This is a genomic window from Huintestinicola butyrica, assembly GCF_025567215.1.
GTDB classification, from domain to species: domain Bacteria; phylum Bacillota; class Clostridia; order Oscillospirales; family Ruminococcaceae; genus Huintestinicola; species Huintestinicola butyrica.
Map to the genome: position 1 here is coordinate 244364 of NZ_JAOQKB010000001.1, position 115343 is coordinate 359706.

The 115343-nt window shown below is 47.5% G+C and carries 107 protein-coding genes, 1 tRNA gene and 1 pseudogene (1 of these 109 cut by a window edge); 45 read left to right on the forward strand and 64 right to left on the reverse strand.

The genetic code is table 11. The annotated features are described in order from the left end of the window. From OCV68_RS01110 to OCV68_RS01170, 13 genes are all read left to right on the forward strand, one after another. Window positions 1–478, forward strand: the 3' portion of a protein-coding gene (locus OCV68_RS01110) for a GTP pyrophosphokinase (RefSeq protein ID WP_022475079.1). Its footprint begins 206 nt before the window's first position; the window shows 478 of its 684 coding nt (coding positions 207–684); the start codon falls outside the window, past its left edge; the stop codon is at window positions 476–478. Between the two features lie 48 nt (window positions 479–526). Then, window positions 527–880, forward strand: a complete 354-nt coding sequence (locus OCV68_RS01115; protein WP_022475080.1) for a sulfite exporter TauE/SafE family protein — start codon at window positions 527–529, stop codon at window positions 878–880. After that, window positions 877–1239 (forward strand): sulfite exporter TauE/SafE family protein, encoded by a 363-nt coding sequence (locus OCV68_RS01120; protein WP_262570193.1) that lies wholly within the window; start codon window positions 877–879, stop codon window positions 1237–1239. The genes OCV68_RS01115 and OCV68_RS01120 overlap by 4 nt, the downstream gene beginning before the upstream one ends. A gap of 138 nt (window positions 1240–1377) precedes the next feature. Continuing rightward, window positions 1378–2829: a glycogen synthase GlgA gene (gene glgA, locus OCV68_RS01125; RefSeq protein WP_262570195.1), complete on the forward strand. Its 1452-nt coding sequence runs from the start codon at window positions 1378–1380 to the stop codon at window positions 2827–2829. A gap of 152 nt (window positions 2830–2981) precedes the next feature. Next, window positions 2982–3299, forward strand: a complete 318-nt coding sequence (locus tag OCV68_RS01130) for a hypothetical protein (RefSeq protein ID WP_022475083.1) — start codon at window positions 2982–2984, stop codon at window positions 3297–3299. Continuing rightward, on the forward strand, window positions 3286–3732 hold the full coding sequence (locus tag OCV68_RS01135) for a HEPN domain-containing protein (protein WP_262570197.1): 447 nt from the start codon (window positions 3286–3288) through the stop codon (window positions 3730–3732). The genes OCV68_RS01130 and OCV68_RS01135 overlap by 14 nt, the downstream gene beginning before the upstream one ends. Then, window positions 3729–4556 (forward strand): amidohydrolase family protein, encoded by an 828-nt coding sequence (locus tag OCV68_RS01140; protein WP_262570199.1) that lies wholly within the window; start codon window positions 3729–3731, stop codon window positions 4554–4556. The genes OCV68_RS01135 and OCV68_RS01140 overlap by 4 nt, the downstream gene beginning before the upstream one ends. Before the next feature lie 370 nt (window positions 4557–4926). Next, the gene (locus OCV68_RS01145) at window positions 4927–6120 is read left to right on the forward strand and encodes a type II secretion system F family protein (protein WP_022475086.1); all 1194 of its coding nucleotides are present in this window, start codon (window positions 4927–4929) and stop codon (window positions 6118–6120) included. 82 nt (window positions 6121–6202) lie between these two features. Then, window positions 6203–7759, forward strand: coding sequence for a pilus assembly protein PilM (pilM, locus tag OCV68_RS01150; RefSeq protein WP_022475087.1), 1557 nt, complete (start codon window positions 6203–6205; stop codon window positions 7757–7759). Next, a complete protein-coding gene (locus tag OCV68_RS01155) occupies window positions 7759–8478 on the forward strand; it encodes a hypothetical protein (RefSeq protein ID WP_262570203.1) in 720 nt (239 codons plus the stop codon). Before pilM ends, OCV68_RS01155 begins: the two co-directional genes overlap by 1 nt. A gap of 125 nt (window positions 8479–8603) precedes the next feature. Next, entirely contained in the window at window positions 8604–11468 is a 2865-nt protein-coding gene (locus OCV68_RS01160; protein WP_262570205.1) for a hypothetical protein, read from the forward strand. Window positions 11469–11483: 15 nt separating this feature from the next. Continuing rightward, on the forward strand, window positions 11484–11939 hold the full coding sequence (locus OCV68_RS01165) for a prepilin-type N-terminal cleavage/methylation domain-containing protein (RefSeq protein WP_022475090.1): 456 nt from the start codon (window positions 11484–11486) through the stop codon (window positions 11937–11939). Window positions 11940–11951: 12 nt separating this feature from the next. Next, window positions 11952–12752 carry a prepilin-type N-terminal cleavage/methylation domain-containing protein gene (locus OCV68_RS01170; protein WP_262570208.1) on the forward strand — a complete coding sequence of 267 codons (801 nt, stop codon included), beginning with the start codon at window positions 11952–11954 and terminating at the stop codon, window positions 12750–12752. A 55-nt stretch (window positions 12753–12807) separates the two neighbouring features. On the opposite strand, the gene OCV68_RS01175 is transcribed toward OCV68_RS01170, so the two are convergent. Continuing rightward, window positions 12808–13818 (reverse strand): prepilin peptidase, encoded by a 1011-nt coding sequence (locus tag OCV68_RS01175; RefSeq protein WP_262570209.1) that lies wholly within the window; start codon window positions 13816–13818, stop codon window positions 12808–12810. 195 nt (window positions 13819–14013) lie between these two features. Here OCV68_RS01175 and OCV68_RS01180 point away from each other — a divergent pair, with 195 nt between their 5' ends. The 4 genes from OCV68_RS01180 to OCV68_RS01195 all read left to right on the forward strand — a co-directional run bounded on the left by OCV68_RS01180 (window position 14014) and on the right by OCV68_RS01195 (window position 18828). After that, complete coding sequence (locus OCV68_RS01180; protein ID WP_022475093.1) at window positions 14014–15702, forward strand: GspE/PulE family protein; 1689 nt, start codon at window positions 14014–14016, stop codon at window positions 15700–15702. A 72-nt stretch (window positions 15703–15774) separates the two neighbouring features. Next, on the forward strand, window positions 15775–16896 hold the full coding sequence (locus OCV68_RS01185) for a type IV pilus twitching motility protein PilT (RefSeq protein WP_022475094.1): 1122 nt from the start codon (window positions 15775–15777) through the stop codon (window positions 16894–16896). A gap of 34 nt (window positions 16897–16930) precedes the next feature. Then, entirely contained in the window at window positions 16931–17647 is a 717-nt protein-coding gene (locus tag OCV68_RS01190; protein ID WP_022475095.1) for a competence type IV pilus major pilin ComGC, read from the forward strand. Window positions 17648–17931: 284 nt separating this feature from the next. Then, window positions 17932–18828: an N-acetylmuramoyl-L-alanine amidase family protein gene (locus OCV68_RS01195; RefSeq protein ID WP_262570210.1), complete on the forward strand. Its 897-nt coding sequence runs from the start codon at window positions 17932–17934 to the stop codon at window positions 18826–18828. 80 nt (window positions 18829–18908) lie between these two features. Here OCV68_RS01195 and OCV68_RS01200 read toward each other — a convergent pair whose 3' ends face one another. From OCV68_RS01200 to nifS, 5 genes are all read right to left on the reverse strand, one after another. Continuing rightward, a complete protein-coding gene (locus OCV68_RS01200; RefSeq protein ID WP_262570211.1) occupies window positions 18909–20684 on the reverse strand; it encodes an oleate hydratase in 1776 nt (591 codons plus the stop codon). A gap of 185 nt (window positions 20685–20869) precedes the next feature. Next, on the reverse strand, window positions 20870–21430 hold the full coding sequence (locus tag OCV68_RS01205) for a TetR-like C-terminal domain-containing protein (RefSeq protein ID WP_022475098.1): 561 nt from the start codon (window positions 21428–21430) through the stop codon (window positions 20870–20872). Window positions 21431–21452: 22 nt separating this feature from the next. Further along, a complete protein-coding gene (locus OCV68_RS01210) occupies window positions 21453–22382 on the reverse strand; it encodes a hypothetical protein (RefSeq protein ID WP_022475099.1) in 930 nt (309 codons plus the stop codon). A gap of 133 nt (window positions 22383–22515) precedes the next feature. After that, entirely contained in the window at window positions 22516–22938 is a 423-nt protein-coding gene (nifU, locus tag OCV68_RS01215; RefSeq protein WP_147622507.1) for a Fe-S cluster assembly scaffold protein NifU, read from the reverse strand. Window positions 22939–22961: 23 nt separating this feature from the next. Continuing rightward, window positions 22962–24188, reverse strand: a complete 1227-nt coding sequence (gene nifS / locus OCV68_RS01220) for a cysteine desulfurase NifS (RefSeq protein ID WP_022475101.1) — start codon at window positions 24186–24188, stop codon at window positions 22962–22964. A 207-nt stretch (window positions 24189–24395) separates the two neighbouring features. On the opposite strand from nifS, the pseudogene OCV68_RS01225 reads away from it, so the two are divergent. The 3 genes and pseudogenes from OCV68_RS01225 (at window position 24396) to OCV68_RS01235 (ending at window position 26601) form a co-directional block, all read left to right on the forward strand. Beyond that, a pseudogene (locus OCV68_RS01225) lies at window positions 24396–24840 on the forward strand (TspO/MBR family protein). Between the two features lie 126 nt (window positions 24841–24966). After that, window positions 24967–25902: a homoserine O-acetyltransferase MetA gene (gene metA, locus OCV68_RS01230; RefSeq protein WP_022475103.1), complete on the forward strand. Its 936-nt coding sequence runs from the start codon at window positions 24967–24969 to the stop codon at window positions 25900–25902. A 207-nt stretch (window positions 25903–26109) separates the two neighbouring features. Next, window positions 26110–26601, forward strand: coding sequence for a DUF2798 domain-containing protein (locus tag OCV68_RS01235; RefSeq protein WP_022475104.1), 492 nt, complete (start codon window positions 26110–26112; stop codon window positions 26599–26601). 205 nt (window positions 26602–26806) lie between these two features. Here the strand turns inward: OCV68_RS01235 and OCV68_RS01240 are convergent, their stop codons facing one another. The 6 genes from OCV68_RS01240 to gap all read right to left on the reverse strand — a co-directional run bounded on the left by OCV68_RS01240 (window position 26807) and on the right by gap (window position 31979). Further along, window positions 26807–27154: a hypothetical protein gene (locus tag OCV68_RS01240; RefSeq protein ID WP_022475105.1), complete on the reverse strand. Its 348-nt coding sequence runs from the start codon at window positions 27152–27154 to the stop codon at window positions 26807–26809. 110 nt (window positions 27155–27264) lie between these two features. Continuing rightward, complete coding sequence (locus OCV68_RS01245) at window positions 27265–28308, reverse strand: SHOCT domain-containing protein (RefSeq protein WP_262570212.1); 1044 nt, start codon at window positions 28306–28308, stop codon at window positions 27265–27267. Window positions 28309–28536: 228 nt separating this feature from the next. Next, complete coding sequence (locus OCV68_RS01250; RefSeq protein WP_022475107.1) at window positions 28537–29205, reverse strand: ABC transporter ATP-binding protein; 669 nt, start codon at window positions 29203–29205, stop codon at window positions 28537–28539. A gap of 15 nt (window positions 29206–29220) precedes the next feature. Next, window positions 29221–29985 (reverse strand): amino acid ABC transporter ATP-binding protein, encoded by a 765-nt coding sequence (locus OCV68_RS01255; protein WP_147622285.1) that lies wholly within the window; start codon window positions 29983–29985, stop codon window positions 29221–29223. Between the two features lie 16 nt (window positions 29986–30001). Next, the gene (locus OCV68_RS01260) at window positions 30002–30706 is read right to left on the reverse strand and encodes an amino acid ABC transporter permease (RefSeq protein ID WP_262570213.1); all 705 of its coding nucleotides are present in this window, start codon (window positions 30704–30706) and stop codon (window positions 30002–30004) included. 199 nt (window positions 30707–30905) lie between these two features. Further along, window positions 30906–31979 (reverse strand): type I glyceraldehyde-3-phosphate dehydrogenase, encoded by a 1074-nt coding sequence (gene gap, locus OCV68_RS01265; RefSeq protein WP_022473928.1) that lies wholly within the window; start codon window positions 31977–31979, stop codon window positions 30906–30908. Between the two features lie 416 nt (window positions 31980–32395). Here gap and OCV68_RS01270 point away from each other — a divergent pair, with 416 nt between their 5' ends. Together OCV68_RS01270 and OCV68_RS01275 are read left to right on the forward strand one after the other, a co-directional pair. Next, window positions 32396–33427 carry a hypothetical protein gene (locus OCV68_RS01270; protein ID WP_262570214.1) on the forward strand — a complete coding sequence of 344 codons (1032 nt, stop codon included), beginning with the start codon at window positions 32396–32398 and terminating at the stop codon, window positions 33425–33427. Window positions 33428–33443: 16 nt separating this feature from the next. After that, a complete protein-coding gene (locus OCV68_RS01275) occupies window positions 33444–34172 on the forward strand; it encodes a hypothetical protein (protein WP_262570215.1) in 729 nt (242 codons plus the stop codon). A gap of 58 nt (window positions 34173–34230) precedes the next feature. On the opposite strand, the gene asnB is transcribed toward OCV68_RS01275, so the two are convergent. From asnB to mtaB, 12 genes are all read right to left on the reverse strand, one after another. Next, complete coding sequence (asnB, locus tag OCV68_RS01280) at window positions 34231–36066, reverse strand: asparagine synthase (glutamine-hydrolyzing) (protein WP_262570216.1); 1836 nt, start codon at window positions 36064–36066, stop codon at window positions 34231–34233. Window positions 36067–36205: 139 nt separating this feature from the next. Further along, entirely contained in the window at window positions 36206–36832 is a 627-nt protein-coding gene (locus tag OCV68_RS01285; RefSeq protein WP_262570217.1) for a 16S rRNA pseudouridine(516) synthase, read from the reverse strand. 24 nt (window positions 36833–36856) lie between these two features. Then, the gene (locus OCV68_RS01290; RefSeq protein ID WP_262570218.1) at window positions 36857–37585 is read right to left on the reverse strand and encodes a tRNA threonylcarbamoyladenosine dehydratase; all 729 of its coding nucleotides are present in this window, start codon (window positions 37583–37585) and stop codon (window positions 36857–36859) included. 11 nt (window positions 37586–37596) lie between these two features. Continuing rightward, window positions 37597–38547 (reverse strand): adenosylcobinamide-phosphate synthase CbiB, encoded by a 951-nt coding sequence (cbiB, locus tag OCV68_RS01295; RefSeq protein ID WP_262570219.1) that lies wholly within the window; start codon window positions 38545–38547, stop codon window positions 37597–37599. A 1-nt stretch (window position 38548) separates the two neighbouring features. Further along, the gene (locus tag OCV68_RS01300; RefSeq protein WP_262570220.1) at window positions 38549–39106 is read right to left on the reverse strand and encodes a histidine phosphatase family protein; all 558 of its coding nucleotides are present in this window, start codon (window positions 39104–39106) and stop codon (window positions 38549–38551) included. Next, on the reverse strand, window positions 39103–39495 hold the full coding sequence (locus tag OCV68_RS01305) for a bifunctional adenosylcobinamide kinase/adenosylcobinamide-phosphate guanylyltransferase (protein WP_262570221.1): 393 nt from the start codon (window positions 39493–39495) through the stop codon (window positions 39103–39105). Before OCV68_RS01305 ends, OCV68_RS01300 begins: the two co-directional genes overlap by 4 nt. Window positions 39496–39514: 19 nt before the next feature. Further along, window positions 39515–39931, reverse strand: coding sequence for a TIR domain-containing protein (locus OCV68_RS01310; protein WP_147622272.1), 417 nt, complete (start codon window positions 39929–39931; stop codon window positions 39515–39517). Between the two features lie 22 nt (window positions 39932–39953). Then, on the reverse strand, window positions 39954–40748 hold the full coding sequence (locus OCV68_RS01315; RefSeq protein WP_262570222.1) for a 3'-5' exonuclease: 795 nt from the start codon (window positions 40746–40748) through the stop codon (window positions 39954–39956). 12 nt (window positions 40749–40760) lie between these two features. Beyond that, entirely contained in the window at window positions 40761–41804 is a 1044-nt protein-coding gene (locus tag OCV68_RS01320; protein WP_022473939.1) for a sensor histidine kinase, read from the reverse strand. After that, window positions 41801–42472, reverse strand: a complete 672-nt coding sequence (locus tag OCV68_RS01325; protein WP_022473940.1) for a response regulator transcription factor — start codon at window positions 42470–42472, stop codon at window positions 41801–41803. The genes OCV68_RS01320 and OCV68_RS01325 overlap by 4 nt, the downstream gene beginning before the upstream one ends. A gap of 59 nt (window positions 42473–42531) precedes the next feature. Then, window positions 42532–46239 (reverse strand): phosphoribosylformylglycinamidine synthase, encoded by a 3708-nt coding sequence (locus OCV68_RS01330; protein ID WP_262570223.1) that lies wholly within the window; start codon window positions 46237–46239, stop codon window positions 42532–42534. 42 nt (window positions 46240–46281) lie between these two features. Then, the gene (mtaB, locus tag OCV68_RS01335; protein WP_262570224.1) at window positions 46282–47583 is read right to left on the reverse strand and encodes a tRNA (N(6)-L-threonylcarbamoyladenosine(37)-C(2))-methylthiotransferase MtaB; all 1302 of its coding nucleotides are present in this window, start codon (window positions 47581–47583) and stop codon (window positions 46282–46284) included. 194 nt (window positions 47584–47777) lie between these two features. Between mtaB and OCV68_RS01340 the strand changes: the two genes are divergently transcribed. Next, window positions 47778–48008 (forward strand): HPr family phosphocarrier protein, encoded by a 231-nt coding sequence (locus OCV68_RS01340; RefSeq protein ID WP_022473943.1) that lies wholly within the window; start codon window positions 47778–47780, stop codon window positions 48006–48008. A gap of 201 nt (window positions 48009–48209) precedes the next feature. On the opposite strand, the gene OCV68_RS14660 is transcribed toward OCV68_RS01340, so the two are convergent. Continuing rightward, the gene (locus tag OCV68_RS14660) at window positions 48210–48383 is read right to left on the reverse strand and encodes a hypothetical protein (RefSeq protein ID WP_317259192.1); all 174 of its coding nucleotides are present in this window, start codon (window positions 48381–48383) and stop codon (window positions 48210–48212) included. Window positions 48384–48385: 2 nt separating this feature from the next. Continuing rightward, entirely contained in the window at window positions 48386–48652 is a 267-nt protein-coding gene (locus OCV68_RS01350) for a type II toxin-antitoxin system Phd/YefM family antitoxin (protein WP_262570225.1), read from the reverse strand. A gap of 178 nt (window positions 48653–48830) precedes the next feature. Here OCV68_RS01350 and OCV68_RS01355 point away from each other — a divergent pair, with 178 nt between their 5' ends. The 5 genes from OCV68_RS01355 to mnmA are packed head-to-tail and all read left to right on the forward strand — an operon-like array spanning window position 48831 to window position 53368. Beyond that, window positions 48831–50792 (forward strand): ABC-F family ATP-binding cassette domain-containing protein, encoded by a 1962-nt coding sequence (locus OCV68_RS01355; protein WP_262570226.1) that lies wholly within the window; start codon window positions 48831–48833, stop codon window positions 50790–50792. Next, window positions 50792–50956 carry a hypothetical protein gene (locus OCV68_RS01360; protein WP_022473947.1) on the forward strand — a complete coding sequence of 55 codons (165 nt, stop codon included), beginning with the start codon at window positions 50792–50794 and terminating at the stop codon, window positions 50954–50956. The genes OCV68_RS01355 and OCV68_RS01360 overlap by 1 nt, the downstream gene beginning before the upstream one ends. A 9-nt stretch (window positions 50957–50965) precedes the next feature. Next, window positions 50966–51607: an HAD family hydrolase gene (locus OCV68_RS01365; protein ID WP_262570227.1), complete on the forward strand. Its 642-nt coding sequence runs from the start codon at window positions 50966–50968 to the stop codon at window positions 51605–51607. 29 nt (window positions 51608–51636) lie between these two features. Then, on the forward strand, window positions 51637–52278 hold the full coding sequence (locus OCV68_RS01370) for a hypothetical protein (protein ID WP_022473949.1): 642 nt from the start codon (window positions 51637–51639) through the stop codon (window positions 52276–52278). A gap of 1 nt (window position 52279) precedes the next feature. Then, window positions 52280–53368: a tRNA 2-thiouridine(34) synthase MnmA gene (mnmA, locus tag OCV68_RS01375; RefSeq protein WP_262570228.1), complete on the forward strand. Its 1089-nt coding sequence runs from the start codon at window positions 52280–52282 to the stop codon at window positions 53366–53368. 153 nt (window positions 53369–53521) lie between these two features. Here the strand turns inward: mnmA and OCV68_RS01380 are convergent, their stop codons facing one another. The 11 genes from OCV68_RS01380 to OCV68_RS01430 all read right to left on the reverse strand — a co-directional run bounded on the left by OCV68_RS01380 (window position 53522) and on the right by OCV68_RS01430 (window position 67248). After that, window positions 53522–53962: a GNAT family N-acetyltransferase gene (locus OCV68_RS01380; protein WP_262570229.1), complete on the reverse strand. Its 441-nt coding sequence runs from the start codon at window positions 53960–53962 to the stop codon at window positions 53522–53524. Further along, entirely contained in the window at window positions 53962–55488 is a 1527-nt protein-coding gene (locus tag OCV68_RS01385) for a 4Fe-4S dicluster domain-containing protein (protein WP_262570230.1), read from the reverse strand. The genes OCV68_RS01380 and OCV68_RS01385 overlap by 1 nt, the downstream gene beginning before the upstream one ends. 92 nt (window positions 55489–55580) lie before the next feature. Continuing rightward, window positions 55581–56249 (reverse strand): tRNA (guanosine(46)-N7)-methyltransferase TrmB, encoded by a 669-nt coding sequence (gene trmB / locus OCV68_RS01390; protein ID WP_262570231.1) that lies wholly within the window; start codon window positions 56247–56249, stop codon window positions 55581–55583. A 19-nt stretch (window positions 56250–56268) separates the two neighbouring features. Then, window positions 56269–56682 carry an EamA family transporter gene (locus OCV68_RS01395; RefSeq protein ID WP_262570232.1) on the reverse strand — a complete coding sequence of 138 codons (414 nt, stop codon included), beginning with the start codon at window positions 56680–56682 and terminating at the stop codon, window positions 56269–56271. Window positions 56683–56700: 18 nt separating this feature from the next. Beyond that, window positions 56701–57864, reverse strand: coding sequence for a serine hydrolase domain-containing protein (locus OCV68_RS01400; protein WP_262570234.1), 1164 nt, complete (start codon window positions 57862–57864; stop codon window positions 56701–56703). Between the two features lie 13 nt (window positions 57865–57877). Then, window positions 57878–59206, reverse strand: coding sequence for a tyrosine-protein kinase family protein (locus OCV68_RS01405; protein WP_262570235.1), 1329 nt, complete (start codon window positions 59204–59206; stop codon window positions 57878–57880). A 32-nt stretch (window positions 59207–59238) separates the two neighbouring features. Further along, a complete protein-coding gene (locus tag OCV68_RS01410) occupies window positions 59239–60618 on the reverse strand; it encodes a D-alanyl-D-alanine carboxypeptidase family protein (RefSeq protein ID WP_178086096.1) in 1380 nt (459 codons plus the stop codon). Between the two features lie 172 nt (window positions 60619–60790). Then, window positions 60791–61087, reverse strand: a complete 297-nt coding sequence (locus tag OCV68_RS01415) for a hypothetical protein (RefSeq protein ID WP_022474352.1) — start codon at window positions 61085–61087, stop codon at window positions 60791–60793. Between the two features lie 18 nt (window positions 61088–61105). Then, a complete protein-coding gene (gene yidC, locus OCV68_RS01420) occupies window positions 61106–62980 on the reverse strand; it encodes a membrane protein insertase YidC (protein WP_262570236.1) in 1875 nt (624 codons plus the stop codon). A 59-nt stretch (window positions 62981–63039) separates the two neighbouring features. Next, a complete protein-coding gene (locus tag OCV68_RS01425; RefSeq protein WP_262570237.1) occupies window positions 63040–65082 on the reverse strand; it encodes a hypothetical protein in 2043 nt (680 codons plus the stop codon). 258 nt (window positions 65083–65340) lie between these two features. After that, complete coding sequence (locus tag OCV68_RS01430) at window positions 65341–67248, reverse strand: hypothetical protein (protein WP_262570238.1); 1908 nt, start codon at window positions 67246–67248, stop codon at window positions 65341–65343. 481 nt (window positions 67249–67729) lie between these two features. On the opposite strand from OCV68_RS01430, the gene OCV68_RS01435 reads away from it, so the two are divergent. After that, entirely contained in the window at window positions 67730–68926 is a 1197-nt protein-coding gene (locus OCV68_RS01435; protein WP_262570240.1) for an SGNH/GDSL hydrolase family protein, read from the forward strand. Between the two features lie 225 nt (window positions 68927–69151). Here OCV68_RS01435 and OCV68_RS01440 read toward each other — a convergent pair whose 3' ends face one another. From OCV68_RS01440 to OCV68_RS01510, 15 genes are all read right to left on the reverse strand, one after another. Then, on the reverse strand, window positions 69152–69979 hold the full coding sequence (locus tag OCV68_RS01440; RefSeq protein ID WP_262570241.1) for a carbohydrate ABC transporter permease: 828 nt from the start codon (window positions 69977–69979) through the stop codon (window positions 69152–69154). After that, window positions 69976–70818: a carbohydrate ABC transporter permease gene (locus OCV68_RS01445; protein WP_262570242.1), complete on the reverse strand. Its 843-nt coding sequence runs from the start codon at window positions 70816–70818 to the stop codon at window positions 69976–69978. Before OCV68_RS01445 ends, OCV68_RS01440 begins: the two co-directional genes overlap by 4 nt. A 33-nt stretch (window positions 70819–70851) precedes the next feature. Then, a complete protein-coding gene (locus OCV68_RS01450) occupies window positions 70852–72234 on the reverse strand; it encodes an ABC transporter substrate-binding protein (protein WP_262570244.1) in 1383 nt (460 codons plus the stop codon). Window positions 72235–72368: 134 nt separating this feature from the next. Further along, on the reverse strand, window positions 72369–73646 hold the full coding sequence (locus tag OCV68_RS01455; RefSeq protein WP_147622236.1) for an aspartate-alanine antiporter-like transporter: 1278 nt from the start codon (window positions 73644–73646) through the stop codon (window positions 72369–72371). 218 nt (window positions 73647–73864) lie between these two features. Beyond that, a complete protein-coding gene (locus OCV68_RS01460) occupies window positions 73865–75466 on the reverse strand; it encodes an FAD-dependent oxidoreductase (protein ID WP_022474344.1) in 1602 nt (533 codons plus the stop codon). A gap of 14 nt (window positions 75467–75480) precedes the next feature. Further along, window positions 75481–76155, reverse strand: a complete 675-nt coding sequence (locus OCV68_RS01465) for a 4Fe-4S dicluster domain-containing protein (protein WP_022474343.1) — start codon at window positions 76153–76155, stop codon at window positions 75481–75483. A 19-nt stretch (window positions 76156–76174) separates the two neighbouring features. Next, window positions 76175–77002, reverse strand: coding sequence for an FAD/NAD(P)-binding protein (locus OCV68_RS01470; protein ID WP_022474342.1), 828 nt, complete (start codon window positions 77000–77002; stop codon window positions 76175–76177). 7 nt (window positions 77003–77009) lie between these two features. Next, a complete protein-coding gene (locus OCV68_RS01475) occupies window positions 77010–78029 on the reverse strand; it encodes a 4Fe-4S dicluster domain-containing protein (RefSeq protein ID WP_022474341.1) in 1020 nt (339 codons plus the stop codon). Continuing rightward, entirely contained in the window at window positions 78029–79006 is a 978-nt protein-coding gene (locus tag OCV68_RS01480) for a 4Fe-4S dicluster domain-containing protein (RefSeq protein ID WP_147622231.1), read from the reverse strand. Before OCV68_RS01480 ends, OCV68_RS01475 begins: the two co-directional genes overlap by 1 nt. Further along, window positions 78991–79437 (reverse strand): hydrogenase iron-sulfur subunit, encoded by a 447-nt coding sequence (locus OCV68_RS01485; RefSeq protein ID WP_022474339.1) that lies wholly within the window; start codon window positions 79435–79437, stop codon window positions 78991–78993. The genes OCV68_RS01480 and OCV68_RS01485 overlap by 16 nt, the downstream gene beginning before the upstream one ends. Continuing rightward, window positions 79428–81440 (reverse strand): CoB--CoM heterodisulfide reductase iron-sulfur subunit A family protein, encoded by a 2013-nt coding sequence (locus tag OCV68_RS01490; protein WP_022474338.1) that lies wholly within the window; start codon window positions 81438–81440, stop codon window positions 79428–79430. Before OCV68_RS01490 ends, OCV68_RS01485 begins: the two co-directional genes overlap by 10 nt. A 15-nt stretch (window positions 81441–81455) precedes the next feature. Beyond that, window positions 81456–81833: a 4Fe-4S dicluster domain-containing protein gene (locus OCV68_RS01495; protein ID WP_022474337.1), complete on the reverse strand. Its 378-nt coding sequence runs from the start codon at window positions 81831–81833 to the stop codon at window positions 81456–81458. Between the two features lie 12 nt (window positions 81834–81845). Next, entirely contained in the window at window positions 81846–82625 is a 780-nt protein-coding gene (locus OCV68_RS01500; protein WP_022474336.1) for a CoB--CoM heterodisulfide reductase iron-sulfur subunit B family protein, read from the reverse strand. Window positions 82626–82645: 20 nt separating this feature from the next. Next, window positions 82646–84022: a class II fumarate hydratase gene (gene fumC / locus OCV68_RS01505; RefSeq protein ID WP_262570248.1), complete on the reverse strand. Its 1377-nt coding sequence runs from the start codon at window positions 84020–84022 to the stop codon at window positions 82646–82648. Between the two features lie 110 nt (window positions 84023–84132). Beyond that, window positions 84133–85074 (reverse strand): L-lactate dehydrogenase, encoded by a 942-nt coding sequence (locus tag OCV68_RS01510; protein ID WP_022474334.1) that lies wholly within the window; start codon window positions 85072–85074, stop codon window positions 84133–84135. A 533-nt stretch (window positions 85075–85607) separates the two neighbouring features. Here OCV68_RS01510 and OCV68_RS01515 point away from each other — a divergent pair. Further along, a complete protein-coding gene (locus OCV68_RS01515; RefSeq protein ID WP_262570250.1) occupies window positions 85608–87326 on the forward strand; it encodes a DEAD/DEAH box helicase in 1719 nt (572 codons plus the stop codon). A 116-nt stretch (window positions 87327–87442) separates the two neighbouring features. Here OCV68_RS01515 and OCV68_RS01520 read toward each other — a convergent pair whose 3' ends face one another. Continuing rightward, window positions 87443–88870, reverse strand: coding sequence for a deoxyguanosinetriphosphate triphosphohydrolase (locus OCV68_RS01520; protein ID WP_394803485.1), 1428 nt, complete (start codon window positions 88868–88870; stop codon window positions 87443–87445). 182 nt (window positions 88871–89052) lie between these two features. Here OCV68_RS01520 and OCV68_RS01525 point away from each other — a divergent pair, with 182 nt between their 5' ends. Then, window positions 89053–89307, forward strand: a complete 255-nt coding sequence (locus OCV68_RS01525) for a heavy-metal-associated domain-containing protein (protein ID WP_262570251.1) — start codon at window positions 89053–89055, stop codon at window positions 89305–89307. Between the two features lie 59 nt (window positions 89308–89366). Here the strand turns inward: OCV68_RS01525 and OCV68_RS01530 are convergent, their stop codons facing one another. The 4 genes from OCV68_RS01530 to OCV68_RS01545 all read right to left on the reverse strand — a co-directional run bounded on the left by OCV68_RS01530 (window position 89367) and on the right by OCV68_RS01545 (window position 95378). Next, window positions 89367–90002 carry a formate/nitrite transporter family protein gene (locus OCV68_RS01530; protein WP_262570252.1) on the reverse strand — a complete coding sequence of 212 codons (636 nt, stop codon included), beginning with the start codon at window positions 90000–90002 and terminating at the stop codon, window positions 89367–89369. 107 nt (window positions 90003–90109) lie between these two features. Further along, a complete protein-coding gene (locus OCV68_RS01535; protein ID WP_022474326.1) occupies window positions 90110–90940 on the reverse strand; it encodes a prephenate dehydrogenase in 831 nt (276 codons plus the stop codon). A gap of 173 nt (window positions 90941–91113) precedes the next feature. Beyond that, window positions 91114–92799 (reverse strand): biosynthetic-type acetolactate synthase large subunit, encoded by a 1686-nt coding sequence (gene ilvB, locus OCV68_RS01540; protein ID WP_262570254.1) that lies wholly within the window; start codon window positions 92797–92799, stop codon window positions 91114–91116. Between the two features lie 179 nt (window positions 92800–92978). Beyond that, window positions 92979–95378, reverse strand: coding sequence for a GH36-type glycosyl hydrolase domain-containing protein (locus OCV68_RS01545; RefSeq protein WP_262570256.1), 2400 nt, complete (start codon window positions 95376–95378; stop codon window positions 92979–92981). A 443-nt stretch (window positions 95379–95821) separates the two neighbouring features. Here OCV68_RS01545 and rpmE point away from each other — a divergent pair, with 443 nt between their 5' ends. The 13 genes from rpmE (at window position 95822) to OCV68_RS01610 (ending at window position 107960) form a co-directional block, all read left to right on the forward strand. Next, entirely contained in the window at window positions 95822–96025 is a 204-nt protein-coding gene (rpmE, locus tag OCV68_RS01550; RefSeq protein ID WP_022474323.1) for a 50S ribosomal protein L31, read from the forward strand. A 239-nt stretch (window positions 96026–96264) separates the two neighbouring features. After that, entirely contained in the window at window positions 96265–96894 is a 630-nt protein-coding gene (locus OCV68_RS01555) for a YigZ family protein (RefSeq protein ID WP_262570258.1), read from the forward strand. Between the two features lie 93 nt (window positions 96895–96987). Then, on the forward strand, window positions 96988–97983 hold the full coding sequence (locus OCV68_RS01560) for a deoxyguanosinetriphosphate triphosphohydrolase (protein ID WP_147622218.1): 996 nt from the start codon (window positions 96988–96990) through the stop codon (window positions 97981–97983). Between the two features lie 23 nt (window positions 97984–98006). After that, window positions 98007–99761 (forward strand): DNA primase, encoded by a 1755-nt coding sequence (gene dnaG / locus OCV68_RS01565; RefSeq protein ID WP_147622216.1) that lies wholly within the window; start codon window positions 98007–98009, stop codon window positions 99759–99761. A gap of 63 nt (window positions 99762–99824) precedes the next feature. Continuing rightward, on the forward strand, window positions 99825–100904 hold the full coding sequence (rpoD, locus tag OCV68_RS01570; protein WP_022474319.1) for an RNA polymerase sigma factor RpoD: 1080 nt from the start codon (window positions 99825–99827) through the stop codon (window positions 100902–100904). A gap of 26 nt (window positions 100905–100930) precedes the next feature. Next, a complete protein-coding gene (locus tag OCV68_RS01575; RefSeq protein ID WP_147622214.1) occupies window positions 100931–101329 on the forward strand; it encodes an RrF2 family transcriptional regulator in 399 nt (132 codons plus the stop codon). Window positions 101330–101545: 216 nt separating this feature from the next. Then, entirely contained in the window at window positions 101546–101983 is a 438-nt protein-coding gene (queD, locus tag OCV68_RS01580) for a 6-carboxytetrahydropterin synthase QueD (RefSeq protein WP_022474317.1), read from the forward strand. Beyond that, the gene (gene queE, locus OCV68_RS01585) at window positions 101973–102635 is read left to right on the forward strand and encodes a putative 7-carboxy-7-deazaguanine synthase QueE (protein WP_262570382.1); all 663 of its coding nucleotides are present in this window, start codon (window positions 101973–101975) and stop codon (window positions 102633–102635) included. Before queD ends, queE begins: the two co-directional genes overlap by 11 nt. A gap of 1 nt (window position 102636) precedes the next feature. Beyond that, complete coding sequence (gene folE, locus OCV68_RS01590) at window positions 102637–103218, forward strand: GTP cyclohydrolase I FolE (protein WP_022474315.1); 582 nt, start codon at window positions 102637–102639, stop codon at window positions 103216–103218. A gap of 16 nt (window positions 103219–103234) precedes the next feature. Further along, complete coding sequence (locus tag OCV68_RS01595; RefSeq protein WP_022474314.1) at window positions 103235–103597, forward strand: DUF3795 domain-containing protein; 363 nt, start codon at window positions 103235–103237, stop codon at window positions 103595–103597. Between the two features lie 276 nt (window positions 103598–103873). After that, window positions 103874–105412, forward strand: coding sequence for a sodium/proline symporter PutP (putP, locus tag OCV68_RS01600; RefSeq protein WP_262570261.1), 1539 nt, complete (start codon window positions 103874–103876; stop codon window positions 105410–105412). A gap of 172 nt (window positions 105413–105584) precedes the next feature. Then, window positions 105585–107372 (forward strand): indolepyruvate ferredoxin oxidoreductase subunit alpha, encoded by a 1788-nt coding sequence (gene iorA, locus OCV68_RS01605; protein ID WP_262570383.1) that lies wholly within the window; start codon window positions 105585–105587, stop codon window positions 107370–107372. A 15-nt stretch (window positions 107373–107387) separates the two neighbouring features. After that, complete coding sequence (locus OCV68_RS01610; protein ID WP_022474311.1) at window positions 107388–107960, forward strand: indolepyruvate oxidoreductase subunit beta; 573 nt, start codon at window positions 107388–107390, stop codon at window positions 107958–107960. A 64-nt stretch (window positions 107961–108024) separates the two neighbouring features. On the opposite strand, the gene OCV68_RS01615 is transcribed toward OCV68_RS01610, so the two are convergent. The 5 genes from OCV68_RS01615 to spoIIR all read right to left on the reverse strand — a co-directional run bounded on the left by OCV68_RS01615 (window position 108025) and on the right by spoIIR (window position 113163). After that, the gene (locus OCV68_RS01615) at window positions 108025–108498 is read right to left on the reverse strand and encodes a peptidylprolyl isomerase (RefSeq protein WP_022474310.1); all 474 of its coding nucleotides are present in this window, start codon (window positions 108496–108498) and stop codon (window positions 108025–108027) included. A gap of 73 nt (window positions 108499–108571) precedes the next feature. Next, window positions 108572–109822: an AI-2E family transporter gene (locus tag OCV68_RS01620; protein ID WP_262570263.1), complete on the reverse strand. Its 1251-nt coding sequence runs from the start codon at window positions 109820–109822 to the stop codon at window positions 108572–108574. A gap of 30 nt (window positions 109823–109852) precedes the next feature. Further along, a complete protein-coding gene (gene cls / locus OCV68_RS01625; protein WP_147622204.1) occupies window positions 109853–111403 on the reverse strand; it encodes a cardiolipin synthase in 1551 nt (516 codons plus the stop codon). 16 nt (window positions 111404–111419) lie between these two features. Further along, a complete protein-coding gene (locus tag OCV68_RS01630) occupies window positions 111420–112349 on the reverse strand; it encodes a LysR family transcriptional regulator (protein ID WP_022474307.1) in 930 nt (309 codons plus the stop codon). A 187-nt stretch (window positions 112350–112536) separates the two neighbouring features. Beyond that, window positions 112537–113163, reverse strand: coding sequence for a stage II sporulation protein R (spoIIR, locus tag OCV68_RS01635; RefSeq protein ID WP_262570264.1), 627 nt, complete (start codon window positions 113161–113163; stop codon window positions 112537–112539). A 153-nt stretch (window positions 113164–113316) separates the two neighbouring features. Between spoIIR and OCV68_RS01640 the strand changes: the two genes are divergently transcribed. Further along, a tRNA-Arg gene (locus OCV68_RS01640) sits at window positions 113317–113393 on the forward strand. A 101-nt stretch (window positions 113394–113494) separates the two neighbouring features. Here the strand turns inward: OCV68_RS01640 and OCV68_RS14665 are convergent. Together OCV68_RS14665 and OCV68_RS01655 are read right to left on the reverse strand one after the other, a co-directional pair. Next, a complete protein-coding gene (locus tag OCV68_RS14665) occupies window positions 113495–114271 on the reverse strand; it encodes a GNAT family N-acetyltransferase (RefSeq protein WP_317259193.1) in 777 nt (258 codons plus the stop codon). Between the two features lie 65 nt (window positions 114272–114336). After that, window positions 114337–115266: an acyl-CoA thioester hydrolase/BAAT C-terminal domain-containing protein gene (locus OCV68_RS01655; protein WP_262570265.1), complete on the reverse strand. Its 930-nt coding sequence runs from the start codon at window positions 115264–115266 to the stop codon at window positions 114337–114339. Window positions 115267–115343: the final 77 nt, after the last annotated feature.

A 115343-nucleotide genomic window follows, 5' to 3' on the forward strand; every position in this document is an offset into this window, starting at 1 on the left:
GAGCATTGTTGACAAGCTGGAGCGCCGTGGAATTGAAGCAAATGTGTCAAATCCCGAGGAATATATCAGGACGATCGAGCGTGAGCTTTTTGATATCGCAGGCATACGTGTTATCTGCGCATTTCCCGATGATATTTACAAGCTGGCGGAGCAGCTTATTTCCCAGGACGATATCACCCTTATCCGCACCAAGGACTACATTCTTTCACCAAAGCCCAACGGCTACCGCAGCCTGCATCTCATTGTTGAAGTGCCTGTGTTCTTTTCATCGGGCAAGCGCAATATGAAAGTAGAGGTACAGCTGAGGACAATGGCAATGGATTTCTGGGCAAGCCTTGACCATAAGCTCAGATATAAAAAGGATCTGGAAAATCAGGACGATATTGCCGATGAACTGAAAAAGTGCGCCGATGTCATTACCGAGACAGATTATCGTATGCAGCAGCTTAGAAAGATGATTGACGGTTATCAATTTTAATAGTATAATCTCTCCCGATGTTGAGAAAATACAACGGGAGGGATTTTTTTGCGTAAGAATATGAAAATGGCGCTTCTGGGGCTGGTCACAGGCATTGCAAACGGATTTTTCGGCTCGGGCGGAGGGATAGTTGCCGTGCCAATGCTGAAAAAGACAGGGCTGGAGCCGAAAAAAGCGCACGCCTGCTCGCTGGCGATAACATTGCCGTTGTCAGTGATATCGGCTGTGTTTTACTCATTTGGCGGGAAGCTTGACTTTAAAAGCGCACTGATGTGCATACCGTTTGGTCTGGCGGGAGCGCTTATAGGGACAAAGCTTATGAAAAAGATATCCGTCAGGCTGCTGTCGGCAGTGTTCGGACTGCTGCTTATTGCAGCCGGCGCAAGGGGGCTGATGAAATGACGTTCCTTACATGGCTTGCGGCATTTGCGGCAGGACTGCTGGCATCAATGGGAGTGGGCGGGGGAATGATACTAATTATCTGGCTCACCGTAGTAATGGGCATGAGCCAGATAGACGCACAGGGCGTGAACCTGATATATTTCCTGCCCATAGCGGCGCTGTCGGTATTTATTCACCGAAAGAACGGACTTATCGACCTGAAAGCTATGCTCCCTGCAATTATTGCTGGCACCGTGGGAGCCTGTCTCGGGGCATACGGTGCAAGGCTTATCGGCACAGGGCTGCTGGGTAAGATTTTTTCCGTGTTCGTAATATTCATCGGCATAAAGGAGCTTTTGGGAGCGGTGAGAAATAAGTGAAAAAGTGGCGAAATATATCCTCTGAAATATACTGTGCATTTTATAAAAAAGTCTTGACGAAATCAGAAAAATATTTTATAATATTCATATAAATATAAGGTGTGCAGGTATCGTGCCGCCTTAATGCAGGAGGAGCTTATGAAAAATATATTGTTTGTTGCTTCCGAGTGTGTTCCTTTTATAAAGACAGGCGGCCTTGCCGATGTTGTGGGAACTCTGCCCAAAATGTTTGATAAGAATGAATATGACTGCCGTGTGATACTGCCCAACTACCGCTGTATCCCCGACAAGTTCCGCAATAATTTCAAGTACGTACACCATTTTTATATGGATATGGGTCAGCGCTTTTCCAGCGTCCATGTCGGTATTATGGAATATGAGTACGACGGCATAACCTTCTACTTTGTTGATAACCTTTTCTATTTCGGCGGAGATAAGCCCTATGCGGATACCAGATACGATATCGAAAAGTTCATCTATTTCTCAAAGTCTGTGCTTGCTATCCTGCCTGTTGTGGGCTTCCGCCCCGACATTATCCACTGCCACGACTGGCAGGCAGGTCTTGTTCCTGTTTACCTCCATACTATTTATAAAGATAATCCGTTCTACTACGGAACAAAGACTATCTTTACTATCCACAACCTCCGCTTCCAGGGCGTGTGGGATATTGATACTATCAAGGCGCTTTCAGGTCTGCCCGATTATGTTTTCACTCCTGATAAGCTTGAGTTCAATAAGGACGCAAATATGCTCAAGGGCGGCCTGGTTTACTCCGATTTCATCACCACCGTCAGCAATACATATGCAGGGGAGATACAGACAGGCTATTACGGCGAGGGTCTGGACGGCCTGCTCAGAGCAAGAAATCAGTCTCTCTGCGGTATCGTTAACGGCATCGACTATCAGGCATATAATCCTGAGACCGATACCTGCATCGCAAAGCAGTACAGCACCCGCAGCATAAAGAAGGGCAAGGCTGCCAACAAGAAGGCTCTCCAGCAGGAGCTTGGTCTGCCTGTTGATGAGAATAAATTCGTTATCAGCATAATTTCCCGTCTCACCGATCAGAAGGGTCTTGACCTTGTAAGATATGCCCTTGACCGCATCTGCGACGAGTTCACTCAGTTTGTTGTTGTTGGTACAGGCGATCCTCAGTATGAAAATCTGTTCAGAGAATATGCTATGAGAATGCCCGGTAGAGTATCCGCAAATATCTTCTTTAACGAGGGCTTTGCTCATAAGGTATATGCGGCTTCCGACGCTGTTCTTGTTCCCAGCCTCTTTGAACCCTGCGGACTTACTCAGCTCATAGCCCTCAGATACGGCACAGTGCCTATTGTCCGTGAAACGGGCGGACTTAAAGATACCGTTCAGCCATATAATGAGTTTGACGGCACAGGAATAGGCTTCTCCTTTGCAAACTACAACGGAGACGAGCTGCTGGGCACTATCAACTATGCAAAGCACATCTACTTCGACTGCCGCAAGGAATGGGATCAGATGGTCTCCAGAGGCATGAAGACAGATTATTCATGGACAAATTCCGCAAGAAAATACGAGGAGCTTTACAACCGTGTTCTCGGCAGATAAAATTTGATGTTGATATAAGTCCTTTGGGCAGAGCCGTGTTTTGTTGCGGTTCTGCCCAATTTTTTACCCTGATGACATTGACATTTTGTAGAATATGTGGTACAATATAGGGGTGATTGGACGGAATGTCAGCATGGAAAGGAGCATTTAATATGTCAGGACCTGTAAATGATATCATCGGCGAAATGGTGCAGCAGATAATCAAACTTTGCGACCCCTGTATGATATATCTTGTGTCACGCAAGACCAATACGGCAGGAAAGGTCACAAGCTTCAAGTTGTGTGTTGTCGTTGAGGACAGCATTCTTCCCGAGCAGGTGGAAACAAAGCTTCTGCTCAAGACTGACTGCCCTGTGCCATGCGATTTCATCGTGTACAACATCAGCGACTGGGACGAGTGTGCGGAGGACGACTGCTCCTTTGCGTACCGTGTAGAGAACGGCGGTGATCGGCTCTATGTCAAGGAATAGCAAAAAAGGCGACAGCAAGCGCTATTACGACTGGATATATCATGCGTCTCTTGACAGAATGGCGGCGGAGGTCCTTTGCGACAATCCGCAGCTTTATTATGTAGCGGCGTTTCACTGCCAGCAGTGCATCGAAAAGGCACTGAAAGGCTATCTTCTTTTCAAGAGCAGGCATCTGCTGGACGGTCACAACCTTACATGGCTGTGCAAGCAGGCTGCCATGATGGACGACAGCTTTATCCAGTGGATAGACGAAAGCGCCGTGCTCAACAGGTACTATATCGAAACAAGGTACCCTGCCGATATTCCCCTGGAAATAAATTCATCGACCATGAAATCGCTGATGAATATGAGCGGCAGCATGATGGACTTTATCTGTGATATCACAAAGTTTGATTTTAACAGCTATCACAGAAAAAGCCGAAGCAAGGGGTGATAATAATACGGCTAATTGATTTCCACACCCACGCATTTCCTGACGGACTGGCGGAAAAAGCCATAACTCGCCTGCTGGCTGATGTGGTAAAGGCTGATATGGGCTTTGACGAGAATTTTTACTCAGACGGCACCGTAAAAGGTCTTTCGGAAAATATGTCAGCCTGCGGCGTTGATATGTCTGTGCTGTTGCCTGTGGCGACCAAATCCGCTCAGGTGGAGGGTACGAACCGCTGGGCGGAGGAGGCTGCAAAGGAGACGGGCAATATAATCCCCTTCGGAGCGGTCTATCCCGATGAAAGCGTATTTGCGGTGCTTGAAAGGCTGGCAGAGCAGGGTAGAAAGGGTATAAAGCTCCACGGCGATTTTCAGAACTTCTATGCCGATGAGGAACGCATGATACCCATATACCGCAGATGCGGCGAGCTGGGGCTTATCGTTGTGATGCACAGCGGCATTGACTGTTCGTCTCCCTACGATATCCATACCGATGCGCAGATGATGGCAAGAGTGCTGGATAAGGTGTCGGGTGTGAAATTTGTTGTTGCCCATATGGGCGGCGTAAGGTGCGAGGACGAGGCGGCAAGGCTTCTTGCGGGAGCTGAGAATGTCTGGTTCGATACGGCATACACTGCGGGCAGGATATCTCCCGAGCATATGACCGAGCTTGTGCGGACATATGGTGCGGACAATGTACTTTTTGCATCGGACAGCCCATGGAACGACCCGAAAGATGTGCATATGCTGATAGAAAGCACATCTCTCACAGCAGAAGAAAAGAAAATGATATACTATTTTAATGCTGAGAGGCTTTTGGGTCTGTGAACACGAGCCTGCAAAAATCGGCTGTGTTTATAAAATGACAAAAAATAATGCTGAATATGTAAAATATTACAAAATTTGGTTTTTCAAACTTTCTGTTCGCATTTTGCTGAAAGATATCGGACGCTTTTGTGGAATGAGTATGAAAATGCCAATACGAATACTGATTTATTATTGTATTTGTACAACTGCACATATGAAGAAATGCGACATTTGGTCAAATGGTCGTAATAATCGGTTACAATTTGGTTAAATTAACATATTGCTAATTTTTGGTCAAAATGATATAATATGATAAGTATTTGAAAAGCATAATAAATAATTGTGTGTTTTTCGGTATAAGCTATTTTTTATTCGGAGGTGTCACAATTTAATGAAGACTTTTATCTATACGGCTACCGACGTTCAGGGAAACACCGTCAAGAACCAGAAGATGAACGCCGAGGACGTTAATGACTTCCTTGAGAAGATTCATGAAAAAGGTCTTTTCTGCTCCAGCTATAAAGAAGCTAAGGGCGGAACCGGCAAGAATATGCACAAGTTCACCACAAAGGAACTTGCTTATGACTGCCGTCAGATGTCTGCAATGATCACGTCAGGTCTTACACTTGTAAAGGCGCTTGATATCATGCAGCGTGAACAGATCAAAGAGGGACCCAAGCAGATCTACCGTGAGATCTATGAAGAGGTCCAGAAGGGTACTTCCTTCTCCGACGCAGTAAAGATGCAGGGCGACGCTTTCCCTAACTTCTACATATCAATGATACAGGCCGGTGAGACCTCCGGTAATCTGGATATGGTTATGAAGAAGATGGAAGATCAGTACACAAACGACGCAAAGCTCAACAACAAGATCAAGAGCTCAATGATGTATCCTATCATCCTCTGCGTACTCTGCGTAGCTATCGTAATCATCATGTTCACCTTTATCATGCCTACCTTCAAGGACCTTCTTACCGAAGAAGATATGAAGGGTCTTACAGGTGCTCTGTTCGCATTCTCCGACGGATTTAAAAAGTACTGGTGGCTCATCGCCCTTATCGTTGTCGGTCTTGTATTTGCTATCAAGTACGCTCTTAAGGTTCCCGATATCAGATACAAATTCGACCAGGCTATCATCAAATTGAAACCTGTCGGTCCTCTGGTAGTTAAGATCTATACCGCACGTTTCGGTTCCACACTTGCTTCCCTCTACTCTTCGGGTATCCCCATGGTAGAGTGCCTTGCAAAATCCTCCAACATCCTCAATAACCTGTATGTATCAAAGAAATTTGAAACGGTTATCGACGAAGTTAAACAGGGTGAAGCCCTCTCGGTTTCCATTCAGAGAACAGGCATTTTCGAGTCAATGTTCACATCTATCATCTATGTCGGTGAGGAATCCGGTGCTCTTGACTCAATCCTTGCAAAATCCGCAGCATTCTATCAGGAAGAAGCGGACGAGGCTGTATCCCGTCTGGTAGGTCTTATCGAGCCTGTCATGATCATCTTCATGGGTACTGCTATCGGTCTTGTTATTGCCGGTATCCTTCCTGCGATCTACAACTCCATGGGCAACATTACCTAAAAGATCGGGTATAAATCAAATCAGTCATCGGGGTACAACCCGTAAATAAAAATTTTAAAAATAATTTAGTGAGGTGACGAGAATGCTTTCATTTGATATTACAGACAGACATATACGCATTATTCGCGGTACTGAGTCAAGAGGCAGGATCAGAGTTTCTTCTGCATCTACCATCGATCTCAGTGAGGGTCTGATCGTAAATGGTCATATAAAAGATATTCCCAAAATGGCAACCATCATCAACGACGAGCTGAAAGCAAGACGTATGGATGATAAAGAAGCAGTTGTTACACTGTCTTCCAACCTGGTAATCTTCAAGGAACTGCATATCCCCAAGGCAAAGACAAATGCACAGCTCCTTACAATGGTAACAAACCAGATGCAGCACACAATGGGTATCGCAGAGGAATATTCAATCTCCTATTCCATTGCAGGTGAGGTTGAGGAGGAAGGCGTTCAGGCTCTTAAGATCCTGGCTACTGCCTGCCCCTTTGAAGTGGTTGACTGCTTCAGAAAAGTATTCTCCATGCTTTCAATTTCCCTGAAGTCAGTAACAGTTACCTGTAACGCAATTTCAAGAATCATTCTCAGTGATAAGAAAGCATCTGCAAAGATGCCTATGTTGGTAGTTCAGGTTGACCCCAACTTCGTCAGCCTTAACCTCTACGAGGACAATCAGCTCTCATTCGCAAGATTTGCTTCCATTGACGCTGTTGACTACGATAATTCCGAGGATTACGTTTACGAGGCTGTAAACGAGAACATCTACAGAATGATCCAGTTCCACAAGTCGAGAAATCCCGAGAACCCCATTCAGAACGTTGTATTCTACGGCGATACCACTGAGTATATCCGTCTTACAAACGCTCTCGAGGGAATGGATATCTCCACAAGCCTTCTGGGCGTTCCCAACAACATCTCCGGCTATGAGAACATCGAGTTCCAGGCTTATGCAAATGCTATCGGTGCAATGTTCCGAAGCAATAAGGATACAGACCGTATCAACCTCCTGGAGACTGACTCCTCCGCAGGTAAGACTGATGCAGGTTCTTCCTTCCTTATCGGTCTCGGCGGTGCGGTAGTTCTTTCCGCTGCTGTAGTTGCCGCTGTAGTATTCGGTATCACCAATGCTATCAACAACAACGATGCCAAGGTCGCAGAGATCGATGAGTGGATCAACAGCCCCGAGGTTATGGAAACTCTCACCGCTGTTGACAGCACTCAGGCTAAGATCGACAAGGTTGCTCTTTACAAGGCTGACCTTGATACTGCTGCATACAACTTCGATACCAAGTCTGCTCTTACAGTTGATGTTCTCAACACTGTAATAAAGACTATCCAGGACAACAGCTGCTCCGTAGCTGAGATCGCATATACTTCAGGCAGCTTTGAGATTTCCTGCACAGCTAAGGACAACACAGCTCCCGATGAAGCTGTAAAGGCTATCTACGATCTTGATATGTTCGATAATATCGTATATGACGGCTTCCAGTCCAACGGAGGCGGCGAAGCTGTTGAAGGCGCTGCTCAGGAAGACCCCATTACATTCACCGTTTCCTTTGTATCCAGACCCAACGAGGTCGAGGTTGAGGAGACAGCCGAAACAACCGATGAAACTCAGGAAGAAGGTGTTGAATAATGAGCATGAAGCTTTCATACAGAGATAAGGTAATCATTATCGTGCTCGCAGTGCTGGTTGTACTGGGCGTAGGTATTTTCACCTTTATCAAGCCTAAGTTTGCAGATCTCCAGGCATCTGAGGACAGACTTACTGCCAAGGAAGCTGAAAGAGACGATGTTCAGTCCAAGATGGATACTCTTGAAGTGCTCAAGAAGCGCCTTGAAGATGATATCAAGTCCGTTGAGGAAACTCAGAAGCAGTTCATGAGCGAAAGAGATTACGGCGAGACTTATCAGATAAGCAAGTATCTGATGGATAAGCTCCACCCCGCAGGAATCGAGATCACAGGAATTTCTCTTGACAGACTTACATCAACACAGCTCGAAGCATATACATATAATAAGTATGCAGTTGCATATCCTATGAAGATAAACGCTGATATCGCAGGCAAGCTTCCTCCCGAGGTTGGATATGCTTACGAGGGCGGTTATCCTGCAGCTCCCGCAAGTGTTGCAGTTGGCGGAACTGTTGTAACAGTAAGCTACACCTGCACAAACAATGACGGCGTGTTCGATGCTATCCAGTCCGTAGCTGATAACGAGGAGAACATTTATCTCCAGAGCGTTTCCGCAAGCTACAAGGACGAGGGTAAGACCGAAGACGGCAAGATCGAGGGCGATATGGTCATCGAGATCTATGAGGTTTACACCATGGATCCCGCTGATATTGAGGACTAAAATAATAATCAAGACCGACCCGAAAAAACCAACCATTTTTTCGGGTGGGCTTGTTTATTAAATTGCGAAATATTTTGCAGAATTTCACTCATTTTTTTAAATTTTATAGAAAGGGTGGCAAATGTATGACTAAGGCAAAAAGCAGGCACGGCAAGCTCAAGGGCGCTGTTCTGCTGATGGTTCTTGCAGTTATGACGGTGCTCATAATCATGCTGGCAGGCGCAATGGCTATTGCTTCTACCGCTACGAACAGAGCAAACACTAACTACGAGGAAAGCCAGGCATATTATACTGCGAGATCCGGCGTTGATGTTCTCACCCAGACCATCATGGGTGACTCAAAGTATAAGTCAGATGGTTCAGGCGGACTGACTGCGATAGCGTCAGGTTCTTCAGACAAGAGCCAGGCACTTGAGCTTGAGGAGGCTATTGCCGGTGTTCTTGAGACAAATGGTGCCGGCAAGCCTGTTTATAATGTAAGTAAATCTCTTAAAGCCTGGGATAGTATCAATGACCCCCAGGCAACACAGCTTAAAGCTGCATATCCGAGTTCATGGCAGAATATTATCGATAACAGCTATATGGAATTTGATGTTTCTGATATTTCTTGGGTTGATAGCACTTCAGGCATGATGGCTGACCCGGGAGACGGAAAGGTCAAGGTAAAAATACAGCTTTTAAAGCTTATTTATGATGATGGTTCCGGTGCCGGAATCAACAGAAATGCTATTTCTGCTGCTCAGTCCGCTGATCTTTCAGGAGGAAGCTCCTCAACCTACTATATTAAGGATATGTGGGTTCTTATGGAGTGTACTGCTACTTATAATGGCATTTCCGCCACCGTTTCAAAGGTTATTACACCTATTGAAAAGGAAAAGGCTACAAACGTGGGCTTTACTTCTGTAGGTTCCGCAAACCTCAGCAATAACGTTGATGTCATCGGCGGTGCTGTAACAGGCGGTTCCTTTAACTGGGGCAACAACGGTTCGATTATAGGAAGCGGTTTCTTTAATGGCGATGTAAATATCAATGCTCAGAAGGCTTTGGATTTCACAAATGGTGAAAGTCTTGTTGTAAATGGTAACTTTATTCCTCAGAATAATGTAACAATAAGATCCAATGCAAACGCAGCCTCTACATCTGCTGCGCCGTTTATGTTTGTTAACGGTACTATTGATGCAAGCAATAATCTTAAAATCAACCCAGGTAACAAGCCATTCAGCGTTATTACCAAGAACTACAAGACGGGAAACAATACCCCCAATACCCTTTACGGTAATCTGTATATCGACGGTTACTATTATGGTGACGGAAACGGATTACAGAATCTTAACGGTTCAAATTCTCTTGTAAAGGGCGACATATTTATCAGCGACAGAGACACTATCGACTACACATGGACCAGAACCAATGTTACTGACCCTACAAATCCTTACGGATCATTAACAGGCTGGTCAAAGACAGGAACAGGCTCTTGCGTAAAGACCTACCTTGGCGGTATTGTTAATTATACCGCAAATGCAGCTACCAAAAAGTTCGATTTTTCTGTTAATGCAACGCCGTTCTGGGACCATAATCTGAAAATTGGTTCTTACGATGCGCTTTGCACAGGTAAGATATACTATTATTATGATGAGCAGGTTGTTTCCGGTGTTACACAGTATTCCGGTTGTGTTGAGCTTCACGCATTAAAGCAGCTGCTTATTGCGGCAGGTCGTCCTCAGACAGAGGTAGATGCAAAGTTTATTGAAGTTAATTCTGATAATCTTAAGTATATACTTAAGATGGATCGCAGTGACTTTGTTGACGGACTTACCGTAACAGCATCTGATGTAACTGCTGCTTCGGGCAGTGCACCTTCCTTTAATATGAAGTTATCACTTCCCAAGGACGCAACAACAAGAACAACTGGTGATGACAGACTTTCACTTCCTACACTTTTCAGCAAGTACACCCAGTATTTCTGCTTTGACACATCAACCTGTGATTTTACGGATCAGTCAGGAACTGCTATCACTGATTTCGATTATATAGATCATACGGCAGATCCAGCAGCAAATGTTACACAGTCATGGAAGAATGCTCTTAAAACAGTATATAATGATCTCAACCCTGCAAATACCAATATCGAATATGATAAGGAATTTACTAAGGTATGGGATGTATTGTGTGCATTGTATAAGCCGTCATCTACAAATATGAACGTTCAGTTCCGTACCCCTGCACAGCAGGCAAATGTAGATGGTGTAGGTACATTCAGTGATAAGGATGATCTTGCTTCTATAACAACAACAGTCAAGAAAATCTCAGATCTGGCACCTTATACAGGAAACAGCAATTATCTTGAAGTAGATACTTCTTCGGGAAATGTAATTCTCCAGCTTGATCCCACGGGAGCAAGTGAATCCTGCTACGGCGGTGGTAGTAACCATACTGCGAAGAAAGGCATTATTGTAAAGGGAACAGGCTACCTGTATATTCTCCTTCCCAATACTCCTTCCGGCAGCGTGTATGGATTTAAGGATTATGTGATTGTGACAGAGTCGTTTTTTACAAACGGTTATAATGTAAGTCCTATAGCTATCGGCTCTTCTGTAAGCGGCACAATTCCTTTGGTAACAACTCCTAAGATTATGTGGTATGCTGATGACGGTGTACAGCTTAATTATTATAATGGTGGAAAAACAACACTTATGGGTTACCTTTATGGTCCCGGTGCCTCTTTCTATGTCGGTGCAGGCTTGAACAACAATAAGGCCTTGTATTATAGAGGCACAGCAGTCATGGACTATCAGAACAGTAATAGAAACGACATATTGCCTTCGTTCATGGGTTCTGCTTTTATCGGAAATATCGGTGGTCAGAATAATTTTGGCCTTATCTATATTCCTCCCGACAATACCAAGCAGCCTCATGAGGCAAAGTTCAGCTGGCAGACAGGCGTTGTCGGTTATTCCTACAACGGAATCAAGACTGCACCTGCGACCTGATAAGGAGGAGTTTATATGAAAAGACGCTTTAAAAACTCCTGCAAAGGTTTTACACTGATCGAAGTTATCGTAGCAATGGTAATTCTCGGCATAGCTTCACTGCTTCTGGTAGGTATGTACGCTTCCGTATGTGCCCGCATCAGGTCAAACAATGATTTTAACGACCGTATGAGTGAGCAGCAGAAATATGTTGAGACGAGAGCGGCAGGTACTGCTTCGGGTCTCTTTGATGTTCATTATGACAGCAGCATTCCGTCAGGTTCCACAAAGTACAGCGGTGCAACATCGGGAAATTACACATTTACCATCAAGTGCACAAAGGATAACGCAAACTCTTCGTTTGTAAACAAGGAGTTTACTGCCCGCTGCGCAGTTTACACACTTAAAAACATTGATGACGGTGTTGTTGTGGCAACAGATGACGATGATGTTCAGGTTGACTACAAATACTTCGTCGGCGATAATTCATAAGGGGGAATTGCAGTGAAGAAAAAATTTAAGGCATTTACCCTTATCGAGCTTATCGTTACCATGCTTATCATGGGAATCATTATGGCAGGTATCATGAGAATGTTCCAGCCTATAAACGATGTTTATTCCAACACCTCCGTGCTTTCCAACCAGGAAGCATCGGAGCTTGGAATAGCAAACTACATTGCAGGAAATGTTAAGTATGCTCAGAGCATAGGAATTTACGAGGATCAGGCTTCACCCGAAGCAGCTGTTACCACATTCCTTGCCAATAATCCCACTGATCTTGAGGGAAACGTACTTACTGCTGCTGATGTTGATGTTATCTGCATTGTCAATAACACAGCATACAAGGCAGGCGGTGCCGGCTCAAGCGGAGGAGATTTCTACGGACGTATCGTCCGCCGTCTCCCCGGAAAGACCGCTTGCAGCCTCAATCAGGCAAACTTTGATTACACAGCCACTACAGGAAATTCCTACATGGCAATGGGTGACGCATACTACGGCACTGCCGACTACTATATCAGAATAAGCAACTTTACAGACAAGGGCTTTGATATTACCGTTGACAGTGACTATTACTACAGCAAGCAGAAGAAGGCAAATGATTTCTTCCAGAGAAAGAATGCGACTTCCAACTACACAAAGCTTTCTGTTTACCTTGCTAACCCCACCATTCCCGCAACAGCTTCCACTACAGGCGTAAAGAGAGTAGTTGATAACACTCATCTTGATGCCAATGCAGGTACAAGAAGCAACGTGGGTACTACAGCAGCAAAGAATACATATATCGTATATTATTCTATCAAGTAACAAAAAACCCGTGCCGTGTGATTTTCACACCACGGCACGGGTAAAATTTTATCCGTTATCTTCCAATGTGCAGCGAGTTCAGATACATATCAATGAGCGAGCCGTTAACAAAAGCTCCCACAGCAAGTCCGATAATGAGGAAGGGGCCGAAAGCAAATACGTTTGAATCCTCCGAGTCGTCGTTGCGCCTGATGTATTTGAGAATAACGCCGTATATTGCACCAAGCACCACAGCGATGATTCCTGCGGTAATTGTGGCTTTCAGTCCAAGCATGAGACCGCCTGCCGCCATAAGGATAACATCGCCCATTCCGAAGCCGAACACAGGACCTTCTTCCTTGATCTTGGCTTCAAGCGCTTCCTTTTCAGCTACCAGCTTTTTGTAATTCCTGTCACTTTCCGAGGTGCGCTTCAGATTAGCCTTAACGCCTCTGAGAGACTTTCTCTCCTCGCTGACAAAAGCGTTGTAGAACAGGGGAGTTACCACAAAGCCCATCACAAGGATAACGAGGCTCACGGATAACATTCCGTAAATTCCGTCTCTGATATCAGTCTCGGGGAAAAAGAAAAGCTTCTGGGTATCAACAGTGATGAAGTTCAGCACATGAGAAGCGATTGCAATAATAAAAGTATAGATCAGAACAGAAACGCACATCTCCCTGTTGTCGATATCCTGGAAACAGAGGACGATAAGACCTGCCATGAACAGGCACAGCATTACAGGATAAAGCCCGTAGTCAAAGAAATTGTAACGGAGGAAAATTCCCACGAACATTACTCCCGTAAGTGATTCCACCAGCATATATCTGGGTGATATCTTTGAACCGCAGGCACGGCACTTGCCTCTGAGTATCAGCCAGCTGAACACGGGAATGAGGTCATACCATTTAATAGGTGTTCCGCAGGTCATACAGTGGGAGTTCCTTTTAACAAGTGATTCGCCCCTCGGCAGCCTGAGGATACATACATTAAGAAAGCTTCCGATGGTTATGCCGAAAAGAAATACGAAAACATAAACTGTAATGTTCATTATGTTTTCCATTGTCTCCAAGCTGATATTGCCCATTTTATCAGTCTCCTTTAATAATGAAAATAATTTCTGCGGTATTTTCCGCAGGGTTACATATATAGTACCACAAATTACAATTTATTTCAAGCAAAAAAGCGGTTTTTGACCGCAAATAATAAAAATCCCGCATTTTTCCCGCAGTTAGGATGCGGCAGAGCAAATATCGTCTGCGGAGAAGGAGTTATAACGTTTATGAAGAACATTCCTATCGGTCAGTACATGGTTAATGAGGGCATCATTACTGAAGAGCAGCTTCAGAATGTACTTGACGCCAAGAAAAATGATAATGTCCCCGGCAAATTTTTCGGTGACTATGTTATCGAGCTGGGATATGTTACGGACGTACAGTTCGGACAGGTCCTTTCCAGAAAGCAGAACATTCCCTTTGTTGACCTGGACGACCCCGAGACCGTCATTGATATCGAGGCTGTAAAGAAGATACCTGAGGCACTGGCTAAAAAGCACACCATAATTGCCATCAAGATCACCGGTAAGAGACTTACCGTTGCTTCATACGACCCCGTAAACTTCTACATCTTCGAGGACATCAAGGTAACAACAGGTATGGACGTTGTTCCTGTCCTTGCAACAAAGGCAGCTATCACCAGAGCCATAGGCAAGATATACTCCAACTCCAACATCGGCAAGGTTATCGACTCCGTTGAGAGCCAGTTCCAGGCTGAGGAGCAGAGCGCAGAGGAAGCAGAGATCGCCGAGCGTGTCGATAATGCGCCTATCGTTAAGCTCTGTACCACAATCGTTGAAAACTCCTTCCGTGCAAACGCAACGGATATTCATATCGAGCCGTTCAAGACATACACAAGAATACGTATCCGTGTAAACGGCGATCTTATCGAGCTGATGAACGTTTCAAACGTTGTACATAACTCCCTTATCACACGTATCAAGATCATAAGCGGCATGAACATCGCCGAGAAGAGAGTACCTCAGGACGGCCGTTTCACACAGGTCGTTGACGGAACCACCCTTGATGTCCGTGTATCTAACCTTCCTACAGTTAACGGTGAGAAGTGCGTTATCCGTATCCTGGCAACAGGTGATGTTGGTGTTCGTAAGATTACCGACCTCGGCATGACACCATACAACTACGACCGTTTCTCAAGACTTATCAAGGTTCCTCAGGGCGTTATGCTGGTAACAGGACCTACCGGTTCCGGTAAAACAACCACCCTTTACGCAGCTCTCGGTGAGCTTGCAAAGCCCAATGTTAACGTAATCACAGTCGAAGACCCTGTCGAGAAGAATATCGAAGGCATCAACCAGTGCCAGGTTAATGCAAAGGCAGGCATGACCTTTGCGGCAGCCCTCCGTTCTATCCTCCGTCAGGACCCCGATATCGTAATGGTCGGAGAAATGCGTGACCAGGAAACAGCAGAGATCGCTATCAGAGCCGCTATCACAGGCCATATGGTGCTCTCCACACTTCATACAAACGATGCTGCTTCCACCATCACCCGTCTGGTAGATATGGGCGTTGCGCCTTACATGGTAGCAACTTCTCTTATCGGTATCGTTGCACAGAGACTTTGTAAGGTCGTTTGCAACGAGTGCAAGACCCCCAGAATGTCCACTCCCGAAGAAAATGAGCTTCTCGGAATTACCGAGTCCGCTACAATATACGATGCCTGCGGATGCCCCAAGTGCAACAACACCGGCTACACAGGACGTACCGCTATCCATGAGATACTTCTTTGTACTCATGAAATGGCATCTCTTATCGCCGCCGACGGCAAGGTTGACGCAATTTCCTCTCTTGCAAAAGAACAGGGATGCAAGCTCCTGCGTGATAACGTTGCAGAGCTTGTACTGGAAGGCAGAACAACCTTGGATGAGCTTGTAAAGCTTACCTTTGCCGTTTAATAAGGGGAAATCCCGAAAAATATTTAATTGCCGCCGTGCGGAACACCGCTGCGTGGCAGAATGGAGGATAATATGGATATCGATATCGAAAAAAAGCCTGCCGATAGAGTGGTGCTCAATATCGACAAAATTCTTGACGAGGCGAGAGTCCTCGGCTGTTCGGACGTTCACTTCACAACCAAGATCTCACCTATCGTTCGTCTTCACGGTACATTACGTAAGCTCAGCTCTTACCCTGAGATGACCGACGGCGCTATCATGAAGCTGGTAGAGCAGATGACAGGCGGAAGAAATATCGAGAACATCAAGAACAGGATCGATACCGACTTCTCGTATGTTACCAAGAGAGGCTACCGTCACCGTGTAAACGTATATCACCAGAGAGGCGACACAGCTATTGCTATCCGTCTGCTGAGAAATGATATCCCCACACTTGAGGATCTGGATATGCCTCCTATTCTTGGAGATTTTGCAATGCGTCCCAGAGGACTTATCCTTGTAACAGGTCCTACAGGTTCCGGTAAATCCACAACTCTGGCAGGTATGATCGACTATGTAAACTGCAACCGCAGCGCCCATGTCATCACTGTCGAGGACCCTATCGAGTACATTCACGAGCATAAGAGATGTATGATAAACCAGCGTGAGGTCGGCGACGACGTTGAGTCCTTCGCACTGTCTCTCCGTGCAGCTCTCCGTGAAGACCCCGATGTTATCCTCGTAGGAGAAATGCGTGACTATGAGACCATCACTGCCGCAGTAACCGCCGCAGAAACAGGTCACTTGGTTATGAGTACACTTCATACCACATCTGCGTCTGATACCATTAACCGTATCATTGACGCATTCCCCGCACATCAGCAGAACCAGATCCGTACACAGCTTGCAACAGTTCTCGTAGGTATCATCGCCCAGACCCTTATCCCCAAGGCTGACGGAACAGGCCGAGTAGCAGCACTTGAGATCCTCAACGCTACCGACTCCATCAAGGCAATGATCCGTGACAATAAGGTACACCTTATCCAGACCGCTATCCAGACAGGTAGGAAGGACGGAATGGTATGCCTCGATCAGGAGCTTGCACGTATGGTTAAGGAAGGCACTATCACCGAAATGCACGCTCGAGAGAAGAGCCTTGATATCAACGAGTTTGAGCGTTACATGAAGGCTACAAACCCCATGAGCCTCAACTGATGTCATATCGAAAATATTAACAGGAGGGTGTCCAATGAGCAAAATCAAAAAAAATATCAAAAGCTTAAAGGGTTTTACTCTTCTTGAGCTTATAGTTGTAATTGCTATCATATCGGTGCTCCTTATGATAATAGTTCCCAATATGACAGATTACATAAGGACCTCGAGAATAAGAGAAGCCAATGACCAGGCACAGCAGATATATGTGGCAACACAGGATTATCTCAACTCTCTCCAGACAAGGGGAGCAAAGGTCGAGGATTATTTCGGTGCGGTACCGTCAGGCGGAACAGCGTGCAAATTCGGCATGGACAGCAATACCAAGGACGTTACCATAAATGACCTCCGTATCCTTGGCAGTTCCGAGGCTTCGGGAAGTTCGGTGATTACTCCAGGTGCTGTTAAATGGGACGAAGCTGCCAAAGGTATCCTTTCAGGTCTCAGCGAAGATTTTGCGGGATCATGGTATGTTGAGATCTATCCTGCAACATATACCGTGAAGTTAGCACTTTACAGTGAGCAGAAGAAGGATTGCAGCACCTGCACCACAAATTTTGACTGGGATGCAGTTTGCGCTGTATCTTCCAAGCCTTATGAATCAATGTTCACCGCAGCAACTAATGATACTTTAGCTGATGTTAATGTGCACGGCAGAACAATGCGCATTGCGAAGAGCCAGGAGACCTGCTACAACAAGGGTTATGAGACTGCATATGTAGGTCAGTATCCTATCCCCGCACCTACTGCATGATAATTTGTAAAATTAAAAACTCTAAAGAGGCTGCTGCAGATTTCTGCAGCAGCCTCTTTTCCTGTGGGTTTTCGGAGCTGAGAATAATACTAATACTAATCCTCAATCAACCTATAGACAAAAAATCTTCACATAACCCATACACGCAAGATTATGCTCGATTTTTTGTATAGTTTTTAATTGGTGCTTAGTATAAAACTTTATGCCGAAGCTTTCAGAGTATTGACATATTTACAAAAAAGATGTATCATATTTATATCACAATATCTTTAAGGGGTGCTAAAATGATAAAGCAGAGATTTATTTCAGCGGTAATGGCAGCAGCAGTTGCGGTTTCATCAGTCACAGCCCTTTCAGCAGGGGTAAGCGCCGAGTGGGTCAAGTCCGACAGCGGATACAGCTATAAGAGCGATGACACAGGAAAGAAGCTTACAGGTTGGCAGACCATCGGCGACGGCACATACTATTTCGATAAGAAAGGTATTGCCCTCACAGGCTGGAAGAAGATAGGCGATGATACCTACTATTTCAACAGCGCCAAGAAAGGCAAGATGCTGACAGGCTGGTCAAAGATCGGCAGCAGCAAATATTATTTCGGCAAAGACGGAAAAATGCGCACGGGCTTTGTGAAACTCAGCGGAGACACCTATTACTTCGGCAAGAACGGCAAGATGCGCACAGGCAAGCTGAAGATCAGCGGCAAGACCTATGATTTCGGCACAGACGGTATCCTTAAAAACGGCAGCAAGACTTCTTCCTCCTCCGACAGTGTTCTCACAGCTCCTCTGGACGGTCTGAAATGGGGAATGTCTCAGGAGCAGGTCATCAAAAAGGGCGGCTTCAAGTCATACTACGCACAGGATTCCCTCCTTATGGTGGCTGACAGCGAGCCTTACGCTTACTATGTGTTCAACGCAGATGACGAGCTTTGCGCAGTAGGCTATGCCGAAACCTATTCCGCTTCCGCTCTCAAGAAGTACAAGGGCTATTTCACCTCCGACGGTTGGGAGAAAATGGCGACCTACAGCGAGGCAAGCGGCACAAATATCCTTTACCAGAAGGGCACAAAGGTCGGTTCTGTCACTTATAATGACGAGACTATTATGACGCTTGTTTTCTCCGATGAGTACGGTAAAATGTTATCCGAGGGCAAAACAGACTGCCTTGACGGACTTTTCTGATACAGCACATAAAAAAGGGACTGCTGCGGCTTAGGCTGCAACAGTCCCTTTTCGTGTTTACAGATAACTTGAAAAAATCATCAGATAACGTTATATTCCTTGAGAAGCTTTTCGATATCGGTGCCCTTGATCTTTTCAAGCACCTTTTTAAGAGCAAATCTTTCGATAAGATTTACGTCCATGTCGGTGATCTTCTTGCCGTCACGGAGCTTTACTGTAGCGTCCAGGAGAGCACGCAGGTCATAAACGCTGCCCCATACCTCGGGAACGCCCCTGTCGATGTTAAGCAGAGTATAAACGGCTTCCATACCTGTTCTCATGGAGTATTCGGTGGTGAAGATGGTGTCACGCTTTGTCTCGGCGAACTGACCAAGGAAAGCGAAGTTTACTGCGCCCTCGGGAACAACAGCGGGTCTGTCGCCGTATGCACGGGGCATGAAGAATGCGGTGATATAAGGCATCATGCAGGGAACGGTGTTTGCGCTGTGCTCAGCCAGGTCCTCGATATCGCTCTCGGGAACGCCGATGTGGTACAGCCATTCCATGCAGATCTCCTTGCCTGTGCAGTCTCTCATAGGCTTCTTAACGTAGTCGCCGGGCTTGTCGGAGAACAGAGCATATACCCAAACAAGGCACTGATCCTTAGGCTGGCTGCGGAACTGAGGCTGACGGTTGATAGTCCAGCTCAGGAGCCATGAGGAGTCCTTTGCGGTCACGATGCCGCCTGTAACTACCTTGCCGGAGAATGGGTCACGCTTGCAGATGTTCTTGATATAGGGGATAATGCGCTGGTCAAGGGTGGTGACAGTCGCACTCATCCAGTTGGACTTTTCAGGGTCGGAGCAGAACTTGTCGGGATGACCGAAAGCGGGATCCTGAGCAGCGATCTTGCGCCACATATCCCAGCCGCCGCCTTCCTTTATCTCGTAGTTGAAGGGTGCGGGAGTGTTCTGGCTGCCGATGGTGGAGTTTTCAACGCAGCCGCCGTTGGTGATGAACACAAGGTCATTTTCGGTCAGGTCGATAGCTTCCTCGTTGCCGTCACGAATAACATCAATTCTTGTAGCCTGCTTACGGTCAGCAGTGCAGTCAAACTCAACGTTAACGACCTTTACGCCGAAGTGGAACTGAACGCCGAAGCTTTCCAGATACTTGACCATAGGCAGTATCATTGACTCATACTGATTGTACTTTGTGAAGCGCAGAGCCTTGAAATCGGGCAGACCTCCGATGTGGTGAATGAAACGCTGTATATAAAGCTTCATTTCCAGTGCGCTGTGCCAGTTCTCGAAAGCGAACATTGTGCGCCAGTAGAGCCAGAAGTTGGAGTTCAGGACTTCATCATCAAATACATCGGTGATCTTCTTGTCCTGCAGGTCTTCGTTTGCGGTAAAGAACAGCTTCATTATCTCCATTGCGCCCTTGTCTGAGATATCGAATTTGCCGTCGGTGTGAGCGTCTTCGCCTCTGTTTACGGTAGCACGGCAGAGAGAGTAGTTGGGGTCAGCCTTGTTGAGCCAGTAGTATTCGTCGAGGACTGAAACGCCCTCAGTCTCGATAGAGGGGATAGAGTGGAACAGATCCCACATTACCTCGAAATGGTTATCCATTTCACGGCCGCCTCTCATAACGTAGCCTACGTTCTCGAACTTCCAGCCGTCGCAGGCACCGCCCGCAACCTGCTCCTTTTCAAGGATATGAACGTGCTCGCCCTTCATCTGACCGTCACGGACAAGGTAGCAGGCTGCTGTAAGAGCAGCAAGTCCGCTTCCTACAATATAGGCGGACTTTCCGTCAACGCCCTCGGGTTTTAAGGGTCTTGCAAATGCTTCATAGTTTCCGCTTGAGTAATACATAAAAAATACCTCCTGAAATGTTGTTTGGTACTTGATTTTCGTTTGTTTTATTTTTTCCCTTTCGGTAATTATATATTATCTCAAACGGAGATATTTTTCAATAAACAGAAAAATCCCTCTGATAAGATTTTTATCAGAGGGATAAAAGAGATTGTTTTTTTATCATTTTTGCCGGTTTGATAAAATCATTTGTTTGTCTTGAAACGCTCCAGCGCAGAGGTGACGTTGCCGTGCATTACAATGGAAAGCTCTTCGATAATCTCGTGCGGGTCGCCTTTCATGTCGTGCTTTACCCAGTCCAGCATAAGCCCCACAAAGGCATATTTGTAGAAATCCGCAATGAACTTTTTGTCCTCGTCACGGACGTTCATTCCCGCAGATTTTTCCTCCACCACACCGATAAGCAGGTCATAGGTCAGCTTGTACAGATACAGCTCCACCTGCTCACGGCTGACAGAATGGTACACGTTCAGGATAAATGGCTTGTTGTCAAGCACAGCTTCGAATATCTGCAAAAAGCCCTGCTGCCATGTGTCATAGGTCTTTTTGCCCTCCAGAGCCTTCTTTGCGTCCTCCACGCAGCACCATTCTATAAGGTCGTAAATATCCTTGAAATGGTAATAAAAGGTCATGCGGTTGATGCCGCAGTCCTCGGTGATATCGTTGATTGTGATTTTGTCGAGAGGCTTTTTCAGCAGCAGATTTTTGAGCGATGCTTCCAAAGCCCGTTTTGTGACCTGTGACAAAGCTTAACTTCCTCCGATCGGTTTATCTTGCTCTGAATGTGTCCAGTCCAAGCTTGAGGCGTACAAGGTCCTTGTACTCAGGCTTAGTCATGTAGTAAACGTAGCTTTCGATAACGTTCAGAGGGTGGAGAGTTCTGCCCTCGATCTTGAAGTGCCTGAAGCCCATGGGTACGTACTTTTCAAAAAGTGTTTCGGGAGTTATATGAGTTGAAAATTCTATAGTTTCAAGGAAATTGCGGCTGATAGCCTCGCATCTGAAATTCTCTTCTGTCTGAACATTGAGCATATTTATTCCGCCGATGTTGCCGAATGCGTTGATAGATGAACGCTTTATCTGCTGCTCGCCAAGGAACTTGTAGTGGTCGCCTCTGCGCTTGCAGTCGGGGAAGCAGTAGGGACATACCAAAACTTCTATCTTTCCACGGTATTCCTCGGGTATCTTTTCCAGCGCCTCAAAATCGTTGTTCCAGTTATAGTCAAGCACAACAAGGCTGTAGTCCTTTTTAAGCTCCTCAATGAGAGGCTCCAGACCTCTTATCTGCTTGCAGGTGGAGGAGGTGAGCTTGTAGTTGGGGTAATTTGCCCTCAGATAATCCTCCATGACCTGAGTGTTTACGATAGCCTCGTTAAGACCGTTGTCAGCCAGCTGAACGAGCCTGTTGCAGAAACGGTCGCTCATATGCTCCTCAGTGAGCAGGGGATTGGTGAAGGTAAAGCGGCAGGGGATACCTCTCTTGTTGAATTCATCGAGAACGTGGGTAATGGCACGCTCATCGGCATAGCCGTTGATATTTCTTCCGCCGTTCCATACAGCGGGGGGGAAGCAGCCGTAAACGGAAGCTATCTCCACACCGTCACGGAAATACTCGGGGTGCTCCTTTATCATATCAATAAGTGCCAGATTAAGAGGACCGTGGCTCCAGAAATCAGGCAGATGGAATTTTATACTCATTATAACTGCTCCTTTTTAGCATGATACTATTATTTTAACATTGTCTGAGGGTTTTGTCAAGGAAAAGTAAAATGCAAAAAGCGGCCGATTTTCAGCCGCTTTAAAATAATTTTTATATTATTGCGTGATGATGTCAGTGACAGGATTCGCATTCGGGTATCTCGCCCACAATGGAAACGGGGTCAACGCCCTGTCTCTTGTAATAATCCGAGATAGCAGCCTTGAGAGCCTGCTCGGCAAGAACGGAGCAGTGGAGCTTGGAATCGGGCAGACCGTCCAGAGCCTCTACCACAGCCTTGTTGGTGAGCTTCAGTGCGTCCTCAAGCTTCCGGCCCTTGATCATCTCGGTCGCCATTGAAGATGTGGCAACGGCAGCGCCGCAGCCGAAAGTCTTGAACTTTATGTCGGTGATAACGCCGTTGTCTATTTTAAGGAACATTTTCATAATGTCGCCGCACTTTGCGTTGCCTACCTCGCCGATTCCGTCTGCGTCTTCTATCTCGCCCACATTACGGGGATTTGTAAAGTGATCCATTACCTTTTCACTGTAAAGCATCATAATATATCAGCTCCTATAATTTATTTAACGGGGGAAACGTATTTAAGCCACTTTTCGGTGCCATCTCTGCCGTTTACTATGTCGTCCCACATGGGTGACATATTTCTTATCTTTGCCACAACGCTTACCACGGTCTTTACGATGTAATCCGCATCGTCCTCAGTGATGGGGTCAGCGATGGAAAGTCTGAGAGAGCCGTGAGCTACCTCATGGGGCAGACCCAGCGAAAGCAGTACGTGAGAGGGGTCAAGTGAACCGCTGGTGCAGGCTGAGCCGCTGGAAGCGCATATGCCGTTAAGGTCAAGCATAAGCAGCAGGGATTCGCCCTCAACGCCGAGAAACGAGATGTTGATGTTTCCTGCCAGCCTGTGCTCCATTCCGCCGTTGATGCGGCAGGCGGGTACCTGAGAGGTTATGCCGCTTATAATGCGGTCACGGAGCTTGGAAATGCGCTCCTGCTTTGCGGGAATATCGGCGCAGGCGTCCTTTACTGCCTGAGCAAGTCCGACGATTGCAGGCACATTTTCAGTTCCCGCACGCTTGCCTCTTTCCTGTCCGCCGCCGTGGATAAGGTTGGGCAGATTTATTCCCTTGCGTACATAAAGGAAGCCGATGCCCTTCTGTGCGTGAATTTTATGACCTGACATACTCATCATATCAATGCCCTGCTCGGCTACGTTTATGGGAACATTGCCCACAGCCTGAACAGCATCGGTATGGAAAAGCACGCCCTTTTCATGACAGACCTTTGCTATCTCGGGGATAGGCATTATGGTGCCGATCTCGTTGTTTGCGTACATTATTGAAACAAGAGCCGTGTCCTCACGGATAGCCTCGGCAACCTGCTCGGGGGTTATATAGCCCTTGTCGCTTACGGGGAGATATGTTACCTCAAAGCCCTGCTTTTCAAGGTCGGCACAGGTGTGAAGAACGGCGTGATGCTCGAAAACGGTGGTGATGATGTGCTTCTTGCCCTTTGCGCCAAGGCTTCTTGCGATGCCTTTAATAGCCCAGTTGTCAGCTTCCGAGCCGCCGCTGGTGAAGAAAATCTCTCTGGGGAGACAGCCGAAAACTTCGGCGATCTCGCTTCTTGCATTTTCAATGGCACGTCCTGCGTCACGTCCCAGTCTGTAGATGCTGGAGGGGTTGCCGAACTGCTCTTTCAGATATGGTAGCATTGCGTTCAGCACGCTTTCCGATACCTGAGTTGTGGCGGAGTTATCGGCATATATAAAACGGTCTGCCATAAAAGGATCTTCCTTTCTGAATGTGATGATGAGCATAATATACTTATTTATTATATACCTGTTCAGTGTGAAATACAAGTGTATCTGACCAATTTTATTGATTTGCACATTTTTATGGTATAATTTGTATAATATTGCGGTTATTCTATCTAAAAAGTAGGAATTGTCTTTTCTTTCAAAGCATATACTTCCCTGAGAGGTGAGCGTATGAAGATAAAATATACCGAGCTGTTTATTTTTATAGTTTCCGCAGAGCTTGTGGGAGCGCTGTCAGCACTGATAACAGGGGACTTCGCCGGTTTTTTTGACAGATATGCTTCTCCGCTCCTTATGCCGCCCGCATGGCTTTTCCCCGTTGTCTGGGCGGTGCTTTATGCCCTTATGGGGATATCCGCATATCTGATATATTTTTCCGACGGCAGAGCTGATAAAAAGCGGGCGCTGTGGATCTATGCCGCTCAGCTGGCGGTGAATTTCTCGTGGAGCATAGTGTTCTTTAAATATGAAAAGCTGTGGGCAGGGGCGGCGGTCATAATCCTGCTTATCGTACTTGTGATGCTGATGATATACAGCCGCATGGCTCAATGTCCCGTATCTGCTGTGGCTCATTTTTGCGGCGTATCTCAATATCGCCACGGCGGTAATTAACTGATAAAAGCCCGCTTCATCATTATTTCATTATATCCCGTAAATTACTTTTCATCAAAAACTTGCATTATTCCCGAGTATATGGTAAAATAAAAGATATGACCTGTAATACCGAAAGGAAGTGGCTTTATTGCCTATAAATATACCCGATAATCTCCCCGCTACCGAAGCGCTGAAGCATGAAAATATTTTCTACATGACCGATGCGACCGCAGCTCATCAGGATATCCGTCCGCTGAGGATAGCTATTCTTAACCTTATGCCCAAAAAGATAGAGACCGAGACACAGATACTCAGGCTCCTCAGTAACTCGCCCATTCAGGTGGATATCGAGTTTTTGCAGACAGCTTCACATGTATCAAAAAATACCCCCGTTTCACATCTCAACAAGTTCTATACCACCTTTGACAACGTAAAGAACGAGCGCTTTGACGGTCTTATCATCACAGGCGCACCTGTTGAGCAGATGGAGTTTGAGGACGTTGACTACTGGAAAGAACTTTGCGAGGTAATGGACTGGTCGCTGACCAATGTTTTCTCCACCTTCCATATCTGCTGGGGCGCTCAGGCGGGACTGTACTATCATTACGGAATACCCAAGTACGGGCTGAAAGAGAAAATGTTCGGCGTGTTCCCTCATATTATCGAGATGCCATATCACCCGCTGGTAAGGGGATTTGACGAGAAATTTTTCGTCCCCCATTCCCGTCACACGGAGGTGCGCAGAGAGGATATCGAGAAGATATCTTCGCTGGAGATACTTACATCATCGCCCATTTCGGGAGTGCATATCGTAGGGGATAAGTCTCACAGGCTGTTCTTTGTGACAGGCCATTCCGAGTATGACCGCTTTACTCTCAGGGACGAGTATATGCGTGATTATGACAAGGGTCTGCCTATCAAGAAGCCCTACAACTATTTCCCGTATGATGATGTGGGACAGCCCCCTCATTTCAACTGGCGCTGTCATGCAAACATGATGTTCTCCAACTGGGTCAACTACTGTGTATATCAGGAAACACCCTACGATCTGGGTAATCTGGAGCCTATTAAAATTGAAAAGTGAAGAATATCCCTGTCGGGCAGCAGTCCGTCAGGGATATTTTATGTGTTCATAATTATTTTACGCCTTATTGCCTTGACAATTACCGCAAAAATATGGTAAAATAATCACCGTAAAAAAAGAATACTGGTTTTATTGGAAACGTACATTCTCCGAATGATTAACGAACAACACATTTTCTTGCAGTAGTTTATCATAGGAGGTTTTTTTATGCCCAAAAACAAGTTTCAGGAAGTTATTTTCACAATTATTATGGTATTTTTCATGGTCTATGCAATGATATGCTATAACATTGCACTGAATATAGGCGGAATGAAGAACGAGGTGTTTCTTTCCGCTTTCCATGAGCTTATCATAATGGGACCCATTGCGTTCATACTGGATTTCTTCATTGTAGGAAAAATCGCAAAGGCAAAGGCTTTTAAGATCGTAGATGTGAGAAGAGACAATCCCTTTCATCTTGTACTTGCCATATCTTTTGTGTCGGTGATATTTATGTGCCCGCTTATGAGCCTGGCAGCTACTTTGCTTTTCAAAAATGCAGGCAGTGAGTTCGTTGCTGTGTGGATTGAAACAACTGTTAAAAACTTTCCAATGGCGCTTTGCTGGCAGATATTCTTTGCAGGCCCTGTTGTAAGAGCCATATTCGGAGCTGTTTTCAGGGAAAAAGAAAAAGCTGCCGAAATTCCCGCAGCTGAATAAATATTTCAATGGCGTTATCCAAACGGGTAACGCCATTAGAACCCGTCTTCACAAGCATATGCGCACGTCTTTTCGGCAAATTTTGCCGCAGACTGCGTTAAAAATCCTTGCCGGGCGAAAGCCCGCCTGCGGATTTTTGCCTACTCTGCAACAAAATTATGCTCGAAAATCCGCACACATTTCTTATGAAGACAGGTTCTTAACTTTAATTGCCCTTTATATCATGCCCGCCGTGGGATATGATAGCACCCGATACACGCTTTGCCTCAGATGCACGGCAGATTATCTCTATTGAGGCTGATTTGTTTTCGTGATGGTTTCCGTCCGGCTGTTCAATGTCCGATATTGCGCCATATACAGGCAGAGGCATGGCAGCCGTGCTTCCGGAGCCTATTCCCGAAAAAAATCCCATAGGGGCAAATGTGCCGTCACGTCCCGCACCTGTGGAACGCTCGTTTATGGTGATATCGAAAATGCCGCTGCCGTTTCTTCTTATGGCTGCTGCCGCAAACTCAGCGTCATCGACGGAATAAAATCTTGCTGTAATTTTCATGTGTTTTCTCCTTTGAACATTTCTTTATAACAAAGTATGCCCGATTTTTCAGGAAAAACACATAAAAAATCCCCTCTCGGTTATGTGCCGAAAGGGGGATATCGTTATTATCAGTAAAGCTCGGAAACCAGCTTTTTCTTCTGTGCCGCATATTCTTCTGCGGTTATCTTGCCCTCGTCCTTGAGAGCCTTGAGCTTTCTAACCTCTGTTTCAAAGTCGGAAAGTGCAGAGGGCCTTCCGTTGGGATTTACCCTTGGAGCTGCTGTAACAGCAGGCTGTATGGGCTTTTCCTCAACAGGAGCAGCAGGCTCGGGCTGAACTGTAGCCTGAACAGGCTTTACTTCCTGAATGGGAACCTCTTCCTTTACAGGTGCAGGCTCTGCAGCAGGAACAGAAGCGGGGGCAGGTGCGGGAACGGCTTCTGCCTTGTCGGGGATAGAATCAAGGTCAAGAGCGGGCTTCTTGGGAGCTGCTTCCTTTGCTGGAGTGCTTGAAATAACCTTTTCAAAGCTTTCAAGAGCCTTCATGGACTCAGCTATTTCATTGTTAAGATCTTCAACGTTCTTTTTGTCTGCCTTTTCGGGAGCAGGTGTGGGAACGGGCGCAGGTGTTGGAATATTGACTGCCTTTACAGGCTCGGGATCGGGAAGCTTCTCAACAGCCGAAAGGGGAGGGATAGCGGCATTTACTTTGATAGCTGCCTGCTCTTCCTTGCGCTTTTCTTCGATCTCACGGAGCTTTCTCTGCTTTTCTCTTTCGAGAGCGGCATTGACCTTTTCCATGTGTGCAGCCTGAACTTCCTTTATCTGGCTTACGATGGAAGCTACGTTGTCGAGGCAGGGAACTATTATTCTCTTGCGGTGAACAACGCCCTTAACATCGGTATCGCACTGGATAAAGAGGGGGCTTGACTTGGCATTTTCGTTGATATATACCTTTGTGATCTCTTCCAGGGGGCACACGAACCTTGAATAAACGGGATCGCCTTCCTTGGTGCCCTGCTGCTCCATAATATACGCCTGTCCGAAAAGATGAGCTACCGTGATCGTCAAATAAACCTCCTGTGGCTTTGCAAAGGAGGATTCCTTGAACATTGCTTCATATGCGGCTATTTTCTTTTCACTGTAAACGCTGGAATTTGACTGGCTGCTCATTCTCATTACTCCATTTCCTTAAAGATGATTTACTGACGCGGGCTTTGGGTGTTTCGTACTGATTTGTCTAAAGTCTGCGATATACTTCTGTAATATTATACCATAAAAAACTTTTTGTGTCAAATAAAATTTAAAATTTGAACGCAAAAATAGTTACACAATATTATGCAGTATGCACAATATTGTGTGTAAGAATTAGAATAAATTGTGTTATTGTCAAGCAGACTGTTAATTTATTTTTCCGTCCTTTATGGTGATGATCCTGTCCGCTTTTTCAGCCACGTTCATGTCGTGGGTGATAAGGATAAGGGTCTGGTCATATTTTTTTATGGTGGTTTTAAGGAGGGAGAGTATCTCGTTTCCCGAAGCGGAGTCCAGATTTCCCGTAGGCTCGTCGGCGAGGATTACAGCAGGCTTGGAAATCATTGCACGGGCAATAGCAACTCTCTGCTGCTGACCGCCAGACAGCTGGTGAGGGTAATGGGAAAGCCTGTCTGCGATGCCCATTGTCTCTGCAATTTCGTTCAGATATGCTTCATCGGCTTTTTGACCGTCCAGCGACAGGGGGATAAGTATATTTTCCTTTGCGGTCATTACGGGCAGGAGATTGAAGAACTGGAACACAAAGCCTGCTTTGCGGCGGCGGTACTGTGCCAGTGCGTCGTCGTTCATGGAAAAAACGTCCTCGCCGTCAACTGTGAGAGTGCCCGAATCGGGATAATCCATTGCGCCCAGCATATGGAGAAGTGTGGATTTTCCGCTTCCGCTCTGTCCCACAATGGCAACAAATTCGCCCTTGGAGACCTCAAGGCTCACGTCGTCAAGCGCTTTCACGGCTGTTTCTCCGCTGCCGTAGGTCTTGACAAGGTGCTCGGCTTTAAGAATAATGTCGCTCATAAATATCTCCTTTCATCAGCTGTTGTTATATCTCTGGAGGAACTGGCGTGTTCTTTCGTTCTGCGACTGCTCGAAAACCTCCTCGGGAGTGCCGTTTTCGATGATAACACCGCCGTCCATGAAAATTACTCTGTCCGATACCTGCTTTGCAAATGCCATTTCATGGGTAACGATGACCATGGTCATCTGCTCCTCCGCCAGACTGCGGATAACTTTCAGAATTTCGCCCGTAAGCTCGGGGTCAAGGGCAGAGGTAGGCTCGTCAAAGAAAAGCATTTCGGGATTAAGAGCCAGCGCTCTTGCAATGGAGACACGCTGCTGCTGACCGCCAGAAAGATTGCAGGGATATTCATGCGCCTTGGATTCCAGACCCATTTTGCCCAGCAGCTCCATAGCGGTAGCCTCCGCTTCCGCACGGCTCTTGCCCAGAACGCACATAGGCGCTTCCGTGATGTTTCTCAGCACGGAAAAGTGTGGGAAAAGGTTGAAGTTCTGGAAAACCAGACCTATTTTCAGACGCACATCTCTCAGCGTCTTGGGATTTGCATAGACTGCCTTGCCGTTTTCATCGGCGGTCATCATGGAGATGCCGCAGATATCTATAGTGCCGCCGTCAGCCTTTTCAAGCTGGTTCACGCACCTGAGAAGAGTGGATTTTCCGCTTCCCGAGGGGCCTATGATGGAAACAGCCTGTCCCTTTTCAACGGTAAAGGAGATGTCTTTCAGTACCTCCAGCTTTCCGAAGCTTTTGGACAGATTTTTTATTTCAAGCATTGCCATAAAAATTTGCCCTTTCTTATTTATAGTAGCTGAGCTTCTTCTCTATGAGAGAGAACACAAAGGTAAGTATCATAGCCATTGCAAAGTAGAAAACGCCTGCGATTATCAGGGGGATAAGTGAGCTGTAAAGCTGCATCTGCTGACGTGCTTTCAGGGTTATCTCGGCATATGCAACGACGTTTGCGATGGAGGTATCCTTTACCAGTGTGATTATCTCGTTGGAGGAGGCGGGAACTATTCTTTTTATTACCTGCGGGAGGATTATCCTGAAAAATGTTTGTGACTTGGTAAAGCCCAGTGCTGCCGCCGCTTCATACTGTCCCTTTGGTATGGACTCGATGCCGCCTCTGAATATCTCCGCAAAATAAGCCGCATAGTTCAGCGAGAATGCGGTAAGCACGGCGTAGAACATATAATTCTCGCTCCTGATATTTATCATATCAAGTGCAGATGTCATAAAGGCGGGCAGACCCTGAGCCAGTTTAAGGTAGGGGATTATGTAGTACACCGCAATTACCTGGAGCATAAGGGGAGTGCCTCTCATAACGAGGATATATATGTTGGTAAGCCACGATATGGGCTTGAAACTGCACATTTTCAGCATTGCTGCTATCATTCCGAGAGGTATGGAGAAAAGTAGCGTAAAGCCGAATATCTTAACGGTAGGAACAAGATAATCCAGCAGTATCTTAGTGACGCTGAGAATTTCATCGGTTGTCATCTGTGAAATCAATCCTTTCGGCACGGCACTTTACCGCACTGACACATTATTACATAATATATATTATATCAGATATTTCAGCATATTGCAAGATAAAATTTTAAGTCATTATCTTAGTCAATATTCACATCAGGCACAAAAAAGAGGCGCAAAAAAAGGCTGCCGCATAAGCGACAGCCTTAGTGTCAGTAAGAGGAAATTACTTGCTGAGTTCAGCGAAGTACTTGATAGTTCTTACCATCTGAGATGTGTAAGAGTTCTCGTTATCGTACCAAGAAACTACCTGTACCTGGTAAGTATCGTCATCGATCTTGGAAACCATGGTCTGAGTAGCATCGAAGAGAGAACCATATCTCATACCGATGATATCGGAAGAAACGATCTGCTCCTCGTTGTAGCCGAAGGACTCAGTAGCAGCAGCCTTCATTGCAGCGTTGATGCCTTCCTTGGTGATGTCCTTGCCCTTAACAACAGCAGTAAGGATAGTTGTGGAACCTGTAGGAGTAGGAACTCTCTGTGCAGAACCGATGAGCTTGCCGTTGAGCTCAGGGATTACGAGGCCGATTGCCTTTGCAGCACCGGTGGAGTTAGGAACGATATTAGCAGCACCTGCTCTTGCTCTTCTGAGGTCACCCTTTCTGTGAGGACCATCGAGGATCATCTGGTCGCCGGTGTAAGCGTGGATTGTGCTCATGATACCGGAAGCGATGGGAGCGTAGTCGTTAAGAGCCTTAGCCATAGGAGCGAGGCAGTTAGTGGTGCAGGATGCAGCGGAAATGATGGTGTCATCCTTAGTAAGAGTCTTGTGGTTTACATTGTAAACGATAGTGGGGAGGTCATTGCCTGCGGGAGCAGAGATAACAACCTTCTTAGCGCCGGCGTCGATGTGAGCCTGGGACTTAGCCTTGGATACATAGAAACCTGTGCACTCGAGAACAACGTCAACACCGAGCTCACCCCAAGGAAGATCAGCAGCGTTGGGCTTAGCGTAGATGGTGATCTCCTTGCCGTCAACGATGATAGCACCGGGAGTTACAACGGTCTTGCCATCTTCAGCATATACAGCGGGCTTAACATCAACAGTGTGAAGGTTCTCGCCGATTCTGCCGCAGTAGCCGCCCTGAGCGGTATCATACTTGAGAAGGTGAGCGAGCATCTCAGGCTTGGTAAGGTCGTTGATAGCTACTACCTCATAGCCCTCTGCACCGAACATCTGACGGAATGCGAGACGGCCGATACGGCCGAAACCGTTGATTGCAACTTTTACTGACATGATAAAATTCCTCCTAAAGAATTATTTATCTTCTGCGGATAGATCCGCAAGCCCTGCCTGTGAAAAAATTAACAAACAGAGCGGCGCTTACTTTCGTAACGCCCTACATATAATATAATATACTATTTTATCCGTTTTGGCAAGTGTTTTTTCAAAAAAAATTCCAAGAACGTGAAAAATTTTTTCTGAAATGAGCAAGGCGGCAGATAAGTGCTGTCAAACGTCAAAATGACCTTTGCCTGCCGATTTGCCTCACTCTGTATCATCATATTCCGTACACCTTTTATACACAAAAGCTTTTTTATTTACAAATATGTAAAATAAAGTTTCTGATTATGTATAGGTTTTTGCTCGGCGATGTGATATACTTTTTAATGAGTTTATGCGTGATGATAAGGCATAAAGGGGGGCGGCAGATGCAGTGCACACAACAGCTGACAGACGAAATTCAGCGTATATTCCATAATTCACCCATGGCAGCGGCTGTTGTCGGCGAGGGCGGAACGGTCATTTACCGCAATCCTGCCTGTGAAAGTCTCTGTCCCGATATGGATTTTGCCTGTGTTAAAACGGGCGTTTCCTGCGAGATGTATGCTTCATGCGGAAGCAGGACATTTATGCTGAGCATCGCTCCCGTTTCCGACAGCATATCTCTTGTGAACATCACCCCTGCTGCTCTTGATGAGACTGTGTTCAACGGCATTGCCGCTACGATAAGAAAGACTGCTTCATCGACAGCCGAGGCTCTTGACGATCTGTCCGATAAGATATCCGATGAGGGCATGATGAAAAAGCTTGACATCATCGACGGCAATATGCTTACCGCCTGCTCCGAGCTGCTTGTGCCTGAGGTAATCAGCAGCATGAGGCTGCCCGATGTGCATGGCTCAGGTGTCATCAGTATTTCCGAAACGGTCATCAGGTTTATGGAAGAGCTTTCATATATCATCGCTTCGGAGAACATAAGCGTCGTTACTCTTGATAAAATAAAGCCCGGGCTTACCGCCCGAATGAATAAAGACGCTCTCAGGCTCCTTATGATGGAATTTATTTCAGGCTGTCTGGACGGCGAGTTTGATATCCACGGCATAACCCCGTCACTCAGAAGAGCTGACGGAGATAAGATACTGCTGGAGCTTTCCTGCGGCTATCTGGGACGGTTTGAAAATAAAGTCCCAAAGTCCAGAGCTGCAAGGCAGAAGGGCGAATATGATCCAGCCCGTATGCTCCGTGAGGAGATGGAAAGAATATACGGCTGCCATATAAGCTGCAGGCACAATGACATGGTAAGCACATTGTCAGTGGAAATGCGCTTTGAGGAAGCGGAAAGCGGCGAAACTCTTGGTAACAGAATGTCACATTACGTCGCTCCCAACCGATATACAGATGTTTCACTGTACTGCGCAAGGTACGGTATGAATCACAGATACAGAAATGAGAAATTTTGAAAGGATAGTTGAAAAAATGAGATCAGCAAAGAAGATAATTGCGGCGGTTTTCGCCCTTGGCATACTTATGACAGGCTGCGGAAAGCAGGAGACAGGCGACCAGATCGTTACCACAGCGGCAACTCCCGCATTTTCGGTAACATCGGCAGGCGAGACCCTGGCAGATGCTGAGGCAGACCCTGAGGACACTGTGAGCATCTACACAGGCAAGACCGTTGAGAATGAAGCAGACCTTGCAATATACAAATTCAACAGCACTCTTCCCGACGGCTATGAGACCAAAATAGACAACTCCGAGGGCAAGATGTACGCATCTCCCAACGGTTCCATAATCGTAAAGGCTCAGAACTACAAGGAAGAATTTCAGGAGCTTTCCGTTTTCGCAGATCAGGGCTGTGCTTCTATCAAGCTCAACAATATGATGTATCAGGCGGATACGAATTTCTCCGATCCTCAGAACACCACAGTTGCAGGCTTTGATGCAATAAGATATGATTACACCGTTACCTCCTACATTTACGAGTATGAGACTGATTCCGCAGGCGCTCAGGTAACAGGCGACGACGGCAATCCCATAATCACCGACCAAAAGGACGTGCTGGGCGAGTATGTTAACCGTGTATATTACTTCTATTCCGATGAGGACGTTTTCTATGTTATCTGCGAGTCCAGAAAGGAAAACTCCGAAGCTGCCGCAAAAGAATTTGACGAGTTCATTTCCGGCGTGACTATCACAAAGAAGTAATTTCTGTCATAAAAAGAAAAAGCTGATACCGTGAAAACTTTCGGTATCAGCTTTATTTTTATGCGTTTTCGCCGAAGTAAACCTCGTACCACTGTAAGAAGATGAAAACAGTCCATATCTTGCGGCTGTTGTCGTATTTTTCGGCTCTGTGGTCGTCAAGGAGCTTAACCAGCATGGGGGTGTTGAAGAACTTCTCGGCATTTGCGGAGGTAAAAGCGTCCTTTACGATGTTGTAGTATTTATCCTCCCTGAGCCATACTCTGATAGGCACGGGGAAGCCAAGCTTTTTCTTGTTTGCGGTCTTTGGGGGAGCTGCTTTCAGGGCAGCCTTTCTCATGGCAAGCTTTGTGTTTTCGGTGCTTACCCTGTACTGCCATGGTATCTGCTCCGCAAGCTCCATTACCTTTTTGTCAAGGAAAGGAACTCTCAGCTCAAGGGAGTTTGCCATGGACATTTTATCCGCTTTAAGCAGGATATCGCCTGTCATCCACAGATGCAGATCAAGATACTGCATTTTTGTAATGGGATCCTTGCCCTTTACCTTTTCATAGAAAGGCGCTGTGATAACTGTGGGGTCGGGAGCGGAGGTGGTTATCTTCAGCAGCTTCTTTCTGTCCTTGGGTGTGAACATATAAGCGTTTCCGATGAAGCGTTCTTCAAGCTCCTTGCCGTTTCTTACAAGGAAATTCACGCCCCTCTTCTGAGGAAGATGCTCTGCCACGCTGCCGATGCCTCTTCTTATAAACTTAGGAAGCGACTTGTATGCGTGTGAGCCGAGAGGCTCCTTATATACGTTGTAGCCGCCGAATATTTCGTCAGCACCCTCGCCCGAAAGCACTACCTTTACATATTCGGAAGCCTTGTTGCAGACAAAGTAAAGTGCGATACATGAGGGGTCTGCAAGGGGTTCGTCCATGTGGTACTGTATCTTCTTTATATTGCCCCAGTATTCCTCGGGGGATATTACCTTGCTGATGTTTTCCTTGCCGATGTACTGAGAAAATTCCTTTGCCCAGCCGATCTCGTTGTACTTTTCGTCCTCGCCGAAGCCTACGGTGAAGGTCTTGTCAACATTTGCAACGGAAGCCACATAGCTGGAGTCAACGCCGCTGGAAAGGAAGCTTCCCACCTCAACGTCGGCTATCTTGTGAGCCTTAACAGAGTCCTTGAAGGTCTCGGAAATGCGCTCTACCCATGTATCCATGTCGGGACCTTCGTCAGCGTGGAAGTCAACGTCCCAGTAGCGCTTTACATCAAGCTTGCCGTCTTTATACTTGAAGAAATGTGCGGGAGGAAGCTTATATACGTTCTTGAAAAATGTTTCGTTGGTGGGGGAGTACTGGAATGTAAGATAGTTTTCCAGCGCCGCAGTGTTCAGCTCCTTGACGAACTTGGGGTGAACAAGGAAAGACTTTATCTCTGAGCCGAACATGAATGTGTCGCCCATAGTTGCATAGTAAAATGGCTTGATGCCGAAAAAGTCCCTTGCGCCGAAAAGCTCGTGGGTGTTCTTATCCCAGATAACAAAGGCGAACATTCCTCTCAGCCTGTCGAGAAGCTTCTCGCCGTACTCCTCGTAGCCGTGGAGCAGTACCTCGGAATCGGTATTTGTGGTGAAGATATGACCCTTTTCCACCAGTTCCTTTCTGATATCCTGATAGTTGTATATCTCACCGTTGAAGAACAGCACCTTTGACTTGTCTTCGTTCAGGATAGGCTGGTCGCCGCTGTCGGTAATGTCGATAATGCTCAGTCTGCGAAAGCCCATTGCGATACATTCGTCTATATATCTTCCCTCTGAATCGGGACCACGGTGGCGTATCTTATCCATCATCTCCCCGAGAACACGGTTGGAGTTGTCAATGGTGTTGGTAAAGCCTGCAAATCCGCACATAATATCATCTCCGTAATCTTTCTCATATCATATATAGTATATTTATTTATATGGCTTAATATGATACCGCTTTCCATCGGTAACTATTATAACAATTATCATACCATTTTAGAAAAAAAAGGTCAATAGAAAATGCCGCTCACTGCTGCATTTTAACCGAAATGTCATTTTTTAAAGCAGTCAGCTCTTCCTCTGTGAGAGGCCTCCAGCAGCCGGGGGCAAGGCTCTCGTCAAGTGGAACGCTGCCCATGGCGGTGCGTTTGAGATATACGATACAACAGCCTATGGAGCGCATCATTCGCTTTACCTGATGCTTTTTTCCCTCGGTTATGGTGATGTAGCCCGAAAATATCTTCTGCCGGGGATATTTGAGCAGACGTTCTCTTTTGTCGTCCGAAAGATATTCCGCAATGTCGGTGATAACTCCCGTGCCCGTGCAGCGGATACTTGCAGGGAGAGCGGGAAGCTCTCTTCCTTTCATCTCCACGCCTTCGGAAATGGCGCTCACCTTTTCCTCGGTAAGCTCGCCTATGGCATAGAAAAAATACGTCTTTGGAACATGGCTCTTTGGAAGCAGAAGCTTTCGGCAGAGCATACCGTCATCGGTTATAAGCAGCAGTCCCTCAGTGTCCTTGTCAAGCCTGCCCACGGGGTATATGGTCTGTCTGCATTCCTCGGGGAAGTAGTCCATAACAGTTTTGCTCAGGCTGTCCGTGCGTGCAGTGACACAGCCTTTGGGCTTATTGAACATAAAATATCGGGGCATATTCACAACTCTTTTCTCTCAGGCTTATCCGACAGAGCAGATATCCTTTACTATCTCGGAAGCGATTATCATTCCTGCCACAGCGGGAACAAATGCCGTGGAGCCGGGAACGTTTTTCTTGCCCGTGCTTTCCGCCCTGCACTTTTCAGCCGCAGCGCCTGTGGGAACTATAGGCATTTCCTTTGAATACACCACTTTAAGCTTCTTTATGCCACGCCTTTTCAGCTCATATCTCATTATCCTTGCCAGAGGGCAAACAGATGTTTTGTAGATGTCAGCCACTTCAAGCTCCGCAGGATTAAGCTTGTTGCCCGTTCCCATGGAGCAGATGATAGGCGTGCCGCACTTGTTTGCGTTCATAACAAGCTCTATCTTTGCAGTCACCGTGTCTATGGCATCTGCTATGTAGTCGTATTTGGTAAAATCAAAATCAGATGAATTTTCGGGCATATAAAAAGTGTTGTAAGCAGTCACTTTGCAGTCGGGATTTATCTGCATGATGCGCATTTTTGCCGCTTCCGTTTTGGGCATTCCCACAGTTCCCTCAACCGCAACGATCTGGCGGTTAAGGTTTGTGATGCTCACTGTGTCGTTGTCGATGATATCCAGTGCACCCACTCCGCTGCGGGCAAGAGCTTCAACGATATATCCGCCCACGCCGCCCAGTCCGAAAACCGCCACACGGGCGTTCCTGAGCTTTTCCATGGCGTCGCTTCCCAGAAGCATCTCGGTTCTTGAAAATCTGTCAGTCATAGGTTATCCTTTCAGAAAAGCTGCGTAATGATTATTCTTGCAGCCAGTGATAATATCAGCATAAGTATGCTTGTCATGTACATAAGTCGGTTTGCTCGCCTGATATCTTCATTTTCAATGGGTCGGATATCATCGCCTATAAATGGCTTTTTGTGAAGCTCGCCGAAATAATAAGCGTCGCCCGCAAGGCGTACATCAAGAGCGCCGGCGCATACAGCCTCCGTCTGAGCGGAATTGGGGCTTGCGTGCTTGCGCCTGTCACGCTTCCATATCCTGAAAGCGTTTTTGCCGTCAAATCTAAGTATATATGCGGAAAGTATCATCAGCAGAGCCGTGAGACGGGATGGAATGTAGTTCAGCACATCATCAAGCTTTGCGGCAGTGCGCCCGAAGTTTATGTATTTGTCATTTGTGTAGCCCAGCATGGAATCCATGGTGTTTGCCGCCTTGTAGAAAAATCCGCCCACAGCGCCCCCAAGCGCCATATAGAACATGGGAGCGGTAACTCCGTCGGAGGTGTTTTCCGCCACGGTCTCCACAGCCGCACGGATAATTCCGTCACGGTCAAGGCATTTTGTGTCACGGCCGACTATCATAGAAACCGCCTGACGTGCCTTTTCCGTGTCATTTTCTGCAAAAGCGTCATGGACTTTCATGCTCTCGTTCCTGAGGCAGCGTGCCGCCACAAGATAATAGCACATAATGCTTTCGACAGCAATACCCAGTATCAGGTTTATTTTATAGCAGATCATCAGCAGCGCCAGAGGTACACCCGCTGACAGTATGAGCACAGTAATAACAAGCACCGTGCCTGCCGTCCGCTCATTTTTTATCCGTGGCCGCAGAAGCTTTTCCAGCCCTGCTATAAGGCTGCCTATGAGCCTTATTGGGTGGGGCAGGGAATAGGGGTCGCCAAGAACGCAGTCAATGAGGAACCCGAAAAAAAGTGGAAGTGAAAGCATATCAGAACTCCGAAGTAATGGTTATCTTCCCATGGTCAAGCTCGGCAGTGTAGCCGCCGCCGTTTTTTACCTGATAGTCGTAAAAGCCTTTTTTAGGGAAAGCAAATCTTTCGGCTATTGCCATGATGGTGCCGCCGTGTACCACAAATGCAACGGTCTTGCCTCTGTTTTCGGCGGCAGCCTGGATAAATCCACCGCAGCAGCGGGTGCAGAACTGCTCCCTGCTTTCTCCGTTGGGGGGAGCGGCATTTCCGCCGCCCTCTATCCAGCTGCGGTAGGAAATATCATTGCACAGCTGCTCGTAATTCAAGCCCTCAAAATCGCCGAAATCCGTTTCACGCAGGGAGGGCATAAGCTTTATCTCCTTGTGGGGATAGATAAGCTCCGCTGTCTGAACACAGCGCTTCATAGGGCTTGCAACAACGATATCCGCATCGGGATATTCTTTTCCCAATATCTCCGCAATTCCCTCATCGCAGAGAGGTTCATCAGTCCTGCCGATGTATCTTCTTTCAAGGTTGCCTGCCGTTTTACCGTGGCGGATAAAAATCAGCTTCATCTTGCTGTCTCCTTTATAACAGTGGGTATGCCGCATACCATGCGGATGACCTTTTCCGAGTGTGCGGCGATATAGCAGCAGGAGCGCCCCACAGCCTCTCTCCACAGCCTTTCGGACTTTTCCATAGGCACTATACCGCCGCCTATTTCCGTGGATATGATGATTATATCAGGGTTCTGCTCATAAATCTTTTTTGAGACAGCCAGGGCAGCCTCACTGCCGCCCTCTGCCATTATCCTTTTTATAAGCAGATGAAAATTATCTATGCAGGCGATGTTTTCAAGTTCAGCGATGCTCATATCAGCGCCGTCGCATATTTCTGCTGACGGATAATTTTTCAGTACATAGTCAGTCTTGCCCTGACTGCGCCCTCCGATAATGAATATCATGGAATGTTCCTTTCCTTGCTTATTTGCTGCGGCAGTGCTGCCTTACGGCGCAGAATATCTCTTCTGCACTGAAATTTACCTCTGCCGCACAGTGAAGCTCCTCGGGCATTTCCGAGCTGTCGGTGTTCACCACGATGATTGGCTTGCCAGCCGCAGCGGCATAATCTGCCTCGAAGCGTATGCGGTCGTTTTTCATAAAGCTTTTGTCCAGCAGCAGGATAATGCAGTCCGATGCGTTGATGTTCCGCTGCATTTTTTTGTACATCTCCGTGAAATTGCCCCTTGCTTTTTTCATTGAAGGCAGAGCCGCTTCATCGGAATGACATCGGTAGCAGAAGCCTTTACCGCTGTTGAAAAGCTTTATGAGCTTCCTGTAATTTTCGCTGTAAATGCCGCTGTGGCATATGTAAATATCATAAGTTGGATATGAATACATATTATCCCGTCCCGAAATTTTGTCATATTCCCACGGTCACTTCTGCGGTGAGCAGCAGCTTGCTGTTGGCTCCCTCAGTTATCTTTGAGACAGTGACCTTTTTTACAATGTCCTCGTTGTCCTCATATTCCTTTTGCTTTGAGCCTGATACCGTTCCCACTGGAAATTCTCCCGCCGATAAAAGCAGACCCTTTTCATTGCGTGTCACATTAAGCTCGGTTCCCACGCCGCATTTTTCGGATATGTTCTGCTGAAAAAGCTTTCTTCCGCAGTTTGCTGCCATGGTGAAAAATGCGCCGTTTTTCATATACTCATCCTTCAGCCGCAGATATACCTCATGGGTGGCAAGGCAGTCGGAAAGGGCACGGTGAGCGTTGTCATTTATCACGCCGTAGTGACCGCAGAGGGCTGTAAGGCTGAATCCCCCGAAATCCGCTTTAAGGTGCTGGGCAAGGTTAAGGGTGTCTATGCAGTAATTTTCCATAGGAGCATAATTTTGCAGAAAACGCAGGTCGAACCTGATTATATTATGCCCCAGCAGCGCCGAATCACCCGCAAATTTCAGAAATTCGGGCATGGCTTTGCTTATATCGGGAGCGCCCTTTACCATGTCATTGGATATTCCCGTAAGAGCGGTTATCTCGCTGCTGATGCGGGTCTTGGGGTCAACAAGAGTGGAAAAGGTCTCCGCAGGCTTGCCGTCTGTGACCTTTACGGCGGCAATTTCGATTATTTTGTCATAAAAAGGGCTTAGCCCCGTGGTCTCCAGATCGACTACCACGTAGCTGTCCCTGATAAATTCCTTGAATACTGCCATGTACGCCTCCGATCAGCTGTTGGGAAGAATAACGGTGAAGCAGGTGCCCTTGCCGAGAACGCTTTTTACGGATATGCTTCCGCCGTACAGGTCGATGAGCTGCTTTACAAGAGCAAGTCCCAGACCGCTGCCCTCGCCCTTGCGGGAGCTGTCCGACTGATAGAACTTGTCGAAGATATGCTTGCAGTCCTCCTCGGCAATGCCGCAGCCGTTGTCCGCAATGGTGAAGATGATGCTGCCGTTCTTTTCGGTAAGCTCCATTTTTATCGTTCCGCCCTCGGAATTGAACTTGATCGCATTATCCAGCAGATTTGTCCATACGTGGAGCATAAGGCTTTCATTGCAGGTGCATGATACCTCGTCCAGATCTATTTCAAAGACGATATTTTTCTTTGTCCACTTTGTTTCGAGCAGAAGTATAGCCTTGCGTATCTGCTCATCAAGGCGGTACAATGTCCTTTTCTGGGGTATCGCCTGATTTTCAAGCTTTGAGAGCAGCAGGATATTTCCCACCAGCTCGGAAAGCCGTTTTGTGTTGAAAAGTATCTTGCTTACATACTCCGCCTGCTCCTCGGGAGGAAGTCCCTGCTCCTGCAAAAGCATTGCATAGCCCTCAATGGCGTTGATAGGCGTTTTGAACTCGTGGGAAACGTTGGAAACAAAGTCCGTCTGGAGTATCTCGGTTGCGCCAAGCTCGCTCGTCATAAGGTTGAAGTTGTCATACAGCTCACGCACCTCGGTAATGCTTGATCTTGTTTCAAGCCTTACGGTAAAATCACGGAGAGCCACCTTTTTCATTGCCGTTGCCAGCTTTTTGATGGGGGAGAGCAGTATCTTGCTTACGAATATTGCCACAGCTACGCCGAGAATAACGCTGAACATTATTACCCAGCCGTTTTCCGAGATGTGCAGGGTGATGTTGAAGAAATAGTTCAGCACATAAGCCACTGCGCTTGCCGCAGCAATGGTAAGGATTATCACCAGCGAAATGAGAATGGTGAAATATATGGTGATGTTTATGCCGAATTTCTTTTTCTGCTTCCTGTCCTTTGTCACTTTTTTACCACCTTGTATCCTACGCCTCTCATGGTAACTATCTGAAAATCGGGGTTATCCCTGAAATGCTCACGGAGCCTGCCTATATGTACTTCAACAGTGTGTGGGTCAGTCTCGGTGTCATATCCCCATATGTCGTCCATTATCTGCTGACGGGTGAATATCTTTCCGGGGTATGATGCCATTTTATAGAGCAGCATAAACTCCTTCTGTGGCAGAACTATGCTTTCGCCGCCTGTGGTAACGGTCATTGAGTCGTATTCCATCACAGTTGAGCCGATAGTCTGTCTGCGGTCGTTTATCATCTGGGCACGCCTCAGCAGAGCGCCTACTCTCAGCACCATTTCGTTTACGTTTACGGGCTTTACCATGTAGTCGTCCGAGCCTGAAAGAAATCCCTGACGCATATCGTCGTAAGCGTCCTTGGCAGATATCATAAGCACGGGGATATTTATTCCCGAGTCCCTTATGGAGCTGACCAGCTCATAGCCGTCAACATTCGGCATCATCACGTCGGAAATTATCAAGTCAAAGTAATCCTTGTCAAGCATGGCAAGGGCTTCCTTGCCGTCGCAGGCGCCCTGAACGGCATATCCGCTCCTTGTGAGGACTCGCTGGAACAGCAGTCTCAGCTCCTTGTCGTCCTCGGCAATAAGTATCTTGAACATAATTTCTCCTTGTACCGAAAAAACCGCCTGCTCATAAGATACAGGCGGTTTTGCCGTTATTACTTGAAGTAAGCTACGCCGCTTTCAAAGATCTTCTGATCCTTGGAGCCGGGAACATTCTTGCAGATGTCGGTGCCGATACGCTCGCTGTGGCCCATTTTTCCGAGAACACGTCCGTCGGGGGAGGTGATACCCTCGATAGCGTCAAAGGAGGAGTTGGGGTTGAAGCGGATATCCATTGAAGGAGCACCTTCAAGGTCAACGTACTGAGTAGCGATCTGACCGTTGTCCGCAAGGCTCTTGATAAGCTCGGGAGAAGCAACGAATCTGCCCTCGCCGTGGGAGATAGCGATCTTGTGGATATCGCCCACCTCGCAGCCTGCAAGCCAGGGGGACTTGGTGGAGGCTATTCTTGTGGATACCATCATTGACTGGTGGCGTGCGATGGTATTGAATGTAAGTGTGGGGGAATCATCGGTCATGTCAACGATCTTTCCGTAAGGTACAAGGCCAAGCTTGATAAGTGCCTGGAAGCCGTTGCAGATACCCAGCATAAGACCGTCCCTGTTGTCGAGCAGCTCGGTAACAGCGTCCTTGATGCGGGGGTTGCGGAAGAATGCGGTGATGAACTTTCCTGAACCGTCAGGCTCGTCTCCGCCTGAGAAGCCGCCGGGGATCATAACGATCTGTGACTTCTTGACAGCCTTTTCAAAGTATTTTACGCTCTCTTCAAGGGTCTGAGCGGAAAGGTTCTTGATAACAACGATCTCGGGAACTGCGCCTGCACGCTCAAATACACGGGCAGTATCGTACTCGCAGTTTGTGCCGGGGAATACGGGGATAAGCACCTTGGGCTTTGCAAAGGAGGAAGCGTGCTGAACGGAGTTCTTTGCGGTGTAGGTGTATATCTTTGCAGGCTTGTCCTCGGTCTTGATGTTGCAGGGGAATATGGGTTCAAGCTTGTCCTCCCAGGATTTCTGGAGGTCAGCCATGTCGATAACATAATCCTTGCAGTCGATGGTATAGGAATCGGTGGTAGTACCGATAACGGTCTCGGGAGTGAAGGGGTCGCCGTCAAGCTCGATAACGAAAGAGCCGTAACGGGAGTAGAACAGCAGGTCGGAGGAAAGCTTCTTGTCGAACTTGAAGCCCACTCTGTTTCCGAGGGACATCTTAGCAACTGCTTCCGCAATGCCGCCGAAGCCTACTGACCATACGGAGAGCGCCTTGCCCTCTGCGATGATCTTTTCAACTCTGTCGAATACGCTTCTTACGCTGTCCCACTTGGGCAGACCGTTTTCATCGTAATCGGGTGTGATGTAGATGACCTTGTTTCCTGCCTTCTTGAATTCAGGGGAAAGGATCTTTCCGCTGTCTGCGGTGGAGACTGCAAAGGAAACAAGAGTTGCGGGAACGTCAATGTTCTCAAATGTACCTGACATGGAGTCCTTGCCGCCGATAGCGCCGCAGCCCAGCTCTATCTGAGCCTTGTATGCGCCGAGAAGAGCGGAGAAAGGCTTGCCCCAGCGGGTAGGATTATTCTGTGTTCTCTCGAAATATTCCTGGAATGTGAGCCAGCACTGCTTGTAGCTTCCGCCTGCTGCGATGACCTTGGAAATGGACTCGATAACAGCAGCGATAGCGCCGTGGTAAGGGCTCTTGTCGCTTACATAAGGATTGTAGCCCCAGCCCATGATAGAGCAGGTCTTTGTCTGACCCTTGAGAACGGGGATCTTTGCAGCCATCGCCTGAGTAGGTGTGAGCTGATATTTTCCGCCGTAGGGCATAAGAACGGTGCCTGCGCCGATGGTGGAGTCAAAGCGTTCTACCAGACCCTTCTGAGAGCATACGTTCAGGTTGGTCATAAGGGTGTACCAGCTGTCGGGGCAGTCGGTGTAGGACTTGGGCTGAACGGTAACGGGAACGGATACCTGAACGGTGGTGTGCTTTTCGGCACCGTTGGAGTTCAGGAACTCTCTTGAAAGGTCAACGATTACCTTGCCGTTCCACTTCATCTTGAGGCGGGGTTCAGCCATAACGTCCGCAACCTTGGTAGCTTCAAGGTTCTCGGCAGCGGCAGCGGCGATGAACTTCTTCATGTCGGACTTTCTTACTACAACAGCCATTCTTTCCTGGCTCTCGGAAATAGCAAGCTCAGTGCCGTCAAGACCGTCATACTTCTTGGGAACTGCGTTCAGGTCGATAACCAGACCGTCTGTCAGCTCGCCGATGGCAACGGAAACGCCGCCTGCGCCGAAGTCGTTGCAGCGCTTTATCATATGTGTAACTTCAGGATTTCTGAAAAGTCTCTGAAGCTTTCTTTCCTCGGGAGGATTACCCTTCTGTACCTCAGCGCCGCAGCTTTCGAGGGACTGTTCGGTGTGAGACTTGGAGGAGCCTGTTGCACCGCCGCAGCCGTCACGTCCTGTGCGACCGCCGAGGAGAATGATAACGTCGCCCGGCTCGGGAACTTCTCTTACAACATTTTCAATGGGAGCAGCGCCTACAACAGCGCCTATTTCCAGTCTCTTTGCAACGTAGCCGGGGTGATATACCTCGGAAACATGACCTGTTGCAAGACCTATCTGGTTGCCGTAGGAGCTGTAGCCGTTAGCTGCGCCCACGGTGATCTTTCTCTGGGGGAGCTTGCCGTGAATGGTGTCCTCAACGGGAACGAGAGGATTGGAAGCACCTGTTACACGCATAGCCTGATATACATATGAACGTCCCGAAAGGGGGTCTCTGATAGCGCCGCCAAGGCAGGTAGCCGCACCGCCGAAAGGCTCGATCTCGGTGGGGTGGTTGTGAGTTTCGTTCTTGAACATAAGGAGCCAGTCCTGAAGCTCGCCGTCAACATCTACCTTGATCTTTACGGAACAAGCATTGATCTCTTCGGACTCGTCAAGATCCTTGAGAATGCCTTCCTTTTTCAGCTTCTTTGCGCCGATGGTGGCGATATCCATAAGAGTGATGGGCTTGTTTTCTCTGCCCAGCTCTTTTCTTGCGTCGATGTACTCGTTATATGTCTTTCTGATATAATCGGCATCAATATTTGCTTCATCAATAACGGTGGAGAATGTGGTGTGACGGCAGTGGTCAGACCAGTATGTATCTATCATGCGAATTTCGGTGATAGTGGGGTCACGCTTTTCGGTGTCACGGAAATAGTCACGGCAGAACTTCAGGTCGTCGGAATCCATTGCAAGACCGTACTTTGTAACGAAGTTTGCAAGACCCATATCGTCCATGGTGATAAATCCTGTGAGGGTCTCAACAGTCTCGGGGATAGTGTAGTTTACCTTCAGGGTCTCTACTTCATCAAGGGAAGCCTCACGGCTCTCAACAGGGTTGATGATGTACTTTTTCAGCGCTTCAAACTCGCTGTCGGATATTCTGCCCTCGGTGATGTAAACACGGGCATTTCTTACCTTGCATCTTTCGCCCTGGGTAAGTATCTGGATACACTGCTCGCAGGAATCGGCTCTCTGGTCGAACTGACCGGGAAGATACTCCACAGCAAAAACACGCTCATCGTCCTTGAGAGCGGGGAGCGTCCTGTAAGTAACGTCAACGGCAGGCTCGGAGAAAACGTTATCCGCCGCATAATTGAAATTATCCTCTGAGATGTTTTCTGCGTCGTAGCGGTTGATTATCCTGAGTGAGCGCAGAGAATCAAGCCTCAGGGCTGTTTTGATATCTCCGAGAAGCGTTTTTGCAGCTGCGGCAAATTCAGGCTTCTTTTCAACATAAATTCTGTAAACTGACATAGGTTCAATACTCCCCTTTGTGTTTTATGAATGGACTTGCTTTTATTCGGTAACAATATGACCAAAACAGCAGCCGTCCTCTATCTTATCTATTTTAACATAAAAAATCATTTTACGCAAGCTTTTCTCTGAATATTTTGTTAAGATTTTGATATAAGCGTAATTGGGTGCATATCCGTGGTGGATACCGTCGGCTTTTTCACGCTCAAAAAGCACGGGAAATTCTTTTCCTGCAAGGCTTTGAAGAAATTTGTCACGGCTTTTTGCTCCGACCTCCGCCATTTCCTTTGCCCTGCGCTTTTTCACGTCGCCGGGCACCTGCGGCTCCATAAGGTCGGCTTTTGTGCCCTTTCGCCTTGAATAGGGGAAGACGTGGATATCGGAAAAGCCTATCCGCTCCGCAAATTCAAGGGACTTTTTGTGATCTTCCTCCGTCTCGCAGGGGAAGCCCGTCATTATATCGGTGGTAATGCCGCAGTCGGGGAAGATGCTCCTTATCCTTCCCACAAGCTCCTCAAATTCGGCGGAGGTGTAGCGCCTGTTCATGGCTTTCAGCGTCCTGTCGCAGCCGCTTTGCAGCGACAGATGAAATGAGGGGCAGAACTTTGGCTGAGCAGCCAGATGTTTCAGGTCGTCATCGGTTATCTTCTCAGGCTCCAGCGAACCCAGCCGAACCCGCTCAATGCCGTCAACGGAGCATACCGCTTCCACAGCGTCCGCCAGTCTCAGCCCGAACTCAGCACCGTAAAATGCAAGGTTTATGCCCACAAGAACTATCTCCTTGTAGCCGTTTTTCGCCAGCAGCTTTGCCTCGCTTATAACGCCGTCAATGGGCATGGAGCGTATCCGCCCACGGGAGTAGGGGATTATGCAGTAGGTGCAGAATGCGTTGCAGCCGTCCTGTATCTTCATGAACGCACGGGTGTGACCCTCCACCGCCGATACCGGCATTTTTTCAAACTCATCGTGGGGCATATAAGGCGTTATTCCGCAGGTCTGCTGTCTGCTTTTCAGAAATTCCTCCGTAAGCTCCACAATGCGGCTCCTGTCCTTGGTGCCTGTGATAACGTCCGCTCCGCAGGCTTTGGCTTCATTGGGAAATGCCTGCGGATAGCAGCCCGTGAGAACGATAACTCCGTCGGGCTTTTCACGCCTTATCCGCCTTATGGTCTGCATGAGCTTACTGTCGCTTTCGGAGGTGACGGTACATGAGTTTATGACAAGGATATCCGCCAGCTCACGTACCTGCGTGACGGTATATCCTGCCTTTTCAAAGGCTTCGGACATAGCCGCAGTCTCATATACATTGACCTTGCAGCCAAATGTGTAAAAGTAAATATACATAAAAATCTCCGTAAAAATTTGTGCGGTGTGCATATCGTGCCTATTTGCGGGCAGGATAATATATGCTATTATACAATAAAAATAAAAAAATTGCAAATCCTCTTGACTAAATCCAAAAAAACTGCTATTCTTTTAAATAAGGAAGGAAATGTATATAAGCCCTTCCACGAACATCATGAAAGGATGGAATTATTATGCAAAAGACAACTATTATGCTCGCTACCATTAACGATGTAAAGAACTTTGTTTCAGAGGTTTCCATGTGCGATTACGACGTTGACCTCCTTTCCGGCAGATACGCAGTAGATGCTAAGTCGATCATGGGTATTTTCAGCCTCGACCTTTCCAAGCCCATCATTCTTGAGGCTCACACCGATGACGCTTCCGAGTTCTTCGCAAAGATCAAGCAGTACATCGTTGACTAATAGCTACCAAAAAACACAAGGCTGTTCCGAGCTTCGGAGCAGCCTTTTTTGTTGTTCTGTTATTTTATGAGCAAGCTGTGGTCTCGGCGGCAGTCGAGGATATGATCTACATAAACAGTGTCGTCCTGTATCTGATAAAATACAAGGTACCAATTTTCCACATACATTTTGTGATATTTGTTGGCAGGAATGCAGGTTTCATTAAAAAACGGAAAACGCTGCGGCATATGTTCCGGTGAACGCATTGCTGCTATAAGCTCTTTCTTTTTTTGCAGCTGCCGCTTCCTTGCTGACCTGTGCAATAAAGCGGATAGATGTTCCCAGCTCTCTTTTAACTCTGTCGGAAATAATGACGTTATATTTTTTGTCAGCCATTTTTAAACCTCTTTGATAATGTCATCGAGGTAGGCATTAAGCTCGTCAATGGTGCAGCCCTTTATTCCCGCCATGCGCTCTTCTTCGGCGGCAAGAAGCTCTTCACGCAGTTTCAGCATTTTTTTCCGTCGGCTGTAGGTCTCAATGTCCATGACCACAAGGTCGCCCTCTCCGTTTTTGGTAAGGAATACAGGTTCTGCCGTTTTGCGGCACATATCGGCTATTTCATTGTAATTCTGGCGTATTGCTGCTGACGGACGAATTATCATACTTACCCCTCCTGTTCGGTAGTAATATTCTGATTATATTATACTCTTTTTATACCATCAAGTCAACACATTTATAAGCGTTCGATGCTTAAAAATCCTTTCGCTCACAGTTGCAATATTCTCCGCAGTATGCTATAATAAAAGAATATTGTGATAATATCATACGGGAGAAAAGCAAATGATACTTTCAATGGAAAATATTTCAAAGATATATAACGGCAGGACTATCCTTGACAACGTTTCCCTCACTATCGAGGATAACGACAGGATAGGCCTTGTGGGAATAAACGGCTGCGGAAAATCAACCCTGCTGCGCATTATCACAGGCAAGGAGGAATATGAGTCCCAGCCTGAGCCAAATGTGCCTCACCTTGCCATAACAAGGGCTTCCACTGTGGGCTTTCTGGAGCAGAACTCAGGACTTGACCGCTCTTCAAAGGTCATGGACGAGATGATGTCCGTTTTCTCCGAGCTGCTTGCGGTTCAGGACGAGCTGAGACGACTTGAAGCCGAAATGGCACGCCCCGAGATACATGAGAATGAAAAGCATTTTAACGAGATAAGCGCCGAATATGCTCATAAAACGGCGTATTTTGAAGCAAACGAGGGCTATCTCATAAATGTGAAAATAAAAACAGTCCTTAACGGTATGGGCTTTCCGCCCGAGACCTATGACCGTGTTATTTCCACCCTCAGCGGCGGCGAGAAAACACGTCTTGCCATGGCAAAGCTGCTGCTGGAAAGCCCCCGCCTGCTTATCCTCGATGAGCCTACGAACCATCTGGATTTTGACACAATTATGTGGCTGGAGGACTACCTTCAGGACTACAAGGGCGCACTGCTCATAGTTTCCCATGACCGATATTTTCTTGACAAGCTTTGTACTTCGATCTGCGAGATAGAGCACACCCATCTGCGCCGCTGGAAGGGCAATTACACCAAGTTCACCGAGCTTAAAGCCGCCGACACCGAGCGCAGGATAAAGGAATATGAGGCTCAGCAGGCGGAGATAGCAAAGCTCCAGGATTTTGTTGACCGAAACATCGTCCGTGCCACCACTTCCGCCATGGCAAAGAGCCGTGTGAAGAAGCTTGAAGCCATGGAGATACTGGAAAAGCCAATCACATACGAGAAAAAGGCGAAGATAAAGTTTGAGTACGATTATGAGCCGCCCCTTGACGTGCTTTCGGTAAAGAATATCGACATCTGCGCAGGTGACAAGACCCTTGCGGATAACATCTCCTTTGATGTGCGCCGTGGGGACAAGATAGGTATTGTGGGCGCAAACGGCATAGGAAAATCCACTCTTTTGAAAATAATCCAGAAGAAAATGCCTGTGACACACGGCACTATCGAGTGGAACAAAAATATCAAGATATCCTACTTTGACCAGGAAAATTCTCAGCTGGATTTCAGCAAGACTGTCATTGACGAGATACACGACCGCCGCAGGGGCATGACCGAGCAGCAGGTGAGAAGTCTGCTGGGTCTGGTGAAGCTCACAGGCGAGAATGTTTTTAAAAAGGTGGGCGTTATAAGCGGCGGCGAGAGAGCAAAGCTTTGTTTTGCGATCATGATGCTTGAAAGAGGCAATGTGCTTATCCTTGACGAGCCTACCAACCACCTTGACATTGATGCAAAGGAAGTGCTTGAACAGGCGCTTTCCGACTACGAGGGCACTGTTATCCTGGTATCCCACGACCGCTATCTGCTTAGTAAGATTTGCGGCAGGATATTTGAGATAACTCCCGGCAAGCTGGAAGAGTTCAACGACGGCTTTGAGCAGTATCTCACTCAGAAGAGGGCGAGGGCGGAAGCCGCTCAGGCAGAGATCGCTGCGGCAAAGCAGGAAAACCTCCGCCGTGAGAATGAGGAAAAGAAAGCTGTTTCCTACCGTTCCAAGGAGCAGCGTGCAAGGGACGCAAAGCGCCGTGCAAGGATAAAGGAGCTGGAAAAGCTCATAGGTGAGCTGGAGACACAGATGGCGGCAGTTCAGCAGGAAATGGTCTCTCCCGAGGTAACGGGCGACTATGTTCTTATGAACGAAAAATGCGCTGAGTTTGAGAGCCTTAAAAAGCAGTCCTCCGATTACTCTGACGAGTGGCTGGAGCTGTGCGAGGAAGAGGAGAGTTTGAAGTAATGGGACCAAAGCATTACATCGTAATAAAGATCGAAGGCGAATATGCCACCCTTAAAGATACCGAAACAGGCGACGAGCTTTTCATCGCCATGGCTCTGCTGCCCGAGGAGACGGACATCGGCGTGAAGCTTTTGTGGGAAAATCTCACCTACACCGCAGAGTAAGGAGAAAATATGCTTGAAAATATAAAAGCAGTCATTTTTGATATTGACGGCACTCTTGCCGACAGCATGGGCGTGTGGTCCGAGTCGGACAGGATACTTCTCGGCAGGCGTGGAATACCATACACCGAGGAGGTGTCCTTTGCCCTAAAATCCATGCACTTTATGTCCGCCGTGACCTATCTCAAGAATCTGTATTCCCTGCCCGACAGCGAGGAAAGTATTGCCGAGGAAATAACGGACATCGTCCGTGACAAGTATTTTCATGAGGTAAAGCTCATGCCGTTCGTTCCCGAAATGATAGCGCATTTCAAGGCAAGTGGCATAAAAATGTGCGCCGCCACCTCCAACAGTCGGGAGCTGGCAGAGGGTGTGCTGGGGCACAACGGCATACTTGATGAGCTGGAGTTCATCATCACCTCCGATGAGGCAGGCTCCAGCAAGGAGGACCCGAAGATATTCCATATGTGTGCCGAAAAGCTGGGGACGGCTCCCGATGAAACGGCAGTTTTTGAGGATTCTCCCCATGCGGCAAAGACAGCTTTTGAAAACGGCTTTTACACTGTTGGCGTAAACAGCGGTCATTTCGGCGATTTTGACGCTCTGTCGGACTGCACCGATATACGCATAAACAGCTTTAAGGACTTATGCTAATTTCATAACAATGTGAAAGGCTTGATAAAATGGCACTTTACGGTTACAAGATATCAAATTTCACCAAGGCAAAAAAATATGCGGAGATAGAAGCACTGCTTGACAAGAAGCTGAAGGGCTTTGAAAAGCAAAGCTACGAGTTTGAAAAGGATGGTTCCGTCTGTCAGGACTATGTGCGCAAAAATGAAGACGGCACGGAAACAACGGTAACTCTTGCAAAAAACATTACCGAAAGCAGCATAGTGGTCTTTTCGGATATCCCGCTCAAATTCCTGAGAAACGGCGGCTGGTGCCTGCTCACTGCCGATATCCTGCCAATGCTTATATTTACGGCGCTGTACTGGTTCGGCATGAATTATATCGTGCAGCTTATTGCATGGGCGCCGACAGAGCAGTATATATCGTTCCTGCTTATTGCAGCTGTGATAATGCTGGGGGTCGATCTTATTGCCGCAAAGCTGCTTATGCGCAGGCGTTCACTGGCAAGGACCCTCTGGATAGAAACGGCGGGCATATTCTCGCTGCCCATATTTTTCTGGATACTTTTTAAAGTGTTTGCTCATGTTTCATTGATGCAGATGCTTAAAATGCTGCTGTATTCGCCGCTGCCCGTTATCATTATTTCGGGTGCGCTTACTTTTCTGATTTTGAAGCTTACGGGGAGGAAATGATTTGGATAAGAAAAAGGTCCTTGTGGGCATGAGCGGGGGAGTTGACAGCTCCGCTGCCGCACTTATTCTTAAAGAGCAGGGCTATGAGGTATGCGGCTGCACCCTCAGGCTCTATGATAATTCCGTGCTGGGGGAGGGCTATGCCGAGGGCGGCTGCTGTTCTCTTTCCGATGTTGATGACGCACGGAGCGTGTGCCGAAAAATAGGCGTCGACCACGTTACCCTTAATTTTACCGATGATTTTGCAAAGTACGTTATGAAGCCCTTTGCCGACAGCTATATAAACGGAGAGACCCCTAACCCCTGCATTGAGTGCAACAAGTACATGAAGTTCGGAACAATGCTCCGCAGGGCTGAGCTGCTGGGCTTTGACTACATCGCCACAGGTCATTACGCCGATGTGTGCTATGACAATAACAGGGGCAGATGGCTTCTGAAGCGTTCATCCGACCTGAGAAAGGATCAGACCTATGTGCTGTACTGCATGACCCAGCATCAGCTGGAGCACACACTTTTCCCGCTGTACGGCATGGAAAAAACAGACGTGCGCAGGCTTGCGGAGGAGCATGGACTGGTAAATTCCCACAAGCCCGACAGTCAGGACATCTGTTTTGTGCCTGACGGCGATTATGTTTCGTTCATCGAGCGATACACGGGCTACAAGCCTGTTTCGGGCGAATATGTTTTCTCTGACGGAAAGAGGGCAGGGGAGCACTCCGGCATCATCAACTACACCATAGGTCAGCGAAAGGGACTGGGAGTTACCTTCGGAAAGCCTGTTTTTGTAACGGACAAGGACCCATTGTCCAACACCGTTACTCTCGGTGATGAAGCGGAGCTTTTCCGCAGAACGCTTTTTCTTAGGGACTTTAACCTTATTATCGCCGATAAGCTTAGCGAGCCTATGAGAGTTACCGCAAAATCCCGCTATTCCGCCAAGGAGCAGAGCGCATTGCTTTATCCTGCCGAAAACGGCATTGTCCGCATTGAGTTTGACGATCCCGTCCGTGCCCCCGCAAAGGGTCAGGCGTGCGTTGTCTATGACGGCGATATTGTTGTCGGCGGTGGAGTTATTGCAAGGGTAGAATAATACTGATCACCAATAAAACTATAGACAAAAAATCATCGCATAATCCATATACGCAAGATTATGCTCAATTTTTTGTATAGTTTTTAATTGGTGCTTAGTGTAAAAAATCAAGCCGATGAAATTCGTTTTCATCGGCTTTGTGTTTTATTGGTATCAGTTCATTTCTTTGAGCATCTGCCTGTAGGGCAGGATCTCAAATCCCTTGCGCTCATAAAGTCTCTTTGCGTCAACATTTGACTCGGTGATCTCAAGGCGATATCTGGCAGCATCCGGAAAATCTTCCTTTATGCGGTCAAAAAGATCGCTGCCCAGTCCCTTTCCTCTGAAATCGGGGCGGATATAAAAGTCCTCTATCCAGATGACCTGTCCGCCTGCTTCCTGAGAATAGCTTACAGCCACGGCACAGAAGCCGCAGGTCTCGCAGTTGTCCTCGAAGATATATCCGTCAAAATATGTGCCGTCGTTTACCATGTGGTCAAACGCCTTTTCAAAGTTCTCTCTGGGAACGGGGTGGGTAACGGCGGAGGAATGATAGAACTCATCTGCCATTTCTATGTAAATTTCTTTGTCGCAGTTATCTATTTTTCTTATCATCAGTCAAGGTCATCCTTTACAAGTACATCAAGATCTGCAGCATATTCCGTTTCGGAAGCAAGCTGCTTGTCCGCCTGCTTTTTGTAGCGGTCAATGGCAATGGCAGCCTTGTTTACAGCGCACATGGTTCCTGCGCCCGCAACACAGCCGCCGGGGCAGCCCATACCCTCAAGAAGATAGCCGTTGTATTTGCCTGCACGGGCAAGCTGGAGCAGCTTTTTGCACTCGTGCAGTCCCTGAGCGGAGGCGATCTTTACATCACGGTCAGGCTCAAGGCGTTTTATCTCGGCAGCAACGGCATTTGCAACTCCGCCGCTTACCGCAAAGCCTCTTCCTGCGCCTGTACCCTTGTCAAGGGGAACAGCCTCGGAATCGGGGATATTTTCGATATCCACTTCCTTTGCGTCAAACATTCCCATAAGCTCCTCAAAGGTGAGAACAAAGTCAACATGGCTTCTGATAGTTCTTCGGCTGGCTTCCAGCTTCTTTGCGGAGCAGGGGCCGATGAATGCTATGCGGCAGTCGGGATCCTTTTTCTTTTCAAGGCGTGCTGTGAGCACCATAGGTGTCAGCGCCATGGAGATGTTCTTTGCAAGCTCGGGGAAAAGCTTCTTTGCCATTACCGACCAGGCAGGGCAGCATGATGTGGCAAGGAAATCCAGCTTGTCGGGCACATTGTCGATAAAGTCCTTGGCTTCCTCAACAGTGCAGAGGTCAGCGCCGACGGCTACCTCGACCACATCGGAAAAGCCCAGCTGCCTCATGGCATAGGTGAGCTTTTCGGGAGTGAGCTTTGCGCCGAACTGACCGTAGAATGCGGGAGCTACTATTGCAACGACCCTCTTGCCTGTCTTTATTGCGTGAATGAGCTGGAATATCTGAGCCTTGTCGGCGATAGCACCGAAAGGACAGTTAACAAGGCACATTCCGCAGGAAACGCATTTATCGTAATCTATCTTTGCTCTGCCGTGTTCATCGCTGCCGATAGCGTCCATACCGCAGGCTCTTGCGCAGGGGCGCTCTACTTTAAGGATAGCGTGATAGGGGCATACGTCCTTGCAGCGGCCGCACTTGATACATTTTTCGTTATCTATCTGCGACTTTCCGTGGCGGATAGAAATAGCCCCCTTGGGACAAACCTCCTTGCAGGGGTTTTCAAAGCAGCCCTGACAAACGTCCGTTACGTGGTAATGGAGGGTAGGGCAGGCGTTGCAGGCAAAGCTGATTATATTTATAAGAGGGGGATCATAATATTTTTCCGCAATGGCGCTTTCGTTAACGCCCTTGGATACGGGAGCATGCTCGCTGACACTTCTCAGAGGCAGACCCATAGCCAGTCTAAGACGTTCCTCGACGATCGCTCTTTCAAGAAAAATGGATTCACGGTGAGCCGCCACATCACCGGGGCAGATCTTATAGGGCAGATCTTCCATGCGTGAATAGTCTCCGCCCTCATAGGCAAGGCGTGCGACCTCGGTAAATACCTTGCGGCGCATATCGGTAACTGACGAGTAAATTCCTCTCATAAAAAACGACCCATCTTTCTCAGAATTTCATTTGTACTCTTATTTTACACTATATCGCAGGTGCTGTCAAGAAAGTAAGTATATGCTTACACTTACTCTTCATTTGTGAATCTGGCGATAAGGAACTTTATCTTCTTGCCCTCTTCGGAGAACATTCTTTCATGCTCGGTAACAAGATTATCGGGGAAGTTTTCAGCGTGCAGGTCACGGGTGAGATAGGTTATCTCGCAGCCCGCTTCGTTGAAATATTCCAGCGACTCCTCAAAAAGCTGGTCGTCATCGGTCTTGAAGCGAATCTCGCCCTCGGGCTTCAGAATAGTCTTATACTGCACCAGCTGGCGGGTGTGGGTAAGTCTGCGCTTGTTGTGCTTGCCCCTGTTCCAAGGGTTGCAGAAGTTTATGTATATCCTGTCCACGCTGTCCTCGGGAGCAAAGAACTTTGAGATATCGGCAATGTTCATTCTCAGCAGGATAACATTGTCGTGGGTGCGGTCCACAGCGCCGAACATACTTTCAATGGTGCGCCTGCCCACAGCCAGCATATCCGCCTTGATATCCGCAGCGATTATGTTGATGTCGGGATATTTCAGTGCGTGCTGAGCCGCAAAAACGCCCTTTCCGCAGCCAAGCTCAAGATAGAGGGGACGGCTGTTATCCGCAAAGGCTTGGTGCCATTTTCCTCTCATTTCCTCGGCGTTGTCTATGTAATAGTTACAGGCATCAAGCTCAGGGCGTGCCCACTTTTTTTTTCTTATTCTCATTTAAATATTTTTCCCCTTATTATTTTATCATCAGGAACGTGCCTGCGGTGATGAGGGCAGCTCCTGTAATGTTTTTTGCGTCAAATTTCTCATGCAGGAAGGCAAAAGCCAGTATCAGTGTTATTACCACGCTGAGCTTATCCACGGGAACTACCTTTGAAACGTCGCCTATCTGGATAGCCTTGTAGTAGCAAAGCCATGATGCGCCTGTTGCCAGACCCGAAAGTATAAGGAATATCCAGCTCTTTTTGTCAATGTCGGTTATGCCGTGCTGAGCGTTGGTGATGAAGACCATGCCCCATGCCATTATCAGCACCACAGCCGTCCTTATGGCAGTTGCGAGATTCGAGTTGACTCCGTCAATGCCCACCTTGGCAAGAATGGATGTCAGCGCTGCAAAAACAGCCGACAGCAACGCAAGAACGAACCACATAAAAAGCCATCTCCTATATTACAGGCAGCTGCGTACAATGCTCTGGAGCTTTCTTGTAAAGTCAGTGCAGCCTGTATTTGTCTGCTGGATGAAGAAAAGGAATGCAAGATCTTCGTCAGGATCAACGGAAAAATAGCAGCCCATCCAGCCGTCCCAGCCGTATTCTCCAGCACCTGCGTTGAAGCCAGCTTCCGCAGGGCTTGTGAGTACACGCATGAAGTTACCGTAGCCATGGCCTTTCATGCTGTCCCAGTCAAGGGTCTTCATCTGCTCGGGTGTAAGGCAGTTGGTGCGCATAAATTCCACGGTCTTTCTGCCCAGAATGTTCACACCGTTGTATGTACCGCTGCCCATGAGCATCTTCACAAATCTGGAGTAGTCGCCGATAGTGGAGACAAGACCTGCTCCGCCCGATTCAAATGCAGGCGGCTCCTTCTGGTCAAAAATGCAGAGGTTGTGACCTGTGTAAGGGAGATTTCCCTTTTCCGTGCGGTCATATACCTGAGCAAATCTGCCCTGCTTTTCGGCAGGAACATAGAAGCCCGTGTCCTCCATGCCCAGCGGTTCAAATATTTCCTGTTTCAGAAATTCGCTGAACTTCATTCCCGAAACAGCCTCGATAACAGCGCCCATAACATCGGCAGAAGCGCCGTACTGCCACTTTGCACCGGGAGTGAACGCCAACGGCTTTTTGCCCATTTCAAGAGCAAATTCACGGGTGTTCAGAAGCTTTCCGCCCTTTTCCCATGCGTCCGTCTGCTGACCCCACAGGCTGCCCATTTCCTGACCTGCCTTTGTGCCGTCGGGATAAAGAATGCCTGAGGTCATGTTCATAAGGTCGCCCAGAGTGATGTCACGCTTTGCGGGATATGTTCCGCTTTCGTCTGTTACCATAGGATTTTCAAAGGTGGGCAGGAACCACTTTACGGGATAGCGCAGCTCTATCTTTCCACGCTCCAGAAGCAGCATTGCGGCTGCACCGGTTATGGGCTTTGAGAGTGAGAACAGGCGAAAAATTTTATCCTCGTTCATGGGGATATTTTTCTCCTTGTCCGCCATGCCGAAGCTTTTGTTCCAGACAGTTTCGCCCTTGTAGATCACGGCAGCATTTGCGCCCGCAAAAACGTCCGCACCGATAAGCTCGCTTATGAGCGGCTCCATATATTTCAGCTTTTCAAACATAAAACAGCTTCCTTTACTGTGTATTTTCTTCCGTATCTTTTGCTTTGCAGAAAGCGGTGAAGGCAATGTCGGATTTTAAAATCTCCGCTGCGGAGATTGGGTCTGTCTCTCTGCCGTCAGCAGATGCGATAATTATACCGTCACAGCCACGGGCAATGTATTTCCATTCATCGTCCCTTGCAAGGGGAGCAGTCAGTATCATAACATCATACACCGTTGACATAAACTGTAAAAATTCGCTGTAAAATGGCGTGGAGAACACGGAGGCAGGCATGGGATTTGCCTTTGTCTCGGCGTAGATATCCACCCCACGGCGTGCGTTCAGCACAACCGATTCGGGAATAGTGCAGCTGCCTGCCGCAATATCTGAAAGACCGCCCTTGCCTGTTTTCTTGAAAAAGCTGCCAAGTGAGGGCTTTTTAGAGTTGCATTCGATTACCGCAGTCCTTTTGCCCAGCGACCCGAATGCGCAGGCAAGATATGATGCTGTTTTTACCGAGTAGGGTATCTTATCCGTCTCAGTTCTTGCAGATGATACCGCAATTATAAGAGGGGACTTCTGCTCGGAAAGCGCACGGGCAATGCGGATATATCCTGCCGCTTCCAATCCCTGAGGAGCAGAGGGCGCAAGCACGCCCAGATCAACTGCATCGTCATAGAATCTCTGAACTGCGCCGATGATAGGCACGGTTTTCTGAGGTTCGGGGCTTTTAACGGGTGGGATCGGCTGCGGAGAAACGGATTTCTCCGATTCAGCGGTCGGTTCGGTGCGAACAGGCTCAGTAGGAGCATTTTTATCATTTCCATGCTCAGATTCGCTTTTGTGTATTGTTTCCAATGTAATATCAGTGGCTGCGTCGGATTTTTTCTTTTTCAAAGCTTCCGCAATGCTCATGGCTGCATATACCGCCAACCCTCCCGCAATGCCTGCGGAAAAGCTTACGGGCAGCGACGGGAACTGAACGTTTTCTGCCATATCGCAGTAGGATATCACGTCAAATTCAGCTTTGCCCGATTTTACCGCATTGCCAAGGGCACTTGCCAGAATAACAGGTGCGTTGTCAGTCGATTTAAGTCCGCTGAGAACTATTTCCGCACCGCTTCCGAAAGGTTCAACGGACAGTGACCTTTCCAACTCATCGGCAGGTGAGCCCGACTGCTGTGCAGTCTTGTTCATATCAGCCGATATGGCATCTCTCAGCAGAGCTGTGCCGTCATTGCCGTCAGGAAAATAAACCAAAGAGCTTGCATTTTTCTGTGTCGGTGCCGATGCGAAGCACACAGCAGCCGTAATAACGGAAACTCCTGCTGCTGCCAGCAATGAATATTTAATTTTCCGCATTTTTTCAGCCATCTGTGCTATGCTCCTTGATATCAGAACTTTCTTCTTTTCTTTACACGTCTGTACTTTTTGCGCTTTTTCTTGGACGCTGCCACAATGATTATGTACAGGATAACAAGCACCGCTGTGATGATGAGCGCTGCCTTGAACCATATTGATGATGTGAACTGCTTTGCCTTATCAAAATTATAAGCCAGAGCGGAAAGGGTAACATCGTCCTGCGCCACCAGGTCAACGGTGCATATCTCCTCGCCCGAAAGTGTAAGGGTGTATGTGCCGAATTTCTGACCCTTTGCAACGGGAGCAGTAACTGTTCCGTCATCATTAAGCAGGCTGGGGTCAACGTTTATGGCCTCCTTGAGGCGGTTCGTATCCACGGTGGAGAGCCACATACAGCTGTAGTTATCAGCAGTAACAAGGCGGACAAAATCGCTGCTCTCGCCGAATTTTACCTGAAGCTCGGTTATCTCAATGCCTGCCTGAAGCAGCTGCTTGTACTCAAAATTCTCGAAAGCCCATTCGTACAGATTTTTGTGATCCTCATAATGGAGGTAAACTGCGTTTCCGTCAGCGTCATACATAGGGGAGCCCATGGTAACGAGCAGGTAGTTGTTTCCGTCACGGGAGCCCATGGTGATAAGGTTTCTGCCGGATTCATCAAGTGTTCCTGTCTTTATGCCCTTGGCATACTGGTAATAATAGCTGCTGGAACGGTTGAGCATACTGTTGGTGTGGTAAATGTGCGCCCAGCCAGCCTCATGGTAATTGGTGGGCTGCATATCGTATTCGGTGGCAGTGGCGATCTCAACGAACTTGGGGTAATTTTCCACCGCATACTGTGCGATAAGCGCCATATCAGCGGCATTTGTGTACTGGTCGGGGTCATAAAGACCGTGGGGATTTACAAAATGAGTGCCTGTGCAGCCTATCTCCTTAGCCTTTTCGTTCATCATGTCAACAAAGTTGGAGATGCTCTCGCCGCCAACGTGATATGCAAGGATACCTGCGGATTCACAGGCGGATTTCAGCAGCAGTGAATACATAAGGTCGGTAACGGTGACCTCCTCGCCACGCTCGATGCCAACGCTGGAAGCACCCTGTCCGTAAAGTTCATCAAAAACCACCAGCGGAGCCTCATAAACAGTATTGTCAAGATCCTCCACATTATCCAGCACGATAAGGGCTGTCATTATCTTTGTGAGGGAAGCGGGATACATCTTTTTGTTGGGGTTTTTCTCATAAACGGTAACGTCTTTATCGAGATTTATCATGACCGCAGCTTCACTGGAAATGGTGAAGTTGGGCGTAAACGTGATGGCTTCCGCCTTTGTGGGAAAAGCGGCGGATATCACGGAAAAAATCATTGCAGCGGTAACAAAGCACCAAAATATTCTGCTGCCGAACCTCGTCATTTTTATATCAATCCTTTCAGAACCAATTTGCCGATACATATTTATATTATACCAAATATATTTGTGAAATGGAAGAGCTTTTTGATATTTTAATAAATTTGTTACTATAGGAAGATATAATATACGGTCATAAAAAAGCGGCAGCATCTTGTGTTCGATGCTGCCGCAGTTATCACTTTACCTGTTCGGTAATATCGTCTTTCTTTTCATCGCTGCTGTTGTCATAGACTACAACGTCGTCCTCCTGCTCCTTGTGGTCAAGGTCGATGCCGAACTTGTCCTTTGCCTTTTTCTTCACCTTTGAGATAACAACGCCAATCACAGCACCCACAGCTACGACTATTCCCGCAACGATCTGTATGATGTAAGAGGTAGCGGAAACGTCGATATACGCATATGCGTTTATTGCCATCATCTGGGCAAACATTACCATTGCAACTATTGTGAATATGATCTTATAAGCTTTCATTTTTACAGAACCTTTCTATTATTTCTTTTGGCTTAATCTGGAGAGAATATATTTTCCGCCCACCTCGTCGCTCTTTCCCACATTGAAAAGGGAACGATCACGGGCTTCGGATATCTGCTCGGCAGAGAAGCAGTTTGTTTTCAGCAGCTTTTCGGCTGCTTCGGCCACTTCATCGGCAGATCTGCCTGTTACTTCAATGCCTATCTCGCTTCTGAGGGACAGGTCAATGGGAACTACGCCTATTTCCTTGTAGTCAGGGTTAATGACCTTCATGGGAGTGTTGACGAACATTACAGGCCGCAGTGTGGAAAAGCTGTATTCATATCCGATATTTGACCAGTCGGTAACAACGAGGGCCGCCTGATAAATAGATGTGTTTGAGGAAAAGTCGCTTTCGGTAATGACCTGAGGGTCGGAGGCGTACTGAGCTGAGATGCGCTTCCATTTGTCGGGATATCTTCTTATGTATTGGGGGTGGGGACGGATGATAACTTTATATCCGGTCGATTTCAGACCCTCGATAACAGGTTCAAGACAGCTGTCAAGAATGTTGTCCTTCTGGTGTGAAGGGGCTAAAAGAATAAAATCTCCCGATGCGATAGTCGGATCGGTGGAGCAGGTCTTGATAAGTCCGTCCATAAATCCGTAGCCGTAGGCAATGAGATTTTTGTGCGGCAGTCCGTAATGCTCTTCGGTGGCCTTCATTTCGTCGATTATATGCTGACCTGCGCAAAATACCGTATCAAAATGATCGACAGCTCCCTTTCGTGCCAGCATATTTATACTTGAAAGTCCGTGATCCATGTAAATATATTCCACGTCGCTGCTTACATAGCTGCGCTTTATGTGAAAATTGTCAAGGTCGGGCATTGTCATTACGACTATCTTTGCGTCCATTTTCAAAAACAGCGAGATAAGCTTGTTTTCACCGATAAAGTAGGGCTTTATCTGCTTTTGTTCCTTTGCAATGTCGAAAATAACATCGTTCGGGTCACTGGTCACATAGTGTATGGTGATGTTTGAGTGGGATATCAGATATTCTATCAGACCCTTGAAATACTTGTAGAAGCCGCTTTGCTCGGAGTAAAAAACAACGTGCTTGTTGGCAATGGAGAAGAAACGTTTGTAATCATCATGCTGACGCTTTTTCAGCTCACGGTCCATGCTCTTTTCGGAGCCTTCGATAGCTTCAAGCTTTTTCTTGCTCTCTTCCAGAGCGGCATAGTCGATGTATTTCTTGGGGCTTATCACTGCATTGAGAATATACATTTGAGCGATACTCATAAGATTGCTGAGTATCCAGTATGCTGCAACGCCTGCGCTTACAAAAAATCCCAGATACAGCGACAATGCAGTTGAGAGAGCCATCATGCCGTATTTGTTGAGCTTGCTCTGTTCCGCCTGCAGCGCCTGAGAGATATTCTGCGTGATACACATTATCATTGAGGAAACAGCTGCGATTATGGGAAACAGGTAATACAGCCCGCCTACGTCCTTAGAAACAAGGGAGAAGTCTATTCCGCAGGAAAGCATATCGCTGACCGTAAGTCCCGAGTACTCAGGCGTGCTTACGACCTCGATAACTCCCATAAGCAGGATAAGCTGAACTATAAGAGGGAAAACGCTTACAAGGGGATTATACTTTTCCTTTTTGTAAAGCTCCAGCGTTTTGGTGTTAATAAGGTCTTTGTCGCCGTAGCAGCTGTATTTTATGTTGTTTATCTCAGGGGTAAGCTTTACCAGCTTGATGCTGTTTTTATGTACTATTATGCTGAGGGGGAGGAGTATTATCTTTGTCAGCAGTGTAAACAATATCAGCGCCGCCAGATAATTGCCGTTGATGGAATAAACCAGACTGAACAGCCACCCCAGAAATTTTGAAAACCACTCCATTTAAATACATTCCTTTACAATTTTTGTTATCAGACTTTTGAGTGAATAATCAGAATATATTACCACCAGTAATCGGTTATGGGATATTTCGTCGGTTCAATGCCGCTAAAGTCCGTTTCCGAGTATCTGCCTGTATATTTGTATTCATCATAGCTGTTATATTCAGCGGAGCCTACGCCTTCGCATTTGGGAGCGGCAGGAAAGTCAGATGAGTATCCGAATATACGCAGTGTTCTTTCACGCTGCATATTTTCGTCTATCTCCATCAGTGAATATTCCAGCGGCTCATGTTCAAGGCCTATGCTGTCAAGAATTGTGGGGAGCAGGTCGGTCTGCAAATTGCCCGGAGCGGAATTTATCACCAGGTGATCGTTTGTCCTGCCTTGGGGCTTTACAAGCATTATGGGGGATGCGATGTCGATAGACGGCATACCGTGATCTGCTGTAAGGATTATGGTGCTGTTGTCATACACGCCTATCTCTTTGAGCTGGGAGATGTAATTTGTTAATATCTCCATGCAGCCTTCCTGGGCAGCGTTCATATCAATGTCCGCACGAGGCTCAAGGGAATTGCTGTGGACTGATATGTATGGTGTGTGCATTCCGTGGATATGCTGGAAAATGCAAAGCTTCTTGTCGGTAGTAGAAAGCCCCTTTGTAAGTGAGCTGTAATAGTCAAAATTATAGTAATCTATTCCTCTGCTTTTTGAGGACTGGGGTGACTGCTCCCAGTCACTGAGATCAATGTTCGCTGTGGCTGAATCGCTTGTGGTATATTGATTTACAAGGTACGAGTCGGTGACATAGAAAACATTTTTGAGGGAAAGGGGCAGGAACTTATATGCCGAGAGCCTTGCCAGAGAGAAATATGTGGGGATCTTTTTTGAAGTATATACTGCTGTGTACTTGCATACGTTGTCTATTTTTCCAAGCATATTTTCAGCGCCGCCTGAGTACTTGTCGCTGTCGGTATATAACCGCACAGCATATCCGTCGTCGTGCATACTGCTGTAGAAAAAGTTCGCTTCATCGCTTTCCCAGCAGTTTTTGCCTGATTCCACGAGACTTATCGTGTAGTCATGCTCGTGGGCGGTAAGAAGTGAGGGCATGGAAAAGGCTGTGTGAAGCACCTCGCTGTTTACGTCGTCAAAATAAATAAAGTCCGAAAGCGTATCATAATATTCGGGGTGATTTTCCAGCCATTCATCAAAAAAGCCTGAATAATAGGTATCCATTATAAAGACGATGACATTTTCGTTTGACGATACCTCATACTGTTCCGCACCGCTCAGGGTGTAGCCTGTTTTTTCACGTGATTGCTTTTCCGAAAGACCGTTAATCATCATATATGACAACGCAGAACCCTGCATGATGAGCAGCAGGCCTGTGGCAGCCGAGCAGATACGCAGTATGTTCTTCATGCTTTTATTGCAGCAGCAGTAGATAATGTAGGGGATAAGAACAATAATACCAAGCCATAACAGCAGGTTTATGATCGTTACCGTATTTGAGGCGTTTTCCTGAGCACCGTTGATAAATGTGCTGACGTTGAGGAAAGCATTCTGGATATATGAAATAACGCATAAAGCTGTGAGTATCATTGCTATAAAATCAAGATTTTTTCCCTTGATAAAATATGCAGCACCGCATGAAAGCAGTATGAGTATAGCCAAGATCATAAGAGACGGAGGCAGTATGTCCATAAATATGAATTTCCACTCGCTCATGTTGGCAAAATAGGTTTCATAAACGCCGTAAATGAAGTACATGAAAGTGAATGTGACAGCAGGAATGATGATGACCTTTAACCTCTGAAGATATGTTCTTTTGTCACTGTTATTTTCCCTGAATACCGAAACAGGGCTTCTGTATTGGTATGAAAGCGGTTTTGGAAGTGATGAAAGTGTAACGCTTTGGGGATCACCGCTTTTTTCGGATTTTATAAGCAGTATAACAAAAGCCGCCGCCTGAACGGCGAACGAGCAATAAAGCAATATCGCTGAAAGCAGTACAAGAAAACTGTTCAGCGCTATCAGGCATTCATTATCCAGTATTTCCGCATTTTCCATTGATGCGGTTATGTAAAAAATTACAAGCTGCACAAATGACCTTAGCAGGGGATATTTTTGTGCGCTTTTTATTTCTGAGTTGAATTTTAAGACATTCGATAATATTATAACGGCAAAGGATAAGAGAAACGGAACGAATCCCGCTATCAGGCTTATTTGCATAATTTATGACCTCTTTAAAAATGAAAGTGTATTTCCGTTTGAAAAACAATACCATTATACCATATTAAAAAATAAGTGTCAATATTGATGTCAAATAAATGTAATATTTCTGGCATATGCCAAAGCATATTACCACCAGTAATCGGTTATGGGATATTTCGTCGGCTCAATGCTGTTAAAATCCGTTTCCGAATATCTGCCTGTATATTTGTATTCATCAAAGCTGTTGTGTTGAGATGAACCGATAGCTTCACATTTCGGAACATCAGGGCAGTCAAACGAGTACCCTAATATTCTCAGTGTTCTTTCACGCTGCATATTTTCGTCCATCTCCATCAGTGAATATTCCAGCGGCTCATGTTCAAGCCCTATACTGTCAAGGATTGTGGGAAGCAGGTCGGTCTGCAAATTGCCCGGAGCGGAATTTATCGTCAGGCGGTCGTTTGTCCTGCCTTGGGGCTTTACAAGCATTATGGGTGAGGCGATGTCAATAGACGGCATACCGTGATCTGCCGTAAGGATTATGGTGCTGTTGTCATACACGCCTATCTCTTTGAGCTGGGAGATGTAATTTGTGAATATCTCCATGCAGCCTTCCTGAGCAACATTCATATCAATGTCCGCACGGGGTTCGACAAAGTTTCTGTGGACTGATATATATGGCGTGTGCATTCCGTGGATATGCTGGAAGATGCAAAGCTTCTTATTGGTGGTAGAAAGCCCATTCTTCAGTGAGTTGTAATAATCAAAGTTATAAAAGTCTATTCCTCTGCTTTTGGCTGTCTGGGAAGACTGTTCCCATTTGCTGAGGTCAAGATTATCCGCATCTGAACTGCTTGTAGTGTATTGATTTATAAGACATGAATCTGCAATATAGAAAATATTTTTCAGAGAAAGTGGCAGATATTTATATGCTGAAAGCTTTGTCAGCGATAAGTATGTCAGAAGTTTCTTTGAGGTGAATGTTGCCTTGTATTCATACACATTATCAATTTTGCCCAGCATATTTTCAGCGTCACCCGAATATTTGTCGTTGTCTGTATATAATCTTACTGTGTAGCCATTATCGTGCATACTGCTGTAAAAAAAGTTTGCTTCATCGCTGTTCCAGCAGTTTTTGTTTGATTCTATCAGACTTATGGTGTAGTCGGTTTCGTGCGCAGTCAGAAGTGAGGGCATAGATAATGCCGTGTGCAGTATTTCACTGTTTACATCGTCAAAATAAATAAAGTCCGAAAGCGTATCATAATATTCGGGGTGATTTTCCAGCCATTCATCAAAGAAGCCTGAATAATAGGTATCCATTATAAAGACGATGACGTTTTCGTTTGATGATACCTCGTACTGTTCCGCACCGCTCAGGGTGTAGCCTGTTTTTTCACGTGATTGCTTTTCCGAAAGACCGTTTATCATCATATACGACAGTGCAGAACCCTGCATAATAAGCAGCAGTCCTGTGGCAGCCGAGCAGATACGCAGTATGTTCTTCATACTTTTATTATAGCAGCAGTAGATAATATAGGGGACAAGAACAATAATACCAAGCCATAACAGCAGGTTTATGATTGTTAACGCAGCGGAGGCATTTTCCTGAGCACCGTTGATAAATGTGCTGACGTTGAGGAAAGCGTTCTGGATATATGAAATAACACATAAAGCTGTGAATATCATTGCTATAAAATCAAGATTTTTACCCTTGATAAAATATGCAGCACCGAATGAAAGAAGTATGAGTATAGCCAATATCATAAGAGACGGGGGAAGTATGTCCATAAATATGAATTTCCACTCGCTCATATTGGCAAAATAGGTTTCATAAACGCCGTAAATGAAGTACATGAAAGTGAATGTGACAGCAGGAATGATGATGACCTTTAACCTCTGAAGATATGTTCTTTTGTCACTGTTATTTTCCCTGAATACCGAAACAGGGCTTCTGTATTGGTATGAAAACAGCTTTGGGAGAGATGAAAGAGTGATGCTTTGGGGATTGTCGCTTTTTTTGTATCTGATAAGCAGCAGAACAAATGTTAACACCTGAATCGCAGATGACAAATAAAGCAATATTGACGATAACAATATAAGAAAATCAACAAGTGCTATTGTAGATTCAGTCTCCAGTATTTGACCATTTTTGACAGAGACAGTTACATAAAATATTGCAAATTGGATAGAAGACCTCAGAAGTGGGTGTTTCTGAGCATTTTTTATCTCTGCATTAAACTTTATGATGTTTAATGCTATTATAATGACGAATGAGATAAGAAAAGGTATATTGCCTATTGTTAAACTGATGTGCATAGATGATACCCCTTTTGTGTTAAAAAGTTAAAATTATCTCTATAAACAATTACAGCACATTATATCATAATACATAATAACTGTCAATATTGATGTCAAACAAATGTAATATATTTGCTTTCTGACAATTTGTTGTATATAGCATAAAGATCGTTTGTGATTGACACGCCCCTCAAAATATGCTATAATAAAACAAATCACATTTGGGAGAAATAAAATGAACGCTAAAACTATGTTTGGTATCCTTACATCGCTTGTTATGCTGGCAGGGACAGCCTGCGGAGCTGCTGACGGAACATCTGCTGAGGCTGACACCTCCGTGCAGGAGGACACCCTTTCCGCAAAGACCTTTACCGCAGACAGCTCCAACGTAAAGCTGCTGGGAAGAAATTACCTTGCCGATGACGGCACTCTCTGGGTAGTCCATTCCGCTTCGGGCGTGGAGTTCAGCTTTATGGGAACAAAGGCTTCCGTTACCATTGTGGGCGACAGCGGTGCTGGAACTGCTCAGAACAGCGGAAATGAAGCACGATTTGCAGTTTATGTAAACGGCAAGCTTACCATGGACGAGCTTGTTACAGAGCCTGAAAAGACCTACGAGATTTTCTCGTCAGATGCCGAGGCGGAGACGGTTGTCCGTATCATCAAGCTTTCCGAGTCCGCAAACAGCACCTTCGGCATAAAGAGCATTGACGCTGAATGCACAGGCGGCATACAGCCCACCGCTCCAAAGGACCTGAAGATCGAATTTATCGGCGACTCCATCACCTGCGGCTATGGCGTTGATGATGAGGTAAAGGAGCATCACTTCTCCACCGCTACCGAAAATGCCACAAAGACCTATGCTTTCAAAACAGCCGAAAATCTTGATGCTGACTGGAGCTTTGTTTCATTCAGCGGTCACGGAATAATCTCGGGCTACACCGATAACGGTCAGAAGCAGACCCAGCAGACCGTTCCGCCTTATTATGCAAAGCTTGGCAGGTCATACGGAAGCAAGAGCGGCGATTTCCTTGTTCAGGACAAGGACTGGGATTTCAACAGCTTCGTTCCCGATGTTATCGTTATAAACCTTGGCACAAACGATGACTCCTACTGCAAGGGCGACGATGAAAAGGCTATGGAATATGCGGAAGCATATGAACAGTTCATTGAAGAAGTCCGTTCTCACAACAGCGATGCACAGATAATCTGCACCCTTGGCATTATGGGCGACAGGCTTTATCCGTTCATCGAGTATGCCGTAAGCGAATACACCGAGAAAACAGGCGATACTAAGGTGAGCGCAATGAAGTTTGATGTCCAGAACCAGGCTGACGGCTATGCCGCTGACTGGCACCCCACCGAGGCTACTCACGAAAAGGCAGCTCAGAAGCTGACCGATGAGATAAAGTCTATACTTGGACTTTCATAATTATCAAAACATAAATAAAGGCTGAATATCATGCAACTTTAGAGTGCATGATATTCAGCCTTTTGTGTTATTTCAGTGTTATGTCACAGCCTTTTATACTTTCTCAGTTTTTTAATTTGTCGCTTTAAATTATAACACTTTTATATTAGTGTCTCAATGAGGCGATTTTCTGATCCAAATGCAAACAGCATCAAAGCATATTTTCCCTGCTTTGATGCTGAATTTTTATCCCTTTACCGCCCCTGCGATAACACCCTCGATGATGTACCGCTGGCAGAAAAGGTAAAACACTATTATTGGTATAATGGCAAGCACAAGCATTGCCATAAATCCGCCCCAGTTGACCGAGCCGTATGCGCCCTGCATTGCTATCTGTATTGCTACAGGCAGGGTCTTGTATCTGCTGCCGAGTATCAGGTAGGGGAGCAGATAATCGTTCCATATCCACATGGCGTTCAGAATGGCAACGGTTATGGCTGTGGGCTTGAGGATAGGGAAAACTATCCTGAAAAATGTCTGAACAGGGGTGCAGCCGTCTATCTCGGCGGCCTCCTCCAGCTCATAGGGTATGCTTTTCACGAAGCCCGAAAGCATAAACACCGACAGCCCCGAACCGAAGCCCAGATACGCTATAATTATTCCCAAAGGATTATTGAAGTGTATTTTCGTCACAACGTAGGTCATGGTGTACATTACCATCTGGAACGGTACTATCATTGAAAAGATGAACAGGCTGCTTATTATCCTGCTGACCTTTGAGCGCTCCCGCTCCAGATACCATGCGGTCATGGAGGTGAAAAACACGATTGCAGCCACGCTCAGGACTGTGATGAACACCGAGCGGCCGAATGAACCGATTATGCCTGCGCTTTGTATGCCTGTGCGGTAGTTTTCAAGCCCTGCAAAGGTGTCGGCAGTAGGGAAGCTGAAAGGGCTTCCCATGATGCTGAATTTGGTCTTGAACGAATTTAGGAACACCACAAAGATAGGGAACAGGAAAACTGCGGAAAGAAATATCAGCAGAATGAACGTTCCCACCCTGCTCTTTTTCATGACTGCACCTCCCTTCGGCTTGTGATCTTAAGCTGCACAAAGGCGATAACGGCTGTGATAGCAAAGAAAATGACCGCCTTTGCCTGACCTGCGCCCTGCCAGCCCGTTCTGCCGTAAAATGTGTTGTAGATATCCAGCGCCAGCATTGCCGTTTCACGTCCGGGAGCGCCTGCGGTGAGGGCAAGGTTCTGGTCAAAAAGCTTGAAGGAGTTTGTCAGCGTGAGGAACGTGCATATGGTCACAGAGGGCATCACCATGGGAATGGTTATTTTCCGCAGTATCTGCCCGTGGGAAGCGCCGTCAATTTCAGCTGCTTCGTTCAGGTCACGGGGGATATTCTGCAGTCCTGCGATATAAATGACCATCATATAGCCGATAAGCTGCCAGTTCGTGAGTATAACCAGTCCCCAGAAGCCGTATTCGGCTTTGAATGTGATATCCACGCCGAATATTGCCAGCACGCCGTTTATGATAAGGTTCCAGATATATCCCAGCACTATGCCGCCGATGAGGTTCGGCATAAAAAATATTGTTCGGAAAATGTTTGTGCCTTTTATGCCCTTGGTCAGCAGCAGAGCCAGCAGGAACGCAAAGACATTTACGGTTATGACCGATACGACGGTGAATTTTACCGTGAACCACAGTGCGTTTGTGAAATCGCTGTTGGAAAATGCCCGCCTGTAGTTGTCAAGTCCGCTCCATTTTGCGTTGCTCACCGTGGTAAATTTGCAGAAAGACAGCCATATTCCCATGATAAAGGGGATAATGAACGCCATTACAAACGCCGCAAAGGTCGGCAGGACGAACAGGGGAAAATATCTCGGAAGATTTTTCTTCATTGCAAAATCTCCTTTCAGTAATGTCGATAAGTGTCAGCTCAGTGCCGAGCTTTCATTTTCCCACGAGGTTATCACAGTCTCACGGACATATTCCCAGTCCCTGCTTCCCTGAGCATACTGGAGAAGCGCAGAACCGAAGTCGTCCTTGAAGGTCTGGCTGGGGAACACGGTGAAGCTCCAGGGAATGCTGCGGATATTTTCCTTGTCCATCCACCTGAGCACCTCACGGCTGAGAGGGTCGGCAGGCTTTTCATCATCGGTGAATGTGTCAAAGGGAGCGATAAAGCCAAGCTTATTTACTGCAAAATCCTTGCCTGTTTTGCTGGAATAGAGCCAGAAAAGGAAATCCTTTGCCGCCTGCTGCTCCTCGGGCTTGGCTGTGGAATTGATGCAGAGGTAATTTTCGGTGCCGATGCAAAGACCCTGCTCTTCCTCGCCCTCGATGCCCATATAGATAGGCAGCATTTTGATGTTATCCTCCGAAACAACGTTGCCCTGAATGCCGCTTATCTGCGACCATGCCCAACTGCCGTTCTGCACCATTGCGCACTGACCAAGGGCAAATTCTGCCATGGATTCGTCGGTTATCTTTGAGCCGAGCATTTTTCTGTCCACGGTTGAGTTGTTGATATAAAGGTCAAAGATGTTTCTGAAATTATCGCTGTAGTCGAAGTTTATCTTGCCTATCCCGCTGCCTGTCAGGTCGATGTCGTTTTTCTCAAACTCATAGGCAATGGGTACATTTGCCAGATGAGTTGTCCAGCGCCAGTCATCGCCCGATTTAAGAGATGTTGCCGCAAACACGCCCTTTATTCCCAGAGCATCGGCATTTGCCTGCATATCCTCCACCAGCGCTTTGAGCTTATCAAAGGAGTTTACTTCGTCCATGGAAACAAAGTCGGTGGTTCGGCTGTCAAGGGCAAAATACCGTTCAATTATCTCGTCATTGTAGATTATGCCGTAACCCTCCACGGTGTAGGGGATACCGTATGCCATGCCGTTGGTTGAAACGGCTGCGGTCTTATCGGTAAGGTGCTTGTAGATGTCGCTGTCGGTCAGGTCAAGGCAGTAGTCACGCCAGTTTGCGTATCCTCTGGGGCCGTTTATCTGGAATATGGTGGGTGCTTCCGATGTGGACATTTTTGCGCTGAGGGTTTGCTCATAGGTATTGTTTGCAGCAGTTTCCACGATAAGAGTGTTGCCTGTTTCTTCCTTGTATTTTGCGGCTACCTCGTCATAAACTGAGGCGATCTCGGGCTTGAAGTTCAGAAATCTTATTGTGGTTTTCTTTGCGGTGTCGGACTGACCCACAGTATTGTTATCTGCGGCGTTGTCATTTTTCTGTCCGCAGGCTGTCAGTGTTGAGGAAAGCATTGACAAAGCTGTCACGCAAAGCAGTATTTTTCTTGTATTCATAAAAGCATATCCTTTCAATTTACTTTTATGAATAGTATAAATTTTGCAGGAAGTATTATTCATCAGGCAATTTTTTCATAAAAAAAGCGCCTGCACTGCATAGCAGCACAGACGCCTTGTTTTGTGTTATAAAATTACATTCCTATTACGGAAAGCTGATCGGGGAACAGTACGATGATAAACTGGGAAACCAGAACAACTGCGATAAGAGCGATGGGATATGCAGCTGCATATGCGGAAGCTACATCATCGGTCTTTGCAACATTGATAAGGGTTCCGAGTGCAGGGGTAGAAGTCATACCGCCTGTGATACCGCCCAGATTGTTGAAGAGGGGAAGCTTGATAACGTACTTTGCAATAATAAAGCCGACTACCATGGGAACGATAGTCATGAGCGCACCCTCCAAGAAGTAGATGGGCTGGAAGTACTTTACGAAGCTTGCACCGCCGGGGATACCTGCGCCGATAAGGAACGCCATAAGACCGAACTCACGGAAGATCTCAAGCATACGCTTTTCAGGCTTCATTGAGAGAGGGCCGAAGTGACCGAAGTGAGCGATAACAAGTGCGGAAAGCAGGCAGCCGCCTGTGGTTCCCAGAGAGAAGGTGGACTGACCCATAGGGATCTTGATGCCGCCTACGAAAATACCGATAACAACTGCGATAGCAAATGCTGCAAGACCGAAGTTGTCGATATCGAAAAGCTTCTTGCTTTCATTTCTGGACTTGCCTGTGCTTACAGATGCGATCTTTGCTCTTTCCTCGTCAATGTCAGCCTTGAGGAGCTTGGGAACGATCTGAACAAAGAGAACAACGCCTACAACGCCGAAGAGGTAAGCGATACCGTGACCTACTGTTACGATATCCTCAAAAGCGGATATTGCATCGGGAGTTTCGTTGTAAACCGAGCTGAGAGTATCCTTTGCGGCGGAGAATGCGGGTGTGGAGGTAAGTGCACCGGAAAGCAGACCTACTGCCATTGCAGTGCCGCAGCCAAGGACCTTGATGCAGAAAAGCGCTGTGAGACCGCCCAGTATGATGATTACGAGCGAGAGAAGCGCATAGGACTTGAAGTTCTTCTTTAAGCTTGAGAAGAAGTTGGGGCCTGCGATAAAGCCAACTGATGTAACAAACATGATAAGTCCGAGATTTTCGATGATCTTGAGGAAGTTCTTTGAGAACTCCGCAGGCTCTCCGTTATTGAGCGCAAATGTTGTTACCAGATTGCTTCCTTCACTTGCAAAGCAGAATGCGCCGATGAGAAGAGCTACGATGAATACACCTGCTGTTCCGAGAGAAACGCCCTTTATCGTTACACGGCCAAGAAGATAGCCCAGACCTGCGACGATAAAGATGATGAACATCAGGAATGTGATACCTGTAATGGATATCACGCCGCCGAATAAACTCATAGGGTTTGACCTCCAAACATAATATTGAGGACATTCCGATTAAAACACGATAGAAAAGCAGGAAATCATGCCTAAATCGGACTATCCCGAAAAAAAACACACAACACATTACAAACCCCCGCAAAAATTGCAGGGGTTTGAAAGTGCCTTTAAAATTATACTACAAATTTTCGGAAAATCATAGTCAAAAAACTATTTTTTAACAGAAAATTTACTTATCAGTTAGCTCTTCTTGCGTAGTCGGGGAGAAGCTTAGGAGAAACAACATCGGTAACGATGCCTGCTTCCTTCATTTCCTCAGCGAACTTGTTTACGTGGTCAAGTGTGAGCTTGCCAACTGTAACGTTCTTGTACTTAGCTGCAACGCTTCTACCTGCGTTTCTGCCGAATACGATAACGTCCAGGAGGGAGTTGCCCATAAGTCTGTTTCTGCCGTGGATACCGCCTACAGCCTCACCTGCAACGTAGAGGTTCTCAATGCCGCTCATGCCGTCATCGGTGATGTCGATACCGCCGTTCTGGTAGTGGAGGGTAGGATATACGATGATGGGTTCCTTACGGATATCAATGCCGTACTCCATGAACATTCTGAGCATTGCGGGGATTCTCTTTTCGATAGTGCCCTCGCCGTTCTTGAGTTCGATCATAGGAGTATCGAGCCATACGCCTTCACCGTCGCCTGTGCTGATGCCCTTGTGTCTTGCCTTGCACTCTCTGATGATAGAGGATGCGCAGATATCACGGGTCTCCAGGGGGTGCATGAATACTTCACCGTCAACGTTAACGAGCTTTGCACCGAGGGAACGAACCTTCTCAGTTACGAGAGCGCCGAAGATCTGCTCGGGGAATGCTGCGCCTGTGGGGTGGTACTGGAGAGAATCAGCGTAGAGGAGCTTAGCGCCTGCACGGTATGCAAGAACAAGTCCGTCTGCGGTTGCGCCGTAGTGGTTGGAGGTGGGGAAGCCCTGGTAATGGAGACGACCTGCACCGCCTGTTGCGATGATAACAGTCTTAGCCTTAGCTACCATGATCTCCTTGGTCTCCATGTTCATGAGAACAGCACCTGCTGCCTTGCCCTGATCGTCGAGGATTATCTCGATAGCAGCGGTAAAGTCAACAACGGGGATCTGTCTGTTGAGAACTTCGTCACGGAGAGTCTTCATGATCTCTGCGCCGGAGTAGTCCTTGCAGGCGTGCATTCTCTTTCTGGAGGTTCCGCCGCCGTGGGTGGTTATCATGGTTCCGTCGGGAGCCTTATCGAATTCAACGCCCAGCTCATTGAGCCACTTGATAGCGTCGGGAGCTTCATTAACGAGCTTGTAAACCAGCTCATGCTTGCCCTTGAAGTGACCTCCGCCGTAAGCGTCGATGTAGTGGATAGCAGGGGAATCGTTGGGCTTATCAGCAGCCTGGATACCGCCCTCAGCCATCATTGTGTTAGCATCGCCGATACGGAGCTTTGTAACGATCATTACGTTAGCGCCGCCGTTGTGAGCCTCGATAGCTGCGGAAGAACCTGCTCCGCCGCCGCCGATGATGAGAACGTCAACATCGTACTTGGGGTGCTCAAGGTCGATCTTGGAGGGATCGATACGGCTGTTAGCCTGGAGAAGAGCAGCCAGCTCGTGAGGAACCTTCTCGCCCTTGTTGGGGCCGATCTTAAGATCCTCGAACTGAGACTCAATGTAGTCGGGGTGGTAGGTCTTGAGGACCTCGTCCTTCTGCTCAGCGGTCATTCTTGCAGGCTCATATGCTGCGTTTGCAGCTCTGTTTGCTTCAACCTTCTTAATAGAGGCAAGCATTTCTTCATTAGTGTACATTTACGGCGCCTCCCTTACTTTTCAATATCTCTGTTATTGTAGCGTTCCTGAAGCTGCTCATCAGATTCAGCCATAAGAGTGTCAAGGAATTCCTTGAAATCACCGTTATGGATCTCCTTAACTCTGTCCTCAAGGTGCTGGGACTTGGGCATAAGGTACTTGCCGTTGATTCTTCTTGCAAGCATTCCGACCTGAGGATGAGAGATGCCTGCGGGGCATCTGGAGGAGCAAACGCCGCACATTACGCAGTCAAAGGACTCTTCTGCGCACTTAGCGAAATCGCCTCTCTGAGCGTATGCGATGTACTGCATAACGTTAAGCTTCTGAGTACAAGCCTTTGTGCAGGCATTGCAGCCTACGCAGCTGTAGATCTCAGGATAAAGCTGCATCATAACAGCCTGTGTGGTAGGGATATTGTTTATATCGTAGATCTGCTTTACGAGGGGGAAGAAAGGCAGGGTAGCGATGTACATATTTTCCTGAACCTGGGTCTGACATGCGAGACAGGTCTTGAGCTCGGGATCGCCCTTTACTCTGTAGATAGTTGCACAAGCGCCGCAGAAGCCGTTTCTGCATCCGCAGCCTCTGATAAGCTGATATCCGGCATATTCCATAGCCTTCATGATTGTAAGGCTTGCAGGAACTGTGTACTGCTTGCCGAACAGATAGATGTTTACCATTTTTTCCATCTTGAAATTCACTCCTTAATCAATATTCGTTAGGCAGCTCGCTGAGCTGGTCAAATCTGAATACGGGGCCGTCCTTGCAGACATACTTGTTGCCGATGTTGCATCTGCCGCACTTGCCGATCGCACACTTCATTCTCAGCTCCATGGTAGTGAATACCTGGGTCTCGTTGAAGCCCAGTTCCTTCAGACCGCCGAGTGTGAACTTGATCATGATAGGAGGTCCGCACATTACAACAGTCTTTGTGATGTCGGGGTTAAGCTCCTTAACGTAGTTGGGAACGAATCCAACGTGGCCGTCCCAGCCTTCCTGCTCACGGTCGATGGTGAGGTTGACTTCGATGCCGTCGTCAGCCATCCACTCGTTGATGATCTCCTGATAATCTACCAGGTCGTCCTTGGAACGGGAACCGTAGATGATCTGAACGGTGCCGTAATTCTCACGCTTGTCACGTACATAGTTGATAACGGAGCGCAGAGGAGCAAGACCGATACCGCCTGCGATGAACAGAAGGTTCTTGCCCTTGAAGTCAGTCTCAACAGGGAAGCCGTTTCCGTATGGGCCTCTTACTGTGATCTGCTGGCCAACGTCCATCATGTGGAGCCATGATGTAAGGCAGCCGCACTTCTTGATGGAAAATTCCATATATTCTTCGTTGGTGGGGGAGGAGGTGATGGAGAACATACCCTCGCCTACACCGGGAACAGAGAGCATCGCACACTGACCGGGAATATGCTCAAAGAGCTTCTTTCCGTCTGTGCCGACAACTCTGAATGTCTTGACGTCGGGAGTATCCTGACGGATATCAGTAACAACGCCGATTCTGGGGATCAAAGTTTCATTCAGCATTATTTTATTACTCCTCTCCGAAATTCTTGATGACCTTAATGATATTCATGGAAATGGGGCATCTGGACAGGCAGCGTCCGCAGCCTACGCAGCCGAACTCGCCGTTGTTGTTGTCGGGGAAATAAACCAGCTTGTGCATGAAGCGCTGTCTGAAGCGCTGGAGCTGGGTATTTCTGGAGTTGGCGGCAGCCATCTTTGTGAAGTCGGAGTACATACAGCTGTCCCAGGTTCTGTAGCGCTTGATACCGTGGCCTGTGTCATAGTCCTTGATATCGTAGCACTGGCAGGTGGGGCAAACGAATGTGCAGGTTCCGCAGCCAAGGCAGGACTCGGAAAGCTTTGCCCACTTATCGGAATTGAAGATATCGAGAAGAGTGTTCTTTCTGAAATAATCGGTGGAAACATTTGCGAAGGGGAGCTTTTCGAGGATCTTCTTTGTCTCAGCCTTCTGAGCGTCAACAGCCTCGCTGCCGCACTCGGTAAGGAGGGACTTTACGGACTCGATGAACTTCTCGCCCTTTTCGGTGTTTGCCTGAATGTAAACAGCGTTCTCAGTGGTCCAGCAGGCAGCGTCTCCCTCGGGAGCAGCAGCGTCGATGCCAAACACGCCGCAGAAGCAGTTTTCCTCAGGCTCGGTGCAAGCCATTGTAACAATGGTTCCGTGCTCACGGCGGGTAGCATAGTAGCTGTCAACAGGGTCTGCAAGGAAAACCTTGTCCAGAATGGTGAAGCTTCTTGCATCGCAGGCACGAACGCCGAATACTACGAAATCCTCGCTCTCGGTTCTGTTGTCGATGATCTCGATGTTCTGACCCTTGACATTGAAGTCGCAGAGGTTCTGGGTCTGGGGGAAGAAGAAATCCTTGGCGCTTCTTACGGTGTTGAGAGCCTTGCTCATCTTTGTGTCCTCGGACCATTTCTTGTAGCTTGCCCTGCCGTCATTGCCGTCAACGGGGAGATAAAGTGTGCTTGCGGAAGCCACAGCCGCAAAAAGTGCGTCAAGTTTATCTATAGGAAGCTTGAACATTATTCGTTACCTCCTCTTTTATATACAATGTTGGGTTCGCAGTCGCCGAATGTGTAAGCGTTAAGAGGAGCACGGGTCTCAAGATCCGAACCTGCCTGATAATCGCCGTAGAATTCGTTGATATCCTTGATGTACTTGCGGTTGATGAGGTGCAGGGGAATGTTCTGAGGACAAACTCTTGTACATTCGCCGCAGTCTGTGCATCTGCCCGCAACGTGGAAGGAACGGATAAGGTGGAACATATTCTCCTCGAAGGAGTCGGTAGCGGCTCTCTGAGCGATACCGGAGTTGGGGTTATCGAATACGCAGTTTTCACAGGTGCAGGCAGGACATACATTTCTGCATGCGTTGCAGCGGATGCACTTGGAAAGCTCGCCTCTCCAGAAGTTGTAGCGCTCGTCGGGAGTCATTGCTTCCAGCTTTTCAACAAGCTCAAAGCGTGCGCCGTCGGTATTTACTTCGCCGTCGTTTCCGATCATCTCATCGAAAATAACGTGCTTCTTGCTCTTGCAGGTCTTGCACTTGTCGCCGAGAGTTTCGGTCTTGGGCATTGTCTTGTCGCCGTAAAGAGTGTGGATAGTAACGGTCTCGCCGTCGCTCTCCATGCCTGTGATACCCTTGATACCCTTGGACTTAACGGTATCAGCGTCAACCTTGCCTGTGCACTCAACGCCGATGATATAAACGTTGTCACGGAGGATCCTGTGCTCTTTAAGGAGCTGATTGAAGCTGTATGTATCGCAGGGCTTGAGGAATACCAGGAGCTTGCCCTCCTTGCGGGATTCCTTTACCAGGTACTTTGAAAGGTTAGGCGCACAGAAATCGTTGTAAATGAAGCCTGCGTCCAGCTCCTCAGCCGATGTGAAAACGGCAGGGGTGGTATCGTAAGCAAATTCGCCTGCTTTCCAGCCTACAACACGGTTAACAGTGCCGTCTGCCAGAAGCTCTTTAGCGCGCTTGATTACTGCTTCTTGCATCTCAGATCCTCCAATCTCTTGTTTTCGCCGAGCTTGGTAACAGTCTCAACGAACTCGTTCATTGTAGCGGCGAACTTTGCACCCTCTGCAGCGGATACCCATTCAACACGGGTTCTTTCCTTCTCGATGCCCATGAAGTCGAGCATGGAGAACAGCAGGGTCATTCTTCTTCTTGCAAAGTAGTTGCCGGAAGTGTAGTGGCAGTCTCCGGGGTGGCAGCCGCACATGATAACGCCGTCAGCGCCTCTCTGGAAGGCACGGAGGATAAACATGGGGTTTACACGGCAGGAGCAGGGAACACGTATGATCTTGACATCGGCAGGGTAGTTGAGTCTGTTGGTACCTGCGAGGTCAGCGCCCGCATATGAGCACCAGTTGCAGCAGAAAGCCACAATCAGAGGCTTGAATTCTTTGTTTTCATTTACTTGCATATTGCATCTACCTCCGCCATAATCTGTTTATTGGAGAAGCCCTTAAGATCCATAGCTCCGGACGGGCAGGCAACTGTACAAGCGCCGCAGCCCTGGCATACAGCCTCGTTTACGGAAGCTACACGGCGGATAGCCGTTGTTCTGTCAGGCTGTCTGAATTCCTTGTCGGAATATGTGATAGCACCGTAAGGACAAACCTTCTCGCAGGAAGAGCAGCCGTTGCACATAAGCTCGTCGGAGTGAGCAACGCAGGGATTGCCTGTGAGCTTGTCCTTTGCAAGGAGTCCGATTACCTTGGCAGCAGCAGCGCTGGCCTGAGAAACGGTCTCGGGGATATCCTTGGGGCCCTGGCATACGCCTGAGAGGAATACGCCTGCTGTGGGGCTCTCTACGGGACGAAGCTTTGCATGAGCCTCGGTGAAGAAGTCGTTGGTATCCATACTTGCTCTGAGCATTGTAGCTACGGAACGGGCGGACTTGTCAGGCTCGATAGCGGTTGCGAGAACTACCAGATCAGCGTTGATATGGAGCTGCTCGTTAGCGATAAGGTCAGATGCCTGAACATCAAGATTTCCGTCAGGTCTGGGGGAAACCTTTCCGACCATACCCTTTATGTAGTGAACGCCGTACTGTTCAACAGCTCTGCGGTAGAACTCATCGAAGAGCTTACCGGGAGTACGGACATCAATATAGAATACATATACGTTTGTATCGGGATATTTTTCTCTGATAAGCATTGCGTGCTTAGCGGTGTACATACAGCAGATCTTGGAGCAGTAGGGCTTTCCGCAGCCGTCGTCCGATCTGGAGCCTACGCACTGAACGAAAACGATGGTCTTGGGGTGAGCTCTGTGGTCGTCCTGCTTGTCGAGGTAGGAAGGTCTTACGAGAGTACCGTTGGAAGGACCTGCGGCATTCATAAGTCTTTCAAGCTCGAGAGAAGTGATAACGTCCTTGCTCTGGGAGTATGCGAACTCATCGTACTTGTCGATATTGATGGGGTTGTAACCGGTAGCGGCAACGATTGCGCCGTACTTTTCCTCAATGATCTCGTCCTTCTGAGTGTAGTCGATAGCGCCAGCGGAGCATACCTTGGAGCAAACGCCGCACTTGCCTGTCTTGAGCATTGTGCAGTAGTTGGGGTCAATGGTAGCGACCTTGGGAACTGCCTGAGCAAAAGGAATGTAGATGGCACGTCTGTTATTGAAGCCCATATTGAACTCGTTGGGTACCTTCTTCTGAGGGCACTTTTCTGTGCAGACGCCGCAGCCTGTGCACTTGGTAGCATCAACGAAACGAGCTTTCTTTCTGATTTTTGCGGTGAAGTTTCCTACGAAGCCTGAAACCTCAGCAACCTCGCTGTATGCGTAGATGTGGATCTTCTCATTCTGTGAGCAGTCAACCATCTTAGGAGTAAGGATACAGGATGCGCAGTCGAGGGTAGGGAAGGTCTTGTCGATCTGGGTCATCTTTCCGCCGATAGTGGGCTGCTTCTCAACGATATCAACATCGAAGCCTGCCTCAGCGATATCAAGAGCAGTCTGCATACCTGCGATACCGCCGCCGATAACGAGGGCACGCTTGGTAACGGGGCTTTCGCCTGCGATGAGGGGAGCGTTGAGCTGAACCTTTGCAACTGCTGTACGTGCAAGGATTATAGCCTTTTCTGTAGCGGACATGATATCCTTGTGTATCCAGGAGCACTGCTCACGGATATTGGCAATTTCTACCATGTAAGAGTTAAGACCTGCTTTAGCGGCAGCCTTTCTGAATGTAGCCTCGTGCATACGGGGTGAACATGAGCAGACAACAACGCCTGTGAGCTTCTGATCCCTGATAGTATCCTGGATCATTGTCTGACCGCCTTCGGAACACATATACTGATAATCTGTGGAGAAGACTACGCCGGGCTCCTGCTTCATGGCTTCAGCAACCTGCTTGACGTCAACGGTAGCAGCGATGTTGGTACCGCAGTGGCATACAAATACGCCTATTCTATGCATTGATTTTTCTCCTCCTTATTTACTGTATTTACGGAATGCGCTGACAAGGAGCTGCTGAGGAGTATCCTCGTCAATAAGTTCCGGAACCTGATTTGCCTTGAGATGGTTGCAGCCCTTCTGTCTGATAGCCGCAAGTCTTACAGCCTCTACTACCTTTGCGGGCTCAACGCCTCTGGGACATCTTTCGACACACGCAAAGCATGAAAGACACATATAAAGTGACTCGCTCTTGAGAAGAGGCTCGATATTGCCGGACTCAACCATATATACGAACTGGTGAGGATGATATTCCATCTTGTCGTAGGAGGGGCAGGTGCCTGAGCATTTGCCGCAGCGCATACATTTACGGACATTAACGCCGCTTATGCGGAGGATTTCTTCTTTTTTATCCATCGTTGTGCCTCCTTAGTCCTTTACGCCGAGAGCCTCAGCGAGAAGCTCGGTGAAATAGTAAACGGGAACGTTGCTGTCGTTCTTCTTAAGGTTGTACATACAAAGAGGACAAGCAGTTATCATCATCTCAGCCTCAAAGCCTGCTGCGCTTGCAGCAACGATGTTTCTTCTGCTTTCGGCAGCAGCCTTGTCCTCGATGGAAACGTAACCGCCGCAGCACTCATTTCTCATGGGGTAGATAACGGGTTCAGCACCCAGAGCACGGATAAAGTCCTCCATGATCTTGGGATTTTCGGGGTCGTCCATCTGAAGAACCTTGCCGGGGCGGAGGAGCAGGCAGCCGTAGTAAGCGCCTATCTTCTTGCCTGTAAGGGGATTTACCACCTTGGACTTCAGGGTATCGAAGCCTACAACATCACGGAGCATTTCAAGGTAATGAACTACCTTGGTCTCGCCGTGATATTCTTCATCGAGCTTCAGATAATTGTTTGCTCTTGTGCAGATGTCCTCATCGGTGAGCATATCATTGTTGACCTGCTTGAGAACGTTATGACAGGCAGAGCAGAGAGTTATTAAGTCTCTGCCGTGTGCTTTGGCGTCGGCAAGTGCTCTGACGGAGGAAAGCTTAGTAGCGATCTCGTCCTTTGCCATCGGATAAACGCCGCCGCAGCACTGCCAGTTTTCGATTTCCTCAAGCGTGATTCCCAGCGCCTGTGCGGAAAGACGGGCATATCTGTCAAGGTCCTGTGCCTTGTTTTTCAGAGTGCAGCCCGGATAGTAACTGTAAACCATAGCTTTTATCCTTTCGTTTTTTATATCATCTGTTCGGGGTGGAATACCTCGTCAAACTTTTCAGCGGTGAGGAAACCAAGCTCTACGCAGGCTTCCTTGAGGGAGATGTTGTCCTTGAATGCCTTCTTTGCGGTCTTAGCGGCGTTCTCATAGCCGATGTAGGGGTTGAGAGCTGTTACCAGCATAAGAGAGTTGTGAAGGTTGTGGTGCATCTTATCCTTGTTTGCCTTGATTCCGACAGCGCAGTTCTTGTTGAAGGAAGTGATGGACTCAGCAAGAAGTCTTGCGGACTGGAGGAAGTTGTAAGCGCATACGGGCATGAAAACATTCAGCTCGAAGTTGCCCTGGCTTGCTGCCATACCAACAGCTACGTCGTTGCCCATTACCTGAACTGCGACCATTGTTACCTGCTCGCACTGAGTGGGGTTGACCTTGCCGGGCATGATGGAGGAACCGGGCTCGTTCTCGGGGATAGTGATCTCGCCGAGACCGTCTCTGGGGCCGCTTGCCAGCCATCTTACATCGTTGGCGATCTTCATCATATCAGCTGCGAGAGCCTTGAGAGCGCCGTGAGCGAATACGATCTCGTCCTTGCTTGTAAGAGCGTGGAACTTGTTGGGAGCAGTCTTGAAATCCTTGCCTGTAAGCTCGGAAACAGCCTCTGCGACCTTTACATCAAAGCCCTTGGGGGTGTTAAGACCTGTACCAACGGCAGTACCGCCGAGAGCAAGCTCTTTAAGCTCGGGAAGAGCGATTTCAAGGAGCTTCTTATCCTTTTCGAGAGAGGAGCGCCAGCCGCTGATCTCCTGAGAGAAAGCGATGGGGGTAGCGTCCTGAAGATGAGTTCTGCCGCTCTTAACGATGCCCTCGTTTTCCTTTTCAAGTCTCTTGAAGGTTTCGATGAGAGTATCCACAGCAGGGATAACCTTATCCTCAATAGCAATAACAGCGGAAATGTGCATTGCAGTGGGGAAGGTATCGTTGGAGGACTGGCTCATGTTGATATCATCATTGGGGTGAAGAAGCTTCTTGCCTGCGATCTCGTTTCCACGGTTGGCAATAACTTCGTTAGCGTTCATGTTGGACTGAGTGCCGCTTCCTGTCTGCCATACAACGAGAGGGAAGTGGTCGTTCAGGCTTCCGCTGATAACTTCGTCGCAAGCCTCGGAAATAGCAGCAAGCTTTTCATCTGTCATTTTCTCAGGCTTGAGAGCGTGGTTTGCCATTGCAGCAGCCTTTTTGAGATAACCGAATGCCTTGGTGATCTCTCTGGGCATTGTCTCGATGCCAACGCCGATGAGGAAGTTCTCGTGGCTTCTCTCGGTCTGAGCAGCCCAGTACTTGTCTGCAGGAACCTTTACCTCGCCCATTGAATCGTGTTCAATACGGTATTCCATTGGGTATGTACTCCTTTATAAAGATTTTATAAATACTTAAATATGCACACATGACTATGGGCGGCAGTGAAAAAAACACTCTGCCGCCTGTCATGAATATGTCCTTTAAATTAAAGATTGATGTTGTGGATAACGTCCTTCAGGCAGTCGGCACTGTGTCTGAGCTTAACGATCTCATCATCGGTAAGGGGAACCATGAGCTTGCCCTCAACACCCTTGCGGCCAACTGTTGCCAGTGTGCTGAGGCATACATCGTTGATGCCGTACTCGCCGTTCATCATTGTGGAAACGGTAAGAGTGGTGTCGATGCCGCTGAACAGGCACTTGCAGATGTGGCATACGGAGATAGCGATTGCATAGAATGTTGCACCCTTGCTTGCGATGATCTTAGCGCCGGACTTTCTTGTGTATTCCTCGATCTCAGCGTAATCAACAACGGGACGCTTGCCCTCGGGGAGGCAGTTGATGTACTGGTTGATGGGGATACCGGAAATGTTTGCGATGGACCAGGGAACGAAAGAGGAATCGCCGTGCTCACCGAATACGTAAGCATGAACGTTCTGCTGGCTGATATTGAAGGTCTCGGAAAGACGGGAACGCAGACGAGCGGTATCGAGGGTTGTGCCGGAACCGATGATCTGGTTGGAGGGGAGACCCGAGTACTTGTGGAATACGTAGGTGAGGATATCGATAGGATTGCTTACTACGATATAAACAGCCTCAGGAGCGTACTTGACGATCTCGGGGATTATGGTCTTGGTGATGTCAACGTTTACCTGAGCAAGTTCAAGACGAGACTGACCTGCTTTTCTGGGCATACCTGATGTAAGGATAACGATGTCGGAACCCTTTGCATCGGCATATGTGCCTGCGTAGATGGATACGGGGGAACAGAAAGGAACACCCTGGAGGATATCCATTGCTTCGCCCTCAGCCTTTTTTGCGTTGATATCGATCAGAACGATCTCAGATGCGATACCGGTTACTACCATGTTATAAGCGATGGTAGATCCGACGCTGCCAGCGCCGATAATAGTGACTTTGTTGCTCATAAATCATTTCCCGCTTTCTGTAGATATTTTTCTCGGTAAAGCCGCCGTTTTCAGGCGTGCGATCATACAGTTGAAAACCGTGCCGACTGGGATATTTCACCCTCAAAACGACAGAATTTTCTCGTTGATATTATTCTAACATAACTTGAAATAAAAATCAAGAGAAAAAATTCATAAAAACCGAATTTGTCAAAAATTTAACAAACAGACTGGGATAGTGTAACATTTTTGACAGCCTGCTTAGCCTTTGCTAATCGTATTTTTGGCACAAAAGCATAATTTTTCAGCGATTTTTATGCTTCAAAAGGGATATATGCCGTCGGCATCGGATAAATATAACAATTCCTATTTGAATAAGATGGATTAAAATGTCTGAAAATGATATTCTTGTCTGCACAAAATTCACAAAAAGCGGCTTTAAAATTCGTTGACAATATATAATCGGTGTGTTATAATAAATAGTAATTGACCGCAGCCCCTGCCTGATGTCGGGCTGAGCGTCAGATAAATCCCCGATTTCAGAAAGGAACTATATGCTTTTTAACGAACTTAATTTACCCGAGGAAATTCTCAGAGCCGTTGAGGATATGGGATTTTCCGAAGCTACCGAGATCCAGTCAAAGGCTATCCCCGTAATGCTGGAGGGAAAGGATCTTGTAGGAAAGTCAAACACAGGTACGGGAAAGACTGCCGCTTTCGGTATCCCCGCCGCAGTCAGCGTTACCAGAGGCGGAAAGAACGGCGTTGAGGTGCTTATCCTCTGCCCCACAAGAGAGCTTGCTATGCAGGCGTGCAAGGAGATAGAAAAATTCTCCGCATATATGCCGTGGGTAAAGCCCTGCGCAGTTTACGGCGGCGCTGCTATGGACAAGCAGATCTCCGAGCTGAGACGTGGCGCAAACATCGTTGTGGGAACTCCCGGCCGTGTTATGGACCACATCGGCAGAAAGACCCTGAAGCTTGAAAACCTCTGTACCATCGTTCTTGACGAGGCGGACGAAATGCTCAATATGGGCTTCCGTGAGGATATCGAGACCATACTTTCCTTTGTCCCCGAGGAGCGCCAGACAGTGCTGTTCTCCGCAACCATGCCCCCTCCAATAATGGCTATCACCAAGGAATACCAGAATGACCCCGTTGTCATAAAGGTGGAGAGCAAGGCAAGAACTGTTGATACGATCGAGCAGAAATATTTTGAAGTGCCCATGGGCAGAAAGACCGATGCCTTAAAGCTTCTGCTCATCGCATATGAGCCTAAGCTTTCAATGGTGTTCTGCAACACTAAGAAAATGGTAGATGAGCTGACCGAGGCTCTCGTGTCAAAGGGCTTCAAGGCAGCAGGACTTCACGGTGATATGAAGCAGGCGAGCCGTACTCAGGTGCTGAGCGCATTCAAGTCGGGAAGCATCAACGTGCTTATCGCTACCGACGTTGCCGCAAGAGGAATTGACGTTGAGGGCGTTGACTGCGTTTTCAACTATGATCTTCCCCAGGATAACGAGTATTATATCCACCGTATCGGAAGAACAGGCCGTGCAGGCAAGAGCGGTGCTGCATATACCATTATAAGCGGCAGAAAACAGTTTTATGAGCTGAAAAATATCGCTTCCTTCATCAAGGCTGATATTGCCCGTGCAGAGCTTCCCGGCAGAGACGAGATAGTTGCCCGCAAGGCGGCTCATGTTAATGAAAAGATACTTTCCGCAGTGGAAAGCGGCAAATACGAAAGCTGCCGTGCAGATGTGCAGAAGCTTATGGAAAGCGGACTTTCCGCCGAGGATATCGCTGTTGCACTGCTGGGAATGAGGCTTTCAAAGGATACAAAGAACATTCCCGAAATAATCTCCGTTCCCCGTGACAACGGCGGCAAGGGCGGCAGATACCAGAAGGGCGGCAAGGTCAAGCTGGAGATATCCGCAGGACGTTCCAGCAGGCTTGCTCCGAACTTCGTTCTTGGCGCACTTGTTGACGCAACGGGAATGCCCGGAAAGTCTTTCGGCAAGATAGATATTTACGACAAGTTCACCACCGTTGAGGTGCCCGAGGCGGATACCGAGCACGTTCTCGATTCCATGACAGGTACAAAGATAAACGGTCAGAAAATAACCATCAAGCGCTATGAGGGCAGAGCCGAGCGCTTTGAGGACGACCGTGACCAGAGAAGAGGAAATTACCGTGACCAGCGCAGAAAATCCTCCTCCCGTCACGGCAAGGGCGGCAGACCTAAGTACGAGAATCGCCGCAAGGGTTGATAATATATATAATTATATATAACATAATAATTATATACAACAAAAGGAGCTGTTGCACACTGTGCAGCAGCTCTTGGTTTTTATATAGGCTTGTGAAATATCCGCATAAGTCTGACTTATACCATTCCATTCAGTTCACGGTAAAGCCTCTGTGCGTAGCTGTCGGTCATGCCGCAGATAAAATCAGTGGCAAGGAGCAGCCTGAGGTACAGCTTTTCGATGTCGTCCTTTCCCTCGGAATAATAGCGGTAAATTCTTATGTAGTTATCCGAAACAAGGGATATCATTCGCTTTTCAATGGCGGTAGCCGGTTCATCGCTGTCAAATTTTACGGCGGCATTCACGAACCTGTCAAGCAGAAATTCAAATATTACGCTGGCGGATATTTCAAGCTTGTAAATTGGTATGGACTTGAAAACATATCTGCACGCAATGTCGCCCAGTGCATATGCAAGAGCGTTTCCACGGGAGACTGCCAGTATCTCCTTGCCGAAAGTGCCGTTCATTATCATGTCATAGCTGCTGGTAAAGCCGAAAGCCGCACACCTGAGAAGCACGCCCTGAACGTAGATGACCCACCTCTGAACGGCGTTCTTTTCTGGGGAGGATATGCCGCCGTCTTTTGCATATGTAAGGTAGCTTTCCAGCTTGCCCACAGCTTTGTCATACTCGGCACGCTCGCCATCATCTGCGCATTTGCCGCAATAGCGCTCCGACTTTAACTCGTCAAGAAGCTGCTGATAAGTGATGAAGCCCTTTTTCGCAGCATCCTCGATGTCGGCAGTCTTGTAGGCAATGTCGTCCGCTGCCTCAAGGATAAATGCCAGCGGGTGGCGGCAGCCAACAGCTCCCGTGCTTTTGGTTATCTCTTTAAAAATATCATGCTCGGCGTAATAATAGCCCATCTTTTTTGTCCTGATATCTCCGCTGTCCTTGTCAATTTCCACCGATGAAACGGGGTATTTTATGATAGTGTTGAGCAGGGTGTAATTCAGGTTCATGCCGTTTTCATCAACAAGAAAGTGGAGCTTTGTAAGCAGCCTGAGAGCCTGTGCATTGCCCTCAAAATGGTAAAAGTCGCCTGCCATCTGCGGCGTAAGGAGCTTGTCTATCTCCTGACCCTTGAACTTTATCTTAGGCAGATTTGCTCTGAACCATTCACGGATATAATCCTCGCCGAAGTGACCGAACGGGGGATTGCCGATGTCATGGATAAGTCCCGCACATTCAAGCACACTGCAGGCGTTGCTCTCCACCTCGGAAGTGATGTCCTTTCTGCCGTGAGCCATAAGGTTCTGGAGGATCATATGTCCCAGTGATTTTGCAAATGATGATACCTCCAGAGAGTGGGTGAGACGGGTGCGCACAAAGTCGCTTTTGTCCAGCGGGAATACCTGTGTTTTATCCTGGAGCCGCCTGAAAGAAGCGCTCTGGATAATTCTGTGATAGTCCTTCTGAAATTCGCTGCGCAGGTCGGTGCTTTCCTTTGAAGAGTGTTCACGTCTGCGCTTTTCGCAGAGGAGAGTGTTCCAGTTCATTTTCATGTCATAGCCTCATTTCATGTCGTTATATGGTATTTTCAGTATAGCACAGGTCAGCGGTAATTGCAATACACTGCCGAATGTTGTAAGAGCAGACTAACTTTTCTTGACATTTTATCCCATTGGTCGTATAATAAGTTTATAAGGTTAGCGGGAGCTGACCTTAAAAGGAAGGAAGTCATATTATGGTAGAGATAACTGCAAAAATAAACGGAATGGCTTGCGGAATGTGCGAGACACATATAAATGACGCTGTTAGAAATAACTTTAGGGTAAAGAAAGTAACATCTTCCCACTCAAAGGCTCAGACTGTTATTGTTGCCGAGGAGGATATCCCCGACGACAAGCTGAAAGAGGTCGTTGAAAAGGCAGGCTATGAGTTTGCGGGAGCAGACAGAAAGCCTTATGTTAAGAAAGGACTTTTCGGCTTCGGAAAATAATGATGACATAAAAAAAATCGGTATGCAGTTTGCTGGATGCATACCGATTTGCTTTTTTATTACTTCTTTTCCTCGGTCTGAACAAATCCCTTTCTTACAAAAGGAATAAACATACCGCCCACTGCATTTCCCAGTGTCATCACCAGCAGATATACCACTGTGTTAAGTGACCATACCTTTGCAACGGTGAAATAGAACATATTTGCTATGCAGTGCTCGTATCCGCTGAGAATGAACACCACAACCGGGAGAAAGATGGCAAGCATCTGACCCGCAGGATTCTTTATCTGCTTGTAGCCGTCAGCCGCAATGAACATGAGCATTCCGCAGAAAATTGCCAGAATGAATATGCTCAGCAGGTTATCGTTGAATTTTACGGCGCATATCTCAGCCGCTTTTTCGCCGATACCCGAAATTCTTGTGCATAAAAGCATACCGCCCATTATCACAGTACCTGCCAGATTTCCCAGCCATATCACGATAAGGTCAAGTATGTACGAGGGCTTGTTTACTACAGCATATCCGACTTTTCCCGTAAAAAGGTTGAAGCCGAAGCTGAGTATCACGAAAAGGCCCGTTCCGAAAAGGAATGCTCCCAGATATTTATTATCGCAGGAAAGATAGACCGCTCCGCCTATGCCAATGGCAAAACCTGTCATAAGCGCACGGAGAAAAATGTCAGCATAACGTTTCATTACAATTACCCCTTCTTAAATTTATAACGACTTAAATATTATTATAACATAAAAGAAGTTCCTGCGGTAATATAAATCTGTAAATGAGCAATGCAGATGTTTATATATCAGTCAACGGGAGTTGTTTCCTTGAGAATACGTCCGTCACGGAGAAGCTGTCTCAGCCTGTCATGATCCTCGTTTGCGATAGCGTCACGGTACTCGGCGAGACGGGCCATGATGTAATCTATCTCAAAGCAAAGCGGTTCCTTGTTCATGATGAACAGGGGAGTCCACATATCCTCATTGAGCTTTGCAACACGGGTAAGATCCTGGAAAGAGCCTGCGGAAAATCCCAGCTGCTGCTGATGTGTGGGGCTTTTGATGTATGCGTTTGAAACAACGTGCGCAAGCTGGCTTGTGAAAGCGATTATGCGGTCATGCTCCTCGGGAGTGGTCTTTACAACTTTCTTGAAATGAATGGAGCGTGCCAGGTCTTCGATGAGGTTTATCTCCTCCTGAGGAGTGTTTTCGGTGGGGGTCATGATAAAGCTTGCGTTGTCGAAAAGGTCGTCCAGAGAATACTCAAAGCCGGAGAACTCACGGCCTGCCATGGGGTGAACGCCGATAAATGTAACGCCTCTTTCGGCAAGAATTGGTGTTACCTCGTCAACGATAGCTTTCTTGATACCGCCTGTATCAATAACAATGCTGCCCTCCTTGAAAAGGTCGGCATTTTCCTTAATGAAGCTGATTATTGTAGGGGGGAAGAGGGAAACAATAGTAACGTCCGCCTCGGAAACGTCCTTTGCCTCATAGTCGATAGCATTCTGGGAAAGAGCCATTTTAACGGTCTTTCTGTCTATATCAATACCGCCCACCAGATGATTGGTGTGCTTTTTTATTGCCTTGCACATTGATCCGCCGATAAGTCCAAGACCTACAGCAACTATTTTCATCTTAAAATCTTCCTTTCGCTGGTTTATATCATTCATTATATACTATATTATTGAACAATACATGAACGCAAAGTAATTTCTTTTCTGCGCATAAAAGCTGGAAAGCTTTAAATCAATGAAGTTTAGAATGCGATAAAAAAGGGACGTGTTGCCGTCCCTTTTGATATGAGTTATCAGCAGTCAACCTGAATTTCAAGTATAGGCTCTGCAACGGAAGCGCCTGCAGGAACCATGGGAAGAACGTTGATATCCTTGTCAATGTGGCAGTTGATGAGAACAGGCTTGCCGCAGGTAACGGCATACTCCAGCTTCTCACGGACTTCGCTCTTCTTGGAGATATCCACATGCTCAAGACCGAATGCCTTTGCCAGCATTTCAAAGTCAGTGGGCTTTTCGAGAGTTGTCTGGGAGAAATGGCAGTTGTAGAAAAGTCTCTGCCACTGTCTTACCATTCCAAGAACCGTGTTGTTGAATACCAGCTCGATGACGGGCATATTGTACTTTGCCAGTGTGGAAAGCTCTGCCATGTTCATATAGAAGCTTCCGTCGCCTGCAATGTTTACAACAGTCTTGTCGGGATTGCCTACCTTTGCGCCGATGGCAGCGCCCAGACCGTAGCCCATGGTGCCAAGTCCGCCTGAGGAAGCAAAGCTCTTGGGATTCTTAAAAGGGAAATACTCGGCGGTCCACATCTGGTGCTGACCGACCTCTGTAGTGATTATTGCGTTGGAATCGGTGATATCTGCCAGTGTTTCAAGCACATACTGGGGGAGAACTGCCTCGGGGTCATCGGATACCTGACGGAGAGGATATTCGCTCTTCCACTTTTCAATATCAGCCATCCACTGGGGGTGATCCTGCTTGGAAAGCTTCTTCATAATTTCGGTGAGAGCAAGCTTAACATCGCCCTGAACATGAACATCGACCTCAATATTCTTGTCAAACTCAGCAGGGTCAATCTCGATATGTACAATCTTTGCGTTCTTGATATTTTCCTTGAAGGACTTTGCGCTGCAGGTAACACGGTCGGAAAATCTGGAGCCGAGAACAACTATAACATCGCTGTTGACCAGCGCAAGGGAAGATGCCTTTGTGCCGTGCATACCGAGCATACCAAGATATCTTTCACTTGTGTTGTCGAATGCGGACATACCCATAAGTGAGAGGGAAACGGGAGCGTCTATCATCTCCGCAAATTCAGCCAGCTGCTTTTCAGCGCCTGAGAGGCATACTCCGCCGCCTGCGAAAATGAAAGGTCTCTCAGCGGAAGCGATGACCTTAGCTGCTTCCTCGATCTCACTGTTGTTTACAGTGTAGCTGTGAGCTGCGGGGACCTTGTGTTCAAACTCACACTTTGCAGCGGTGATGTCCTTGGGGATATCAATGAGAACAGGGCCCTTTCTGCCGTCGTTTGCGATAAAGAAAGCGCTGCGGACGGTCTCAGCCAGCTCACGAACGTCCTTTACGATAAAGTTGTGCTTGGTAACGGGCATGGTGATGCCTGTGATATCTACCTCCTGGAAGGAGTCAAGACCCAGCAGGCTTGTGCCGACATTTCCTGTGATAGCCACCATAGGAATGCTGTCCATGTTTGCGGTTGCGATAGCGGTAACAAGGTTTGTTGCGCCCGGGCCTGATGTGGCGATAACAACGCCTGTTTTGCCTGTGGTGCGGGCATATCCGTCAGCCGCATGGCCTGCGTTCTGCTCGTGGGAAGTGAGTATATGAGTTATCTTGTCGCTGTAATCATAAAGTGCGTCATAAATATTGAGAACGGCACCTCCGGGGTAGCCGAAGACTGTATCCACGCCCTGCTCAAGAAGGCATTCGAGAAGTATCTGAGAACCATTGAGAAGCATTGCAAAATCTCCCTTATAAAAACTTGTCGCATTATGCGCATATAGTAGTATTTTACCACACTGAAATGTTCTTGTCAATATTTTAGCGGAATTTTGCGCAATATTACAGGATAAATTATGATGATAAATAAAAATGGCTGCCATGCCATGCACAGCAGCCATATATTTATTTCAGCCTATTACTTGCCGAGAGTTACAACGATGTCGTTAACATCCTTGAGCTTGTCAGCAGGAATGTGGTTGGAGGGAAGCTTTTCGCCGTTGAGGACAATCTCCTTAACGCCGCTCTCTACGTGATCGGGATTGTTGAAGGTCATGTTGAGCTTCTTGCCTCTGAATGTCTTGGTAACAGTGTAGCTGCCCCAATCGGAGGAGATAGAAGGATCTACCTTAAGACCGGAAGCGTCGGGTCTCATACCCAGGATACCCTCAACAGTACCAACCATAACGGTGGAAGCTGTACCGGTGAGCCAATGTACGTGTGCACGGCCTGCATAAGGGCTGTCCTTGCCCTCTACGAACTGACCGTAAACGTAAGGCTCGAGGCATCTGTGCTCTGCATTGTCATTGTAGGTAGCGGGAGCTGCTTCCTTCCAGTACTTGTATGCACGGTTGCCGTGACCCAGGAGAGACTCGGCAAGGATCAGCCAGCCCTGAGGCTGAGAGAAGATACCTGCATTTTCCTTGGTGCACTTGTTGAAGCACTGCATAAGAGCGCCGTCAAATCCGTGTTCAACATAGGGAGGATACATAACCATTGCGCCGTAAGGAGTGTTAAGCTCTCTTTCAACGCTGTCCATAGCCTTTTCAGCCTGCTCCTTGCTTGCAAATCCGGAGATAACGGACCAAGACTGGGGATTGAGCCACATCTTAGCCTCGGGATCGGTTCTCTGACCGATAACGGTGCCGTCTTCCTTGTAGCCTCTGATCCATCTGTCCTCGTTCCAGCAAGCACTGAGGATAGTATCGAGCTTAGCCTTGACTTCGTCGAGGTACTTAACGTACTCAGCGTCGTTCTTGAGCTCTGCATAGCTTCTGAGGATCTTAACTGCGTAAACCAGCTGGAATGCAACGAATGTGGATTCGCCCTTCTTGCCGAGACGGAGGCAGTCGTTCCAGTCAGCGTGGAGACCTGCGGGCATACCGTGGTTTCCAAGGTTATTCATAGAGAACATGATAGCTCTCTTGAGGTGATCGTAAACAGTACCCTTTTCGCCATCGTTAGCGTAGAGGATCTCTTCATCCAGGAACTGGATATCGCCGCTTTCGGAGATGTACTTGTAAATAGTGGGGAAGAGCCAGAGAGCGTCATCTGCACGGTAGGAGGGATGACCTGTCTCCTTGGCATATGCGGTGTTGGGGTTATTCTCATCAGGGTGATTTTCCTGACCTGCCTTGTGGTCATACTTGACCAGAGGAAGACCTGCGCCGTTTGTTACCTGTGCGGAGAGCATGAACTCGATCTGCTTCTTAGCCATTTCGGGAGCAAGGTGAATGATACCCTGGATATCCTGAACGGTATCTCTGTAGCCGTAGCCGTTTCTCAGACCGCAGTACTGGAAGGAAGCAGCTCTGGACCAGATGAATGTGATGAAGCAGTTATATGCGTTCCAAACATTTATCATGTTGTTGAAGTCAGCATCGGGAGTATTTACGCTGAGGTTAGCAAGCTTGGAGTGCCAGAACTCCTTGAGCTCAGCGATCTCAGCCTCAACAACGCCGTCCTTCTCGTACTTGGCGATGATCTCAGCAGCAACTGCCTCAGGTCTCTGACCGAGAACGTAGATGATCTCCTTGGTCTCGCCGGGCTGGAGAACGATATCGCTCTGGAGAGCGCCGCAGGAGTTGGTGTTGTAGTTAAGGTCGCCCTTGAGACCCTCTTCAATGCCCTTGGGGTTAGCATAACCTCTGTAAGCGCCTACGAAGGAATCTCTGTCGCCGCAGTAAGCGGAAACTTCTGCCTTAGCAACGCCGAGGAAACGCTCATTGTTGGGGTTCTTGAAGATCTCGTTCTGCTTCTGGAGAATGAAATTCTTCTTGAAGTAGGTGCGAGTGATGAACAGGGTGTACTGAAGGTTTACCTGATCCTGCTCATAGTTGTTGTCGTTAACGAACTCGCAGTAGCCAGTTACGGAAAGCTTTCTGGGTTTGGTGTCGTTGTTGGTGATCTTGGAAGCCCATACCTCGTACAGAGCATTTCTGGGAACATAGTATGTAGTCTCAGTCTTGATGTTCTTGTACTCGGAGGTGATAACGGTGTAAGCAGTACCGTGACGGCACTCGCTCTTGTATTCGTCAAGAGGCTTACATACGGGAGACCAGGAAGCAGACCAGTAGTCGCCTGTTTCTCCGTCCTTCAGGTAGATGTATCTGCCGGGCTGGTCAACTGCAACGGAGTTGAAGCGGTAACGGATGATTCTTCCGTTTGCGCCGGACTTTACGAAGCTGTAGCCGCCTGCATTGTTGGAAATGATAGCGCCGTACTCAGGGTCGCCGAGGTAGTTGGCCCAGGGAGCGGGAGTATCGGGGCGTGTGATTACGTATTCCTTGTTTTCAAGATCGAAATGACCGTAATTCATTTGGTTTAAACACTCCTTATAAAATATAGTATTCATATGCCGTCCGCATTTAAGCGATACGGACAATTTGTGCATTGTGCATACATTGAGTAATATGCACACACATTTCATTTGTCATTATATCATTTTTATATAGTTTTGGCAAGGGGTTTGAGAAATTTATTTGTGAATTTTTTCAAATCGTGATTTTGATTATATCTTTGATGTTTTCAAACGTTTAGTATGTAAACGTTGCCAAAAATTATGACAATGGCTTCGAGACAGTCTTGATAGAAACGTGTTTTAACAAAAAATTTACAAATAAATTGAGAAAACCCTTGCAAAATTACTACGGATATGGTATAATCAATTTCGTTGTGATTATTCCATAGCACTACTGTCCGAGATAATGTGATGGGCTGCTATGTACATCATATTATACTTGAAAGTGAGGTGCCCCAGTAATGAAAGAAGGAATTCATCCCAACTACGTTGAGACCACTATCACCTGCGCATGCGGTAATGTGATCAAGACCCGTTCCACTAAGGAGAACATCAGAGTTGAAATCTGCTCCAAGTGCCATCCTTTCTACACCGGTAAGCAGAAGCTTGTTGATACAGGCGGACGTGTTGACCGCTTCAAGAAGCGTTTCGGTATGGACAAGTAATTTTGATTCCGCTTGTGCTTGAACTGCACAGGCGGAATTTTTTATCACATAATACTAATCTTCAATCAACCTATAGACAAATCCTCGGCTGAAATAAGCCCATTCTTCGTCAAGCTCCCTTGCCGGGCGACAAGCCCGCCTGCGGTCGCTTTCCTTGACTGGTCTTATTTCATCTGTCGGCTTTGCCTATAGAGCGATTGAAGATTAGTATAAAACCATACAAGAAAGGAATATTTTATATGAATACTCCCGACTATGATACCGTTGGCGGATATGCCGAAGCGTCGTTTATTGAAAAGAAGTCGGAGTTCATCGGCTACATCACCCATGCCGAGACCGATGAGGAAGCCGTGGCTTTTATCAACGAGATAAGGGGCAGGCACAGAAAGGCAACTCACAACGTATATGCCTATATCCTCCGAAACGGCAGCATAACACGGTACAGCGACGACGGCGAGCCACAGGGAACTGCTGGCGTGCCTGTTTTCGAGGTGCTGCGCAAGGAGGGGCTGACGGACGTTTGCTGCGTTGTCACCAGATATTTCGGCGGCATACTTCTTGGCGGCGGAGGACTGGTGAGGGCATATTCCCACAGTGCAAAGATCGCTGTTGACGCTGCCGAGCGCAAAAAAATGTGCTCCTGCTATCCTATGGAGATAACGTCGGATTACGGGCTTTACGGCAAGATAGTGAATATTCTTCCCGAATTTGAGGTGAAGATAACCGATACCGTCTTTGAGACCGATGTAACTGTCAAGCTCTTATGCCGCAGTGCTCTCACCGATGCTCTTACCGAAAAGCTTATCGACACGGCAAACGGAAAAATAACTGTACACAAAGGCGAAGAAAGCTTTGAGAATTTTGCTTGATTTGTGCAAAATGACAAAAATAAAAATATAAAAAAGTTTTTTCGCCATTTTGTGAGTATATACTATTATAAATAAAAGCGGGGGAGTGAGTATATGACGATTCGTGAAGAACTTGAAATAATCGAGCTGGGTACTCTCTGTGAGGACGCCTGCACGTCAAAGCATACAGGCAGACGTGTCCGCCCCGAGCCGCAGTGCCCTATCAGGACTGATTTTCAGCGTGACAGGGACAGGATACTTCACTGCAATGCTTTCCGCCGCCTTAAACATAAAACTCAGGTGTTCCTTGATCCCATAGGCGACCATTACAGAACACGCCTTACCCATTCGCTTGAGGTGGCTCAGATAGCACGTACAATTTCCCGTGCCCTGCGCCTTAACGAGGACCTTACCGAGGCTATTGCACTGGGTCACGACCTGGGTCATGCGCCTTTCGGCCATGCAGGGGAGTCGGTGCTCAACGAGATATGCTCCTGCGGCTTCAAGCACTATCTTCAGAGTGTTAGGGTCGTGGATTATATCGAGAAAAACGGTATGGGTCTCAACCTTACATATGAAGTGAAGAACGGCATCGCCTGCCACACCAACAAGGTAGCCGTTACAAAAGAGGGCTACGTGGTGCGGCTTTCCGATAAGATCGCATACATCAACCACGATATCGACGACGCCATAAGAGGCGGAGTGCTCACCGAGGATATGCTGCCCGCAAGCGCAACAGATGTGCTGGGTCATTCCAAGAGCGAGCGCATCACCACGCTGATAATGTCCATCGTAAAAAACGGCGTTTCCGATATCCATATGGACGACGATATACAGCAGGCATTCAACGAGCTGCGGAACTTTATGTTCGAGCACGTTTACAGCAACAGCATTGCCAAGGCTGAGGAATACAAGGCCAAAATGCTGGTGGAAAAGCTGTACAGATATTTCATCAAATACCCCGACAAAATGCCTGAGGAATACATCAATATAATGAACCGTTTTTCAAAGGAAAGGGCTGTGTGCGACTATGTGTCGGGCATGACCGACCTTTATGCGGTGAACCTTTACAATGAGCTTTTTATCCCCAAAAGCTGGAAGCTCACCTGATTCGCATTTAGAGGAATGAACCTATGCCACTGCCCGAAGATTTTGTATTGCAGCTCAAACAGAATAATCCCATTGAGTCGGTGATGGCGTCATATGTGCGCCTTAACCGAAGCAGCAGGGATTATGTCTGCCTGTGCCCATTTCATTCGGAGAAATCGCCCTCATGTCATGTAAACGTTGCGGGACAGTATTTTCACTGCTTCGGCTGCGGCGCAGGGGGTGATGTTATCACCTTTATAATGAAGGCGGAAAATCTTGAATACATAGAAGCTGTGCGCTTTCTGGCGGAGCGTGCGGGAATGTCAATGCCCGAAGATGCGAAAAACAACGATTTCAGCCGCCTGAAAGCCCGTATCCTTGAAATAAACCGAATGGCAGCCCGATACTTTAACCATGTGCTCATGAAAGAGCCGTACGGCGAAAAAGGACGGCTGTATTTCAGTTCAAGAAAGCTTTCGGTCAAGACCATCACTAAATACGGTCTGGGCTATGCTCCGGATGACTGGCGCAGGCTGACGGATCACCTTAAATCCCAGGGCTGCCGTGAAGATGAGATAGTTGCCGCAAACCTTGCAAGGCAGAGCCAGAAAGGCGGCGTTTATGACAGCTTCCGTGACAGGGTGATGTTCCCCATAATCGACCTGCGTGGAAATGTCATTGCTTTCGGCGGACGTATCATCGACGGAGAAGGCCCCAAGTACCTTAACTCCTCCGATACTCCCGTTTTCAAAAAGAGCCGCAACCTTTTCTCACTGAATTTTGCCAAGCGTTCCGAGGAGCGCAGGCTCATTCTGGCAGAGGGCTATATGGACGTTATCGCCGTAAATCAGGCGGGCTTTGAAAACGTGGTGGCAACGCTGGGAACGGCGCTTACACCCGAACAGGCACGGCTCATGTCCCAGTATGCGGACGAGGTGATAATCGCCTACGATTCGGACGGGCCGGGTCAGGCAGCGACCCAGAAAGCCATAAATCTTCTGGGCGAGGCAGGGATAAAGACTAAAATAATCAAAATGGAGGGAGCAAAGGACCCTGACGAATTTATAAAAAAATTCGGCGCTCTGCGGTTCAAGCAGCTCCTTGACAATTCCGACGGCGCAATAAATTTCCAGCTGGCAAAGTGCAAAAACGACCTTGATATCGAGTCTGATACGGGTCGTGTGGAATACCTCAAGCGGTGTGTGAACGTGCTTGCGGCAATAAACTCGCCTGTGGAAAGAAGCGTTTATGTATCAAAGGTCGCCAAGGAGCAGGGAATTTCCCGTGAAGCCCTTGACGCTCAGATAAATTCAGTCATAAGGAAGAAGATAAACAGCGGCAGGAAGCAGGAATGGACGGATATCCGCACATTCTCCGACAAGCGCCGTGCTGACCCTCAGGCAGCCGCATTTCCAAAGGAATATCGGGCGGAGCGTGGCATCATCGCATACCTTACTATCCACCCCGATGACCTTGAATATGTGGCGGACAGGCTGCCTGCTGACTTTTTTGCGACAGATTTCAACAAAAAGCTGTACGAAAAGCTCATAAGCGGCATGAGGATATCTTCGGATTTTAACATATTATCACTGCAAAGTGAATTTTCAGCCGATGAGATGGGCAAAATAACCGATATATTGTCGGAAGCCCGCCAGATAGACATTAACCGCAGTGCTGCGGAGGATTACATAACCACCCTAAGGAACAGTCATGAGAAAAGAGCTTCGGCTGCACCTGCCGCTGCGCTTTCCGACGATGAGTTTCTAAAGCGTCTGAACAGGCTGAAAAATGAAAAATAAGCTTTTAACGCTGCGATGAGCGACGATAAAATAGTAATATTCCCGAAAGGACGGTAAAAATATATGACCGGTAATGAAAAAGCTATGGAAACCCTTATGGAGCAGGGCCGTGCTCACGGAAAGCTCACCACTACCGAAATCAACGACGTAATGGAGAAGCTGGATCTTGATGTTGACCAGATAGATTCCTTCTATGACAACTGCCAGAGCATGAACATTGATATCATCGAGGACTTTGATGCGGAGTCCGAGCTTGCGCTCTCCGACCTGAATCTTCAGGACGACCTTGGAATGGCGCTTTCCACCGAGGGCATCGCAATAGATGACCCCGTAAAGATCTACCTCAAGGAAATAGGCAGAGTTCCTCTTCTTACCCCCGAGGAGGAGATACAGCTTGCCGAGCGTATGGCAAAGGGCGATGTAAAGGCAAAGCAGAGACTTGCGGAAGCAAACCTGCGACTTGTTGTATCCATCGCAAAGAGATATGTGGGCAGAGGAATGCAGTTCCTTGACCTTATCCAGGAGGGTAATCTGGGTCTTATCAAGGCTGTTGAGAAGTTCGACCATACCAAGGGCTTCAAGTTCTCCACATACGCAACATGGTGGATAAGACAGGCTATCACAAGAGCTATCGCCGACCAGGCAAGAACTATCCGTATCCCCGTTCATATGGTCGAGACCATCACAAAGGTAAAGAAGGCTTCCAGCCAGCTCCTCCACAAGAACGGTCACGATCCCTCACCCGAGGAGATCGCAGCAGAGCTTAATCTTCCCGTTGAGAGAGTACGTGAGATAATGCGTATCGCACAGGATCCCGTTTCTCTGGAAACACCTATCGGCGAGGAGGAGGACAGCCATCTGGGCGACTTTATCCCCGATGATGATGCTCCCGCACCTGCGGACGCAGCTTCCCTTATCCTGCTCAAGGAAAAGCTTGGCGAGGTGCTTTCCACCCTTACCGAGCGTGAGGAAAAGGTGCTCCGTCTCAGATTCGGTCTTGAGGACGGCCGTTCCCGTACTCTTGAAGAGGTGGGCAAGGAGTTTGACGTTACCAGAGAGCGTATCAGACAGATCGAGGCAAAGGCTCTCAGAAAGCTCCGTCACCCCAGCAGAAGCAAAAAGGTCAAGGATTTCCTTGATTGATATCCCGAAAGGAATGGTAAAAGAAAATGTGTCTTACTCTTGAGTCTGATTATGCAGTCAGAATAATCGGCTGTCTGTCGGCTGAAAACAAAAGGATCGACGCAAAAAATATATCAGAACGCACGGGAGTCAGTCTCAGATTTGCTCTGAAGATACTGAGAAAGCTTGTATCAGCAGGCCTTGTAAAATCCTACAAGGGAATGCAGGGCGGATATGAGCTGGCAAAAGCCCCTTCGGAAATAACCATGCTCGATGTTATCGAGACGGTTGAGGGCAGCTATTATCTCAATCGCTGCCACGAGGAGGAGTTTGTCTGTACCAGAGGCGCAAAGGGCTGCTGCTGTTATCAGAAGGTCTTTAACGAGATAACCGATATTGTCAGCAAAAAGCTTGCAGAGTACAATTTTGAAGATCTGCTGAAATGATACATATCGCCTTCTGTTCTTTATTTATCCATTGACACGCCGATGAATACGTGATATAATGAAACGGTATGATATAAGGGCTGTTCGCTTGTGCCATCCAGCCGGTGTCTGATGCAAAAAGTGTCTGACACAAAACAAAACCAGGACATTTGTTTGCTTTTGCGGCGGACAGGTGTTTTATGCGCCTGTCCGCTTTTTTGCTGAAAGGGTGTTGATATGTATATTCTGAAAACCGAAGCCGCATTTGATTCGGCTCATTTTCTTCATGGCTATAACGGTAAATGCAGCAATATCCACGGTCACAGGTGGATAATCGAAGCTGAGATATGCTCCGAGAAGCTTATCGAAGAGGGTCAGACAAGGGGAATGATAGTTGATTTCGGAGACCTGAAGCGTGATCTTAAAGAGATCGCCGATAGCCTTGACCACCGCCTTATCTACGAAAAAGGCTCACTGAAAGAGAAAACTCTCGAAGCGCTGAGAGAGGAGAATTTTGCACTGACAGAGGTGGATTTCCGCCCCACTGCCGAGAATTTCTCCAAGTATATCTATGACCTGCTCAGTGACGACGGCTACAGGGTAAAGCGTGTGACAGTCTATGAGACCCCCAACAACTGCGCAGTTTACGAAGCTGGTGATGATAATGATATTTAAGGTCGCCGAGAAATTTGTAAGTATCAACGGCGAGGGCACAAAGGCAGGTCAGCCTGCGGTGTTCATCAGGCTGGCAGGCTGCAACCTGCGCTGCTCCTACTGCGATACTATGTGGGCAAACGGCTCCGATACGCCCTTTGAGCCTATGACCGAGGACGAGATAGCCGCATACATAGCCGACAGCGGCATAAAGAATGTCACCCTTACAGGCGGCGAGCCGCTTATGGCTGAAAACGTCCGTGTGCTTCTTGAAAGGCTTTCCCACGAGGATATCGCCGTGGAGATAGAGACCAACGGCAGCGCCGATATTTCCGTCTGTGACGGCATATCGCCCCGTCCCTCCGTTACGCTGGACTACAAGCTGCCCTCCAGCGGCATGGAGAAGCATATGCTTATGTCCAATTATGACAGGCTCACAAAGTATGATACTGTTAAATTCGTGGCAGGCAGTCACGATGATCTTGAAAAAGCACTTGAAGTCATAAAAAAGTATGACCTTACCAATAAATGTCACGTTTATTTCAGCCCCGTTTTCGGAAAGATAGAGCCTGTCGAAATGGTGGATTTTATTCTGAAGCATAAGCTCAACGGCGTGAATTTCCAGCTCCAGCTGCACAAATTCATCTGGGACCCCAACAAGAGAGGTGTGTAAAATGATAGATACAAAAGCCATAGAAGAGCATATCAGAGGAATACTCATTGCTCTGGGCGATGACCCCGACCGTGAGGGCTTAAAAGAAACTCCCCAGCGTGTGGCAAGAATGTACACCGAGGTATTCGAGGGAATGAACTACTCCAATGCCGAGATAGCTGAAATGTTCAACAAGTCCTTCGAGCAGCAGGGCGGCAGCGATGATTTTGTTCTGGTAAAGGATATTGAAGCATTTTCATACTGCGAGCACCATATGGCTCTTATGTACGATATGAAGATATCCGTGGCATATATCCCCAACGGCAGAGTGCTGGGGCTTTCAAAAATAGCCCGTATCGCCGATATGGCGTGCAAACGTCTCCAGCTCCAGGAGAGGATAGGCTCCGATATTGCCGAGATAATGGAGCTTGCCAGCGGCAGCAGCGATATTGCGGTATTTATTGAAGCAAACCACAGCTGCATGACCGCAAGAGGAATAAAGAAACCCGGGTCAAAGACCTCTACCGTGACCCTTAGAGGAAGATTTCAGAACGATACAGCTCTGCAGAACCGCTTGATGATGCAGCTGAGTATCGGCAAGTGATGAAAGGAGAACCGCAATGGATATAGTATCATGCTGCGGAATGATGTGCAGCGAGTGTCCCGTTTACATAGCTACCCAGAGGGACGACGAGACCATGAGAAAATACCTTGCCCATGAGTATTCCATGGGGGGAGCGGTATTCTATCCCAAGGATATCGTCTGTCACGGCTGCCGCACAGTATCCGCCGACCACAATAAGTTCGGCAAGGGCTGCGAGATAAGAAAGTGCTGCAAGGAAAAGCACGTTAACCTCTGCGCCGAGTGCAAGGAGTTTCCCTGCATTAAGACAGAGCAGTACATTCCTCAGGACAGCGAGCAGATGTTCCGCCTTTGCGAAATGCACAAGGCCTGCGAAAATCTCATAAATAAGGACGAATAAGCTCCGATGCCGTACCTTGTGTGCGGCATTTTTTTATGAGTTTATGCGCATTTATACTAATCACCAATAAAACTATAGACAAAAAATCATCGCATAATCCATATACGCAAGATTATGCTCAATTTTTTGTATAGTTTTTAATTGGTGCTTAGTATTAAAGCATAATATTTACTCAATCTTAACACTTTTATCCCCAAAATATGTTAAAATATCTTTATATCTATGCTTTTTCGTGCTTTTTACGGTAAAGCAATAAAAAATGAAAGGATTGGGATAATGGGATTTTTTGCAAATGCGGATCTGCCTGTTCTTCTGGCGTTTCTGCTTTATCTTGCCGTAATGCTCGGCATCGGGTTCTATTTTACAAACAAATCAAAGAAAATGAGCGACTATTTTCTTGCGGGAAGAGGTCTTAACAGCTGGGTAACGGCAATGTCGGCTCAGGCTTCCGATATGAGCGGCTGGCTGCTTATGGGTCTCCCCGGAGCTGCTTATGCAACAGGTATGGGCAACTACTGGATAGCTATAGGTCTTGCCATAGGTACTATCCTTAACTGGGCTTTCGTTGCAAAGCCACTCAGAAGATTTACCGAGGTATGCGGTGATTCCATCACCATTCCCCAGTATCTCCAGAACCGTTTCAAGACCGACAGCCCCGTGGTAAGAATGGTCTGCGCAGTGGTAATATTCATCTTCTTTCTTGTTTATACCACATCTGCATTCGTTTCGGGCGGTAAGCTTTTCCAGGTGGTATTCAATATTGACCCCACCAATGAGACATACACCAAGGCTGCCGTAATAATCTCAGCGCTTATTATCATCATATACACATTCCTCGGCGGCTTCAATGCCGTTGCATGGACTGACTTTGTTCAGGGTATGCTCATGGTAATAACCATCGTGGCACTTCCCATTGCACTTATCAGCAATACTCCCGGCTTTTCCTCCGAGATGCTCAACAGCATTCCCAAGATCGTTTCCGAGGGTGGAGACACAAGCGGATATATGTCCATGGTTTCGGGTATGCGCCCCGTTGATATCATCAGCAACCTTGCGTGGGCATTCGGATACTTCGGTATGCCCCATATTCTTGTAAGATTTATGGCTATCAAGGACACCAAGAGCGTTAAGAAGTCTGCTATCATCGCAGTTGTATGGGTGCTTATCTCCCTTACCGCAGCAGTCCTTATCGGTATCGTCGGAAGAGCTTACCTTGATTCTCAGGGCGTTGTTCTTTCTTCCTCCGAGATGGAGCTTATCTTCATCACTACCGTAAAGAAGCTCTTCCCCTCGTTCCTTGGCGGTATTTTCCTTTCGGCAGTTCTTGCATCTATCATGAGCACCGCCGACAGCCAGCTGCTTGTTACCGCATCTGCTGTTGTCAACGATTTCTATACCATCATCGTAAAGAAAGAGTCCTCCGAAAAGAAGCTTATGTGGATAAGCAGAATTTCCGTAATCATTATTTCTGTAATTGCCTGCATACTTGCCCTTAACCCCAACGATTCCATTATGGGAATAGTTTCAAACGCATGGGCAGGCTTCGGTGCAGCATTCGGCCCTGCGATCGTCCTTTCGCTTTACTGGAAGAGACTTACCCTCAAGGGAACCGTTGCAGGTATCATCGGCGGCGCAGGAACAGTAGTTATCTGGGAATATATCCTTCCCAACATTGTTCCCGCAGCAGACAGCCTTTACTCCATAATCCCCGGAGTTATCGTTTCCGTGATCCTCACCGTTTGCGTCTCTCTCGCAGACAAGGCTCCCTTCAAGGAAGTTACAGATATGTTTGAGCTTGCAAAGAGCGAAGAATAATTTTATATCAAATAATAAGGCGGAAGCTGTTCTTCTCGGCACACATCGGGAAGGGCAGCTTCCTTTTTTTTTGCAGGCGATTTTCTCTCTTGCAATTTTTGCCTTTTTCTGCTATAATATTTATATTCAATAAGCATTTATGCAGGAAAGGAAGATATCCGACTTGTCAAAAATGAAGAAATTTCTTATGGGCAACGAGGCCATCGCATGGGGCGCTGTTCATGCAGGTGTGAACGTGGTGGCAGGCTATCCCGGAACACCCTCCACAGAGGTGCTGGAGACAGTTGCCAAAAACAATGACGGCAGTGTTTATGTTGAGTGGTCTGTAAATGAAAAGGCAGCCCTTGAGGTTGCAGCAGGCGCTTCATATGCGGGTGCAAGAACTCTTGTTACCATGAAGCAGGTTGGCCTGAACGTTGCCTCTGACCCTCTTATGAGCCTTGCTTACGTGGGCGTAAAGGGCGGCATGGTAATACTCAGCGCCGATGACCCCGGCCCCATTTCCTCACAGACCGAGCAGGACACACGCACCTTTGCCAAGTTTGCAAAGATACCCGTGTTCGACCCATCATCTCCCGAAGAAGCCTATGACATGATGGAGGAAGCCTACAGAGTGTCCGAGAAATGGTCAACTCCCGTGCTGTTCCGTCCCACAACAAGAGTCTGTCACGGCTGTGCTTCCGTGCCCGTAAAGGCTGAGTATGATAAGCACGTTCCCGACGGATTTAAAAAGGATACCATGCGCTGGGTCATCTTCCCACGCACATCATATCTCAATCACTGCAAGATCGAGGAGAGAAATCCGCAGATAGGCGATTACTTTTCCGAAAGCCCCTTTAATAAGCTTACAGGCAGCGGAAAAAAGGGCATCTGCACATCAGGCATCAGCTATGCCTACACCACGGAAGCACTTTCAAGCGGAAAGCATGAGGAATGCAAGCTCCTGAAAATAGGTACATCGTTTCCATTTCCCGAAAAGCTGGCGCTGAAGTTCCTGGAGGGACTTGACGAGGTCATCTGCATAGAAGAGCTTGACCCGTTCCTTGAAAGAGAACTTACATACATCTGCGGAAAATATCACCTTAATGTAAATATCCACGGCAAGCTCGACGGTCATGTTCAGCCCGCAGGGGAGAACACCGTTGAGTCGGTAAAGTCTGTGCTTTCAAAGTTTATCGGTCTGGAAACAGGGGAGGAAAGCAAGCTTCCCGAAGCCCCCGCACTTCCCGTCCGACCTCCCGTTCTCTGCGCAGGCTGCCCTCACAGAGCGTCGTTCTACGCCGTAAAGCAGGCAATGAAAAGCAAAAAGGCAGTTTTCAGCGGAGATATCGGCTGCTATACTCTCGGTAATGCAGCTCCACTTGATATGGTGGATACCTGCCTTTGCATGGGCGCTGACGTTACCATTGCTCAGGGACTTCACCGTGTTGAGCCTGACGCAGTGAACTTCTCATTCATCGGCGACTCCACATTCTTTGCATCGGGAATAACAGGCGTTGTAAATGCGGTTTATAACGGAACTGACATTATCCTTATCGTCCTTGATAACTCCACCACCGCAATGACAGGTCATCAGCCTCACCCGGGAACAGGCGTGCGAATGATGGGCGATGTCTGCGAGAAGATAAGCATTGAAAAGATACTCCGTGCCATCGGTCTCACCTCCGTTGAGACTGTTGACCCTCTGGACAATAAGGCAGCAGTGGAAGCCGTAAAGCACGCTGCGGAGCTTCCCGGCGTGAAAGCAATAATCTTCAAATCGCCCTGCATAGCAGTTACCAAGCCCTCAAAGCGCTTTAAGATCGCCGACAGCTGTGTAAACTGCAAGAAGTGCATAAGAGAACTGGGCTGCCCTGCGATCGTTATGGAAAACGGCAGACCCGCCATAGAAAAGAGCCTTTGCTTCGGCTGCTCACTTTGTGCGCAGATATGCCCCTGCGGAGCCATTATTTCCGAGTGATGAAAGGATAACGCTATGAATAATAAAAATTGTCTTTTGTGCGGCGTAGGCGGTCAGGGAACAGTCCTTGCCTCCAAGCTCATCGCATTTGCCGCAATGGAAAAGGGCATGGACGTGCGCACCGCCGAAACCATCGGAATGGCTCAGCGAGGCGGCTGCGTCGTGAGCCATGTGCGTATCGGCGAAAATATAGCTTCGCCCCTTGTGCCCAAAGGCTCTGCCGATGTGATAATCGCCTTTGAGCCTGCGGAAGCAGTAAGGTGCATATCATATCTTAAAAAGGGTGGCACAGTCATCGTGAACAGTAAAGCAGTGAAGCCCGTGACTTCATCACTGGGCGGCACATATACCGACGGCAGAGAGATGACCGACTATCTCAGCTCACTTGACGCAGATATCCACGTTATCGACGGTGAGAAGATATGCGAGGAGATAGGCTCCCCCAAGGTGCTGAACATCGTGCTTCTTGCTGCGGCAGCAAAGTCTGGGGCACTGGGCATAACAGCCGACGAGCTGAAAAATGCCATTGAAAAAAGAGTTAATCCCAAATTCCTTGAAATGAATTTCAAGGCAGTGGATATAGCGTAAAATAATATAGTAAAACGGCGGCATCGATTTTTCGGTGCCGCCGTTCTGTTATTTAAAGCTTATATCAGTCAGCAATATAAACTCTCTTCATCTTCTGTTCCTTAACAGGTCTGTCGCTGTAATCAGTCTCAGTGTCAGCGATCTCATCAACAACGTCCATGCCCTCGATAACCTTTCCGAAAGCCGCATACTGACCGTCAAGGTAAGGTGCGTCCTCGTGCATGATAAAGAACTGAGAGCCTGCGCTGTCGGGCATCTGAGCACGTGCCATGGAGATAACGCCTCTTGTGTGCTTCAGGTCGTTCTTTACGCCGTTGGCTGCAAATTCGCCCTTGATATGCCAGCCTGGACCGCCCATGCCTGTGCCGTCGGGGCAGCCGCCCTGTATCATAAAGCCGCTGATAACTCTGTGGAAGATAAGTCCGTCATAAAAGCCCTGCTTAACGAGCTTTTCAAAGTTCTCAACAGTGATGGGTGCAACATCGGGATAAAGCTCAAGCTTGATCTGCTTGCCGTTTTCCATTTCAATAATAACCATTTCAGTTTTCCTTTCAGAATAGGCAGAAATTCTGCCTGAATTTGCTTAATTATACCATAGCGAGAGATTTTTGTCAAGTAACTGAGCTGTTGTCGGAGTGACTGTCGGAATGACTGTCCGACTGCTCATTTTCCGTGTTATCTTCTGCCTGAGGTGCTTCCTCTGCCTCGTGATCTTCTTCCGCAGCAGCCCGTTCACGTCTTCTCACATCGTTCTGTAAAAGCTTGTAAACGGTGGCAGCAGCGGGAACTCCAAAGAGCATTCCGGGGATACCTCCCAGTCCTCCGCCTACGGTAACAGCCGCCAGCACCCACATTCCCGGGAGACCTATCGACGAGCCTACTACCTTGGGGTAAATAACATTTCCCTCCACCTGCTGGAGAATAACAAGGAAAATAACGAACCACAGCGCCTTGATGGGGTCAACCACCAGTATCATAAGCGCTCCGACTATAGCGCCTATGTATGCGCCCACAATGGGGATAAGCGCTGTTGCGCCGATAAGCGTTCCTATGGTGCTGGCGTATGGTATCCTGAGTATCGCCATGCCCAGTGCGCAGAGAACTCCAAGTATGACAGCTTCCGTGCACTGACCAACTATAAAGCTTGAAAAGCACTTGTCCGCCGTTGAGCAAAAATAGGTGAGGCGGGCGGAATTTTCGGGCTTCATATAGCTTTTCATGAGCCTGCTCATCTGGCTTGCAAGCTTTTCCTTGTTGTAAAGAATGTATATGGCAAATATCAGCCCGATGAAGAAGTTGACCACTCCGCCAACTACCGATGCCACAACGCTTATGGTGGAGGTTAGAAGTCCGCCCACACCGTTCTTGGCAAATTCCACAGCCTTTGCAAGAATGGTGTTCCAGTCTATTCCGCCGTTTTGCAGATATTCCTCGATATAGTCGCCCACCACAGGCAGCTGGCTGTCATATTCCATCAGCAGCTTGCGTATCTTCTCACCGTAAACGGGGAGAGTTTCGCCCATTACAACGAAGATATTCACTATCTCGGGGACTATCAGACCCATTACCAGCCCCAGCAGGATAAATACGAGCAGCAGCGACAATACAAGGCATACAGGCCGCTTTGTGGCTTGTACTATCCTCTTTTCCGACTTGGGAAAATACAGCTTTTCAAGCTTGCGCATGATAAGATTCAGCACATATGCCATTGCGCAGCCAATGACCAGCGGCGAGAGAATGTTCCACAGTCCCGCCAGCACATTTATGAGCCATTTGATGTTGATTATTCCCAGCACTGCCAGCGCAGTGAGCGCCAGGTAAGGTATAAACGCCAGCAGACGTTTTTTGTTATTTCTTTCCATTTTATCCTTCTTTCCTATCATCCTATAATGTTACAGCAGAGGAGCGATAACTCTCAGCAGAGCGTCAAACATGGTGCCGTGATAATAGTCCCTGATATTGTCAAGGGTTATCTCTCTGCTCTGGTCCATTGTGGTTATGTGGTCTTTTTTCAGGGATTCCACAGCACTGCTGCCATACATAAGCGTGCCGCACTCAAAGTGCAGGAACAGACTTCTGTAGTCTAAGTTTATGGTTCCCACCACGCCTATCTTGTCGTCGCTGACAAAGCTTTTTGCGTGAATAAATCCGGGGGTGTATTCATATATCCTTACCCCCGCTTTAAGCAGAGGCTTGTAGTTTGCACGGGTCAGGCGGTAGATTAACTTTTTATCGGGTATTCCCGGGGTGACTATCCTTACGTCAACGCCACGCTTTGCGGCAAGGCAAAGGGCATTTTTCATGGTGTCGTCAAGGATAAGATAGGGGGTGAAGATATAAACATAGTCCTGAGCGCAGTTTACTATGTCCGCATAAACGTTGGCACTGATGGTCTCATCGTCCAGCGGAGAGTCGTAAAAAGGCTGGATAAATCCGTCCGAGTGATATTCGGGACCGTAAAGTGAGGGAGAGTATTTTTCCATATCCACCTTTGCGTCTGTGTCACGGAACGTGTGCCACATTTCCATGAACATCTCAGTCAGATTGATAACAGCGTCGCCTCTCAGGCGAACACCAGTGTCTTTCCATGTGCCGTAGGGCGATGTGACGTTGATGTACTCGTCCGACAGATTTATGCCGCCGTTAAAGCCGGTGTGACCGTCCACAACAAGGATTTTTCTGTGGTCACGGTTGTTCATCACCAGCGACAGGAACGGCACAACAGGGTTGAACGCCATGCACTTGATGTTGGGGCTGAGCTTTTCCAGCTGCTTGAAATATCCCGGAGGAAGCAGAGCCACGCAGCCCATATCATCGTAGATTATCTTTATCTCCACGCCCTCGTTTGCTTTCTGCACCAGAACCTCAAGCATACTGTTCCACATAACGCCCGGGCGGATAATGAAATACTCAATGAAAATGAAATGCTCCGCCTTTTTGATAGCTTTCATCATGTCCTCAAACATACGCTCGCCGAAAGGGTAATATGTGACTTCCGTGCCCGAATAAACGGGATATCCGCTTTTGCTGCGAACATAGCTGCATATGCCGCTGACACGCTTGTTCCTGCGTTCCAGCTCATCTGCGGCAGGGGAGTCCTCCAGCAGGGTGAGATATTTTTCCTTAGTGTTGTTTATCTGCATATTCATGTGCTTTGAGGGCTTTTTGTTGCCCGCAAAGATGTACAGTATGCCGCCAAAGAACGGCAGCAGCATTATAAGTATTATCCAGACTATCTTATAGGAGGAGTTGTCTTCCTTGCCGATAATGAAAAGCACCGCCACTAAGCTGATAATTCGCAGCAAAATGCTCATGGGCTGGGAATATTCCGCCAGAGCAAAAATGCTCACCACTATCCATGCAGCCTGAACTATAAGTGCCACCGCTGTTATGAGGATACGGTTGACTATCAGGCGGCGCCAGTTTATTTTGATACTGCTCATGCTCTGCTTCCTTTCATCACAGCGCAGCCGCAACCTGGTCACGCATTTTGTAAAGCTTGTTTATGAACGCCTCGTCATACTCGGAAATGCGGTATGAGGAGGGATATATCAGGATATCAGCATACTGCTTGATGCTTTCACGACATTTTTTCTGCACCAGATTAAAGCGTTTCAGCGTGTCCTCGGGCATGGGAGAGACCCACATAAAGGTGTTGTCCACATCAGTGAGCAGGTCAAACTGGCTTCCACGCTCATATACGTATATTCTCCTGTGAACAGCTCCGCTGTCATTTTTGCGGATATATCCCGATGAGATGTATGGTATCTCATAGTCGCCGTGGATTATCTCAATATATTCCGAAAGCTCACTTTCCGAAATATCATCGCTTTTTGCAAGGGGATTGTCCGCTGAGAGTATCAGGCGGTAGTTGAATTTGAGTATAATCTCATGGCGGAGATTTTTCTCGCTGAGCAGCGACATGAAATATTCCTCGTTATCCATATTGTAGCGGATAACGCTGAGGTTGCTGGTGCTGTCGCACACGTTGCTGATGGCGTCCATGGAATTTGTCTCACGGAAATCAATGGAGATCCTCTTTGCGGGGTCAAGCTCGTTGACAAATGAGGTGAAAGCGTGGGTGATATACGTAGCTCTGGGGACAGATATGCCGAAGCGTATAGTATCGGTAAGCTCTGGCTTGTAAAGTCCCTCGATCTTTTCCATCTGCACCAGTATAGTTTTGGCGTATTCCAGAAATTCAGCGCCCTTTTCAGTGGGAAAAACGCCCTTGGCGCTTCGCTTGAAAACGGTTATGCCAATCTCGTTTTCAACTTCCTTTATAGCCTTGCTGAGGTTGGGCTGACCCATAAAAAGATTGGCGGCAGCCTTGGTAATGGAGCCTACACGCTCCACCTCGACCATATATTTCAGATGCTGTAGATTCATCCTACCATTCCTTTCAGACCGTCACAGTGACAGGTATGCAAATTTTACAGGGTGACATATATTTTTGTGCATATTACATTATAACCTATTTTTTTACGTTTGTCTATAGTCACGGAAAAGTTGACAGAAAAAAAGGTCAGACCCGAAAGTCTGACCGCAAATGATCATTGCTGACAGCGGCACTGTATCATTTTTCCAGCAGCCCGCCTATAAGCTCCGCAATATAAAGCCTCGGCTTATATCCCTCCTCGGTGAGCAGCTCAATGTCCTCCTCGGTAAGCTCACCGCCGTATTTTTCCATAATCTCCTCATCGGTCATATCCACACCGGCACAGGGAACGCACAGGGGAGGGTACATAACGCACCACCAGTTGTGCCCCTTTCCCTCGCCTATGGTTATCCTGAGAGCGGTGTATCTGCCTGCGGGGACGGTATATTCCCCGTATTCACGTCTGTCGATGACCATAGAGGTTATCTCGCAGACTGTTCTGTCATCGCAGCCGTTTTCCGCAAGTGTGCTGTCGGCAATGGATTTTATCTTATCAAGCTGGCCGGACAGCGCCTCTTCTGCTTCCTCGGAAGATGAATATGGTTCAAACAGTTCATCTGACGATGCAAGAACGGCGTCCCTCACCCTGAGCTTTAGCTGCTGGTCAAGCTCGCTGTCAGAATTTGCAAGTATATGCAGTCGCACCAGGCTTTCTTCAATGTGCTTTTCCGATGAAACTGCGGTGAATATGCCGCTTATAAGAAGAGATATTGCCATTATCGCCGCAATAACAGCCGAGTCAGATGCTATGTAGTTCTTTTTCATAATACAGGGTCCTTTCCGTCATGTTTGATCTGTCAGTAATATTGGCTTATTTTGGAAAAATAATCACATCACAGGGAAATTTTTATTTTTTTTGAAAAAACACTTGACAAGTGAGAATAGAAGTGATATAATAATAAAGCTGAATAAAGCAATGCGTTGCTAGCTCAGCTGGATAGAGTGACTGGCTACGAACCAGTAGGTCAGGGGTTCGAGTCCCTTGCAGCGCACCATAAAAACCACGTAGAATTTTCTGCGTGGCTTTTATTTTTTATAATGTATTTTATAAAAATAACAGCCCGCTCTCAGATATCCGAGAGCGGGCTGTTTTATATCACATTCTCACTTCGCTGTCAAAAAATTTCTCCTGAAATCCCACTTGCCTGTAAATTTCCTCTTTGGTAAAGCTCATGCCCTCAGGAGCAGCCACCCACTTTTCTTCCATATCATCAAAGCGGTGGATAACGGCAATTATCCTGCCCGTGAACTCGTTGAGAGGCTTGTCTGCGCCCAGCACATATACGTCCTGATCTTCGCCGTCAGGGGCGATCATGCCATCGACATAGCCGTAGTTTACGGGATAAACATAACCGTGCTTCGGGTGACAGCTGCCCATGGGTCGGTCAATCTTCACGTTTACCGTCCTGCCGATGATGTCATATTTCAGGCTCTTGCGGTAAACCCTTGAAATTTCTCCCGAGACGGACTGCATTTCCTCAAAAAACTCATAGCCGTATTTTTCATACAGCCCCACATGGTCGGTGGAGATATAGACAAACTCCCTGTCCTCGCTCCGAGCTGCTTCCTCCGCATAGCTTAGCAGATAGCCTGCAAGCCGCTTTCCACGATACTTGGGGAATGTATATACAAAGCCTATCCACGGCGAAAGCTCCGTGGGCTGAATGTCGTCCTTGTCCGCAAGGGTGCAGAAAGCCATAAGTTTTCCACCCTCGGTAAGCATAAGCACCCGTGTGCTTTCACCGCAGAGAGCTTTCAGGCTGCCGTCACGGAGAAGCTCATACAGATATTGTCCCGCTCCCCAGTCCGACTGCTTTATTTGTGAAAGATAGCTGCCTTGGTCGCCGCAGCTGTAGTATTCGATGATCTTCATGCTGACTCCTTTAATATAGTTATAAGAGCTTTTCAAAGGAACATCGGAGGCCGGGCGTGTGTTCTTTACTTAGCGATCCACTCTTTTATAGCCGCCGAAAGCCGCTTGTCAATATCTTTTCTTGTTGCCTCGCACTCGTTGGGATATTCCTTTGCTGCCCTGAATACAAATTTGAGCACAAATTTAAGTCCTACGGGAAGAGCTGTTCTAAGCAGGGATTCGGGCAGGACAAAATGAGTTCCGTGCTCATAAACGATTGCCTCATAGTCGCAGCTGTGAGGGTGTTCCTGCAGTCTTTTATCCATACGGCGGATATATTTTCCCGTCTCCCAGAAGCTGTCGTCCTCTGCTCCGATAAGGATAAGCTTGCCCTTGATGTTCTCGATCTTTATCATCTCTTCTTCGGTGTGCTCTCTTGCCTTTTCCGAGTCGATAAACAGTTTTGTGCTGCGTGTTACATCGCCCGAACCCTTGGTTTCCTCTTCTATTATGCGATAATATTCGGGATGCTGATAAACGAAGGGCATATAAGCGATAGGCTTGCCTTCCCATGAAAGGGTGGACGCATTTGGAATGGGCCATTCCTTGCAGCTGTCCTTTTCGCCCTGTTCAAATCCCTGCCAGATGAAATCACTGGGAGTAAGCCCGAAAGTCAGTGTGATGTCGGGATAGTATGAAGCCGCAGCTATGGAATCCATTCCCGCAGTGCTCATTCCCATTATGCCTATCTTTTTGTTGCCGTTGCTTTTAAGCCATTTGATAGCAGTTCCTATCCTTTCCAGAGGATAGTTAACGTGGCTGTAGTTTTTTACGTCAGGTGACATACACATAACATTTACACCGTTTTTGTGCAGCCATTTAGCGCCGCATTTTGCCATGTAATCATTAGGGTCGTCACCGAACAGTCCTATCACCGCATTGTCCGCACCGTTGGGATTTATATAATATGTACCGTAAAATCCGTCATTGCTGTTTGAAAAAGTTATTTTCTTCATAATGCACTCCGATCTGAAAGTGATTATTAGCTAATGCTTACTACTTTCAGCGGATATTATAGCATAAAAAATTCTGC

What these genes read in the sequence shown, in the direction of transcription:
- OCV68_RS01515 (WP_262570250.1), top strand. Translation starts at nt 85,608, where the DNA reads ATGCTTTTTAACGAACTTAATTTACCCGAGGAAATTCTCAGAGCCGTT.
- OCV68_RS01560 (WP_147622218.1), top strand. Translation starts at nt 96,988, where the DNA reads ATGACGATTCGTGAAGAACTTGAAATAATCGAGCTGGGTACTCTCTGT.
- OCV68_RS01300 (WP_262570220.1), bottom strand. Translation starts at nt 39,106, where the DNA reads ATGAAGCTGATTTTTATCCGCCACGGTAAAACGGCAGGCAACCTTGAA.
- OCV68_RS01285 (WP_262570217.1), bottom strand. Translation starts at nt 36,832, where the DNA reads ATGCCCCGATATTTTATGTTCAATAAGCCCAAAGGCTGTGTCACTGCA.
- OCV68_RS01410 (WP_178086096.1), bottom strand. Translation starts at nt 60,618, where the DNA reads ATGACGAGGTTCGGCAGCAGAATATTTTGGTGCTTTGTTACCGCTGCA.
- glgA (WP_262570195.1), top strand. Translation starts at nt 1,378, where the DNA reads ATGAAAAATATATTGTTTGTTGCTTCCGAGTGTGTTCCTTTTATAAAG.
- mtaB (WP_262570224.1), bottom strand. Translation starts at nt 47,583, where the DNA reads ATGTATATTTACTTTTACACATTTGGCTGCAAGGTCAATGTATATGAG.
- OCV68_RS01610 (WP_022474311.1), top strand. Translation starts at nt 107,388, where the DNA reads ATGAATAATAAAAATTGTCTTTTGTGCGGCGTAGGCGGTCAGGGAACA.
- OCV68_RS01445 (WP_262570242.1), bottom strand. Translation starts at nt 70,818, where the DNA reads ATGAAGAAAAATCTTCCGAGATATTTTCCCCTGTTCGTCCTGCCGACC.
- OCV68_RS01315 (WP_262570222.1), bottom strand. Translation starts at nt 40,748, where the DNA reads ATGGCAGTATTCAAGGAATTTATCAGGGACAGCTACGTGGTAGTCGAT.
- OCV68_RS01395 (WP_262570232.1), bottom strand. Translation starts at nt 56,682, where the DNA reads ATGTGGTTCGTTCTTGCGTTGCTGTCGGCTGTTTTTGCAGCGCTGACA.
- OCV68_RS01400 (WP_262570234.1), bottom strand. Translation starts at nt 57,864, where the DNA reads ATGTTTGAAAAGCTGAAATATATGGAGCCGCTCATAAGCGAGCTTATC.
- OCV68_RS01255 (WP_147622285.1), bottom strand. Translation starts at nt 29,985, where the DNA reads ATGGCAATGCTTGAAATAAAAAATCTGTCCAAAAGCTTCGGAAAGCTG.
- asnB (WP_262570216.1), bottom strand. Translation starts at nt 36,066, where the DNA reads ATGTGCGGATTTGCAGGCTTTACCAACACCATTGACAACTCCAACCGT.
- OCV68_RS01130 (WP_022475083.1), top strand. Translation starts at nt 2,982, where the DNA reads ATGTCAGGACCTGTAAATGATATCATCGGCGAAATGGTGCAGCAGATA.
- cbiB (WP_262570219.1), bottom strand. Translation starts at nt 38,547, where the DNA reads ATGCTTTCACTTCCACTTTTTTTCGGGTTCCTCATTGACTGCGTTCTT.
- OCV68_RS01465 (WP_022474343.1), bottom strand. Translation starts at nt 76,155, where the DNA reads ATGGAAAAAATGGTAAACATCTATCTGTTCGGCAAGCAGTACACAGTT.
- spoIIR (WP_262570264.1), bottom strand. Translation starts at nt 113,163, where the DNA reads ATGAAAAAGAACTACATAGCATCTGACTCGGCTGTTATTGCGGCGATA.
- rpoD (WP_022474319.1), top strand. Translation starts at nt 99,825, where the DNA reads ATGACCGGTAATGAAAAAGCTATGGAAACCCTTATGGAGCAGGGCCGT.
- OCV68_RS01615 (WP_022474310.1), bottom strand. Translation starts at nt 108,498, where the DNA reads ATGGTTATTATTGAAATGGAAAACGGCAAGCAGATCAAGCTTGAGCTT.
- OCV68_RS01450 (WP_262570244.1), bottom strand. Translation starts at nt 72,234, where the DNA reads ATGAATACAAGAAAAATACTGCTTTGCGTGACAGCTTTGTCAATGCTT.
- OCV68_RS01190 (WP_022475095.1), top strand. Translation starts at nt 16,931, where the DNA reads ATGAGCAAAATCAAAAAAAATATCAAAAGCTTAAAGGGTTTTACTCTT.
- OCV68_RS01380 (WP_262570229.1), bottom strand. Translation starts at nt 53,962, where the DNA reads ATGATAAGAAAAATAGATAACTGCGACAAAGAAATTTACATAGAAATG.
- OCV68_RS01435 (WP_262570240.1), top strand. Translation starts at nt 67,730, where the DNA reads ATGAACGCTAAAACTATGTTTGGTATCCTTACATCGCTTGTTATGCTG.
- gap (WP_022473928.1), bottom strand. Translation starts at nt 31,979, where the DNA reads ATGTCAGTAAAAGTTGCAATCAACGGTTTCGGCCGTATCGGCCGTCTC.
- OCV68_RS01165 (WP_022475090.1), top strand. Translation starts at nt 11,484, where the DNA reads ATGAAAAGACGCTTTAAAAACTCCTGCAAAGGTTTTACACTGATCGAA.
- OCV68_RS01120 (WP_262570193.1), top strand. Translation starts at nt 877, where the DNA reads ATGACGTTCCTTACATGGCTTGCGGCATTTGCGGCAGGACTGCTGGCA.
- OCV68_RS01200 (WP_262570211.1), bottom strand. Translation starts at nt 20,684, where the DNA reads ATGTATTACTCAAGCGGAAACTATGAAGCATTTGCAAGACCCTTAAAA.
- OCV68_RS01355 (WP_262570226.1), top strand. Translation starts at nt 48,831, where the DNA reads ATGATACTTTCAATGGAAAATATTTCAAAGATATATAACGGCAGGACT.
- OCV68_RS01290 (WP_262570218.1), bottom strand. Translation starts at nt 37,585, where the DNA reads ATGACTGACAGATTTTCAAGAACCGAGATGCTTCTGGGAAGCGACGCC.
- OCV68_RS01210 (WP_022475099.1), bottom strand. Translation starts at nt 22,382, where the DNA reads ATGAGTATAAAATTCCATCTGCCTGATTTCTGGAGCCACGGTCCTCTT.
- OCV68_RS01195 (WP_262570210.1), top strand. Translation starts at nt 17,932, where the DNA reads ATGATAAAGCAGAGATTTATTTCAGCGGTAATGGCAGCAGCAGTTGCG.
- OCV68_RS01135 (WP_262570197.1), top strand. Translation starts at nt 3,286, where the DNA reads ATGTCAAGGAATAGCAAAAAAGGCGACAGCAAGCGCTATTACGACTGG.
- putP (WP_262570261.1), top strand. Translation starts at nt 103,874, where the DNA reads ATGGGATTTTTTGCAAATGCGGATCTGCCTGTTCTTCTGGCGTTTCTG.
- OCV68_RS01370 (WP_022473949.1), top strand. Translation starts at nt 51,637, where the DNA reads ATGGCACTTTACGGTTACAAGATATCAAATTTCACCAAGGCAAAAAAA.
- OCV68_RS01535 (WP_022474326.1), bottom strand. Translation starts at nt 90,940, where the DNA reads ATGAAAATAGTTGCTGTAGGTCTTGGACTTATCGGCGGATCAATGTGC.
- OCV68_RS14660 (WP_317259192.1), bottom strand. Translation starts at nt 48,383, where the DNA reads ATGGCTGACAAAAAATATAACGTCATTATTTCCGACAGAGTTAAAAGA.
- yidC (WP_262570236.1), bottom strand. Translation starts at nt 62,980, where the DNA reads ATGGAGTGGTTTTCAAAATTTCTGGGGTGGCTGTTCAGTCTGGTTTAT.
- nifS (WP_022475101.1), bottom strand. Translation starts at nt 24,188, where the DNA reads ATGGCAGACCGTTTTATATATGCCGATAACTCCGCCACAACTCAGGTA.
- OCV68_RS01245 (WP_262570212.1), bottom strand. Translation starts at nt 28,308, where the DNA reads ATGAGCAGCCAGTCAAATTCCAGCGTTTACAGTGAAAAGAAAATAGCC.
- OCV68_RS01330 (WP_262570223.1), bottom strand. Translation starts at nt 46,239, where the DNA reads ATGTCAGTTTACAGAATTTATGTTGAAAAGAAGCCTGAATTTGCCGCA.
- OCV68_RS01305 (WP_262570221.1), bottom strand. Translation starts at nt 39,495, where the DNA reads ATGATATTCATTATCGGAGGGCGCAGTCAGGGCAAGACTGACTATGTA.
- OCV68_RS01365 (WP_262570227.1), top strand. Translation starts at nt 50,966, where the DNA reads ATGCTTGAAAATATAAAAGCAGTCATTTTTGATATTGACGGCACTCTT.
- OCV68_RS01270 (WP_262570214.1), top strand. Translation starts at nt 32,396, where the DNA reads ATGCAGTGCACACAACAGCTGACAGACGAAATTCAGCGTATATTCCAT.
- OCV68_RS01460 (WP_022474344.1), bottom strand. Translation starts at nt 75,466, where the DNA reads ATGTACACTAATGAAGAAATGCTTGCCTCTATTAAGAAGGTTGAAGCA.
- nifU (WP_147622507.1), bottom strand. Translation starts at nt 22,938, where the DNA reads ATGCTTTACAGTGAAAAGGTAATGGATCACTTTACAAATCCCCGTAAT.
- OCV68_RS01575 (WP_147622214.1), top strand. Translation starts at nt 100,931, where the DNA reads ATGTGTCTTACTCTTGAGTCTGATTATGCAGTCAGAATAATCGGCTGT.
- OCV68_RS01235 (WP_022475104.1), top strand. Translation starts at nt 26,110, where the DNA reads ATGCCCAAAAACAAGTTTCAGGAAGTTATTTTCACAATTATTATGGTA.
- OCV68_RS01160 (WP_262570205.1), top strand. Translation starts at nt 8,604, where the DNA reads ATGACTAAGGCAAAAAGCAGGCACGGCAAGCTCAAGGGCGCTGTTCTG.
- OCV68_RS01250 (WP_022475107.1), bottom strand. Translation starts at nt 29,205, where the DNA reads ATGAGCGACATTATTCTTAAAGCCGAGCACCTTGTCAAGACCTACGGC.
- OCV68_RS01620 (WP_262570263.1), bottom strand. Translation starts at nt 109,822, where the DNA reads ATGGAAAGAAATAACAAAAAACGTCTGCTGGCGTTTATACCTTACCTG.
- OCV68_RS01470 (WP_022474342.1), bottom strand. Translation starts at nt 77,002, where the DNA reads ATGCTGAATGAAACTTTGATCCCCAGAATCGGCGTTGTTACTGATATC.
- OCV68_RS01310 (WP_147622272.1), bottom strand. Translation starts at nt 39,931, where the DNA reads ATGTATTCATATCCAACTTATGATATTTACATATGCCACAGCGGCATT.
- OCV68_RS01520 (WP_394803485.1), bottom strand. Translation starts at nt 88,870, where the DNA reads ATGAAAATGAACTGGAACACTCTCCTCTGCGAAAAGCGCAGACGTGAA.
- OCV68_RS01385 (WP_262570230.1), bottom strand. Translation starts at nt 55,488, where the DNA reads ATGAGAGGAATTTACTCGTCAGTTACCGATATGCGCCGCAAGGTATTT.
- OCV68_RS01440 (WP_262570241.1), bottom strand. Translation starts at nt 69,979, where the DNA reads ATGAAAAAGAGCAGGGTGGGAACGTTCATTCTGCTGATATTTCTTTCC.
- OCV68_RS01240 (WP_022475105.1), bottom strand. Translation starts at nt 27,154, where the DNA reads ATGAAAATTACAGCAAGATTTTATTCCGTCGATGACGCTGAGTTTGCG.
- OCV68_RS01405 (WP_262570235.1), bottom strand. Translation starts at nt 59,206, where the DNA reads ATGCGGAAAATTAAATATTCATTGCTGGCAGCAGCAGGAGTTTCCGTT.
- OCV68_RS01555 (WP_262570258.1), top strand. Translation starts at nt 96,265, where the DNA reads ATGAATACTCCCGACTATGATACCGTTGGCGGATATGCCGAAGCGTCG.
- OCV68_RS01655 (WP_262570265.1), bottom strand. Translation starts at nt 115,266, where the DNA reads ATGAAGAAAATAACTTTTTCAAACAGCAATGACGGATTTTACGGTACA.
- OCV68_RS01480 (WP_147622231.1), bottom strand. Translation starts at nt 79,006, where the DNA reads ATGCAAGAAGCAGTAATCAAGCGCGCTAAAGAGCTTCTGGCAGACGGC.
- fumC (WP_262570248.1), bottom strand. Translation starts at nt 84,022, where the DNA reads ATGGAATACCGTATTGAACACGATTCAATGGGCGAGGTAAAGGTTCCT.
- trmB (WP_262570231.1), bottom strand. Translation starts at nt 56,249, where the DNA reads ATGAGAATAAGAAAAAAAAAGTGGGCACGCCCTGAGCTTGATGCCTGT.
- cls (WP_147622204.1), bottom strand. Translation starts at nt 111,403, where the DNA reads ATGAGCAGTATCAAAATAAACTGGCGCCGCCTGATAGTCAACCGTATC.
- OCV68_RS01260 (WP_262570213.1), bottom strand. Translation starts at nt 30,706, where the DNA reads ATGACAACCGATGAAATTCTCAGCGTCACTAAGATACTGCTGGATTAT.
- OCV68_RS01530 (WP_262570252.1), bottom strand. Translation starts at nt 90,002, where the DNA reads ATGAAACGTTATGCTGACATTTTTCTCCGTGCGCTTATGACAGGTTTT.
- queE (WP_262570382.1), top strand. Translation starts at nt 101,973, where the DNA reads ATGATATTTAAGGTCGCCGAGAAATTTGTAAGTATCAACGGCGAGGGC.
- OCV68_RS01340 (WP_022473943.1), top strand. Translation starts at nt 47,778, where the DNA reads ATGCAAAAGACAACTATTATGCTCGCTACCATTAACGATGTAAAGAAC.
- OCV68_RS01525 (WP_262570251.1), top strand. Translation starts at nt 89,053, where the DNA reads ATGGTAGAGATAACTGCAAAAATAAACGGAATGGCTTGCGGAATGTGC.
- OCV68_RS01360 (WP_022473947.1), top strand. Translation starts at nt 50,792, where the DNA reads ATGGGACCAAAGCATTACATCGTAATAAAGATCGAAGGCGAATATGCC.
- OCV68_RS01155 (WP_262570203.1), top strand. Translation starts at nt 7,759, where the DNA reads ATGAGCATGAAGCTTTCATACAGAGATAAGGTAATCATTATCGTGCTC.
- OCV68_RS01455 (WP_147622236.1), bottom strand. Translation starts at nt 73,646, where the DNA reads ATGAGTTTATTCGGCGGCGTGATATCCATTACAGGTATCACATTCCTG.
- iorA (WP_262570383.1), top strand. Translation starts at nt 105,585, where the DNA reads ATGAAGAAATTTCTTATGGGCAACGAGGCCATCGCATGGGGCGCTGTT.
- OCV68_RS01180 (WP_022475093.1), top strand. Translation starts at nt 14,014, where the DNA reads ATGAAGAACATTCCTATCGGTCAGTACATGGTTAATGAGGGCATCATT.
- OCV68_RS01175 (WP_262570209.1), bottom strand. Translation starts at nt 13,818, where the DNA reads ATGGGCAATATCAGCTTGGAGACAATGGAAAACATAATGAACATTACA.
- OCV68_RS01510 (WP_022474334.1), bottom strand. Translation starts at nt 85,074, where the DNA reads ATGAGCAACAAAGTCACTATTATCGGCGCTGGCAGCGTCGGATCTACC.
- OCV68_RS01145 (WP_022475086.1), top strand. Translation starts at nt 4,927, where the DNA reads ATGAAGACTTTTATCTATACGGCTACCGACGTTCAGGGAAACACCGTC.
- rpmE (WP_022474323.1), top strand. Translation starts at nt 95,822, where the DNA reads ATGAAAGAAGGAATTCATCCCAACTACGTTGAGACCACTATCACCTGC.
- pilM (WP_022475087.1), top strand. Translation starts at nt 6,203, where the DNA reads ATGCTTTCATTTGATATTACAGACAGACATATACGCATTATTCGCGGT.
- OCV68_RS01485 (WP_022474339.1), bottom strand. Translation starts at nt 79,437, where the DNA reads ATGCAAGTAAATGAAAACAAAGAATTCAAGCCTCTGATTGTGGCTTTC.
- OCV68_RS01325 (WP_022473940.1), bottom strand. Translation starts at nt 42,472, where the DNA reads ATGTTCAAGATACTTATTGCCGAGGACGACAAGGAGCTGAGACTGCTG.
- OCV68_RS14665 (WP_317259193.1), bottom strand. Translation starts at nt 114,271, where the DNA reads ATGAAGATCATCGAATACTACAGCTGCGGCGACCAAGGCAGCTATCTT.
- OCV68_RS01185 (WP_022475094.1), top strand. Translation starts at nt 15,775, where the DNA reads ATGGATATCGATATCGAAAAAAAGCCTGCCGATAGAGTGGTGCTCAAT.
- OCV68_RS01595 (WP_022474314.1), top strand. Translation starts at nt 103,235, where the DNA reads ATGGATATAGTATCATGCTGCGGAATGATGTGCAGCGAGTGTCCCGTT.
- OCV68_RS01275 (WP_262570215.1), top strand. Translation starts at nt 33,444, where the DNA reads ATGAGATCAGCAAAGAAGATAATTGCGGCGGTTTTCGCCCTTGGCATA.
- OCV68_RS01500 (WP_022474336.1), bottom strand. Translation starts at nt 82,625, where the DNA reads ATGGTTTACAGTTACTATCCGGGCTGCACTCTGAAAAACAAGGCACAG.
- OCV68_RS01495 (WP_022474337.1), bottom strand. Translation starts at nt 81,833, where the DNA reads ATGGATAAAAAAGAAGAAATCCTCCGCATAAGCGGCGTTAATGTCCGT.
- OCV68_RS01350 (WP_262570225.1), bottom strand. Translation starts at nt 48,652, where the DNA reads ATGATAATTCGTCCGTCAGCAGCAATACGCCAGAATTACAATGAAATA.
- OCV68_RS01545 (WP_262570256.1), bottom strand. Translation starts at nt 95,378, where the DNA reads ATGAATTACGGTCATTTCGATCTTGAAAACAAGGAATACGTAATCACA.
- folE (WP_022474315.1), top strand. Translation starts at nt 102,637, where the DNA reads ATGATAGATACAAAAGCCATAGAAGAGCATATCAGAGGAATACTCATT.
- OCV68_RS01415 (WP_022474352.1), bottom strand. Translation starts at nt 61,087, where the DNA reads ATGAAAGCTTATAAGATCATATTCACAATAGTTGCAATGGTAATGTTT.
- queD (WP_022474317.1), top strand. Translation starts at nt 101,546, where the DNA reads ATGTATATTCTGAAAACCGAAGCCGCATTTGATTCGGCTCATTTTCTT.
- OCV68_RS01490 (WP_022474338.1), bottom strand. Translation starts at nt 81,440, where the DNA reads ATGCATAGAATAGGCGTATTTGTATGCCACTGCGGTACCAACATCGCT.
- ilvB (WP_262570254.1), bottom strand. Translation starts at nt 92,799, where the DNA reads ATGCTTCTCAATGGTTCTCAGATACTTCTCGAATGCCTTCTTGAGCAG.
- OCV68_RS01475 (WP_022474341.1), bottom strand. Translation starts at nt 78,029, where the DNA reads ATGTTCAAGCTTCCTATAGATAAACTTGACGCACTTTTTGCGGCTGTG.
- OCV68_RS01630 (WP_022474307.1), bottom strand. Translation starts at nt 112,349, where the DNA reads ATGAATCTACAGCATCTGAAATATATGGTCGAGGTGGAGCGTGTAGGC.
- dnaG (WP_147622216.1), top strand. Translation starts at nt 98,007, where the DNA reads ATGCCACTGCCCGAAGATTTTGTATTGCAGCTCAAACAGAATAATCCC.